The sequence below is a fragment of the Loktanella sp. IMCC34160 genome, from assembly GCF_004145845.1.
Classification (GTDB): domain Bacteria; phylum Pseudomonadota; class Alphaproteobacteria; order Rhodobacterales; family Rhodobacteraceae; genus SELP01.
Genome location: NZ_SELP01000002.1, coordinates 673904 through 786839 on the forward strand (window position 1 = coordinate 673904; position 112936 = coordinate 786839).

111 protein-coding genes and 3 tRNA genes (1 of these 114 only partly in view) are annotated in these 112936 nt (G+C 64.1%); 50 read left to right on the forward strand and 64 right to left on the reverse strand.

The features are described from left to right. Window positions 1–285 precede the first annotated feature (285 nt). A tRNA-Ser gene (locus EU803_RS07615) sits at window positions 286–375 on the reverse strand. Window positions 376–499: 124 nt separating this feature from the next. Between EU803_RS07615 and EU803_RS07620 the strand changes: the two genes are divergently transcribed. Beyond that, window positions 500–1639, forward strand: a complete 1140-nt coding sequence (locus EU803_RS07620) for an AI-2E family transporter (protein ID WP_129681357.1) — start codon at window positions 500–502, stop codon at window positions 1637–1639. On the opposite strand, the gene EU803_RS07625 is transcribed toward EU803_RS07620, so the two are convergent. Together EU803_RS07625 and EU803_RS07630 are read right to left on the reverse strand one after the other, a co-directional pair. Then, a complete protein-coding gene (locus EU803_RS07625) occupies window positions 1636–2340 on the reverse strand; it encodes a response regulator transcription factor (RefSeq protein ID WP_129681358.1) in 705 nt (234 codons plus the stop codon). The two genes, EU803_RS07620 and EU803_RS07625, sit on opposite strands and share 4 nt — an antisense overlap. Beyond that, window positions 2337–4274: a PAS-domain containing protein gene (locus EU803_RS07630; protein WP_129681360.1), complete on the reverse strand. Its 1938-nt coding sequence runs from the start codon at window positions 4272–4274 to the stop codon at window positions 2337–2339. The genes EU803_RS07625 and EU803_RS07630 overlap by 4 nt, the downstream gene beginning before the upstream one ends. Before the next feature lie 187 nt (window positions 4275–4461). On the opposite strand from EU803_RS07630, the gene EU803_RS07635 reads away from it, so the two are divergent. From EU803_RS07635 to EU803_RS07680, 10 genes are all read left to right on the forward strand, one after another. After that, entirely contained in the window at window positions 4462–6432 is a 1971-nt protein-coding gene (locus EU803_RS07635; protein ID WP_129681362.1) for an AMP-binding protein, read from the forward strand. After that, the gene (locus EU803_RS07640; protein WP_129681364.1) at window positions 6429–7247 is read left to right on the forward strand and encodes an ABC transporter ATP-binding protein; all 819 of its coding nucleotides are present in this window, start codon (window positions 6429–6431) and stop codon (window positions 7245–7247) included. The genes EU803_RS07635 and EU803_RS07640 overlap by 4 nt, the downstream gene beginning before the upstream one ends. 10 nt (window positions 7248–7257) lie before the next feature. Then, entirely contained in the window at window positions 7258–8217 is a 960-nt protein-coding gene (locus EU803_RS07645) for a branched-chain amino acid ABC transporter permease (protein WP_129681366.1), read from the forward strand. Window positions 8218–8221: 4 nt separating this feature from the next. Continuing rightward, window positions 8222–8473 (forward strand): hypothetical protein, encoded by a 252-nt coding sequence (locus EU803_RS07650; RefSeq protein ID WP_129681368.1) that lies wholly within the window; start codon window positions 8222–8224, stop codon window positions 8471–8473. Continuing rightward, window positions 8473–9549 (forward strand): branched-chain amino acid ABC transporter permease, encoded by a 1077-nt coding sequence (locus EU803_RS07655; protein ID WP_129681370.1) that lies wholly within the window; start codon window positions 8473–8475, stop codon window positions 9547–9549. The genes EU803_RS07650 and EU803_RS07655 overlap by 1 nt, the downstream gene beginning before the upstream one ends. Window positions 9550–9617: 68 nt before the next feature. Beyond that, window positions 9618–10916: an ABC transporter substrate-binding protein gene (locus EU803_RS07660; protein ID WP_129681371.1), complete on the forward strand. Its 1299-nt coding sequence runs from the start codon at window positions 9618–9620 to the stop codon at window positions 10914–10916. Between the two features lie 77 nt (window positions 10917–10993). Beyond that, window positions 10994–11824, forward strand: a complete 831-nt coding sequence (locus EU803_RS07665) for an ABC transporter ATP-binding protein (RefSeq protein ID WP_129681373.1) — start codon at window positions 10994–10996, stop codon at window positions 11822–11824. Continuing rightward, on the forward strand, window positions 11824–13008 hold the full coding sequence (locus EU803_RS07670) for a phenylacetate--CoA ligase family protein (protein ID WP_207209173.1): 1185 nt from the start codon (window positions 11824–11826) through the stop codon (window positions 13006–13008). The genes EU803_RS07665 and EU803_RS07670 overlap by 1 nt, the downstream gene beginning before the upstream one ends. Before the next feature lie 12 nt (window positions 13009–13020). Beyond that, window positions 13021–13749 carry an SDR family NAD(P)-dependent oxidoreductase gene (locus EU803_RS07675; RefSeq protein ID WP_129681377.1) on the forward strand — a complete coding sequence of 243 codons (729 nt, stop codon included), beginning with the start codon at window positions 13021–13023 and terminating at the stop codon, window positions 13747–13749. A gap of 57 nt (window positions 13750–13806) precedes the next feature. Further along, window positions 13807–14067, forward strand: a complete 261-nt coding sequence (locus EU803_RS07680) for a hypothetical protein (protein WP_129681379.1) — start codon at window positions 13807–13809, stop codon at window positions 14065–14067. On the opposite strand, the gene EU803_RS07685 is transcribed toward EU803_RS07680, so the two are convergent. Genes EU803_RS07685 through bamE form a run of 3 tightly spaced genes read right to left on the reverse strand, consistent with a single transcriptional unit; the run spans window position 14068 to window position 17157 of the window. Then, on the reverse strand, window positions 14068–15879 hold the full coding sequence (locus tag EU803_RS07685; protein ID WP_129681381.1) for an ATP-binding cassette domain-containing protein: 1812 nt from the start codon (window positions 15877–15879) through the stop codon (window positions 14068–14070). A gap of 48 nt (window positions 15880–15927) precedes the next feature. After that, a complete protein-coding gene (locus EU803_RS07690; RefSeq protein WP_129681383.1) occupies window positions 15928–16659 on the reverse strand; it encodes a GNAT family N-acetyltransferase in 732 nt (243 codons plus the stop codon). 36 nt (window positions 16660–16695) lie between these two features. Beyond that, a complete protein-coding gene (gene bamE, locus EU803_RS07695) occupies window positions 16696–17157 on the reverse strand; it encodes an outer membrane protein assembly factor BamE (protein ID WP_129681385.1) in 462 nt (153 codons plus the stop codon). 84 nt (window positions 17158–17241) lie between these two features. On the opposite strand from bamE, the gene EU803_RS07700 reads away from it, so the two are divergent. The 9 genes from EU803_RS07700 to EU803_RS07740 all read left to right on the forward strand — a co-directional run bounded on the left by EU803_RS07700 (window position 17242) and on the right by EU803_RS07740 (window position 23624). Then, complete coding sequence (locus EU803_RS07700) at window positions 17242–17778, forward strand: DUF177 domain-containing protein (RefSeq protein ID WP_129681387.1); 537 nt, start codon at window positions 17242–17244, stop codon at window positions 17776–17778. A 375-nt stretch (window positions 17779–18153) separates the two neighbouring features. Continuing rightward, the gene (rpmF, locus tag EU803_RS07705; RefSeq protein ID WP_129681390.1) at window positions 18154–18360 is read left to right on the forward strand and encodes a 50S ribosomal protein L32; all 207 of its coding nucleotides are present in this window, start codon (window positions 18154–18156) and stop codon (window positions 18358–18360) included. Between the two features lie 24 nt (window positions 18361–18384). Continuing rightward, window positions 18385–19527: a phosphate acyltransferase PlsX gene (gene plsX / locus EU803_RS07710; RefSeq protein ID WP_129681391.1), complete on the forward strand. Its 1143-nt coding sequence runs from the start codon at window positions 18385–18387 to the stop codon at window positions 19525–19527. Then, window positions 19524–20495 (forward strand): beta-ketoacyl-ACP synthase III, encoded by a 972-nt coding sequence (locus tag EU803_RS07715; RefSeq protein WP_129681393.1) that lies wholly within the window; start codon window positions 19524–19526, stop codon window positions 20493–20495. The genes plsX and EU803_RS07715 overlap by 4 nt, the downstream gene beginning before the upstream one ends. 111 nt (window positions 20496–20606) lie before the next feature. Then, window positions 20607–20909 carry an integration host factor subunit alpha gene (gene ihfA, locus EU803_RS07720; protein WP_129681395.1) on the forward strand — a complete coding sequence of 101 codons (303 nt, stop codon included), beginning with the start codon at window positions 20607–20609 and terminating at the stop codon, window positions 20907–20909. 10 nt (window positions 20910–20919) lie between these two features. Beyond that, window positions 20920–21645, forward strand: a complete 726-nt coding sequence (locus tag EU803_RS07725) for a MerR family transcriptional regulator (RefSeq protein WP_129681397.1) — start codon at window positions 20920–20922, stop codon at window positions 21643–21645. A 5-nt stretch (window positions 21646–21650) separates the two neighbouring features. Continuing rightward, window positions 21651–22298 (forward strand): phosphoglycolate phosphatase, encoded by a 648-nt coding sequence (gene gph, locus EU803_RS07730; RefSeq protein WP_129681399.1) that lies wholly within the window; start codon window positions 21651–21653, stop codon window positions 22296–22298. Between the two features lie 77 nt (window positions 22299–22375). After that, window positions 22376–22452: transfer RNA gene (locus EU803_RS07735), tRNA-Pro, on the forward strand. Between the two features lie 92 nt (window positions 22453–22544). Then, window positions 22545–23624 (forward strand): 2'-deoxycytidine 5'-triphosphate deaminase, encoded by a 1080-nt coding sequence (locus EU803_RS07740; RefSeq protein WP_129681401.1) that lies wholly within the window; start codon window positions 22545–22547, stop codon window positions 23622–23624. Here EU803_RS07740 and EU803_RS07745 read toward each other — a convergent pair. The 8 genes from EU803_RS07745 to EU803_RS07780 form a co-directional block, all read right to left on the reverse strand. Further along, window positions 23621–24133, reverse strand: coding sequence for a GNAT family N-acetyltransferase (locus EU803_RS07745; protein WP_129681403.1), 513 nt, complete (start codon window positions 24131–24133; stop codon window positions 23621–23623). The genes EU803_RS07740 and EU803_RS07745 overlap by 4 nt on opposite strands. A gap of 29 nt (window positions 24134–24162) precedes the next feature. Then, window positions 24163–24840 (reverse strand): SMC-Scp complex subunit ScpB, encoded by a 678-nt coding sequence (scpB, locus tag EU803_RS07750; RefSeq protein WP_129681405.1) that lies wholly within the window; start codon window positions 24838–24840, stop codon window positions 24163–24165. Then, the gene (locus EU803_RS07755; RefSeq protein ID WP_129681407.1) at window positions 24833–25624 is read right to left on the reverse strand and encodes a ScpA family protein; all 792 of its coding nucleotides are present in this window, start codon (window positions 25622–25624) and stop codon (window positions 24833–24835) included. Before EU803_RS07755 ends, scpB begins: the two co-directional genes overlap by 8 nt. Window positions 25625–25631: 7 nt before the next feature. Then, window positions 25632–26534: a glycoside hydrolase family 3 N-terminal domain-containing protein gene (locus tag EU803_RS07760; RefSeq protein ID WP_347400081.1), complete on the reverse strand. Its 903-nt coding sequence runs from the start codon at window positions 26532–26534 to the stop codon at window positions 25632–25634. Window positions 26535–26617: 83 nt separating this feature from the next. After that, window positions 26618–27616, reverse strand: coding sequence for an SPOR domain-containing protein (locus tag EU803_RS07765; RefSeq protein WP_129681411.1), 999 nt, complete (start codon window positions 27614–27616; stop codon window positions 26618–26620). A gap of 81 nt (window positions 27617–27697) precedes the next feature. After that, entirely contained in the window at window positions 27698–29440 is a 1743-nt protein-coding gene (argS, locus tag EU803_RS07770) for an arginine--tRNA ligase (RefSeq protein ID WP_129681413.1), read from the reverse strand. A gap of 286 nt (window positions 29441–29726) precedes the next feature. Further along, window positions 29727–30893: a deoxyguanosinetriphosphate triphosphohydrolase gene (locus tag EU803_RS07775; protein WP_129681415.1), complete on the reverse strand. Its 1167-nt coding sequence runs from the start codon at window positions 30891–30893 to the stop codon at window positions 29727–29729. A gap of 73 nt (window positions 30894–30966) precedes the next feature. Then, window positions 30967–31875, reverse strand: a complete 909-nt coding sequence (locus EU803_RS07780; protein WP_129681417.1) for a Hint domain-containing protein — start codon at window positions 31873–31875, stop codon at window positions 30967–30969. Between the two features lie 224 nt (window positions 31876–32099). Here EU803_RS07780 and EU803_RS07785 point away from each other — a divergent pair, with 224 nt between their 5' ends. From EU803_RS07785 to EU803_RS07800, 4 genes are all read left to right on the forward strand, one after another. Beyond that, a complete protein-coding gene (locus EU803_RS07785; protein WP_129681639.1) occupies window positions 32100–32423 on the forward strand; it encodes an iron-sulfur cluster assembly accessory protein in 324 nt (107 codons plus the stop codon). An 81-nt stretch (window positions 32424–32504) separates the two neighbouring features. Further along, window positions 32505–34274, forward strand: coding sequence for a tetratricopeptide repeat protein (locus tag EU803_RS07790; RefSeq protein WP_129681419.1), 1770 nt, complete (start codon window positions 32505–32507; stop codon window positions 34272–34274). Window positions 34275–34296: 22 nt separating this feature from the next. Continuing rightward, complete coding sequence (xth, locus tag EU803_RS07795) at window positions 34297–35100, forward strand: exodeoxyribonuclease III (RefSeq protein WP_129681421.1); 804 nt, start codon at window positions 34297–34299, stop codon at window positions 35098–35100. 3 nt (window positions 35101–35103) lie between these two features. After that, window positions 35104–35748 carry a transglycosylase domain-containing protein gene (locus tag EU803_RS07800; protein WP_129681423.1) on the forward strand — a complete coding sequence of 215 codons (645 nt, stop codon included), beginning with the start codon at window positions 35104–35106 and terminating at the stop codon, window positions 35746–35748. Here EU803_RS07800 and EU803_RS07805 read toward each other — a convergent pair. Both EU803_RS07805 and dksA read right to left on the reverse strand, forming a co-directional pair. Beyond that, a complete protein-coding gene (locus EU803_RS07805; RefSeq protein WP_129681425.1) occupies window positions 35724–36896 on the reverse strand; it encodes an FAD-dependent monooxygenase in 1173 nt (390 codons plus the stop codon). The two genes, EU803_RS07800 and EU803_RS07805, sit on opposite strands and share 25 nt — an antisense overlap. Window positions 36897–36901: 5 nt before the next feature. Next, window positions 36902–37324, reverse strand: coding sequence for an RNA polymerase-binding protein DksA (dksA, locus tag EU803_RS07810; RefSeq protein WP_129681426.1), 423 nt, complete (start codon window positions 37322–37324; stop codon window positions 36902–36904). Window positions 37325–37516: 192 nt separating this feature from the next. Here dksA and EU803_RS07815 point away from each other — a divergent pair, with 192 nt between their 5' ends. After that, entirely contained in the window at window positions 37517–38356 is an 840-nt protein-coding gene (locus tag EU803_RS07815; protein ID WP_129681428.1) for a MoxR family ATPase, read from the forward strand. 73 nt (window positions 38357–38429) lie between these two features. On the opposite strand, the gene EU803_RS07820 is transcribed toward EU803_RS07815, so the two are convergent. From EU803_RS07820 to EU803_RS07835, 4 genes are read right to left on the reverse strand one after another with little or no spacing between them, the layout of a single operon-like run. Next, on the reverse strand, window positions 38430–39641 hold the full coding sequence (locus EU803_RS07820; protein WP_129681430.1) for a beta-ketoacyl-[acyl-carrier-protein] synthase family protein: 1212 nt from the start codon (window positions 39639–39641) through the stop codon (window positions 38430–38432). After that, window positions 39638–39895 (reverse strand): phosphopantetheine-binding protein, encoded by a 258-nt coding sequence (locus tag EU803_RS07825; protein ID WP_129681641.1) that lies wholly within the window; start codon window positions 39893–39895, stop codon window positions 39638–39640. The genes EU803_RS07820 and EU803_RS07825 overlap by 4 nt, the downstream gene beginning before the upstream one ends. 39 nt (window positions 39896–39934) lie before the next feature. Continuing rightward, the gene (locus EU803_RS07830; RefSeq protein ID WP_129681432.1) at window positions 39935–41029 is read right to left on the reverse strand and encodes a UDP-3-O-(3-hydroxymyristoyl)glucosamine N-acyltransferase; all 1095 of its coding nucleotides are present in this window, start codon (window positions 41027–41029) and stop codon (window positions 39935–39937) included. Between the two features lie 30 nt (window positions 41030–41059). After that, window positions 41060–42673: a L,D-transpeptidase family protein gene (locus tag EU803_RS07835; RefSeq protein WP_129681434.1), complete on the reverse strand. Its 1614-nt coding sequence runs from the start codon at window positions 42671–42673 to the stop codon at window positions 41060–41062. A gap of 321 nt (window positions 42674–42994) precedes the next feature. Here EU803_RS07835 and EU803_RS07840 point away from each other — a divergent pair, with 321 nt between their 5' ends. Then, a complete protein-coding gene (locus tag EU803_RS07840; RefSeq protein ID WP_129681643.1) occupies window positions 42995–43561 on the forward strand; it encodes a DUF882 domain-containing protein in 567 nt (188 codons plus the stop codon). A 54-nt stretch (window positions 43562–43615) separates the two neighbouring features. Here EU803_RS07840 and EU803_RS07845 read toward each other — a convergent pair whose 3' ends face one another. The 7 genes from EU803_RS07845 to EU803_RS18570 all read right to left on the reverse strand — a co-directional run bounded on the left by EU803_RS07845 (window position 43616) and on the right by EU803_RS18570 (window position 52194). Next, window positions 43616–43831, reverse strand: coding sequence for a formate dehydrogenase subunit delta (locus tag EU803_RS07845; RefSeq protein WP_129681436.1), 216 nt, complete (start codon window positions 43829–43831; stop codon window positions 43616–43618). Next, the gene (fdhD, locus tag EU803_RS07850) at window positions 43821–44639 is read right to left on the reverse strand and encodes a formate dehydrogenase accessory sulfurtransferase FdhD (protein ID WP_129681438.1); all 819 of its coding nucleotides are present in this window, start codon (window positions 44637–44639) and stop codon (window positions 43821–43823) included. Before fdhD ends, EU803_RS07845 begins: the two co-directional genes overlap by 11 nt. A 4-nt stretch (window positions 44640–44643) precedes the next feature. Next, window positions 44644–47523, reverse strand: coding sequence for a formate dehydrogenase subunit alpha (fdhF, locus tag EU803_RS07855; RefSeq protein ID WP_129681440.1), 2880 nt, complete (start codon window positions 47521–47523; stop codon window positions 44644–44646). Then, on the reverse strand, window positions 47520–47729 hold the full coding sequence (locus EU803_RS07860) for a DUF4287 domain-containing protein (protein WP_129681442.1): 210 nt from the start codon (window positions 47727–47729) through the stop codon (window positions 47520–47522). The genes fdhF and EU803_RS07860 overlap by 4 nt, the downstream gene beginning before the upstream one ends. Then, on the reverse strand, window positions 47726–49243 hold the full coding sequence (locus tag EU803_RS07865) for a formate dehydrogenase beta subunit (protein WP_129681444.1): 1518 nt from the start codon (window positions 49241–49243) through the stop codon (window positions 47726–47728). The genes EU803_RS07860 and EU803_RS07865 overlap by 4 nt, the downstream gene beginning before the upstream one ends. Beyond that, window positions 49240–49725, reverse strand: a complete 486-nt coding sequence (locus tag EU803_RS07870) for a formate dehydrogenase subunit gamma (RefSeq protein ID WP_129681446.1) — start codon at window positions 49723–49725, stop codon at window positions 49240–49242. The genes EU803_RS07865 and EU803_RS07870 overlap by 4 nt, the downstream gene beginning before the upstream one ends. A 201-nt stretch (window positions 49726–49926) precedes the next feature. Continuing rightward, window positions 49927–52194: a hypothetical protein gene (locus tag EU803_RS18570; protein WP_165352798.1), complete on the reverse strand. Its 2268-nt coding sequence runs from the start codon at window positions 52192–52194 to the stop codon at window positions 49927–49929. 148 nt (window positions 52195–52342) lie between these two features. Between EU803_RS18570 and EU803_RS07880 the strand changes: the two genes are divergently transcribed. Next, window positions 52343–53002, forward strand: coding sequence for a thiamine diphosphokinase (locus tag EU803_RS07880; protein WP_129681448.1), 660 nt, complete (start codon window positions 52343–52345; stop codon window positions 53000–53002). Here the strand turns inward: EU803_RS07880 and EU803_RS07885 are convergent. Continuing rightward, on the reverse strand, window positions 52938–53855 hold the full coding sequence (locus tag EU803_RS07885) for a DMT family transporter (protein ID WP_129681450.1): 918 nt from the start codon (window positions 53853–53855) through the stop codon (window positions 52938–52940). The two genes, EU803_RS07880 and EU803_RS07885, sit on opposite strands and share 65 nt — an antisense overlap. 9 nt (window positions 53856–53864) lie before the next feature. Beyond that, window positions 53865–54803 carry a DMT family transporter gene (locus tag EU803_RS07890; protein ID WP_242494309.1) on the reverse strand — a complete coding sequence of 313 codons (939 nt, stop codon included), beginning with the start codon at window positions 54801–54803 and terminating at the stop codon, window positions 53865–53867. A 124-nt stretch (window positions 54804–54927) separates the two neighbouring features. Here EU803_RS07890 and EU803_RS07895 point away from each other — a divergent pair, with 124 nt between their 5' ends. Beyond that, on the forward strand, window positions 54928–55620 hold the full coding sequence (locus tag EU803_RS07895; protein ID WP_129681452.1) for a nitroreductase family protein: 693 nt from the start codon (window positions 54928–54930) through the stop codon (window positions 55618–55620). Between the two features lie 74 nt (window positions 55621–55694). Beyond that, window positions 55695–57251 (forward strand): Ppx/GppA family phosphatase, encoded by a 1557-nt coding sequence (locus EU803_RS07900; protein WP_129681454.1) that lies wholly within the window; start codon window positions 55695–55697, stop codon window positions 57249–57251. Window positions 57252–57317: 66 nt separating this feature from the next. Here EU803_RS07900 and EU803_RS07905 read toward each other — a convergent pair whose 3' ends face one another. Genes EU803_RS07905 through EU803_RS07925 form a run of 5 tightly spaced genes read right to left on the reverse strand, consistent with a single transcriptional unit; the run spans window position 57318 to window position 60568 of the window. After that, on the reverse strand, window positions 57318–57698 hold the full coding sequence (locus tag EU803_RS07905; protein ID WP_129681456.1) for a hypothetical protein: 381 nt from the start codon (window positions 57696–57698) through the stop codon (window positions 57318–57320). A gap of 38 nt (window positions 57699–57736) precedes the next feature. Next, complete coding sequence (locus EU803_RS07910) at window positions 57737–58762, reverse strand: endonuclease/exonuclease/phosphatase family protein (RefSeq protein WP_129681458.1); 1026 nt, start codon at window positions 58760–58762, stop codon at window positions 57737–57739. A gap of 15 nt (window positions 58763–58777) precedes the next feature. Continuing rightward, entirely contained in the window at window positions 58778–59455 is a 678-nt protein-coding gene (locus EU803_RS07915) for a molecular chaperone DjiA (protein WP_129681460.1), read from the reverse strand. Between the two features lie 31 nt (window positions 59456–59486). Next, complete coding sequence (locus tag EU803_RS07920) at window positions 59487–59957, reverse strand: GNAT family N-acetyltransferase (RefSeq protein ID WP_129681462.1); 471 nt, start codon at window positions 59955–59957, stop codon at window positions 59487–59489. Then, window positions 59954–60568 carry a VOC family protein gene (locus EU803_RS07925; protein ID WP_129681647.1) on the reverse strand — a complete coding sequence of 205 codons (615 nt, stop codon included), beginning with the start codon at window positions 60566–60568 and terminating at the stop codon, window positions 59954–59956. The genes EU803_RS07920 and EU803_RS07925 overlap by 4 nt, the downstream gene beginning before the upstream one ends. A 108-nt stretch (window positions 60569–60676) precedes the next feature. Between EU803_RS07925 and nhaA the strand changes: the two genes are divergently transcribed. Continuing rightward, window positions 60677–61864 (forward strand): Na+/H+ antiporter NhaA, encoded by a 1188-nt coding sequence (nhaA, locus tag EU803_RS07930; protein WP_129681464.1) that lies wholly within the window; start codon window positions 60677–60679, stop codon window positions 61862–61864. A gap of 70 nt (window positions 61865–61934) precedes the next feature. On the opposite strand, the gene scpA is transcribed toward nhaA, so the two are convergent. Both scpA and EU803_RS07940 read right to left on the reverse strand, forming a co-directional pair. Continuing rightward, window positions 61935–64061, reverse strand: coding sequence for a methylmalonyl-CoA mutase (gene scpA, locus EU803_RS07935; RefSeq protein WP_129681467.1), 2127 nt, complete (start codon window positions 64059–64061; stop codon window positions 61935–61937). Further along, entirely contained in the window at window positions 64016–65065 is a 1050-nt protein-coding gene (locus EU803_RS07940; protein ID WP_129681470.1) for a hypothetical protein, read from the reverse strand. The genes scpA and EU803_RS07940 overlap by 46 nt, the downstream gene beginning before the upstream one ends. A 156-nt stretch (window positions 65066–65221) precedes the next feature. Between EU803_RS07940 and EU803_RS07945 the strand changes: the two genes are divergently transcribed. After that, on the forward strand, window positions 65222–65680 hold the full coding sequence (locus EU803_RS07945) for a DUF4174 domain-containing protein (protein WP_129681648.1): 459 nt from the start codon (window positions 65222–65224) through the stop codon (window positions 65678–65680). Window positions 65681–65717: 37 nt separating this feature from the next. Here EU803_RS07945 and EU803_RS07950 read toward each other — a convergent pair whose 3' ends face one another. From EU803_RS07950 to EU803_RS07970, 6 genes are all read right to left on the reverse strand, one after another. After that, complete coding sequence (locus EU803_RS07950) at window positions 65718–67718, reverse strand: acetyl/propionyl/methylcrotonyl-CoA carboxylase subunit alpha (protein WP_129681471.1); 2001 nt, start codon at window positions 67716–67718, stop codon at window positions 65718–65720. A gap of 93 nt (window positions 67719–67811) precedes the next feature. After that, window positions 67812–68018, reverse strand: coding sequence for a hypothetical protein (locus EU803_RS07955; protein WP_129681473.1), 207 nt, complete (start codon window positions 68016–68018; stop codon window positions 67812–67814). Window positions 68019–68343: 325 nt separating this feature from the next. Continuing rightward, on the reverse strand, window positions 68344–68730 hold the full coding sequence (locus tag EU803_RS07960; protein ID WP_129681475.1) for a hypothetical protein: 387 nt from the start codon (window positions 68728–68730) through the stop codon (window positions 68344–68346). 72 nt (window positions 68731–68802) lie between these two features. Further along, window positions 68803–68949, reverse strand: a complete 147-nt coding sequence (locus EU803_RS18575; RefSeq protein WP_165352799.1) for a hypothetical protein — start codon at window positions 68947–68949, stop codon at window positions 68803–68805. A 217-nt stretch (window positions 68950–69166) separates the two neighbouring features. Continuing rightward, window positions 69167–69553 (reverse strand): DUF6497 family protein, encoded by a 387-nt coding sequence (locus EU803_RS07965; protein ID WP_242494310.1) that lies wholly within the window; start codon window positions 69551–69553, stop codon window positions 69167–69169. A 187-nt stretch (window positions 69554–69740) separates the two neighbouring features. Beyond that, window positions 69741–71273 carry an acyl-CoA carboxylase subunit beta gene (locus tag EU803_RS07970; RefSeq protein WP_129681477.1) on the reverse strand — a complete coding sequence of 511 codons (1533 nt, stop codon included), beginning with the start codon at window positions 71271–71273 and terminating at the stop codon, window positions 69741–69743. A gap of 206 nt (window positions 71274–71479) precedes the next feature. On the opposite strand from EU803_RS07970, the gene EU803_RS07975 reads away from it, so the two are divergent. The 9 genes from EU803_RS07975 to EU803_RS08015 all read left to right on the forward strand — a co-directional run bounded on the left by EU803_RS07975 (window position 71480) and on the right by EU803_RS08015 (window position 81699). Further along, on the forward strand, window positions 71480–72697 hold the full coding sequence (locus EU803_RS07975) for a multidrug effflux MFS transporter (protein WP_129681479.1): 1218 nt from the start codon (window positions 71480–71482) through the stop codon (window positions 72695–72697). A gap of 158 nt (window positions 72698–72855) precedes the next feature. Then, on the forward strand, window positions 72856–74256 hold the full coding sequence (locus EU803_RS07980) for a helix-turn-helix transcriptional regulator (protein ID WP_129681481.1): 1401 nt from the start codon (window positions 72856–72858) through the stop codon (window positions 74254–74256). Window positions 74257–74371: 115 nt separating this feature from the next. After that, entirely contained in the window at window positions 74372–74992 is a 621-nt protein-coding gene (locus EU803_RS07985) for a cupin domain-containing protein (protein WP_129681483.1), read from the forward strand. 117 nt (window positions 74993–75109) lie between these two features. Beyond that, window positions 75110–76687, forward strand: coding sequence for an ABC transporter substrate-binding protein (locus tag EU803_RS07990; RefSeq protein WP_129681652.1), 1578 nt, complete (start codon window positions 75110–75112; stop codon window positions 76685–76687). Window positions 76688–76758: 71 nt separating this feature from the next. Next, a complete protein-coding gene (locus tag EU803_RS07995; protein WP_129681485.1) occupies window positions 76759–77865 on the forward strand; it encodes a Xaa-Pro peptidase family protein in 1107 nt (368 codons plus the stop codon). Then, window positions 77859–78866 (forward strand): ABC transporter permease subunit, encoded by a 1008-nt coding sequence (locus tag EU803_RS08000; protein ID WP_129681487.1) that lies wholly within the window; start codon window positions 77859–77861, stop codon window positions 78864–78866. The genes EU803_RS07995 and EU803_RS08000 overlap by 7 nt, the downstream gene beginning before the upstream one ends. Then, window positions 78866–79762: an ABC transporter permease subunit gene (locus tag EU803_RS08005; protein ID WP_129681489.1), complete on the forward strand. Its 897-nt coding sequence runs from the start codon at window positions 78866–78868 to the stop codon at window positions 79760–79762. Before EU803_RS08000 ends, EU803_RS08005 begins: the two co-directional genes overlap by 1 nt. Before the next feature lie 3 nt (window positions 79763–79765). Beyond that, complete coding sequence (locus EU803_RS08010) at window positions 79766–80743, forward strand: ABC transporter ATP-binding protein (protein ID WP_129681491.1); 978 nt, start codon at window positions 79766–79768, stop codon at window positions 80741–80743. Continuing rightward, entirely contained in the window at window positions 80740–81699 is a 960-nt protein-coding gene (locus EU803_RS08015) for a dipeptide ABC transporter ATP-binding protein (protein ID WP_129681493.1), read from the forward strand. Before EU803_RS08010 ends, EU803_RS08015 begins: the two co-directional genes overlap by 4 nt. A 201-nt stretch (window positions 81700–81900) precedes the next feature. Here EU803_RS08015 and EU803_RS08020 read toward each other — a convergent pair whose 3' ends face one another. From EU803_RS08020 to pdxH, 6 genes are all read right to left on the reverse strand, one after another. Continuing rightward, window positions 81901–83274: an L-serine ammonia-lyase gene (locus EU803_RS08020; RefSeq protein WP_129681495.1), complete on the reverse strand. Its 1374-nt coding sequence runs from the start codon at window positions 83272–83274 to the stop codon at window positions 81901–81903. Continuing rightward, entirely contained in the window at window positions 83274–83951 is a 678-nt protein-coding gene (locus EU803_RS08025) for a glutathione S-transferase family protein (protein WP_347400082.1), read from the reverse strand. Before EU803_RS08025 ends, EU803_RS08020 begins: the two co-directional genes overlap by 1 nt. Window positions 83952–84070: 119 nt before the next feature. Further along, window positions 84071–84147: transfer RNA gene (locus EU803_RS08030), tRNA-Pro, on the reverse strand. 41 nt (window positions 84148–84188) lie between these two features. After that, complete coding sequence (locus EU803_RS08035) at window positions 84189–84611, reverse strand: DUF192 domain-containing protein (protein WP_242494311.1); 423 nt, start codon at window positions 84609–84611, stop codon at window positions 84189–84191. Window positions 84612–84664: 53 nt separating this feature from the next. Beyond that, window positions 84665–85198: a cold shock protein gene (locus EU803_RS08040; RefSeq protein WP_129681656.1), complete on the reverse strand. Its 534-nt coding sequence runs from the start codon at window positions 85196–85198 to the stop codon at window positions 84665–84667. Between the two features lie 121 nt (window positions 85199–85319). Next, window positions 85320–85925, reverse strand: coding sequence for a pyridoxamine 5'-phosphate oxidase (pdxH, locus tag EU803_RS08045; RefSeq protein WP_129681499.1), 606 nt, complete (start codon window positions 85923–85925; stop codon window positions 85320–85322). 140 nt (window positions 85926–86065) lie between these two features. Here pdxH and fabI point away from each other — a divergent pair, with 140 nt between their 5' ends. The 5 genes from fabI to trpE all read left to right on the forward strand — a co-directional run bounded on the left by fabI (window position 86066) and on the right by trpE (window position 92220). Continuing rightward, on the forward strand, window positions 86066–86878 hold the full coding sequence (gene fabI / locus EU803_RS08050) for an enoyl-ACP reductase FabI (RefSeq protein WP_129681501.1): 813 nt from the start codon (window positions 86066–86068) through the stop codon (window positions 86876–86878). Between the two features lie 16 nt (window positions 86879–86894). Next, window positions 86895–87413, forward strand: coding sequence for a xanthine phosphoribosyltransferase (gene gpt, locus EU803_RS08055; RefSeq protein ID WP_129681503.1), 519 nt, complete (start codon window positions 86895–86897; stop codon window positions 87411–87413). A gap of 57 nt (window positions 87414–87470) precedes the next feature. Beyond that, entirely contained in the window at window positions 87471–88643 is a 1173-nt protein-coding gene (locus EU803_RS08060) for an aminotransferase (protein WP_129681505.1), read from the forward strand. Between the two features lie 208 nt (window positions 88644–88851). Next, window positions 88852–90693: a peptidylprolyl isomerase gene (locus EU803_RS08065; RefSeq protein WP_129681507.1), complete on the forward strand. Its 1842-nt coding sequence runs from the start codon at window positions 88852–88854 to the stop codon at window positions 90691–90693. 15 nt (window positions 90694–90708) lie between these two features. Further along, entirely contained in the window at window positions 90709–92220 is a 1512-nt protein-coding gene (trpE, locus tag EU803_RS08070; protein WP_129681509.1) for an anthranilate synthase component I, read from the forward strand. Window positions 92221–92368: 148 nt separating this feature from the next. Here trpE and EU803_RS08075 read toward each other — a convergent pair whose 3' ends face one another. Continuing rightward, window positions 92369–93943, reverse strand: a complete 1575-nt coding sequence (locus EU803_RS08075) for a divergent polysaccharide deacetylase family protein (protein ID WP_129681510.1) — start codon at window positions 93941–93943, stop codon at window positions 92369–92371. Between the two features lie 146 nt (window positions 93944–94089). Between EU803_RS08075 and EU803_RS08080 the strand changes: the two genes are divergently transcribed. Continuing rightward, window positions 94090–94671, forward strand: a complete 582-nt coding sequence (locus tag EU803_RS08080) for an aminodeoxychorismate/anthranilate synthase component II (protein ID WP_129681512.1) — start codon at window positions 94090–94092, stop codon at window positions 94669–94671. Further along, window positions 94668–95684: an anthranilate phosphoribosyltransferase gene (trpD, locus tag EU803_RS08085; protein ID WP_129681513.1), complete on the forward strand. Its 1017-nt coding sequence runs from the start codon at window positions 94668–94670 to the stop codon at window positions 95682–95684. The genes EU803_RS08080 and trpD overlap by 4 nt, the downstream gene beginning before the upstream one ends. Window positions 95685–95896: 212 nt before the next feature. On the opposite strand, the gene EU803_RS08090 is transcribed toward trpD, so the two are convergent. Then, on the reverse strand, window positions 95897–97429 hold the full coding sequence (locus EU803_RS08090) for a helicase HerA-like domain-containing protein (RefSeq protein WP_129681515.1): 1533 nt from the start codon (window positions 97427–97429) through the stop codon (window positions 95897–95899). A 440-nt stretch (window positions 97430–97869) separates the two neighbouring features. Here EU803_RS08090 and EU803_RS08095 point away from each other — a divergent pair, with 440 nt between their 5' ends. Then, window positions 97870–98460 (forward strand): invasion associated locus B family protein, encoded by a 591-nt coding sequence (locus EU803_RS08095; protein ID WP_129681517.1) that lies wholly within the window; start codon window positions 97870–97872, stop codon window positions 98458–98460. Window positions 98461–98591: 131 nt separating this feature from the next. Here EU803_RS08095 and EU803_RS08100 read toward each other — a convergent pair whose 3' ends face one another. The 4 genes from EU803_RS08100 to EU803_RS08110 all read right to left on the reverse strand — a co-directional run bounded on the left by EU803_RS08100 (window position 98592) and on the right by EU803_RS08110 (window position 102408). After that, a complete protein-coding gene (locus EU803_RS08100; RefSeq protein WP_129681520.1) occupies window positions 98592–99779 on the reverse strand; it encodes a VWA domain-containing protein in 1188 nt (395 codons plus the stop codon). 12 nt (window positions 99780–99791) lie between these two features. Next, window positions 99792–99962, reverse strand: coding sequence for a hypothetical protein (locus tag EU803_RS18580; RefSeq protein ID WP_165352800.1), 171 nt, complete (start codon window positions 99960–99962; stop codon window positions 99792–99794). 14 nt (window positions 99963–99976) lie between these two features. Further along, window positions 99977–101335 (reverse strand): DUF2927 domain-containing protein, encoded by a 1359-nt coding sequence (locus tag EU803_RS08105; RefSeq protein ID WP_129681522.1) that lies wholly within the window; start codon window positions 101333–101335, stop codon window positions 99977–99979. Between the two features lie 368 nt (window positions 101336–101703). Next, window positions 101704–102408 (reverse strand): DUF1223 domain-containing protein, encoded by a 705-nt coding sequence (locus EU803_RS08110; protein ID WP_129681524.1) that lies wholly within the window; start codon window positions 102406–102408, stop codon window positions 101704–101706. Between the two features lie 275 nt (window positions 102409–102683). Between EU803_RS08110 and acnA the strand changes: the two genes are divergently transcribed. Further along, the gene (gene acnA / locus EU803_RS08115) at window positions 102684–105371 is read left to right on the forward strand and encodes an aconitate hydratase AcnA (protein WP_129681526.1); all 2688 of its coding nucleotides are present in this window, start codon (window positions 102684–102686) and stop codon (window positions 105369–105371) included. 250 nt (window positions 105372–105621) lie between these two features. Here the strand turns inward: acnA and EU803_RS08120 are convergent, their stop codons facing one another. The 10 genes from EU803_RS08120 to EU803_RS08165 form a co-directional block, all read right to left on the reverse strand. Further along, complete coding sequence (locus tag EU803_RS08120; RefSeq protein ID WP_129681528.1) at window positions 105622–106164, reverse strand: DsbE family thiol:disulfide interchange protein; 543 nt, start codon at window positions 106162–106164, stop codon at window positions 105622–105624. Beyond that, a complete protein-coding gene (gene ccmD / locus EU803_RS08125; RefSeq protein WP_129681530.1) occupies window positions 106157–106303 on the reverse strand; it encodes a heme exporter protein CcmD in 147 nt (48 codons plus the stop codon). Before ccmD ends, EU803_RS08120 begins: the two co-directional genes overlap by 8 nt. Then, window positions 106303–107037 (reverse strand): heme ABC transporter permease CcmC, encoded by a 735-nt coding sequence (gene ccmC / locus EU803_RS08130; RefSeq protein ID WP_129681533.1) that lies wholly within the window; start codon window positions 107035–107037, stop codon window positions 106303–106305. Before ccmC ends, ccmD begins: the two co-directional genes overlap by 1 nt. A 16-nt stretch (window positions 107038–107053) precedes the next feature. Then, window positions 107054–107710, reverse strand: coding sequence for a heme exporter protein CcmB (gene ccmB / locus EU803_RS08135; protein WP_129681535.1), 657 nt, complete (start codon window positions 107708–107710; stop codon window positions 107054–107056). Further along, window positions 107707–108327 (reverse strand): heme ABC exporter ATP-binding protein CcmA, encoded by a 621-nt coding sequence (gene ccmA / locus EU803_RS08140; protein WP_129681537.1) that lies wholly within the window; start codon window positions 108325–108327, stop codon window positions 107707–107709. The genes ccmB and ccmA overlap by 4 nt, the downstream gene beginning before the upstream one ends. 37 nt (window positions 108328–108364) lie before the next feature. After that, on the reverse strand, window positions 108365–108718 hold the full coding sequence (locus tag EU803_RS08145) for an Mth938-like domain-containing protein (RefSeq protein WP_129681539.1): 354 nt from the start codon (window positions 108716–108718) through the stop codon (window positions 108365–108367). 21 nt (window positions 108719–108739) lie between these two features. Then, entirely contained in the window at window positions 108740–109708 is a 969-nt protein-coding gene (gene secF / locus EU803_RS08150; RefSeq protein WP_129681540.1) for a protein translocase subunit SecF, read from the reverse strand. Window positions 109709–109712: 4 nt separating this feature from the next. After that, window positions 109713–111377 carry a protein translocase subunit SecD gene (gene secD / locus EU803_RS08155; protein WP_129681542.1) on the reverse strand — a complete coding sequence of 555 codons (1665 nt, stop codon included), beginning with the start codon at window positions 111375–111377 and terminating at the stop codon, window positions 109713–109715. Window positions 111378–111405: 28 nt separating this feature from the next. Beyond that, window positions 111406–111690 (reverse strand): preprotein translocase subunit YajC, encoded by a 285-nt coding sequence (yajC, locus tag EU803_RS08160; RefSeq protein WP_129681544.1) that lies wholly within the window; start codon window positions 111688–111690, stop codon window positions 111406–111408. Window positions 111691–111951: 261 nt separating this feature from the next. Beyond that, window positions 111952–112557, reverse strand: coding sequence for an outer membrane beta-barrel protein (locus EU803_RS08165; protein ID WP_129681546.1), 606 nt, complete (start codon window positions 112555–112557; stop codon window positions 111952–111954). Between the two features lie 330 nt (window positions 112558–112887). On the opposite strand from EU803_RS08165, the gene EU803_RS08170 reads away from it, so the two are divergent. Beyond that, window positions 112888–112936: part of a pentapeptide repeat-containing protein coding region (locus tag EU803_RS08170; RefSeq protein ID WP_242494312.1), annotated on the forward strand (this coding region is incomplete at its 3' end). Its footprint extends 1152 nt past the window's final position; the window shows 49 of its 1201 annotated nt.

Here is a 112936-nt window from a genome sequence, read left to right on the forward strand (position 1 = left end):
GATGTGGTGGAAAGGACAGGGAAGAGGCGAGCCGGTTCACCCTGCTTCAGATACTCAGGCAATCGTTCTGCGGTCAAAACTACGTTCCTTGGAATAATCAATGCCCAAATGGAACGCCTGAACCAACTTGTAGTCAATCTGACTCTTACACGCCTAGCGCGATTTTCGGGGCATTTCCTACATAAAGGAAAGCCCAATCATTTCCGACTTGGCGGTCGGAATGGGGGATGGGACCGAATTTAAAACCGGTAACATGCCGTAAATCAACGAGAATTTGTGATTATGTGGCGGACAGTGAGGGATTCGAACCCTCGAGACGGTTCCCCGCCTACACACTTTCCAGGCGTGCGCCTTCGACCACTCGGCCAACTGTCCGTGGGCGGGGGTTTATCCGCAACCTGCGTCCCTTTGCAAGGGGGCCTGCGGCGAAATTGTTGCCGTTGTATCCCGGCCCTGAAACGCACATAGTGCACTGCGCTTATCAATTGCCCGGACGACCATGACCCCGCCGCAGGACCACACAACCCAGAACCAGATCCAACGTACCTACTACAGCCGGATTCAGACCGGGGCGCTTTTGATCATCGCCTTTGCTGTGGTGCTGTTTCTGCTGGTTCAGGCGCGGTTCTTGCTGATCTCATTGGCTACCGCGATCATCCTTTTCTCGCTGACCTCGGACGTGATCAATTTCATCGCGCGGCTTCGGGTCGGACCGATCCGCATTCCGAACTGGGTGGCTTCGCTGGCCGCACTTGCCTTGATTTCGACTGCGCTGCTGCTGTTGTCGTCGATCCTTCTGGCACAGTTGAACACCGTATTGATGACCACGCTGTCCTACGCGGAACGGGCGCCATCGGCCATTGCCTCGCTGTTTCGCTGGATGGGCGAGGACGTGGAGACCGCTGTTTTGAACTCGCTTCGATCGGTCGAGGTGTCGGGCTATGTCCGGACCGTCGCCGGACAGGCAGGCAACCTGATGCAGGGGACGGTTCTGGTGATCCTTTTCGTGGGGTTCCTGTTTGCCGAGCGCATCTGGTTTTCGACGAAGCTTACGAATTTTGTAGGCGATGGGGTGCAGGCCGAACGGGTGGGCAAGATCATCGCCTCGATCATCCACCGGGTGAACTATTACCTGCTCGTCAAATCCGCCGTCAGCGTGATTACCGGGATCATGGTCTTTGCGGTCGCCACGGCCTTTGACCTCGAACTTGCCGTCGCCATCGGCATCCTGACCTTCGTGCTGAACTACATCCCCAACGTCGGGTCGATCGTGGCCACGGGCATGGTGGCCCTTGTGGCCTTCGTCCAGACCTCGGATCCGACGATTACCGCTGCGATCTTCGTGATCTGCGGGTTGATCCAGTTCATCAACGGCAATGTGATCGACCCGTGGATGATGGGCCGCGCACTGCGTCTGTCGTCCTTCGGGATCATCATCAGCCTTGCCTTCTGGGGCGCGGTCTGGGGCATTCCGGGGATGTTCCTGTCGGTGCCGATCATGGTGATGCTGCTGGTCGTCTGCAGCCACGTGCCGGCCCTGCGCCCGGTGGCGATCCTTCTATCGCGCGAAGGTCTGCCCGAACCCGAGGCAGAGCTGAACCGTGTTGCCGAGGAAATGGAACAGCGCCGCGCGTCCTAGGTCCAGTTGACCTCGCCCAGGAAGATATATCCGGCGCCGTAGATCGTCTTGATCAGGGCCGGGTTGCGCGGGTCTTCTTTCAATTTCGCGCGCAGGCGGGAGATCCGCACATCCATTGCCCGGTCGAAACTTTCCCCGGCGGTGCCGCCCAAGGTCTCTTGCATGTTCGCCCGTGAAATCAGCCGCTTTGGCGCATCAAGGAACATCCGCAGCACGGCCCCTTCGGCGTGGCTGAAGGGGGTTTCGGCGCCGGTCTCGTCGATCAGGGCGTAGCGGTCGAAATCGGCGGTCCAGCCGTTGAACCGCGCCACGCTCCCTGCCCCGCCGGCCTCTGCCGCGCCCTTGCGCAGCCGCGCCCGGACCCGGGCCACGACCTCGGCCGGGTCGAAGGGTTTGATGATGTAGTCGTCGGCACCCAATTCCAGCCCGGTGACCCTGTCCTGCACCTGCGCCCGGCCCGAGATGATGATGACCGACGCCCCCTGTTCCAGCGCCAGCCGGTGCACAAGGCTCAGCCCGTCCTTGTCCGGCAGACCAAGGTCCACAAGACAGACATCGGGGGCGGCGGTTTTCAGCGCCGCTTCAAACTCGGTCGCGCGGCCAAAGGCCAGCGTGCGGAATCCCGCATCCGTCAGCGCATCGGTCAGCATCAGCCGAATGGCCGGTTCGTCGTCTAGGATGGTGACAAGCGGGGCGGTCATTGGGCGGCTCCGGCCGGGTGCGGGGTGAAGACTGCGGCAATGTCCTCTGCCCCGACCGGTTTGGCAAGGACCGGGGCCAATGCGGCGGCAGCCTGTCGCAGCGGGTCCGACGGGGGCAGTGATGTCATGAAGACAACCGGCGGGCGGGCGGGGCCAAGCCGATTGAACAGGTCCACGCCCGTCTGCCCCCCTTCCAGCGACAGGTCCGATAGGATCAGTCCGATCCCATCGACACCTTCGGCGATGGCCAGCGCCTCGTCGACCGATGCGGCCTCGGCCACGGCCTGCCCGGCCCCGGTCAGGGATTGGCGAATGGTTTCGCGCAGGTCCGGGCTGTCTTCGACCAAAAGGATCAGTCCCGCCGCCTGTGGCAGGTCGCGGGCCAGCCGCAGCGGCAGGCGGATCACCACCCGCCCGCCGGTCAGCCCGTTGCCCAGATGGACCTCTCCGCCCGCCAGTTTCACCGTGTCATAGACCATCGACAGGCCCAGCCCCGACCCTTCCCCGCCCTTGGTGGTAAAGAACGGGTCAAGCGCGTGATCCAACGCCTCGTCACTGAACCCGGGCCCGGTGTCCGAGACTGAGAACTCGAGCCAGGTATCCTGCACCCGTCGCGCGGTGATGCCGATCCGCCCCTGTGTCGCGGGCCCGATGGCGTCGCGCGCGTTCAACACAAGGTTCAACAGGGCGTCCTGCACCGTTCCGGGGTCGATCATCCACGGCCCTGGACCGGCCTCGTTACGGATGTCGATGCCAATGCCGTCCGGCAGGGACGGACTGGCCAGCGTTTCCATATCGCGCAGGAAGAGGTCCAGATCGGTGGCCTGAAGTTTCAACTGCCGCCGCCCCGTCATATCCGCGATCCGGTGCAGCAGCGTCCCCCCGCGCCGGGCCGCCGACAGGGTGGCCGACACCAGCGCCCCGGCCTCCTCGGGCAAGTCCATCTTCTGCAGTTTGCCCTGCATCCCAAGGATGATCGTCAGAAGATTGGAAAAATCATGGGCAAGGCCCGATGTCAGTTGTGCCGCCAATTCCCGTTTCCGGGTCTGCTGAAGCGCGACGCGGGCCTGCGTTTCCTCGGTCACGTCCATCGACAGGATATAGACCCCGTCGATCCCGCCATCGCTGTCCGTGTCCGGGGTGAAGGCCACCCTGATCCGGCGCGAGCTTAGCGCGTCGGTAAACTCGAACACGTTCGGGTTGCCCGCAAAGGCCGCGGACAGGTGCGGTTCGATCCGGGTATAGGCCTGCGCCCCAAGGGTTTCCGCGATATGCCGCCCAAGAATGTCCGAGGGCCGGCCCGGCATCACCGACGACAGGCGACGGTTGGAATAGGTATAACGGCGGTCCAGATCCACATGGGCGATATGGGCCGGCATCATTTCCGTGGTCAGGCGGGTCCGGGCCTCGATCTCGGTCAATTCGCGCTTGGCCTCTTCCAACTGCGCGATGGTGCTTTCCAGCGCCCGGTTAGTCGACGACAGTTCGGCGGCATAGCTGGACAGCTGGTCCGACAGCTCCTCGGACCTTGCCTGCAACAGCGCCTCGTGCCGCCGGGTGTTGGTGATATCGGTATAGACGGTCACCCAGCCGCCCTGTTGCAACGGTGCGCCTTCGACGCTGATCACCCGGCCATTGGCGCGGGTCCGTTCCATGTAATGCGGCTCGAACGCCCGGGCGAGGTTGACGCGGTCGGCGACAAAGTCGTCGATATCCCCGATCTCGCCATACTCGCCCCGCTCCGCCAGATAACGGATCACCTCGGCAAAGCTGACCCCATCGCGGGCGAACCGGTCCGGCAGGTCGAACATCTCCAGCATCCGGCGGTTGGCCACCACCAGCCGCAGGTCGCTGTCGAATATGGAAATGGCCTGCTGAATCAGGTTCAGCCCGGACATCATCAGCGCCGATCTGTCTGGCTTGGCTCGCGGCATGGCGGTTCCTTCCCTGCAACATGGCTAGCACCGGCCCCCTGCCCCGCCAAGCCAAAGGTCGGGGTAACCGCCTGCTGTTACAATTCGTTAGGATTGGGAAAACATCGCGCAAGAATCGGGCGTCAGCCTGCAAGCCGACCGGACAAGCGGGAAGAGGAGCCCGCCCCGGCAAAGGGAGGATCAAGACTTGGCCGACGCCACTGTCGGCGCAGGAGACGGGCATCTGTCCGTTCCGGCGCTTCTGCATCACAACGCCACCCGGCACGGGGACAAAGCCGCCTACCGGGAAAAGGAATATGGGGTCTGGCAGAACTGGACCTGGGCCCAGACCGAGAAAGAGGTCGAGGCGCTGGCGCTTGGCCTGATCAACCTCGGTGTTAACAAAGGCGACTTCATCGCGATCATCGGGCGCAACCGCCCCTATCTGTATTGGGCCATGGTCGCGGCGCAATCGGTGGGCGCGGTCCCGGTGCCGCTCTATCAGGACGCGGTCGCCGAAGAGATGGCCTATGTGCTGGATCACTGCGGCGCGCGCTTCGTGGTGGCGGGCGATCAGGAACAGGTCGACAAGGTGCTGGAGATTCAGGACCGACTGTCGAACCTTGAACATATGATCTACCTTGATCCTCGGGGGATGCGGAAATACGATCACAGCCGGTTGCATGAATATTCCCACGTGCAGGAGCAGGGGCGCGCCGCGCGCGACGAACTGACCCCCGAACTGGAACGCCGCCGGTCGGCGCTGGGCTACGACGATACCTGTGTGATGCTTTACACATCGGGGACGACGGGCAAGCCCAAGGGCGTGGTCCTGTCGAACCGCAACATCATCGAAACCGCCAAGGCGAGTTCGGAATTCGACCACCTGCGGGCGGGCGACGAAGTTCTGGCCTATCTGCCGATGGCGTGGGTCGGTGATTTCATCTTTTCCATCGGACAGGCCTATTGGACGGGGTTCTGCGTGAACTGCCCCGAAAGCCCGGACACGATGATGACCGACCTCAAGGAAATCGGGCCGACCTACTACTTTGCCCCGCCCCGGATTTTCGAAACCCAGCTGACCAGCGTCATGATCCGGATGGAGGACGCAGGTAAATTCAAGCAATGGCTGTTCCGCCACTTCATGGCCCATGCCCGCAAGGTCGGCCCCGCCATACTTGACGGCAAACCGGTGGGTATCTGGGACCGGTTTAAATACGCGCTGGGCGAGGTGGCGATCTACGGGCCGCTTAAGAACACCCTCGGCTTTGGCCGGGTGCGCGTGGGCTATACGGCGGGCGAGGCGATCGGGCCGGAGATTTTCGATTTCTACCGCTCGCTCGGGATCAACCTGAAACAGCTTTATGGCCAGACCGAAGCGTCGGTCTTCATCACCCAGCAACCCGATGGCGAGGTCCGGTCCGATACCGTGGGCGTGCCCTCGCCCGGCGTGGAAATCCGGATCGCCGAGAACGGAGAGGTCTTCTACCGTTCTGCCGGCACCTTCGTGGAATACTACAAGAACCCCGAAAGCACCGCCGACACCAAGGATCCGGAAGGCTGGGTCGCCACGGGCGACGCGGGCTTTATCGAAGAGGGCAGCGGCCATCTGCGGATCATCGACCGGGCCAAGGACGTGGGCCAGATGGCCGACGGCCGGTTGTTCGCGCCCAAGTATGTTGAAAACAAGCTGAAGTTCTTCCCCAACATCCTTGAGGCCGTCGTCTTTGGCGCAGACCGCGAAACCTGCACCGCCTTCATCAACATCGACCTGACCGCCGTTGGCAACTGGGCCGAACGCAACAATATCGCCTATGCCTCTTATCAGGAGCTGGCCGGCCACCCCCGCGTGCTGGAAACCATCCAGGCCCATGTGGAAGAGGTGAACGCCAGCGTGGCCGAGGACGATATGCTGTCGGGCTGCCAGATCCACCGCTTCCTTGTGCTGCACAAGGAGCTGGACGCTGACGACGGCGAATTGACCCGCACCCGCAAGGTGCGCCGCAAGATCATCGCCGAGAAGTTCGATGACCTTGTCACCGCGCTCTATGACGGGTCGGACAGCATCTATACCGAAACCGAAGTGACCTATGAAGACGGGCGCAAGGGCAAGATCCGGGCAACGTTGGAAATCCGCGACGCCAAGGTTGTGCCCACCGCCGGAAAGGCCGCCGCATGACGACGACAGCGCCCGAGACAACCACCACCGCCGACGGCCGCACCATTGGTCCCGTGGTGATGGAGATGAAGAACATCACCCTACGCTTTGGCGGGGTGGCGGCGATCACCGATATCTCTTTCGACATCCGCGAGGGCGAGATCCGCGCCATCATCGGCCCGAACGGCGCCGGGAAATCGTCGATGCTGAACGTCATCTCGGGCTTCTACACCCCGCAAGAGGGCGAGGTTTGGTACAAGGGGGCGCCCCGTCCGCCGATGAAACCCTACGAGGTCGCCCGTCAGGGCATCGCCCGCACCTTCCAGAACATCGCCCTGTTCGAAGGGATGACCGTGCTGGACAACGTCATGACCGGACGGCTGACCCATATGCACACGCCCATCTGGCGGCAGGCGATCTGGAAAGGTCGGGCCGAGCAAGAGGAGATCGCCAACCGCGAGGTTTGCGAGAAGGTCATCGACTTCCTTGAGATTCAGCACATCCGCAAAACGCCGGTCGCCCGCCTGCCCTATGGGTTGAAAAAGCGGGTCGAACTGGCCCGCGCGCTGGCGGCTGAACCGTCGCTTCTGCTGCTGGACGAACCGATGGCGGGGATGAACGTCGAAGAGAAAGAGGACATGAGCCGCTTCATCCTCGACGTGAATGATGAATTCGGCACCACCATCGCCCTGATCGAACATGATATGGGCGTGGTCATGGACCTGTCCGACCGGGTGGTGGTGATGGATTACGGCAAGAAGATCGGCGACGGCACCCCCGACGAGGTGCGCAACAATCAGGACGTGATCGACGCCTATCTCGGCGTGGAACATTAAGGGGACGGATATGGAGCTACTCTACAAAATCTTCATCGCACCGTTTCAGGACATGGCCGCCGCGCCGGACTTCCTGATGCAGGTGCTGTGGGAGGGGCTGGTCTCCGGCGTGCTCTATGCGCTGATCGCGCTGGGCTTCGTCCTGATCTTCCGGTCGTCCCGCATCTTCAACTTTGCCCAAGGAATCATGGTGGTCTTCGCCGCCCTGACGCTGGTGGGTTTTCACGCCATGGGCATCCCGGCCTATGTCTCGGTCGCGCTGACGCTGGTGGTGATGTTCGGCCTTGCGGTCGGGATCGAACGGGTGGTTCTGCGCCCGCTGGTGGGCCAGCCCGATATCATCCTGTTCATGGCGACGATCGGGATCACCCTGTTCCTGATCGGGTCGGGCGAATTGATCTTCGGCGGCGAAAACAAGCGGATGATCACCGAAGAACTGGGCATTCCCACGGGGGCCTTCGAATTCAACCCCTTCGACGGTCTGCTGCTTCTGGAGCAGAAGGACGTGACCGCCGTGATCGGGGCGGTGGCGCTGGTGATCGGGCTATTGTTGTTCCTGAACAAGACCCGCATGGGCCGCGCCATCCGCGCGCTGGGCGATGACAGTCAGGCGGCGCTGTCGGTCGGCATCTCGCAGCGCACCGTCTGGGTCATGGTCTGGTTCATCGCCGGGGTCATCGCGCTGGTCACGGGCATCGTCTGGGGGGCCCGCGCGGGCGTGTCCTTCGCGCTGGAAGTCATCGCCTACAAGGCGCTGCCGGTGCTGATGCTGGGCGGATTGGAATCGATCACCGGGGCGATCGTCGGCGGGCTGATGATCGGGATGATGGAAAAGCTGTTCGAGATTTACTGGGGTCAGCCGCTTTTGGGCGGCGGCACCGAAAGCTGGTTCGCCTTCGTCCTTGCCCTTCTGGTGCTGCTGTTCCGGCCGCAGGGCCTGTTCGGCGAAAAGATCATTGAGCGGGTGTAAGGATATGGCAAAGCTTATCGCACTCCTTAACGTGGTGGCGTGGTCCGGGTTCTGGGCCTTTGGCTACCTTGCCTTCACCGCCGACCCGTCGGCGCCGGGCACGATGGTCACCGCCGCCGTGCTGGCCTTTGTCGGCGCCGCATTGGGCATCTGGGCCTATTTCTGGCTGATCCGCCATTCCGAGGCGACGGGATACGCCCGGCCCTCGAACCGGGTTCAGCCCGAACACCTGCGCGAAAATGGGGGAGACGCCTGATGCTGTACCGCACGTCCGGCCAGTTCAAGACCACCTACAAGGCCGATCAGGCGCTGTTCCCGGTCCGTCAGGATGCGATCCTGCTGGGGTTCATCCTGATCCTCGCCTGGGCGGTCTTTCCGCTCATGGCCTCTGAATTCACCTTTCAGGCCCTGCTGATCCCGGTGCTGGTCTATGCGCTGGCGGCGATGGGGCTAAACATCCTGACGGGCTATGCAGGGCAACTTAGCCTTGGGACAGCGGCCTTCATGGGCGTGGGCGCCTACGCCTGCTACAAGCTGATCACGATCTTTCCGGGGATGAACATCGTCGTCGCGATCCTTCTGTCCGGGGTTTTCTCGGCCGGGGTTGGGGTGCTGTTCGGCCTGCCTTCGCTGCGGATCAAGGGGTTCTATCTGGCCATTGCCACGCTGGCGGCGCAGTTCTTCCTTGTCTGGACGTTCGAGGAATGGGCCTGGCTTTACAACTACAACGCCTCGGGCGCGATCCAGGTGCCGAACGTGGAAATGTTCGGGACAATGGTGGCCGGCCCGCTGGCGACCTCGACCACGCAATATTACCTTGTGCTGGCGATCGTGACGGTGATGACCATCGTCTGCATCAACCTGACACGCGGCACCCAAGGGCGGACGTGGAAAGCCACGCGTGACATGGACATTGCGGCGGAACTGATCGGGATCAACCTGCTGAAGTCCAAACTGACCGCCTTCGCCGTGTCCTCCTATATCGTGGGGGTTGCGGGTGCCCTGTTCGTCTTCATGTGGCGGGGCGCGGCAGAGCCGAACCTCTTCTCGATCTCGCTGTCCTTCCGCATCCTGTTCATCGCCATCATCGGCGGGCTGGGGTCGATCCTTGGCAACTACCTTGGCGCGATCCTCATCGTGGCCCTGCCGGTGGTGCTCAACACCCTGCCCCACACGCTGGGGATCGAAATCTCCTCGGCCACGGTCGAACATCTGAATATCATGATCGTGGGGGCGCTGATCGTGTTCTTCCTGATCATCGAACCGCACGGTCTGGCCCGCCTCTGGGCGCTGATCCGCGAGAAACTCATCATCTGGCCGTTCCCGCATTAGGCGGGGGCGACCCACCAAGAAGACCAAGAAACAAACGACAACGTCAGATAATCCATGGGAGGAAACCAATGAAGACGTTTGCGAAATGGACCGCCGCCGCGGCGGTCGCGCTGGGCACCGCCTCGGCCGTCTATGCCGAAGGCCACGGCGCCAGCATGAATGTTCCCAACCTCAGCTACCGGACCGGTCCCTTCGCCGCCACCGGTATCCCGATCATGAACGGTCAGGCCGATTACTTCGCCATGCTGAACGCCCGTGACGGCGGCATCGGCGGCGCGATGATCGACTACGAGGAATGCGAAACCGGCTACAGCACCGAAAAGGGTGTGGAATGCTACGAGGCGACCAAGGCCGACGCGATCGTGACCCAGCCGTGGTCGACCGGGATCACCCTTCAGGTTCTGCCCAAGACCAACGTCGATGAAATGCCGCTTCTGGCCCCCGGCTACGGCTTCTCGCCGATGGCGGATGGCGAAGTGTTCCAGTGGGCGTTCAACATGCCCGGCTCCTACTGGGATGCGGCGTCGATGATCCTGCAGGAAATTTCCGGCGGCGACCTGTCGTCCCTGTCGGGCCAGAAGATCGTTCTGCTGCACCTTGACCACCCCTATGGCAAGGAACCGATCCCCTTCTACGAAGCGATGGCCGCTGAACACGGGTTCGAATTCCTGCCGATCCCGGTTGGCCTGTCGGAAATGCAGAACCAGTCGGCCCAGTGGCTTCAGATCCGCCGCGAACGTCCCGACTATGTGATCATGTGGGGCTGGGGCGCGATGAACGCGGGTGCCCTGACCGAGGCGATCAAGACCCGCTATCCCATGGATCAGTTCATCGGCGTCTGGTGGTCCGGCCACAATGGCGACCTTGAAGCGCTGGGTGAAGACGCCGCCGGCTACCGCGCGATTTCCTACAACGCGCCAAACCCGGACGCGCCGGTTCTCGCCGCGATCCGCGAACACGTTTCCGATAGCCAGGCCGGCGAAGGTGAAATGGACTGGGTGTTCTACCAGCGCGGTCTGGTGATCTCGATGCTTCTGGCCGAAGGGATCACCGCGGCGCAGGCGGAATACGACACTGCCGTCGTCAGCCCGCAACAGTTGCGCTGGGGGCTTGAGAACATCAACCTGACGCAGGAGCGGATCGACGAGTTGGGCTTCACCGGCATGATCGCCCCGTTCAGCACCTCCTGTGCCGATCACACCGGCCATTCGGGCGGTTGGATGATCCGTTGGGATGGGTCCACCTTCCAGGTCGACAGCGATCACCTGATGGCGGACCAGTCGGCCATCGCCCCGCTGGTCGAGGCTGCGGCTGCTGAATACGCCGAAGCCAACGCTCCCTGGCCGACCCAGGAATGCGACGGCTAAGCGCCTGACATGACAGGTGTCCGGGCGGCCCCCACGCGGCCCGGACACACCCCACCCCATTCAGACGGACCCGACCCATGCTTGACACAAGCCCAGAGACACGGACCGAGACCCTTCTCGAGGTCAACAACATCGAGGTGATCTACAACCACGTCATCCTTGTGCTGAAAGGCGTGTCGCTTTCGGTGCCCAAGGGCGGGATCACCGCGCTGCTGGGCGGCAACGGGGCCGGCAAGACGACGACCCTCAAGGCCATTTCGAACCTGCTGCATTCCGAACGCGGCGAGGTGACGAAAGGGTCGGTCCTTTACAAGGGCGAGCGGGTGCAAGACCTTGACCCAGCGACCCTTGTCAAACGCGGCGTCATTCAGGTGATGGAAGGCCGCCATTGCTTTGGCCACCTCACAGTCGAAGAAAACCTGCTGACCGGCGCCTATACACGGCGGGACGGCGCCGCGGCTGTCGCCGCAGACCTTGAAATGGTCTATTCCTATTTCCCCCGACTGCGCGAACGGCGCAAATCGCTGGCGGGCTATACCTCTGGCGGGGAACAGCAAATGTGCGCCATCGGCCGCGCGCTCATGTCCCGGCCCGAGATGATCCTTCTGGACGAACCCTCGATGGGTCTTGCGCCGCAACTGGTCGAACAGATCTTCGAGATCGTGAAATCCCTGAACGAGAACGAAGGGCTGACATTCCTTCTGGCCGAACAGAACACCAATGTCGCGCTGCGCTATGCCCATACCGGATATATTCTGGAAAGCGGGCGGGTGGTGATGGACGGCCCCGCCGCCGATCTGCGCGAAAACCCCGACGTGAAAGAGTTTTACCTTGGCATGTCCGATGAAGGCCGCAAGTCCTTCCGGGACGTGCGCAGCTATCGCCGCCGCAAGCGTTGGCTGAGCTGATGAAGGATAGTGCCGTGACCTATTTCGATGCCCTTGAAACCCGCAGTGCCGACGAACGCGAAGCCGCGCATCTGGCGCAACTGAACGGCCTCCTGGCCGAACAGAGGATGGACCCGCTCGCCGCGCTGGCCGATCTGTCCGCCCTGCCTGTCCTGCGCAAGGCCGACCTGTCGGCCCGGCAAAAGGCGCAACCGCCCTTTGGCGGGCTGTTGGTGCGCAACGCCGCCCATGTGTTTCAATCCCCCGGCCCGATCTATGAACCGGGCGGGGTCAGCCACGACTGGTGGCGGATGGGCCGGTTCCTGCATGCGGCAGGCGTCGGCGCCGCTGACATCGTGCAGAACTGTTTCGGCTACCACCTGACACCCGCGGGCATGATCTTTGAAAACGGCGCACGGGCCGTGGGGGCCGCCGTGCTGCCCGCCGGGACCGGACAGACCGAATTGCAGGTCCGCGCCGCCGCCGACATCGGGACCACCGCCTATGCGGGCACGCCGGACTACCTCAAGGTCATCCTCGACAAGGCCGACGAGATGGGCGAGCGGCTGAAGATCAGCCGCGCCGTGGTCGGGGGTGGTGCGCTGTTCCCGTCGCTTCGGGCCGAATACGCGGATCGGGGGATCGCCTGTCTGCAATGCTATGCCACCGCCGATCTTGGCAACGTCGCCTATGAAAGCCCGGCGATGGAGGGGATGATCCTGGACGAAGGGGTGATCGTGGAAATCGTCACCCCCGGCACCGGCGATCCCGTCGCCCCCGGCGAGGTGGGCGAGGTCGTGGTGACCACGCTGAACCCCGATTACCCGCTTGTGCGCTTCGCCACCGGCGACCTGTCCGCGATCCTGCCGGGGCAATCGCCCTGTGGCCGCACCAACGCCCGGATCAAGGGCTGGATGGGCCGGGCCGACCAGACCACCAAGATCAAGGGGATGTTCGTGCGCCCCGAACAGGTCGCCGCCCTCGTGGCCAAACACGACAGCATCGACCGCGCCCGCGTGGTGGCCGGACGATCGGGCGAACAGGATACGATGACAGTGCGGATCGAAACCACCGCCACCGATCCCGCACCCTTTGCCGCCTCGGTTGCGGAGGTGCTGAAACTGAAGGGCGCGATCGAACTGGTTGCGCCCGGCACCCTGCCCCGCGATGGTCTGGTGATCGAAGATCAGCGCAGCTACGACTGACAGGAGCCGACGATGGATATCCGTGACGCCAAGGCCGTCATCACCGGCGGCGCCTCTGGCCTTGGGGCCGCAACCGCGCGCGCCTTTTGCGAGGCCGGGGCGGATGTGACAATCCTCGACCGTGACGCGGGCGGGGCCACCTTTGCCGAAGGGATCGGGGCCGAGTTTGCCCAATGCGACGTCACGGACGAGGATTCGGTCACCGACGCGCTGGACTTTGCGACCGACCGGATGGGTGGGCTGAACGTGGCCGTGACCTGCGCCGGGATCGCCACGGCGGAAAAGACGCTGGGCCGCGACGGACCACATCGGCAATCCAGTTTCGACCGGACCATCGGGATCAACCTGTCGGGCACGTTCAACGTGGCCCGCCTTGCCGCCGCGCGGATGGCCGAGGGCGGTGTGCTGGTCTTCACCGCCTCGGTCGCGGCCTTTGACGGGCAAAAGGGCCAGGCCGCCTATGCCGCGTCCAAGGCGGGGGTGACCGGCCTGCCCCTGCCCATGGCCCGCGATCTGTCGCGGCAAGGGGTCCGGGTCATGGCCATTGCGCCGGGCATCTTCCGAACGCCGATGCTGGAAGGATTGGGGCAAGACGTCATGGACGGGCTGGCCAAGGATGTCGTCTACCCGGCGCGGCTGGGCGATCCGGCGGAATTCGCGGCGCTGGCGCGGTTCATCGTCGAATGCGACTATCTGAACGGGACGACAATCCGGTTGGACGGCGCGTTGCGGATGCCCTGAATGTCACGCGGCAGGCTGCCGCATGGCAGCGCCGGAAAAGCACCCCATATCGGGGGCATGACCCAAGCTGCATTCAACATCCCCGCCGAAACCGGCCCTGCACGGCCCCTGTTCACCCTTCCCCTATTCGGGGCACTGTTCCGGGCCATGTCCGACAGCGCCGAGGCAACGATCTTCGTGATCTTTGCCCTCGCTGTTCTGGCAATCGCCGGAGCGGTGGTGCTTTGGGGCCTGCCCGCTCTGGTCTTGTCGGCCTTGGCGGTGGTGCCGATGATGTTCGCCTTCTACATCGCGATCAGCTGGCCCTTTGGCCGCTGATCAGCCTTCTGCCTTTTCCATCAACTCCAGCCATTCCTCTTCCGCGGCCGAAAGCGTGTTCTGACGATCCGTCAGCGCCTCGGTCGCCTTGCGGAACTTGACCGGGTTTTCGGTGAACAACGCCGGATCGGCCATCAGCTGTTCCAGCTTGGCAATCTCGGCGGTCAGCCGGTCAATCAGGCCCGGCAGCTCCTCCAACCGGTGCTTTTCAGTAAAGCTCAGGCCAGACTTTTTCGAGTCCGCCTTCTGTTCCGGTTTTTCCTTTTGGGTCTTTGGCTTATCAACCGTTTCTACAGCGGTCTGGGCACCCCTTTGGGCCTGATAGTCGGTCCAGCCTCCGGCATAGACAACCGCCCTGCCGTTGCCTTCCATCGCGACAGTCGTCGTCGCCACCCGGTCCAGAAAATCCCGGTCGTGGCTGACCAGAAGGACCGTCCCATCATAGTCGTCAAGGATCTCTTGTAGAAGGTCCAGCGTTTCGATGTCCAGATCGTTGGTCGGTTCGTCCAGCACCAGAAGGTTTGATTCCTTCGCCATCAGCTTGGCCAGCAGCAGCCGCGCCTTTTCGCCCCCCGACAAGGACCGGACCGGGGCGCGCGCCTGCGCTTCGTCAAACAGGAAATCCTTGAGATAGGCGACGACGTGTTTGGGCGTTCCACGCACCATGACCTGATCGGCACGGCCCCCGACCCGCATCGCCGGATCACCCGTCAGGCTGTCCCAAAGCGACATTTCCGGATCAAGTTGGGCGCGGGCCTGATCGAACACCGCGATGGCCAGGTTTGTGCCGTGCTTGATGGTTCCGGCGTCGGGTTGAACTTCACCCAACAACATCTTGATAAGGCTTGTTTTCCCAACGCCATTTGGACCCACGAAGGCAACCCTGTCCCCGCGCTGAACGGTCAGGCTGAACCCTTTCACGATGGGTTTTCCCTCAAAGGATTTCACAAGCCCCTCAGCCTCGATCACCTTCTTGCCAGAGGTCGGCCCGCTGTCGAGGTTGAGCGCCGCGGTCCCCTGACGCCGGATCATTGCCGCCCGCTCGGCCCGCAAGTCCTGCAGGGCGCGAACCCGGCCCATGTTCCGCTTGCGCCGGGCGCTGATGCCTTCCACGGCCCAACGGGCCTCGGCCTTGATCTTGCGGTCCATCTTGTGGCGGGCGCTGTCTTCTTCATCCCAGATCTTGTCGCGCCAAGCCTCGAACCCTTCGAAACCGACCTCGGCCCGACGGGTCATTCCCCTGTCGATCCAAAGAGTTGCACGGGTAAGTTCGCGCAGGAACGCCCGGTCGTGCGAGATCAGGACGAAGCCCGACTTCGTGGTCTTCAACTCGTTTTCCAGCCAGCGCACCGCCTCGATATCAAGGTGGTTCGTCGGTTCATCCAGAAGCATCAGTTCAGGTGCTTCGGCCATCAGTTTGGCCAGCGCGGCGCGGCGCCGTTCCCCACCCGAGGCGACCGACACAGCGCGGGATGGATCAAACTTCAGCCCTTCGGCCACCATTTCGACCCGATAGGACTCGGCCTCTCCGACGCCGCTGGCGGCGTAGTCACCCAAGGTCGTGAACCCGTCCATCGTCGGATCCTGTTCCATGTATCCGACCGAGGTCCCCGGCGGGACGACACGGGTGCCACTGTCCGGTTCCACCAACCCGGCCATGACCTTCATCAAGGTTGATTTGCCCGACCCGTTGCGCCCTACAAGGGCCACCCGGTCGCCCTGCTGGACAACCAGCGACAGGTCGGAAAACAGGGGATCGCCGCCAAAAGTCAGCGAGATGTCGGAAAGCTGGAGAAGGGGTGCGCGTGCCATGGGTGCGAGCTACTGCCAAGCGCGGCGGCGCGCAAGGGGCGACGCGCCCTAGTCCAGCCCGGCAAGCGCCCGCAGCGCCCGCGCCCGCACAGGCGGAATACGCGCGATTTCAACAGCGGTGAAAACATGGATCGTCTGCATATCGGGGTCGATCACCGCATGGTCCGACACCCAGCCCCCCATCTGAAAATAACTGCGCAAGAGCGGCGGAAACGCGCCGTCGCCCTCCGCCGCCTCATCGCAAGGCAGGTCGACAATATGGGACGACCGCCGCCCCACCGGCCATGCCGCCGGACCCGCATGATCCCGCCCCAACCGCGCCAGCGCCGCCCGGTGCCGTGCCGGGTCCGTGCCGGGAAAGCTAGAGCACCCGAACAACAACCCGACATTTGCAGCCTCGACAATGCGGGCCAGCGCGGCCCAGCCGACGCGCAACACATCGCTGTCGGGGCCAAGAGTTGGGGCGAGGCAAAAGCGCCCCAGCTCCAGCACCGCATCGGGGAAGGCATCAAGCGCGCAAAGGTCGTAGAATTGCCCGGCATAACCGCCCGAGGCCTCGCCGTGGGACAGGCGCAGCCGGAATGTGCCCGCCAACTCCCCGTCGCGTTCGATCATGATTTGGGGCCAGTCTGCATCGAACCCGTCGACGTCCCTGCCGGCCCTTCCGTGAAAGGCGAGATGCCGCAGCGCGAAACAGGCTTCGCGCTCTGCCTCGGTTCCGGCCAGCCGCACCCGGATCCGGCCACGCGCAAAGGGCAAAGCGGCGGCGATGGTGTCCATGCCGTTCATTCCCTTGGGCGCGAGCCGCGACAAGACTTAGTTCGGGGCGAGGAACTGACCCGCATCGAACCGCCCGATCGAGCCGAGAAGCTGCCGGATCAGCGTGTTGTCTTCGACGTTACTATCAGTCACGCGCCGAGACAGGACAACAACCCGCCCATCTTCCAGCCCGTAGCGCGCAATGTCCCGGACGATGCCATCCTGATCGAAATAGATCGCCAGAACCTCGCGGCTGGTTTCCTTGGGCGCGAAGGGACCAAAGGTCTGATAGCTGGAGGCGACATAGTAATAGCCGCTGTCGTTGAGCAGCCCAGAGGCCCCCGGCGGCCCGATCAGCTCTGCCACCGTGTCGCGGCTGTCGGCACCCACGATGATCTGGGCAAGCTCGTCTTCACGCGGGACATAACCATGGTTGCGCACAATCGGCGCACAGGCCGACAGGGCGATCCCCATGGCCGCGGCGATGATCACGCCGCGCAGTCCGGTCGGTTTTGGCATGTGGTGCCCCCTTGCCTTGCCCTGTTCTGCCTTCTATCGACGCTTACATCATGCGTGGCCCCCTGTTCAAGAATGGAAACCCCGATGGCTGACCCGACCCCCGCCCTGCCGACCCATCCGGTGCGCCTGGCCGATCTGGATGGCCGCCGAGACCGGACGTTCGACCTGATGCCGACGCCTGCGGAACGGGCGGCGGTGGCCGCGGCACTGGACATTCCCAAGGTCCGCAAGCTGCGCCTGACCGGTCGGCTGCTGCCGGTCGGGCGCAAGGACTGGCGGCTTGAGGCCGAACTGGGCGCGACCGTGGTGCAGGACTGTGTCGTCACGCTGGAGCCGGTCACCACCCGCATCGACGAAGCGGTGACCCGCAGCTACCTGTCCGAAGTGCCCGATCTGGGAACCGGAGAGGTCGAGATGCCCGAGGATGACGAGGCAGATCCGCTGCCCGCCGTGCTTGACCTTGCCGAGGTGATGATCGAGGCGCTTGCGCTGGCCCTGCCGCCCTTCCCCCGCGCCGAAGGGGCATCGCTGGAAGACCCCGATGACGATGACGACGACACGGCAGACGTCCGTCGCCCATTTTCGGGATTGAAAGACCTGCTCGACCCAAAGGACGAATAGGGGGCGGTGGGTCAAGACCCACCTTACCTTTCAGGGGCTCTGCCCCTCTGGCCCTTTCGGGCCATTCACCCGGGGATATTTATCGACCCAAAGAAGGGGACTGGACTCAGCGTCCTTTCTTCTTTGGGTTAGAAATATCCTCTGGGGGTCCGGGGGGCGAAGCGCCCCCGGGTAAGGTGGGTCTTGACCCACCATTCGCCCTACTCTGTTTTCAGGTTGCGTTCTGGCGGAATCGCAGTATTTTCGCGGCCTCTTTCGGATCGGCACTCGACAGTCACAGCCCAATCGCTTAAACGGCGGCGAGTCAGATCAGGAACACGAAATCCGGGCCCCTGCCGCATGGCATGATTGCCCCCCAATACATAAGGTTGAGACATGGCCGTCCAACAGAATAAGGTTTCGAAGTCGCGCCGCAACATGCGCCGGGCCCACGATGCACTCGTGGCCGCGAACCCGAACGAATGCCCCTCCTGCGGTGAGCTGAAGCGTCCGCATCACGTCTGCCCCTCCTGTGGTCACTACGCCGACCGCGAAGTGGTTGCGACTGCCGACGAAATCGATCTGGACGACGACGCGGCGTAAGCCGCCGTCTGTCTGGCACCGGTCATGGTTGATTCACCGCAGGCGTCAAACCCCGCAGCGACCTCCAAAAGACCAGTCGTGCTATCGGTCGACGCCATGGGCGGAGACAAAGGGCCTGCAACGGTTGTTGCGGGCCTTGCGCGTTTTCTGTCGGAAAACCCCGAGGCCCGCGCCCTGCTGCATGGTCCGCGCGACCAGCTGGACCCGATGGTGGCCAAGCGCCGCATCGGCGACCGGGTCGAGGTTTGCGACGCGCCCGACGTGGTGAAGATGACCGACAAGCCCAGCCACGCGCTGCGGCACGGCAAGACCACGTCGATGTGGTCGGCCATTGACGCCGTGCGCGATGGGTCGGCGGATGTCTGCATTTCCTGCGGCAACACGGGCGCGCTGATGGCGATGTCCATGCTGCGCCTGCGCAAGGCGGACGGGGTCAACCGGCCGGCCATTGCCGCGCTTTGGCCCTCGCGCAACCCGTCCGGGTTCAACATGATGCTGGACGCGGGCGCCGATATCCGCGCCGATCAGGACGATCTTCTGACCTATGCGCTGATGGGCGCCTCTTATGCCCGCAACGGCATGGGGCTGGCCCGCCCGCGAATCGGCCTGTTGAATGTCGGGGTCGAGGAACATAAGGGCCGCGCCGAACTGAAGGTCGCGCATGACCTGATTTCACGGGCCGCCGCGCGAGGTGACTATGAATACGTGGGATTCGTCGAAGGCGGCGATTTTCCCTCGGACCGGGTCGATGTGATCGTCACCGACGGGTTTACCGGCAACGTCGCCCTGAAAACCGGCGAAGGCACCGCCAACCTGATTTCGGAACTGTTGAAGGAAGCCTTCAACAAAACCCCCCTGTCCAAGATCGCGGCCCTTTTGGCGATGACCTCCCTGCAGCGCTTGCGCAAACGGATCGACCCGCGCCGGGTCAATGGCGGGGTCTTCCTTGGGCTGAACAAGACCGTTGTGAAAAGCCACGGATCGGCCGATGCGACCGGCGTTGCCGCCGCGCTGGCGCTTGGTCATCGGCTGGCGCTGTCGGGTTTCTCGGACAAGCTGGCCGCGCGGGTTGCATCCGCCGCCGCCCTTGCGCAAGATGCCACGAATGACAGTGCGGCAGAGGGGGACACGGACTCTGTCGGCAGCGGGGACAGGCAGACAAAATGACGATACGCGCGGTGGTCAAAGGCGTCGGGCACTACCTACCCGAACGCGTGGTTCCCAACAGCTATTTCGAAGAGATCGTCGATACGAGCAATGACTGGATCGTCAGCCGGTCCGGCATCGAACGGCGCCATTTCGCGGCCGAGGGCCAGACGACATCCGATCTTGCCACCCGGGCGGCGCAGGCGGCGCTGGACAGTGCCGGGCTGACCGGCGCGGATGTGGATGCGATCATCCTTGCCACTTCCACCGCCGATCTCACCTTTCCCTCGGCCGCGACCATGGTGCAGGCAAACCTAGGGAATACAAAGGGTTATGCCTTTGATGTTCAGGCAGTTTGCGCCGGGTTTGTCTTTGCGCTGGCCAATGCCAACGCGCTGATCGTCTCGGGACAGGCAAAGCGGGTTCTGGTCATCGGGGCCGAAACCTTCAGCCGCATCCTCGATTTCACCGACCGGTCCACCTGTGTCCTCTTCGGCGATGGCGCGGGCGCGGTCCTGTTGGAGGCGCAGGAGGGCACGGGCGACAATACCGACCGGGGCATCCTGTCCACCGACCTGAATTCCGACGGCACCTATCGCGACATCCTCTATGTCGACGGCGGGGTATCGACCCAGTCCACCGGCGTCCTGAAGATGGCCGGGAAAGAAGTGTTCCGCCACGCGGTCGAAAAGCTGGCTCAGACCGCGCACCATGCGCTTGAAAAGGTCGCGCTGAAGGATGACGCCGTTGATTGGGTCGTCCCTCATCAGGCGAATATCCGCATCATCCAGTCCACCGCGAAGAAGCTGGGTGTCGGCATGGACCGGGTCGTGGTGACCGTTCAGGACCATGGCAATACCTCGGCCGCGTCGATCCCGCTGGCGCTGTCGGTCGGCGTCGAACGCGGCCAGATCAAACAGGGCGATCTGATCGTGACCGAGGCGATCGGCGGCGGTCTGGCCTGGGGCTCTGTGGTTCTGCGCTGGTAGCGGAAACAGGTCTTTTCCCATTGGCTTGAACTTGCCTGTGCAAGTCCCTGTTATTGACTCTGAAATTGCGTCTCGCCTAAGGTCTTTCAAAACCAATCAGGGGGGACACCGATGGCCGAAAAGACGCTGACCCGGATGGATCTGGCCGAAGCCGTCCATGCCGAGGTGGGGCTGTCCCGAAACGACAGCGCCGATCTGGTCGAAAGCGTGCTGCAACATGTGTCTGATGCACTCGTCCGCGGCGAGTCGGTCAAGATCAGTTCCTTTGGAACGTTCTCGATCAGGGACAAGGCCGCCCGCATGGGCCGCAATCCCAAGACCGGCGAAGAGGTTCCGATCAGTCCGCGCCGCGTTCTGACATTCCGGCCCAGCCACCTGATGAAAGACAAGGTCGCAGCTGGCAACAAGTCCTGAGGGGGGCCCGATGGCCAAATCCCGCGACGCATTCCGAACGATCTCCGAAGTTTCGGAGTGGCTTGATACGCCCGCCCATGTGCTGCGGTTCTGGGAAAGCAAGTTCAGCCAGGTCAAACCCGTCAAACGCGCGGGCGGTCGTCGGTATTACCGGCCCGAGGACATGGAGCTTTTGGCCGGGATCAAGACGCTGCTGCATGAACAGGGCATGACCATCAAGGGCGCGCAAAAGCTGTTGCGCGAAAAGGGGGTCAAGCATGTCGCTTCGCTTGGTCCGGGTCTTGATGACGAGGCCACCATCGACGCCACCCCGACGCCAGATCCGGTAGCGACCCCGCCCAAGGTCGAGATTTCCGTGGGCCTGATGGCCGCACCCCCAGGGGCCGACGACAGCGAAGTGGAAACGCCGGACACCCCGGCCGACCCAGAGGACGACGCAGCCCCGCCGCCCCGCGTCGGCCTTGGCATTGGCCTTGCCGCGCAGATGCCCGACGACGCGGCAGAGGCACCCGACAACGTGGTTCCTTTCGACGCTACCCCGGCTGCCACCCCTGCCCCTGCGTCGTCTCGCCCGACGGTTCCCGCCGATCCGGACGACATGGATTACAACCCGCCAAGCCGCGTGTTTTCCGCACTGCAACGTGCGGACCGCGCGAAACTGGCCCGCAAGGCATCCGCTATTGCGCCGCTGATCGCCCGGCTTGACGCTGTCCGCGCGTCGATCAGCCGGGACTGATCCGCGTGCCAGCCGCCATTGCCTTTGACCTTGACGGGACGCTGATCGACAGTCTGCCCGACATCCGGGCCGCGGCCAACGCGGTGCTGGACCCGCGCGGCCTGCCGCCGCTGAGCTATGACGAAGTGCGGCAGTTCACCGGCTGGGGCGTCGACCATTTCATCGGCCGGCTGTGCGACACCCGCGCCGTGCCAAGCGAGAGCCGCGATGCGCTTCATGCCGAATTCATGACCCGCTACCTGACCGCTCATGACGAAACCCGCCTCTATCCCGGCGTGGCAGAGGCCCTGACCGCCCTGCGCGCCGCCGGTCATCCACTGGGTCTGTGCACCAACAAACCCAGCGGGCCGACCGCCGGAGTTCTGGCGGCGCTGGGGCTGTCCGACACCTTCGATGCAGTGATCTGTGGCGACAGTCTGCGGTCGCGCAAGCCGGACCCGGCCCCGCTTCTGGCCTGTTTTGCCCGGATGGGGGCCAAGGGCGGCCTGTATGTCGGCGATTCCGAAGTCGACGCCGACACGGCCGAGGCCGCGGATATCCCATTCCTGTTCTTCACCGAAGGCTACTGCAAACGCCCCCAATCCGAGATCAGGGCCGCGGCACGTTTTGCCGAATTCAGCACCCTGCCCGGACTTGTGGAAGAACTGGGCTAACCCGCGACCGATCCCCCGGAAAAACCGCATTCGGCACTTGCGCCGCCCGGGAAAACCGGTATCTAGGCGGCATTCGTCGGGCTATAGCGCAGCCTGGTAGCGCGTCCGTCTGGGGGACGGAAGGTCGCAGGTTCGAGTCCTGCTAGCCCGACCAATCACACCCCACCTGAATTTCCGCCGCGGGGCTTGCCCGCGACCGTCGTTTTTGTCACCAAGCGGAAAGCATTTTTCCAAGGGGGCCCAAAGATGCACAAGGCGGGGGTTCTGGCCGATCACCAGATAGAGGGGCTGATTGCCGAAGGGGCAATCTGGGCCGACCAACCCTTTGCCACGGGACAGGTGCAGCCTGCCTCGCTTGATCTGCGGCTGGGCCGGGTTGCCTATCGCGTCCGGGCGTCCTTCCTTGCCGGTCCCCTGCGGCGGGTCACCGACCGGCTGGCCGAGTTCACCATGCACGAGATCGACCTGACACAGGGCGCGGTCCTGGAAAAGGGCTGTGTCTACGTCGTGCCGCTATTGGAATCGCTCGCGCTTCCGGCTGGCATGTCGGGCGCGGCCAGCGCCAAAAGCTCGATCGGGCGGCTGGATATGCTGACCCGCGTCATCACCGACCGGGGCACCGAGTTTGACCGGGTGCCGGACGGATACGAAGGGCCGCTTTACGTGGAAATCTGCCCCCGGTCGTTTTCGGTCGTGGCGCAAACGGGCCAGATGCTGAATCAGGTCATCTTCCGCGTCGGCCAGACCATCCTGTCGGACAATGAACTGAAGGCGCTGCACGCCGCCTCGCCCATCGTGTCGGGGAATGCGGTCATCTCGGACGGGTTGGGCTTTTCGGTCGACCTGCAACCCGAACAGGGCACGCTGGTCGGCTACCGGGCGAAACCCCACACCGGGGTGATCGACCTGTCCCGGCTGGGCCATTACGTGCCGTCAGACTATTGGGAAGAAGTGCGCACCGACGACGGACACATCATCCTTGATCCCGGCGCCTTCTATATCCTCGTAAGCCGCGAGGCGATCGCCATCCCCCCGGACTGCGCTGCCGAAATGGCCCCCTATCTGGCGATGGTGGGCGAATTCCGGGTGCATTATGCGGGCTTTTTCGACCCCGGCTTTGGTTGGGACGGGGCCGGCGGGGCCGGATCGCGCGGCGTGCTCGAGGTGCGCTGCCACGAAGCGCCCTTTGTGCTGGAACACGGACAGGTGGTTGGGCGGCTGGTCTATGAGCGGATGTCGGAAACGCCGACGGCGCTTTATGGTCGTGAGATCAAGTCGAACTATCAGGGACAGGGGCTGAAGCTGTCCAAGCACTTCCGCAGCTAGTCCAGCCGAAGGTCCATGTAGACCCCGTGGGGAACGAGCGCCTCCATCGTGGCGACATCGCTGCCCTCGTAGGGGGCGCAATCGGTGAACCCCATTCTCTGATACAGGGAAATCGCGGTCGTCAGATTTGCCGTGTTATCAAGGCAGATGCCCTTGGCGCCGCGGCTGCGGGCCTCGGCAATCACCGCGTCCACCAATCTACGGCCAAGTCCCTGCCCCTGCCCATCCGGCAGAACGAACAGGCGCTTGACCTCGTATCGGTCAGGACCGGCCTTGCGCAGCATGATCATTCCGCAGGCGCGGCCGGTATCATCAAATGCACCAAAACTGCGGCCAAGGGGCGGGCGGGTCTTCACGCCCAAGCCAAAGCTGACCTCGTGCAGATCGACCGGGTCGAACTCCAGCCCGTAGGTCTTGGCCAGATCGCCGCAGATATATGCCGTATATTGCCGATGCAGGCCCTCAATTCGAAGCCAGTCATGATCGCTGTCCAAGGGAATGATCTGCATTGGCCTACTCCAAACCCTGTGGGTCCAGGTCAGTCTTCGAACAGTTCCGACTGGTCCCCATCATCGTCGTCCTCCCCGTCCTCGGAGGCTGAGAGGATCGCCCCGGGCGGCGGTCGGTTGTCCAACAGGCCCGCGGCACGCAGTTCCTTCAGCCCCGGCAGGTCGCGGGCGCTTTCCAGCCCGAAGTGATCAAGGAATTCCTGCGTGACGACAAAGGTCACCGGGCGGCCCGGTGTCATCTTGCGGCGGCCAAAGCGGATCCACTCCATTTCCAGCAGTTGGTCAATCGTACCCCGGCTGACGCTGACGCCCCGGATCTCTTCGATCTCGGCCCGGGTGACGGGCTGGTGATAGGCAATGATGGCAAGGGTTTCGATCGCGGCGCGGCTGAGTTTCTTGACCTCGACCGTCTCCTTTTGCATCAGGAACCCAAGGTCCGGCGCCGTGCGGATCGCCCAGGCATCCCCCACGCGCACAACACGCACCCCCCGGCCTTCGTAGCGTTTGCGCAGATGCACCAGCGCCTCTGCCGGGTCGCAGCCGTGGGGCATCCGGCCCGCAAGATCGCGCACCGTGACCGGGTCGGCGCTGGCAAACAGGATCGCCTCGACCATGCGTTCCTGTTCGCCCATGGGTGGGGCCTCGAACAGGCTGTCGTTGGGGGCTTTCACAGCCGCCTCGGGGGCGTCGGTGTCGTCTTCAGCCATCGGGCGTGGTCTTTCTGCGAAGTTGGATCGGGGCAAAGGTTTCGGACTGGCGTATCTCGACCCGGCCTTCCTTGGCCAGTTCAAGCGAGGCCGCAAAGGTCGATGCGGTGGCCGATCGGCGGCGCTGCGGGTCCGCGTCCCAGCCGTCGGGGATATAGCTGGCGATGTCGGTCCAATCCCCGGCAAATCCGATCAGCCCACGCATCCGGTCCAGCGCCTGTTCCATGGTGAAAATCGCGTCCCGGTCCATGACGAAGGGCCGGAATTCATCCTTGGTGCGCAGCCGGGCATAGCCCTGCATCAGGTCCAGCAGGGTCGCCGTATAGGTGATCCGGCGGACGCGGGTCACGTCTTCAGTGATGCCACGGGCAAAGAAATCCCGGTCCTTCTGGTCGCGCGCCATCAGCTTGGCGGCATGGTCGCGCATGGCCTCCAACCGCTCCAGCTGGAACGCAAGGTGCGCGGCCAATTCCTCGCCCGATGGCCCCTCTTCCGAGGGGTCGGGCGGCAACAGCAGCCGCGACTTCAGAAAGGCCAGCCAGGCTGCCATGACAAGGTAGTCAGCGGCCAGTTCCAGCCGAAGCTGTTTGGCCTTCTCGACAAAGGTCAGATATTGTTCAGCCAGCGCAAGGATCGAGATTTGCCGCAGATCCACCTTTTGGGTCCGGGCCAGCATCAGCAACAGGTCCAGCGGCCCCTCATAGGCGCCCACGTCAACGATCAGCGCCTCGGCGGCAAGCCGGTCGCTGACACTGACCACATCTTCCTGAAACTCTTCAGCCATAAGGCCCCTATCCCAGCAGCGCCTCAAGTTCGGCGGAGAGGGCGGCAATGTCAACGTCCGGGGCCGGTTTGCGCAACGAAAGCGCGGTTTCCACCCGGGCGCGGGCAGGATCGGTCAAAGACCCGGCGGCGGCAGCGACGGCCTCCATCTCTGGCCCCTTGCCGTTGCAGTGCAAGACCACATCGCAGCCCGCCGCGACCGAGGCCGCCGCACGGTCGGCAATGCCGCCCGAAAGCGCCTCCATCGACAGGTCATCGGACAGTAGCAGCCCGCCAAAGCCGATGTCGGTTCGGATCATGTCGATCATCGCAGGGTTCTGGGTGGCGGGCCTTGGCCCCGCTTCGGGAAAGACCATATGCGCCGTCATTCCAATCGGCAGGTCGGCCAGCGCGCGGAAGGGGGCGAAATCCCATGCTGTCGCCTCGGACAGGGGGACATCGGCGGTGGGCAATTCCTTGTGACTGTCCAGCGTGGCGCGGCCATGACCCGGCATATGCTTCATCACCGGCAGAACGCCGCCCGCCAGACAGCCTTTAGCCACGGCGCGGCCATTGCGGGCCACCTCTTCCGGTGTGGTGCCAAGGCAGCGGTTGCGCAGAAAGGGATGCGTTTCCGGACCCGCGATATCAAGGGTGGGAACGCAGTTCACATCAATCCCAACCGCACGAAGTTCGGCGGCTATCATCTTGTATCGAATGATAAATGCAGCTTCGGGATCGGTCGCTGACTGTGCCTGATCAAGGGGGGGGAGGTATTCGCGCCAATGGGGGGCACGCATCCGCTGCACGCGACCGCCTTCCTGATCAATCAGGACCGGGGCATCCCAGCCGACACTGTCGCGCAGGTCCGCCGTCAGGCGGCGCAATTGGTCGGGCGTGTCCACATTGCGGGCAAACAGGATAAAGCCCACTGGGTTCGACGCCCGGAAAAACCCACGTTCCCAATCGGTTACAGACAGACCTTCAGGTCCGAAAATCGCCGCCGTTCGCACGGTCAGCGGACCACAACCGGAACGCAATCGGTGTTTTCGGCAACCAGCGCGGCGCAGAACCGGCGGGCATCTGCCACGTCTTCGAACCCCATCGCCCGCAGGCGATAGAAGGTGCGTCCACCCCGGCTCGCCTCCTGGATCAAGCGCTCCTTGCCGGCAAGATAGTCGGTGAAGCGGCCGTTGAATCGGCGCCATTCCTCGGCGGCGATTTCCGGGCTGTCATAGGCGCCCAATTGGGCAAGGCTGGTGCCAACCGGGATTGTCGCTGTCGATACCAGAACCGTGGGATCAACGGGGGCAATCGGCGCTGCGGGGTCGGAGGAAGCCGCAGGGGCAGAGGCCACCACCAGACCGGCGGGGCGCGTCACCGGGCGCAGGCTGACCGCGACGCCGGGCACGGTGCTGGGCACGATGTCGGCGATTACCGCGGACGGGACACCATTCACGGCGGTTTGCACGGGCGGGGTCGCGCCCTCTTCCAGATCGGTCAGCGGTTCGGCCCCAGCGGCGATCTGATCGGCAAGGGCAAGGATCTGTTCAGCGGTCAGCGGTGCCTCGGACGGGGCCACGGCCGCGACATCAATCGCCGTGTCCGGCTCGGCCAAGGGGGCCGCTTCGGTGATCTGTTCCGACGGGGAAACCTCTGTCGCCTCGGCCTCGGGCATGACAACCATGTCTTCGGCGGCAAGGCCGGTCGTGGCCGGGGCAAGCATCACCGTGTCTTCCGGCGGGGCCGCCTGCCCCTGCGCGGCGACGACATTGACCGCAAGACCGGTGTGATCGGCCACTTCGCCGCCGGGGTTGTCCGGAACCATCCGCATCGGGCCTTCCATGGCCCGAACCACCGGAACGCCGCTGATGTCGCGCATCACAAGGTTGTAGCCCCAGACGCCAACGCCAACGATCAGGCCAAGCGATACAATCGCCCCCGCCGCATTAACAACATTGCCTGCCCGAAGGGGGGCGCGCTGTTGCGCACCCTCAAGGGTAAAATCCGCCATGTCTCGCCTCACTGCCTCCGAAGATACATCGCCTTCGGATGGTGTCTTGCGTTGCCTCAATCCACCCGGCGAAACGTGCGTTTACCGCATCTCGGTCGCCGGAGTTACGCCCAAGATACCAAGACCGGCCGAAATAACAACGGAAACACCCCGGATCAGCGCAATTTTGGCCTGGGATGTGGCCGGATCGCCCTCTTGCAGGAACCGCAGTGACGGATCTTCGTTGCCCCGGTTCCACAAACCGTGGAATTCAGACGCCAGTTCGTAAAGGTAGAAGGCCACCTTGTGCGGCTCATGCCCCTTCGCGGCGATCTCGATCAGGCGCGGCCATTCGGCCAGTTTCTTCATCAGGGCGATTTCAGCGTCATGGGTCAGCACGCCAAGGTCGGCCGCCTGAAGGGTGGCATCATCCACGGCGATACCGGCCTCTGCCGCCTTGCGCAGGACCGAATGCACCCGGGCGCTGGCATATTGGACGTAGAAGACCGGGTTGTCCTTGGACTGCTCCAGCACCTTGTCGAAATCGAAATCCAGCGGCGCGTCGTTCTTGCGCGTCAGCATGTGGAACCGGGTCACATCCGCGCCCGCCTGTTCGACCACGTCGCGCAGGGTGACAAAGGTGCCCGCCCGCTTGGACATCTTGAACGGCTCGCCGTTCTTGTAGAGCTTCACCAGCTGGATCAGCTTGATATCCAGCGGCACCCGGTTGTTCGACAGGGCGGAAACGGCGGCCTTCATCCGCTTGACATAGCCGCCGTGGTCGGCGCCGAAGACGTCGATCAACTGGTCAAAGCCCCGTTCGACCTTGTCGTAATGATAGGCGATGTCGGGCGCGAAATAGGTCCAGCCCCCGTCGGATTTCTTCACCGGGCGGTCCACGTCGTCGCCATGGGCGGTGGATTTGAACAGGGTCTGTTCGCGCGGTTCCCAATCCTCGGGCGTCTTGCCCTTGGGCGGCTCCAGCACGCCTTCGTAGATCAGGCCCTGCGCCGCCAGCCGCTCAATCGCGCCTTCGATCTTGCCCGTGCCATAAAGCGCCTTTTCCGAGCTGAAGACATCCATCTTCACGCCCAGAAGCGCCAGATCGCCCCGGATCATCTCCATCATGGCCTCGGTCGCAAACTCGCGCACGTCTGCCAGCCAGACCTCTTCGGGTTGGTCCAGCAGGCTGTCGCCGTACTTTGCCTTCAGCGCCTCGCCCACCTCGATCAGGTAGTCGCCGGGATAGAGCCCCTCGGCGATCTGCGGTTCCAGCCCGTTGGCCTCGCGGTAGCGTTCAAAGGCAGACCGCGCCAGCACGTCCACCTGCGCCCCGCCATCGTTGATGTAATATTCGCGGGTCACGTCGTAGCCCGCGAAATCCAGAAGGCTGGCCAGCGCATCGCCAAAGACCGCGCCACGGGTATGGCCAACGTGCATCGGCCCCGTCGGGTTGGCAGACACATATTCGACGTTGACCCGAACCCCCTGCCCCATTGTCGAGCGGCCAAAGCCCGGATCGGTCAGCGCGGCACTGACCACGCCCTGCCACAGGTCCGTCGACAGCCGCAGGTTCAGGAATCCCGGCCCGGCGACCTCTGCCGTGTCGACACGGGCATCGGCCACCAGCCGCGCGGCCAGCGCCTCGGCAATGTCGCGCGGCTTCATCCCGGCGGGCTTCGCCAGAACCATCGCCGCATTGGTCGCCATGTCCCCATGGGCCGCATCGCGGGGCGGTTCGACCGCCACATTGGCAAGGTCAAGGCCCGCGGGCAGTTGCCCGTCAGCCATCATCGCCTCGAGCGAGGAGACGACAAGCGCGCGGATATCGGCAAAGAGGTTCATTTCGGCGTCTTTCTTGTGGGATTGGGCGCGGTTTAGCAGCTATGCAGCCAAGGTCAACGGCGATGGCATCGGCGGCCCATGGGTCAAGACCCATGGTGACATTTGAGGGGCTCTGCCCCTCTGACCCTTCGGGCCATTCACCCCGGGATATTTTTGACCCAAAGAAGGGGACTGGACAGGAGGTCCCTTCTTCTTTGGGTTCTCAATATCCTCGGGGGGCCATGAGCTTTCAGGTTGGGGGCGAAGCGCCCCCGGGTAAGGTGGGTTTTGACCCACCATTTCCGTCTCAGGTCACCCGGGTCTGTTCGATGATATCCGAACCGGTGAGCCGCGCGTGTTCCTGAATGGCGAAGCGGTCGGTCATGCCGCTGATGTAATCTGCCACGATCCGGGCCAGCGCCGCATCGCCCGTCGCCTCGGCCACATCCTTGCGCCATTGCTTGGGCAGGTGTTCGGGTTCGGCCATGAACAGCGGGAACAGGTCATTGATCGCCCCGGTCACGATGCGCCGCATCTCGACCACGGCGGGGGCCCGGTACATGCGCTGGAACAGGAAGCGGCGGATCACCTTCAGGTCGTCCCAAAGCGCCGGAGTGAACTGGATCACCATGCGTCCGGCGTGGCGGATGTCATGCACCGTGGCCGGGTCCAGATCGGCAAGATTGCGGCGGCCGACCCGGATCACGTCCTCGACCAGCACCCCGAAGAACCGGCGCAGCGCCTCGTGCCGGCGACGGTAGTAGTTCAGCCCCGGATAGGCGCGGTCCACCTCGGCGAAACATTCCCGCAGGATCGGCAGTTCGGCCAGTTCATCGGTCGAAAACAGCTCGGCCCGCAGCCCGTCGTGCAGGTCGTGGTTGTTATAGGCGATATCGTCGGCCAGCGCCGCAACCTGCGCCTCGGCGCTGGCGTGGGTGTGCAGCTCCAGATCGTGGCGTGCGTTGTAATCGGCCAGCGCATAGGGCCAGGGTTCGGCCACGGGACCATTGTGCTTGGCGATCCCCTCAAGCGTTTCCCAGGTCAGGTTCAGCCCATCCCATTCGGCATAATGCCGTTCAAGCGAGGTGACGATCCGCAGCGCCTGCGCATTGTGATCGAAGCCACCGTAGGGCTGCATCAGCGCGTCCAGCGCGTCCTCTCCGGTATGGCCAAAAGGCGGATGGCCCAGGTCATGGGCCAGCGCCACCGCCTCGGTCAGTTCGACGTTCAGGTCGAGTGCGGCGGCGACCGTCCGGGCCACCTGCGCCACTTCGATCGAATGGGTCAGGCGGGTTCGGAAATAATCGCCCTCGTGTTCGATGAAGACCTGCGTCTTGTGTTTCAGCCGCCGGAAGGCGGAGGAATGGATGATCCTGTCCCGGTCCCGCTGGAACGGGGATCGAAAGGTGCTTTCCTCTTCCGGGTACAGCCGTCCCCTGGCCGTGCCGGGCAAGGTCGCATAGGGGGCTGCCATGGGGCCTCCGCGCTTTGCCTGTGTCTGTTCTGCCTGTGTTGTCTATAGCGCGGGCCGGGACCGGGCGGTAGGGCTAAAGCCGTGCCAGCAACCGTCCTTCGAAGGGCCGCGCGACGGGGCGGGCGGCGATCATCGGCTTTGGGTTGATCATCATCTCGGGGAACAGCGTGGCAAGTTCCCTTTGAAGGGCGCTGCCCGGTGCGCAAAGGTGATCCCCGACAAAGAAGCTTTCCGACCAGACCCCGTTCGACAGGACCACCTCGTGCCGGTCTAACATGACGTGGTAGTAGGTCACTTCGGGCCGGGGCGCCCGGTGAATGCGGTCCCCGTCCACAAGCGCCATGGCGGGGCACAGCACCTCTTCCGTGCCCATGACGAGTTCGGCCCGCCAGTCTTCGACCAATACCCGGTGCTGGGGCGACACCAGAAGATCGACGGGGTTGCCAAAGGCCCCCGCGGCGATCCGCACTGGCGCAAGATCGCCATGCCCCACAACGGTGCGCCGTCCGATCCAGCGGATCGGCTGCGCGCCATGATCGCGGGTCAGGACAAGATCCCCGACCGACAGATCCTCGACCCGGCGTTCCGATCCATCCCCCATCCGCAGAAACGCGCCCGCGACAAAGCACATCGGGCCAAGGTCGTTCACGTTAAATTCGTTCGGCCCGTTGACCCAGGTTGCGTCGGTGACGGTGCTTCCGTCGGTCAGGATCGTCCCATCCGAAGGCGTGAAATAGGTCGATCCGTCTGCGGTGTAGAAGGTGACCCCAACAACGGTGACCCCGTCGATCACCACCTCGTCCCCGACGAAAAGCCCGATCACCTCGCTACCGTTAATCGCATCCCCCGACCCGGCGGTGATGGTGCCGCTGTCGTCCGCATCGTCGATCGAGATCCGTCCGACGACGACCGTATGGGGCAACGGCGGCGGCAGGGACGGATCGAAATCCCCCGCGATTGTCTGATCGGTATAGATCGCCATGCAAACAGGCCCTCGTCGGTGTCGCCCCCCTGTTGGCACAAGGGTTCGGACGAGAACTTCGAACAGTGCTGCTAAATTTCCCCTAAAACCGGAACGGATGTTCCGCGAATTTGATGCGAATTGCAGGGATGTCCGTTTCGGCGTCGGACCGTGCGGGGGCCTTGTTGACCCCCTGCCGCGGGCCTATATTCAGCAAAGACACGACATAGACGGATCACCCCATGCTGACCTTGCCGCCAACCGTAACCGAACGTGCCTTTGCCCGCCTTGCCGAGATCGGCGCGGCCGCACAGGGCAAGGCGCTGCGCGTTGCCGTCGAAGGGGGCGGATGTTCCGGGTTCCAGTACGAGATCGACCTCGACACCCCGAAAGACGATGACCTTGTGCTGGAAGGTCAGGGTGAAACGGTCGTGGTGGATTCCGTCTCTTTGCCGTTCCTTGCCGGGGCGACCATCGACTTCACCGAGGAACTGATCGGCGCGCGTTTCGCGATCGACAATCCGAACGCAAGCTCGTCCTGCGGCTGCGGGACGTCATTTTCGATCTAGAGCGCCCCTAGTTGCGGGTTGCGATTTCGTAACCATCCCTGTCTATTGTTCCTGAAACGGAAATAATCCGGGCAGGCGCAGATGATTGATCCTCTTTCCAAACTCGCAATCCGGCACGGCACGGATAAGTTCGGCTATCACGACTACACGCCGAATTATCACAAGCTGTTCCAGCATCTGCGCGACCAGCCGATCCGCCTGTTGGAGATCGGGGTCGGTGGCTATCAGGATGCGGACCGGGGCGGGCAGTCGCTGGCCACCTGGCGCGACTATTTCCCGAATGCCGAAATCACCGGGATCGATATCCAGAAAAAGACGCTGGATCTGGGGCCAAGGGTGAAAATCCTGCAGGGCAGCCAGGTCGACCCGGAGTTCCTGAAACAGGTCGTGGCAGAGCGCGGGCCCTTTGACATCATCATCGACGACGGCAGCCACCAGAACGCCCATGTGGTCGAAAGTTTCGGCTATCTCTGGCCCGATCTGACCCCCGGCGGGATCTATGTGGCCGAGGATGTGCAGACCTCCTTCATGCCCCGGTTCGGAGGGTCGCTGACGCTCGATCATCCGAATTCAGTCGGGTATTTCGGCGACGTCTTCCTGCGGATGGGCCATGCGGCGGGCGATCCGCTGGTGGCCGAGGTTGGCGCGATGGAGCGGTTCCACAACATCATCGCCCTGCACAAGTCCACGCCGGGCAAGGTCAGCACCTGCGCCGGGTCCAACCTGTTCGATCGGATCGGCGCGGCGCGAAAGCTCGCCACGGTCGGCACCAAGGCAGACCCCGCCATTTGGGGCGCGGCCCAGACCGCGAAGAAACCGGACGGGGCCAATGTTGTCGTGATCGGGACCGAGGTGCAGAGCGAAAAGACGGTGTTCGATGCCTTCGAGGCCATGGCCGTTCCGGGCGTTCTGGTGCTGGACGGGCGCATCGGCCCGGACCACGATCTGGCCGAGGCGCTGATGCGCACATGGGTGCAGGTGGATCACCGCGAAATGCGGATTCACTTCCCCGAGGCGGAGATCCCGGAAGTCGCAAAATGGGTATTCTCGCTGGAAAAACACCCCGACGGGGTCCTTTTCCACAAATCGCTGAACGATTACCCGTCGAACTTTGCCTATGACCCCGAACAGGAACAGGCCAAGGCCGCCATCGCCGCGATCGAGGCAGAGCTGCAGGATTGCGACGAAGAAAACGGGCTGGTGCAATTCGCCGGGATGATGACCAATCTTTACGGGCGCGAGGCGGCGGCCGAATGGGTGCGCCGGCTGGACCGGATCGAGGCAACATCCCGCATCTATTACCAATTGGCGGGCGGATTGGCGCAACGGGAACGGCGATTTGAAGATGCAGCCACGCTGTTTCGCAAGGCGCTCGCGGCCTTTCCGGCGGACCAGCAATTCACTCTTGGCCTGTGCACGGTCCTGCTGGCACTTGGCAATACGGACGAAGCCGCCGACGCGGTCTTTGAAGCGCGCGAAACAGCGCCCCGCAACCTGCCCCTGATGCTGATGGATGCCCGGATCAAGGGGCGGATGGGCGACCACAAGGGGGCCATCGCCATCGCGCAGGAAGCGGTGGAAATGTCCACGGGAAACCGCGTGCCCCCGGCGCAGATCATCCTTGCCGAAGCACTCGAAGCAGACGGGCAGACCGATGAGGCCCGCAAGGTGATCGCGGCGCTTGCAACCGGCCCCGCAGGCTTTGCGGCCAAGGCCTATCGGCTCTTGTCCCGTATTGAAGCGGCGGAGGGCAATACCCTCGCCGCCATCGCCGCCGCGGACAAAGCCCTTGAAGGCAACCCGCAAAGCGGCGAGTACAAGAAGTGGCGCGGACAGCTCGCCGCGGAATGACCACGACAGGACCGGATTTCTCATGAAGATTGCCACCTTCAACATCAACGGCGTGAAGGCGCGTATCGAAACCGTCCTGCGCTGGCTTGAGGAAAGCGCGCCCGATGTGGCGCTTCTGCAAGAGATCAAATCGGTCGATGAGAATTTCCCCCGCGAGGTCTTTGAAGAGCGCGGGTATAACGTGGAAACCCATGGCCAGAAGGGATTCAACGGGGTTGCGATCCTGTCGAAACTGCCGCTGGAGGATGTCACGCGCGGCCTGCCCGGCGCCGAGGGTGCCGGCCGTGACGGCGTGGACGATGAAGAGGCCCGCCTGATCGAGGCAACGGTGGTTGGCGATCATGGCGCGCTGCGCCTGATCGGGATCTACCTGCCCAACGGCAACCCCGCCCCCGGCCCGAAATATGATTACAAGCTGCGCTGGATGGAGCGGCTACAGGCGCGGGCCAAGGACCTTCTGGCGCAGGAAATGCCCGCCCTGATCGCCGGGGATTTCAACATCATCCCGCAGGATGAAGACGCCAAGCGACCAGAGGCATGGACCGAAGATGCCTTGGCCCGGCCGGAAAGCCGCGCGGCCTTTCGCCGGATCGTGAACCTTGGCTTTACCGAAGCCTTCCGCACCCGCACCCGGGGCGATGGCCATTATTCCTTCTGGGATTATCAGGCCGGGGCATGGGACCGGAACGACGGCATCCGGATCGACCATTTCCTGCTGACTCCGCAGGCCGCCGACTGTTTGCACGACTGCTGGATCGAGGCGGATATGCGCGGCCGCGACAAGCCATCGGACCACGTGCCTGTCTGGGTCGATCTGGCGATCTGACCCATGGTGCGTGTGTTTTGGGTTCTGGTTGCCGGGTTTTGCGCCCTGATGGTCTTTGAAGGCTGGCGCCTGTTTCAGGCCTCGGCCCGCACGGATGACCTGTTTGCCCCCTATCGCAGCGCCGATTACGCCGGGCCGCGATGGGATGATCTGCCCACGACGCAGTTGTCGGCATGGATCGCGGTCGAGGACCCGTCGTTCTTTTCACATCCCGGCGTTGATCTGAAAACCGGCGGCGCGGGGCTGACAACGATCACGCAGGCGCTGGTGAAGCGGATGTATTTCGACGAGTTCCGCCCCGGGTTTTCCAAGCTGGAACAGACGCTGATTGCCGCGCTGGTCGTCAACCCGCGCATCCCGAAAGAGGTGCAGCTGACCGCGGCGCTGGACCGGATGTATTTCGGCACCGTCGAAGGCGTGGAGATCATCGGGTTCGACAATGCCGCGCGGGAATTCTTTGGCCGCCCGCTGCTGGACCTGACCGATGGGGAATTCATCGCTCTTGTGGCGACCCTGATCGGGCCGGACCGGTTCCGCCCCGGCAGCGCAGAGCATGACACGAGGCTGACCCGCATCCGGCGGCTTTTGTCCGGCGATTGCCAGCCCGCCGGGGTCCGCGATGTCTACCTGTCGGATTGCGACGCATAGCCCGGCGCGGTCACGTCATGCCGGTAAAGCCAGTCGTAGCGGCCAAGGAACGCGCCCGGCGCGACCCGTCCGATCCCGGCCAAAATCCTGTGTGACAGGCTACGGCGCAGCCCGGAGAGGTGAAAGTTGACCGCGTTGGCGTTGGCCGCGGCGATGGCCCGGCAGGCCCGGTCCCGGCGCAGCGCCTGATAGCGGGCCAGACCGCTTGGCAGGTCGTCCAGTTCGTCACAGGCCGCCGCCAGCACCCAGGCGTCTTCCAACGCGAGGGTCGCCCCCTGCGCCATGAAGGGCAATGTCGGATGGGCCGCGTCCCCAAGGATCGCCGTCCCCTGCCCGTCCTGCCAGACCGGCGCGACCGGATGCCGGAACAAACCCCAAAGGCGCACCGTCTGAATCTCGGAGAGAATGGCCCGCAGTTCGGGCGCACAATGGGCAAAGGCCGCCTGCACCACCGATGGGTCGTCGAAGAAATGCCACCCCTCGGCCGCCCAGTCGGCCCGTTCCTGCACGGCGACGATGTTCAGCCTACCACCGAGCAGAGGATAGGTGACGACGTGGCACCCGGGCGCCATCCATGTTCGGGCGACCGGTGCGGCATCCTTGGCCCGGATCGTCGCCCGCCAGGCCACCTGACCGGCGAAAAACGCGGCGTCCTTGCCATTCAGTTCCGGCCGAATGACGGAATGAATCCCATCGGCCCCGACCACCAGATCGGCCCGGATCGGGGTTCCGTCGTTCAAGTGGGGGCGGCCGCCGCGCAGGTCGATCTTGACGCCCGTGCGCAGCGCAACGCCTGCCTCGGCACAGCCGCCGGCCAGCAGGTCAATCAAATCGGGGCGATAGAAGAACCGGTAGGGCGGCCCGTCCAGCCGGGTCAGGTCAAAGCGGGTAATCCGGCGCCCGGTCAGCGCGTCCATCGGCTCTACCGCCGTGGCGGGGATCGACGCGGCCGCAGCATCCAACCCAAGCGCCTCCAGAACCCGCCCACCGTTGGGCGAAATCTGCAGACCTGCGCCAACTTCGCGCAGCTCCGGGGCCTGTTCATAGACGGTGACGTTTGCGCCCCTGCGGGCAAAGGCAAGCGCGGCAGCAAGGCCGCCGATCCCGCCACCGATGAAGGCGACATCGCGGCCCTGCATCCTGCCCATCGGGATCAGTCGTCCCGGTGAACTTTTTCGCGGCGTTCGTGGCGTTCCTGCGCCTCAAGGCTCATCGTCGCGATCGGGCGCGCATCCAGCCGCTTGAGGCTGATCGGCTCGCCGGTGATCTCGCAATAGCCGTATTCGCCATTGTCGATCCGGCGCAGGGCGCTGTCGATCTTGGCGACCAGCTTGCGCTGGCGGTCACGGGTGCGCAGTTCAAGCGCCCGGTCGGTCTCCTCGCTTGCGCGGTCGGCAAGATCGGGGATGTTGCGGGTCGAATCTTTCATGCCTTCGATGGTGTCACGGCTGTCCTCCAACAGTTCCGCGCGCCAGTTGATCAGCTTGCGCCGGAAATATTCCAGCTGCCGGTCATTCATAAAGGGTTCGTCTTCAGCGGGACGGTAATCGTCCGTCAGGAAAACCTCGGCTTTCATTTGGTTGCTACCCTTGCTACCGCCAGAAACCTCAACTTTTTGGGTATCGGCCATCTGGCTCTCCCTTTTCTGGGGGTCGTTTACTCTGCCCACGGGGGAGTGTCACCCCCCGAAATTCAAGAGCACATCGAGTTGAAGCCCCCCCGAGACCTGATACTGTCCGCCGCGACAGTTTCAGACGGCGAGGCGGGAATGCAGTTTACCGGAACCAAGGATTATGTGGCCACCGAGGACCTGAAGGTCGCGGTCAATGCGGCGGTGACGCTGGAACGCCCGCTGCTGGTCAAGGGAGAGCCGGGCACCGGCAAAACCGAACTGGCCAAACAGGTGGCCGCGGCCCTTGGGCTGCCGATGATCGAATGGCACATCAAATCGACAACCAAGGCGCAGCAGGGGCTTTACGAATACGATGCAGTCAGCCGGTTGCGCGACAGCCAGCTGGGCGATGAACGCGTCCACGACGTCAAGAACTACATCCGGAAGGGCAAGCTGTGGCAGGCGTTCGAGGCCGAGGGCAAGGTCGTTCTGCTGATTGACGAGATCGACAAGGCCGATATCGAATTTCCCAACGACCTGTTGCAGGAACTCGACCGGATGGAGTTCCACGTCTACGAGACCGGCGAAACCATCCGCGCCCGCGTCCGGCCCATCGTCATCATCACGTCGAACAACGAAAAGGAACTGCCCGACGCCTTCCTGCGCCGCTGTTTCTTCCACTACATCCGTTTCCCGGACACTGATGTTCTCCGCAAGATCGTCGAGGTGCACCATCCCGGCATCAAGAAACAGCTTCTGACCACCGCCCTGACCCAATTCTATGAAATCCGCGAAACGCCGGGGTTGAAGAAGAAGCCTTCGACGTCAGAGGTCATCGACTGGCTGAAACTGCTTCTGGCCGAGGACATGGACCCCGCCGATCTGAAACCCGAGGGCGGGTCGCTGCTGCCCAAACTGCATGGGGCGCTGTTGAAGAACGAACAGGACGTGGCGCTGTTCGAACGGCTGGCCTTCATGTCGCGGGGGAAAAGGTAACGGCAAGATCCGGCGCGGGAACAAGGCCGCAGGCCGCCCGCGCATCGCCTGCCCGTTCCGGCGGGCTGCGTCCCTACTCCGCCTTGCGCAAGGCCAGAACCGCGTTCAGCCCGCCAAAGGCAAAGGCGTTGGACAGGACCACGTCCACATCCGCCTCGCGCGCCTCGTTCGGGACCACGTCCAGCGCGCATTCCGGGTCAGGTTCTTCATAGTTGATCGTCGGCGCGATCACCCCGTCGCGCAGGGCCATGATGCAAGCCAGCAGTTCCACCGCCCCAGTTCCGCCAATCAGATGGCCGTGCATCGACTTTGTCGACGAGATCATCAGCCGGTCCGCATGGGTGCCGAACACATCGGCCACGGCGGCGCATTCGGTCTTGTCATTCGCGGCGGTGCCTGTGCCATGGGCGTTGATATATCCCACCTGCCCCCGGTCTAGACGCGCATCGGCCAGCGCCCCGGCAATCGCCCGCGCCGCCCCCTGTTTCGACGGCATCACGATGTCCGACGCATCCGAGGACATGGCAAATCCCACCACCTCGGCCAGAATTTCGGCCCCCCGGGCGCGGGCGGCCTCATATTCCTCGAAGACGAAAACCCCGGCCCCTTCACCCTGCACCATGCCGTTGCGGGTGGCACAGAACGGGCGGCAGGCGTCCTTGGACATGACGCGCAGCCCTTCCCAGGCCTTCACCCCACCAAAGACCAGCATCGATTCCGACCCACCGGTGATCATCGCATCCGCCATGCCCGACCGGATCATCTGGAACGCCAGCCCCATCGCGTGGTTGGACGAGGCGCAGGCGGTCGCGACGGTGAAGGACGGGCCGCGCAGGTTCCATTCCATGCTGACATGGCTGGCGGCGGCGTTGTTCATCAGCTTCGGCACGATGAAGGGGTGAACGCGGTTCTTCCCCTCTTCATAGACGACCCGGTAATTTTCGTCCTGCGTGGTCAACCCGCCGCCGGAGGTGCCCAGAACCACGCCCGACCGGTCGGCCAGCGCACCACGAAACTCCAGCCCAGACTGGGCCATCGCCTGACGGGCGGCCAGGACCGTGAACTGGGTAAAACGGTCATAAAGCGCGATTTGCTGGCGGTTGAAATGTTCGGTCTCGTCAAAGCCCTTGACCTGCCCGCCGATCTTGACCGCCAGCCGGTCCACATCGCGGATGTCCAGGGGGCCGATCCCGCAGCGCCCTTCGCGCATCGCCTCAAGCGTGGTCGGCACATCATGCCCAAGGGCGTTGATCGTACCCGCACCGGTGATGACGACCCGTCTCATGCCTGCTGCGACACCAGCCCGGTGACGGCGCAGATGATCGCCTCGACCGAAGAAATGTCGAACTCGCTTTCCTCCGGTGCGTTGGCGTTGAAAGGCACGGAGATGTCAAAGGCCTCTTCAATGGCGAAAATGCTTTCGACAAGGCCAAGGCTGTCGATCCCGAGATCCTCAAGCGTATGTTCCGGCTTGACATCCGACGGGTCAAGAACCGCCTGTTCGGCAATGATTTCAATGACTTTTTCGCGCACGTTCATCTGGAACACCATCCTGTGGCCAACCCGCTTGGGCGTGATTTAGTCACTCTGCCCCGGATTTGAAACCGAATTCTGACGCTTTGCCAGATCGCGCAGGATGCGCGGCAGGCGGCGCAGCGCCTTGTAGCTGTCGAGGTGGCTTTGCATCTTCACCGCAGGAAAGCCCATCATCACCCGTCCGTCCGGCACATTGGACAGCACGATGCTGGCCCCGGTGATCACGCAATCGGTGCCGACGGTCACATTATCCGCCACCCCGGACTTGCCGCCCAGAACCGTCCGGTCACCAATCACCGACGATCCGGCCACGGCCGATTGCGCGGCCAGCAGGCAATGATCGCCCAGCACCACGTTGTGGCCGACCTGCACAAGGTTGTCGATCTTGGTGCCGTGCCCCACGCGGGTCGGCCGGATCGTGCCCGCGTCCACGGTGGAATTCGCCCCGATCTCAACATCATCCCCGATCACCACCCCGCCAAGGCTGTGAATGCGGTGGTGGGTCGGATCGTCGGGCGCGGTCAGGGGGGCGGCCCCAAGGGTTTCCTTGACCCGCTCCACATTCGAAGGCTCTGCCGTGACAAAGGAAAACCCGTCGGCGCCGATCACCACGTTCGGATGCAGGATGACATTGGTTCCGATGGTCACGTTGCGGCACAGGCGCACCCCGTCATGCAGCCGCGCATTGGCCCCAAGTGCTGCGGCACCGGCGATGGTGACATGGGCGCCGATCCGGCTGCCTGCGCCGATCTGCGCCCCCGCGCCGACAATGCTGAACGGGCCGACACTGACGCCCTGCCCGAGGGTCGCGCCCTCTGAAATGATCGCCGTGGGGTGGATGCCCGCCTCTGCTGGGTCATCGTCCAGCATCTGTGTCAGCTGGGCCATGGCCAGCCGCCCGCGCGGGGCAAAGATCGCCGCCTTCAACCCCAATGCCTGCCAATCCGCGCCGGGCCACAGGACCGCCGCACGCGCCGCGCCGTCCGGCAGGCGGTCGGCATAGGCGGGCGACAAGGCAAGCGCCAACTGGTCAGCGGTGGCCGTGGCGGGCTCTGACGCGCCGGTGACAGTCAGAGACACATCGCCCGCGGCCTCGGCCCCCAATGCGGCGGCAATCTCGCTGATCGTGTGGGCCATCTGGCTGTCCTTCCTCTGGTCGAGGAAGGATTAGCCCTGAACGGCCCGCACCGCCACCCCCTCGCGGGCCAGAGCGTTCCAGATCTGCCGGTCGCGACCATAGACATCGCGGCGGAACTGAAGGCTGCCGGTCACATTGGTGAACGCCGTCCGATAGACGATATGCACGGGCACCGGATCGGCCAGATCAACACGGGTTTCATTCCCGGTCCGCAGGATCGACTGGAAATATTCCTCGGGATTGTTGGTCTGACGGGCCAGCAGCGCGTAGGCGAAATCGAACGGGTCGTTCAGGCGGATGCAGCCGTGGCTATAGGCCCGAACTTCGCGCGAAAACAGGCTCTTGGCCGGGGTGTCGTGCAGGTAGATGTTGTAGGGGTTGGGGAACATGAACTTCACCAGACCCAGCGCGTTCCCGTTCGACGGCGGCTGGCGCATGGAGAAGGGGAAGGTCCGGGCGTTATACTGGGTGAAATCCACGGAACCACGGCTCACCGCTCGCCCCCGGCTGTCTGTAATCAGCAATTGACCAGCCGCGTTCGGGTTCCGCTGCAGCTGCGGCAGGTATTCGTTCACGATGATCGAGCGGGGCACATACCAGCTGGGGTTCACGACCATGAATTCCATCACGTCGGAAAACTCCGGGCTGCGCCGGTCCGATGCATTGGCCCCGACGACCGAGCGGGTGACGAAGCTGACCCGGTCGTTGTCGACGATGGCCGCCGTGAAATCCGTCAGATTGACCCAGATGTGGCGGGCGCCGCGCGGGCGGTTCAGCCAGCGTTCCCGCTCCATCGCGACGATCACGGATTGCAGTCGCTGTTCAAGCTGGACGTTGATTTCATCCATGGTGGACTGGCCCGCCACGCCATCAGCGTTCAGCCCGTGCGATTGCTGGAACCGCTGGACCGCGGATTGCACCGAGGCGTCATAGCTCTGGGTCGCGGACCGGTCCATGAACCCCATCAGGATCAACCGGTTACGCAGTGCGACCACGGCATTGCCGCTGTCGCCGGGCTCCAGCGACCGGGCCGGAACCACAGGACCCCAGCCGCCATTTGCCAACAGACGTTCCAGGCGGATCTTCTCGCGCAGAAGACGGGCGTATTCGGGCGAAGACGGGGGCAAGGATCGCAGGAAGGACTGCGGATTGGACTGGGCAAAGGCCTGAATCGTGCCCAGACGGGGGCGCAGCGGCACCTCGCGCACAAGTCCGCTGTCGATGCTGCGGGGGGTCAACATGCCGGTCTGGATGTCACGGGCGTATTGCAGGAACAGGCGGGACAGTTCCACTTCCATCGCGCCCTTTTCGGCCGGGGTCTGCGCCGCTTCCAGACGGGCCATGATCGCGTCGGCGTCATAGCGGCCCATTGGCAGGCCATGGTCGCCCGCGCCCGCAAAGGCCCGCATCAGCGCGTTGCGCCGGTTCCGGTCCGCCGCGGTCGATCCGGTCCAGATCCCCTCGAACTCTCGGCCACGATAGAAGGTGGCAAGGTCGTCATCGCGCGCCGCAGCCTCGGCCACGGCCTGACGAAAGGCCGTCACCTGCGCGGCCGCCGGGCCGGAAATGGTCAGGAACGACAGGAAAACGGTAAGGAAAACGCCCAAAAACGTGACAGGCCGCAGGTTGGCGGTAGAAAACATGACTCCCCCGAGCAACATGAGTAACAGGTTGACCCCTACCTTCACCCGGTAGGTTTCGAAGGTCCATTCACATTTGCACCAGCGGCCGCCTTGACCGTTGACTGTTGCAACCGTGTCCACGACGGCGGGCGCGATCCATGAGCAACAGCTGCATATTTGCGCAAAATCCCGCCGATTTCCCCTTTGTTCACCATGGACTTGGTAAACATGGGTTGGCCCACGAATCATCTTATGCCATAACGCCCATGCATCTGGGGATGAGATGGCAGGTAGCGGACCGAAAAGGTGCGTGAACAGGTAAGCGACGGGACAGCGCTGAACATGACGAACAGCTCTTCGGGCATTTCGCGACGCGGGCTATTGACCGCTTTTGCCGCGACCGCGATTTCCGCGGCCCCCACATTCTCCAACGCAGCGGGCTTCCTTCGGGGGGCTGGCGATATTCGCAGATTGCGGATGTATTCCGGACGGACCGGCGAAAAGATCGATATGATCTACTGGATCGAAGGCGAATACATCCCTGAGGCGATGAACCAGATCACCCATTTCATGCGGGACTGGCGGACCGGGACCACGATGCAAATCGACAATCGGACCGTGGATATCATGGCCGCTGCGCACAACCTTCTGGACGTCAGCGAACCCTACATGCTGCTGTCGGGCTACCGGTCGCCCCAGACCAACGCGATGCTGCGTAGCCGGTCGTCGGGCGTGGCCCGCAATTCCCTGCACATGCGCGGACAGGCCGCCGACCTGCGGCTTGCCAGCCGGTCAACCAGCCAGATGGCCCGTGCCGCCCAGTCCTGCAACGCGGGCGGGGTCGGGCGCTACGCCGGATCGAATTTCGTCCATATGGATTGCGGACCGATCCGCACCTGGAACGGATAATGACAAAGCCCCGGTTTCCCGGGGCTTTCTTTTTCTGTCAGGGTCCAGGTTCGGTCAGGCCGGTTCGCGGACATGGCCGATTGCGGACACCACCAGCGGATCAAACCCCTCTCCCCCGGCCTTTGCATGATCCAAAAGCTGGGCGCGCATCCGGGGTTCCCAGAAATCGTTGATATGGGCGGCCACCTTTTCGGCCTGGTCATCACCGGGCTGTGAGGAAAAGAACTTGGCGATCTGGTTGGCCATCATGACCATTTTTTCAGGCGACATCAAAGGCTCCGGTCTGGATACGGTCGGGGTGGGAATAAAGGTCAAATCCGCCGCCACGGGCAAAGGCGGCGACGGTCAGGTTGGCGGCGTCCGCCTGCCGCAGGGCATGGGCCGTCGGGGCCGACACGGCGATCAGCACCGGGCATCCGGCGATCACAGTTTTCTGCACCATCTCAAGCGACACGCGCGAGGTCAGGACAAAGGCCCCCTGCCCGGCGTCGATCCCGGCAAGGGCCAGTGCGCCGATCAACTTGTCCAGCGAATTGTGGCGGCCGACATCTTCGCGGGCCAGAACGATCCCCTGCCCCGGCATCAGGAACCCCGCCGCATGGACCGCATGGGTCTGGTCGTGCAGCGGTTGGAAGGCGCGCAGGGCATCGGTGGCCCCCGCCACATCCACCGAGGTCAGAAGCGGTCCGGTGTCGGGCAGAACCGACAGCGCGCGGGCGGCTTCCTCAAGGCTGTCGATCCCGCAGAGGCCGCAGCCCACAGGCCCCGCCATCTTGCGGCGACGCCGGGCCAATGCTTCGGCCCGGTCGGCGGATAGCCAAAACCGCGCCTCGATCCCGGCCTCGTGCTCGGCGATCTCGAACTCTTCGATCTGATCGAGCGTTTCGATGAACCCCTCGGTCAGGGAAAAGCCGTGGGCAAAATCCGTCAGGTCCTGCGGGCTGGCCATCATCACCGCCTGCGTGGTTCCGTCAAAGACCATCGCGACCGGCGTTTCTTCCGGCAGGCTGCGCAGCACCCTGCGCTGCCCGTCCCGCTGGACGGACAGCCCGGGCCAGTGTGTGACCGGCCCGGTCATTGTCTTACTCCGCCGCCGGAAGGATGCGGCGCGACCGTTCGGCCTGCGCGGCATAGTCTTCCTGCCATTCGGACGGCCCGTTCGAGGGGCTGACCTGCACCGCGGTCACCTTGTATTCAGGACAGTTGGTCGCCCAGTCGCTGAAGTCAGTGGTGATCACGTTGGCCTGCGTGTCGGGGTGGTGGAAGGTGGTATAGACCACGCCGGGGCTGACCCGGTCGGTGATCGTCGCCCGCAGGGTGGTTTCCCCCGACCGCGACGCCAGCCTGACATAGTCGCCATCCTTCACCCCACGCACTTCGGCGTCATGCGGGTGGATTTCCAGCACGTCCTGATCGTGCCAGACCACGTTTGCCGTGCGGCGGGTCTGGGCGCCTACGTTGTACTGCGACAGGATCCGGCCCGTGGTCAGCAAGAGCGGGAAGCGCGGCCCGGTCTTTTCATCGGTCGCCACATATTCGGTAACGATGAACCGGCCCTTGCCCCGGACAAACCCATCCACGTGCATCAGCGGCGTGCCATCCGGGTTGGCGTCATTGCAGGGCCACTGCACCGATCCGCGCTCTTCCAGCATCTCGTAGGTCACATTGGCGAACGACGGCGTCGTCGCGGCGATTTCTTCCATGATCTGGCTGGGATGGGTATAGGTCCAGCCCGCGCCCATTGCGTTGGCCAGCATCATCGTCACTTCCCAATCGGCATAGCCGTTCTTCGGCGCCATCACCTTGCGGACCCGGTTGATCCGGCGTTCGGCATTGGTGAATGTCCCGTCCTTTTCAAGGAAGGTCGAGCCGGGCAGGAACACGTGGGCGTAGTTCGCGGTTTCGTTCAGGAACAGGTCGTGGACGATCACGCATTCCATCGCGGCCAGACCGGCGGCGACGTGCTTGGTATCCGGGTCCGACTGCAGGATGTCCTCACCCTGGCAATAGAGGCCCTTGAAGGTGCCTTCGACGGCGGCATCCAGCATGTTGGGAATGCGCAGGCCCGGTTCCGGGTCGATGGTCACGCCCCATGCGGTTTCAAAGATGTTGCGTACCTCGTCGCCCTTGACGTGGCGATAGCCGGGCAGTTCGTGCGGGAACGACCCCATGTCGCACGACCCCTGCACGTTGTTCTGCCCCCGCAACGGGTTCACACCAACGCCCTTGCGGCCGACGTTGCCGGTCAGCATGGCCAGGTTGGCGATGCCGATGACGGTGGTCGACCCTTGGCTATGTTCCGTCACGCCGAGGCCATAGTAGATGGCCCCGTTGCCGCCCTTGGCGAACAGCCGCGCGGCGGCCCGCAATTCAGCGGCCGGAACGCCGGTCAGCAGTTCGGTCGCTTCCGGGCTGTGGCGCGGGTCGGACACGAATTCCGCGTACTCCTGGAATTCGTCCCAATCGCAGCGGTCGCGGATATAGGCCTCGTCCATCAGACCTTCGGTCACGATGGTATGGGCCAGCGCGGTGACCACGGCGACGTTGGTGCCGGGGCGCAGCGCAAGGTGGTGCGAGGCCTTGATATGGGCCGATTTCACAAGGTCCGTGCGGCGCGGGTCGATCACGATCAGCTTGGCCCCGGCGCGCAGGCGCTTTTTCAGGCGGCTGGCGAACACCGGGTGGCCGTCGGTCGGGTTGGCCCCGATCACGATCACCACGTCGGTATGTTCGACGCTGTCGAAATCCTGCGTCCCCGCCGAAGTGCCGAAGGTCTGGCCAAGGCCATAGCCGGTGGGCGAATGGCAAACCCGGGCGCAGGTGTCGGTGTTGTTGTTCATGAACACGCCACGCGCCAGTTTCTGCACGAGGTAGGTTTCCTCGTTGGTGCAGCGGCTGGAGGTGATAACCCCGATCGACCGACGGCCGTATTTTTCCTGCAGGCCACGCATGCGGTCAGCGGCAAAGCTCAGCGCCTCGTCCCAGGAGACCTCTTTCCACGGCTGGTCGATGCTGTCGCGGATCATCGGGTTCAGGATGCGGTCCTGATGGGTGGCGTAGCCATAGGCAAAGCGACCCTTCACGCAGGAATGGCCCCGGTTGGCCTTGCCGTGCTTGTAGGGGACCATGCGGACCAGTTCGTCGCCGTTCAACTCGGCCTTGAACGAACAGCCGACGCCGCAATAGGCGCAGGTGGTCACGACAGACCGCTCCGGCGTGCCCAGTTCGATCACCGACTTTTCCTGTAGCGTCGCGGTCGGGCAGGCCTGCACACAGGCACCGCAGGACACGCAGTCCGACGACAGGAAATCGTCGCCCATCGCCCCGGCCGACACGCGGCTTTCAAAGCCTCGGCCTTCGATGGTCAGAGCGAAGGTGCCCTGCACCTCTTCACAGGCGCGAACGCAGCGCGAGCAGACGATGCATTTCTGTGGGTCATAGGTGAAATAGGGGTTCGAGGTGTCGGCGGGGATGTATTCCGGGTTGGCCCCGGTCGCGCCGCGCACTTCGAAATGGTTGCGGCCCGGTTCATAGCGCACGTCGCGCAGACCCACGACCCCGGCCATGTCCTGTAATTCGCAATCGCCGTTGGCCGCGCAGGTCAGACAATCCAGCGGGTGGTCGGAGATATAGAGCTCCATCACGCCCTTGCGGATCTTCTTGACCTTCGACGACTGGGTATGAACGACCATGCCCGGCGCGACCGGCGTGGTGCAGGACGCAGGCGTGCCCCGGCGGCCTTCGATCTCGACCACGCACAGGCGGCAGGACCCGAAGGCCTCGAGGCTGTCGGTGGCGCAAAGTTTCGGGATGGACAGCCCGGCCTCGGCCGCGGCCCGCATGACCGAGGTGCCCTCGGGCACGGTCACGTCGAAGCCGTCGATGGTCAGGGTGACGGGCGCGCCTTCCTTGGCGGGGGTGCCCATGTCCTTGTCGTCCCAAGGGATAATGAAGTCTTTCATTTCGCGCCTCCGTTCAGGACAAAAGCCACAATCGCGTTCGCGTGTCCGTGGCCCAATGCGTGTTCGGTCTTCAAGAAGCTTACAATTTCCATGTGCTTGTCCCCAGACCGGGATTTCACAAGGTCAAACCAATGGGTCATCGGCTGGCCATATTTCTTTTCGATCGACGGGAAGTAGGACGCGGGGCCCTTCACCTTCTCGGTCATTCCGCCGCCTCCTTCGTGGTCGCGAAGTCATCGGGGAAATGGGTCAGCGCCGACATCACCGGGAAGGGGGTGAACCCGCCAAGCGCGCACAGCGACCCGTCTTTCATCGTCTCGCACAGGTCGGTCAGGATCTCGACCGCGCCCGCGTCGCCCCGACCGATCCGGTCGATGGTTTCGACGCCACGCACCGCGCCGATCCGGCAGGGCGTGCATTTGCCACAGCTTTCCACGGCGCAGAATTCCATCGCGAAGCGCGCCATTTGTAGCATATCCGCCGAGTCGTCGAAAATCACGACACCGGCATGGCCGATCAGACCGCCCTGCCCGTCGAATTCCTCGTAGGCAAAGGGGGTGTCGAATTTCGACAGGGGCATATACGCGCCAAGCGGGCCACCAACCTGAACCGCCTTGACCGGGCGGCCCGTCGCGGTGCCGCCAGCGATGTCGTTGACCAGCTCGCCCAGTGGCATCCCGAAGGCGGTTTCGAACAGCCCGCCGAATTTCACGTTGCCCGCGATCTGGATCGGCATCGTGCCCTTGGACCGGCCAAGGCCGAAATTGGCGTAATGCTCGGCCCCTTTTTCAAAGATCACCGGAACCGTGGCCAGGGAGATGACGTTGTTCACCACCGTCGGCTTGCCCATGAACCCTTCGAGCGCCGGAAGCGGCGGCTTGGCCCGGACGATGCCGCGCTTGCCTTCAAGCGAGTTCAGAAGCGAGGTTTCCTCGCCGCATACATAGGCGCCCGCGCCGACCCGGATTTCCATATCGAAGGCCCGGCCCGATCCCAGCACGTCAGCGCCCAGAAGGCCCCGCGCCCGGCCGATGCGAACGGCTTCGTTCATCACCTCGATCGCGTCGGGGTATTCGGACCGCAGGTAGACATAGCCCTTGGTCGCGCCCACGCCGAGGCCCGCAATCGCCATACCTTCGATCAGGGTGAAGGGGTCGCCCTCCATGATCATCCGGTCGGCGAAAGTGCCGCTGTCGCCCTCGTCGGCGTTGCACACGATGTATTTCTGGTCGGCCTTGGCCCCCAGAACGGTGTTCCACTTGATGCCCGTCGGGAACCCGGCCCCACCCCGGCCACGCAGGCCGGATTTGGTGACTTCCTCGACAATCTCGGCCCCGGTCATGGCGATGGCGCGGCGCAGGCCGGACAGGCCACCGTGCGCCTCGTAGTCGTCCAGATCCAGCGGGTCGATCAGCCCGCAGCGGGCAAAGGTCAGGCGGGTCTGGCGGGCAAAGAAGGGCATGTCCTCGACCGCGCCCAGCCCTTCCAGCTTGCCATCCAGCAGCGCGGGAACATCGGCGGCCGTAACCGGACCAAAGGCGCGGCGGCCCGCGTCATCCTCGATCTCGACCAGCGGTTCCAGCCACAGCATGCCGCGCGACCCGTTGCGGATCACCGTCACATCGGCGCCGCGCTTGTCCGCCTCGGCCCGGATTGCGGCGGCGACATCATCGGCGCCAACCGCCTTGGCGGCGCTGTCACGGGGGACGTAAATTTTCATGCGCCTGCCTCCGCCAGAAGGGTTTCCAGTTTCGCCGCGTCCAGACGGCCCACGACGCGATTGTCGACCATCGCCGCAGGGCCGCTGGCACAAAGGCCAAGGCAATAGACGGGTTCGATAGTGACCGCGCCATTGGCGGTGGTGCCGTGCCATTCAAGGCCCAGCTTGGCCAGCGCCGCATCGGCAAGCGCCTTGGCCCCAACGGCCTGACAGGCCTCGGCCCGGCAGATCTTGACCACATGGCGGCCCGCCGGAACCTCGCGGAAGTCGTGGTAGAAGGACATGACCCCGTGCACTTCCGCCTTCGAGATATTCAGCGCATCGGCAATCAGCGGCACGGCGACCTGCGGCACATGGCCGTGGGCGTGCTGGATGGCGTGCAGAATGGGCAAAAGCGGCCCTTCAAGGTGCATCTGGCTGTCGATCAGGGCCTTGAGGTCCTCGACCGGCACCTGGGGCGCGGATGTGGATTGGGCGGGCATGGGTATCCTTCCTTCGCGAATGGGCGCGTTATCCCCTTCGGCGATTGAAAATACAATGCTAAATTGCCGTTGTTTGATAGGTATTGTCTATCGTTCATTTTCAGATCAAAGCCGACAATCCACCCACCGGAACCGACCAATCCGACATGAAAAAGGGGCGAAGGTTTCCCTCCGCCCCGTGTTTTTCGGTCGCTGGCTGGCCTACCGTCCGGCGGCGACCCGCTGATCCGGACGATACCGTGTGTCATCCGCGATCTGGAATCGGCCGTTGCGCACCTTGCTGATCCGGCCCTCACGCAGCAGCGTGCCGAAGGACCGCAGCCCGTCTTCGCGGCTGAACTCTTCCGGCACGATCTCGCGGACCTTGTTCATGATCTGCGGGCGCGAGAAGTCGTCCATGCCCTCCACGAAAGAGGTATAGGCGGCAGCGGCCTCAAGAAGCTCGGCCAGACCGTTGGCGCCGACGCTTTCCGCGAATTCGGCAAAGTTGTTCGCCTCGTCCCGTTCCCGCGCGGCCGGGGCCGCGGCGGGGCGGCGCGGACGCACCGGGGTGACCGGGGCGCCGGTGGCCGCGGGGGCGGCCTGTTCCGGGGCATCGACCCGCTGCGACGCGACCAGCTTGAGCGGGGCAGGACGGGGCCGCTCGGTGCGGCGCTCGACCGGACGCTCCGGCTTGACCGGGGCGGCAGGGCGGGCCGGACGGACAACGCGGCTCAGGTCCTCGCGGAAATTGCGCGCGGCCTTTTCGTCCTGATCGTCTTCGTCGCCCAGCTGACGGGCGGCCTCGGTTGCGGCGACGGCGGCCTTGAGGTGCGAAATCGCTTCGCGGCGACGGCTGCCATCGGGTTCGGACATCTGGGCATCGGCCCGAGACATCAGACGCGACAGGGCGTCGTCGTCCGCCTCCGGCTCGCGTCCCAGAAGGGCCCGGCCCGGACGTTCCTTGGCGGCCACGGGGGCAACCTCGTCTTCGTCCTCGTCATCGTCGACAAGGTCATTGTCGACAAAGGCGTTGGTCATCTCGTCGTCAAGATCGTCCTCGTCCTCATAGTCATCGGACAGGGCCAGATCTTCGTCCTCGGCCTCATCCTCTTCGTCCTGTTCAGCCTCGGCAAGATCCGCCAGCAGTTCGGCTTCGTCCTCGTCCGACAGGACGCCATGCGCGATGCTGTCATAGCTGGAAAACTCGTCGATCCCGTCAAGCGCGGCAAAGTCGATCCCCGACCCCTCGGCCTGATCCTCGACATCGTCCTCGACCGTTTCCGGCGCAGAGGCGGCGGCGATCACGTCGTCAAGGCGGCCCTCGGCCACGGCGGCGTCATAGTCGCGGCGCGACATGCGCAGAACGCGGGCCGCGATTGCGGGCTGCGGAGCGGGCGCTTCGTCCAGATCCGAATCCTCGGCATAGACGTCACTGTCGTCTTCGGCCTCGGCTTCGGCGCTCTCTTCGGTCACGGTTTCCAGAACAAGGGGTTCGGCCTCCTCAACGCTTTCGTCCGCGTCGAAGTCGGCAAGGCTGAAGGCCTCGATCTCAGCGTCGATATCATCATGATCGTCCGCCTCGACCTCGGCCACCGGCTCTTCCTCGGCGGTGTTCTCTGCGCTGGTCGCGGCCATGACGGCGGCAAGGCGCTCCGCCTCGTCGTCCTCAACCTCGGCCTCAGGCTCGGCCATCGGTTCGACCGCGGCCTCTTCCTGACGCAGCAGCGCCTCTTCGAAGGCATCGCTGAAGTCGTCGCCGTCTTCGTCGTCAAAGCTATCGACCACACCCGACGACAGATCTTCGGCAAAGTCTTCGGTTTCCGTCACCGGGGCCGTGGACCGACCGACGACCGCGCGGATACGCTGCAGCTTGGCGGCGACGCTTTCGCTGTCGGGGTGGGCGGGTGCTTCGGCAATGGTCGTGTCGACATCTTCCCAGACCTCGGCCGGTGCGTCCGCTTCGGCAACCTCTGCCTCTGGCGCCACCTCGGCCATCTCCGGCTCGGGCGTGACCTCAGGGGCGGCGTGTTCTTCCACTACCGGACCGGCGGCCGCGAGCGGTGGGGCCTCATCGGCCCCGGCCTCCGGCCCGGCAATGGTCCCGGTATCAAAGGCCGTCGCCTCGTCTCCGGTATTCGATGTCTGCGTTGCGGGAACCGCGGGTGCGGGCGGCATCGCCGGGGCCTCTGCCCGGACAGGCTCGGCCACGGGCTGCGGTGCAGCCTCCAGCGCGCCGGTCGCCCGCAGGACAAGACCCGAGGATTCCATCCGCGCCTCGACCCGGCGTGCGATCTCCTTCTCGGCGATCCTCGCCAGCATCTCTGCATCGGGGGTCGGGGGTTCTGCCCCGAAATATCTGTCATCCGCCGCCAGATCGCGGAAATACTCCGCGATGGCCTTCATCGTGTCGAAGGATTCGTCGAATCCCTCGAGCGTGCACGAGAAGGTGCCATAGGAAACGGTAAGAATCTTATTCGATCCAACCATGTTTTGCTCGCTTTCTCCCCAGCCCAGCGACGTTTTGTTTACCAGCAATTGGTTCGCAATCGGGAACGGAATAGGGTTATTGGGGGTATTATTTCATGACCCTTTTGGGGAATGTCGCCAAATCGGGATCAATGGGGCAAAGGCGTAAATGATTGTTTCATCTCAGGCCGCAGTAACGCTTGTCGGTGGAGGCCATTGTGGCCCGACGGATATTAACAGCGCCTTGCGCCATGCGCCAAACCTCGTGGCTGCTGATGGCGGGGCCGGGCGGGTCCTTGCCGAAGGGTTGCGACCCAAGGCCGTGATCGGTGACATGGACAGCCTGAGCGCAGAGGCGCGCGCGGCTTTTGCCGACCTGCTGCAGATTGTCCCCGAACAGGACACAACCGATTTCGAGAAGTGCCTGACCCGCATCGACGCCCCCTTGATCCTTGGGGTCGGGTTTCTGGGCGGCCGCGTGGACCATGAATTGGCGGTGTTCAACACGATGGCCCGTCACGCCGACCGGGCCATCGTTCTGCTGGGCAGTGATGATTGCCTCTGCTGTCTGCCCCCGGCCCTGACGCTGGACCTGCCTGCCCGAACGCGGCTGTCGCTGATGCCGCTTGGCACGGCGCGGGTCTGGTCGTCCGGCCTGCGCTGGGATCTGTCCGGGCAGGACATGGCGCCGGACGGGTTCCTGTCGATCTCAAACGAAGTGGCCGGGCCTGTTACCCTACGAAGCGAAGGGCCGGTCCTGCTGATCACGCCGCGGGCGGCGCTTGCCCCGGTTGTGGCTGCCGTGACAGCCGCCGTTCCCGCGCGATGATGTAAAGCCCGGCGCCGATTGTCACGCTTATCCCAAGGGCGGCCAGCCCATTGGGCAGATCGCGGAAGATCAACCAGCCGATCAAAGTGCCAAAGGGGATTTCCAGATATTGCATCGGCGCCAGTGTGGCCGAAGGCGCGAAGCGCAGCGACCATGTCATCAACAGATGCGCCAGCGTCCCGATCAGCCCCAGCGCCAGCACCATGCCCAGACCCGCGCCGCCGACCCCGGCAAGGGACAGCGGCGGCCAGTCCGGGAACACCAGCGCGACCGGCCCGAGAACCGCCAGCGCCATGGCGCCCGACACCGCCTGCATCGACACAGGGTCCACGTCCTTGGCCATCATCCGCGTCACAAGCATGAAGCCGACAAAGGTGACCGCCACCCCCAGCGGCAAGAGCGCGGGCCAGCCCACGGCGGCGAAATTCGGCTGAATCACCAGAAGCGTCCCGGCGAACCCCACCGCGCAGGCCCCCAGCCGGTGCGGGCCCACCTCCTCGCCCAGAAACAGCCAGCCCGCCAGCAGCATCAGGAAAGGCATGACAAAGGCAATCGCCAGCGCGTCCGCCAGCGGCAGATATTTCAGGGCGGAAAACATCATCGCGATCCCGGCGATATGCAGAACCGTCCGAACCGCGATCAGCGACAACAGCCTGCGCCCCGCCGGAATGGGCAGGCGAAACATCAAAGCAAGTGGAAACAGGAACAGGGCTTGCGCGCCAAAGCGGATCATCACCATCGCGCCCACGGACATCACCGACCCAAGCAGTTTCGCAATCGCGTCCCCCATGGGCGCGAGGATGCAAAACCCCACCATCAGGAGCATGCCAAGGAAAGGACGATCCGCCTGCATAGGCGCAGGCTATGCGCGCGGCCGCCTTGGGGCAACGGCCGGAAGGGTCACCGACCCGCGCCGCGCGTTCACCCGTTCCCGATGGATGATGTAAAGGCCGGACAGGACGATGATCCCGATCCCGGTCCAGGTCAGCGCATTGGGGAAGTCGCTGAAGATCACATAGCCAAGGATCGCCGCGCTGACGATTTCAAGATAATGCAGCGGCGCAAGCGTGGCCGAAGGCGCGAAACGCAGCGCGAAGGTCATCATCAGATGCGACACCGCCGCCGCCGCGCCGACCCCGAACAGCCAGACCCACTCCAGCCCGTCGGGCATCTGCGGGTCCAGCGTTGGCCAATGGGCCCAGTCGGCCAGCACCAGCACCGGGATGCAGATCACCATGGCGACCGTTGCCGTGTGATATTGCATCGCGACCGGATGCATCTGTTTGCCAAGGCTGCGGGTGACCAGCATGTAGGCCGCAAAGGAAAACGCCGTACCCAGCGGGAACAGCGCGACCAGCCCGAAGGCCACAAGGCTGGGCTGGATCACCAGAAGCGATCCGCAAAACCCAACGACCGAGGCCCCGATCCGCCGCGCGCCCACCTCGTCGCCAAAGATGACCCGGCCGAGGATCAGCAGGATGAAGGGTTCGACGAAGGCAATGGCCAGCGCGTCGGCGATGGGCATGACCTGCACCGCCGCGACAAAGCAATAGGTCGACAGGATCAGGAACACCGCCCGCAGGATCAACCGGCCCAGAACCCCCGGCCCCATCCGCACCCCCTGCCCCATCCACAGGCAGACCGGCAGCATCAGCGCCGCCTGCACCACGAAACGGGCCGTGGTGATCTGGCCCACCGGCAGGGTCTGCGCGGCCAGCTTCGACGCCACGTCGATCAGCGGCGCGGTCACGCAAAAGCCCAGCATCAGGGCGACACCAAGAAGGATACGATCGCTATTCATGCCCCCCGGATAGGAGGCGGGCTTGACCCCGTCCATCCTGAAACCGACATCCCCGATCCCAAGTGATTGCACCGCGCCGATTTTCCGGCCACGATCCCAGCAACCACGGATCAGGAGACCCCCGATGTTCGCCCGCGAAAAGATCAACTATGCACCGATCCCCCTGCCCGACCGCGCCAATTTGACCGATGACGAGATGATCGCAGCGGCCCGCGCCTTCTATGACCAGATGAAGAAACGCCATTCGGTGCGGGATTTCTGCGACCGGCCCGTGCCGCGACAGGTGATCGAGGATTGCGTGCGCACCGCCGGGTCCGCCCCGTCTGGCGCCAACCACCAGCCCTGGCATTTCGTTGCCATTTCAAACCCGGCGATCAAGGCGCAGATTCGCGCGGCGGCCGAGGAAGAGGAAAAGAAATTCTACGAAGGCGGCGGCGGTGACGAGTGGATCAAGGCGCTGGAACCGATCGGAACCAATGCCGATAAACCGCATCTGGATATCGCGCCCTGGCTGATCGTGATCTTCGCCCAACGCTGGGGCGAATTCGATGACGGCACCCGCTACAAGAACTACTACGTTCCCGAAAGCACCGGGATCGCCACCGGGTTTCTTCTGGCCGCGCTGCATCAGGCGGGGTTGGTGTCGTTGACCCATACGCCCAATCCGATGAGCTTCCTCAACGACCTTCTGGGCCGCCCGAAGTCGGAAAAACCGATCATGATCGTCGCGGTCGGGCACCCGTCGGACGACGCGACCGTGCCCTCTGTCGCCAAGCTGAAGAAGCCGCTGGACGAGATCCTGACCGTCGCCGACTGACCCGCCGCGACATATCCCACCGTTGACACGCGCGGTTTGCCCGGCCAAAGGTCGGGCAACCTGACGGAGCACCGATGACAGACGCACCTGCCGATATCCCGCCAGAAGAATTCAATGAATGGGGGCCGTTTGGACGGCCGATCTTCGACGATCCGCAGGCGCGGGCGCTGTCGCGCGTGGGCGTGGTCGATGTCGGTTCGAACTCTGTCCGGCTTGTGGTGTTCGACGGGGCCGCGCGCAGCCCCGCCTATTTCTACAACGAAAAGATCATGTGCGCCCTTGGCGCGGGATTGCAGGAAACCGGACGGCTGAACCCCGAAGGCCGGGTGCGGGCGTTGAACGCGATCCGCCGTTTCGCGGCCCTTGCCGAGGGGATGGGCATCGCCCCCCTGACCGCCGTGGCCACCGCCGCCGTGCGCGAGGCCACCGACGGGGCCGAGTTCCGGGCCGAGGTGGAACGCGAAACCGGCATCCGCCTTTATGTAATCGACGGCGAGGAAGAGGCGCGGCTGTCGGCGCAGGGGGTTCTTCTGGGCTGGCCGGGGTCCTATGGGCTTGTTTGCGATATCGGCGGCTCGTCAATGGAACTGGCCGATCTTGAGAACGGCGAGGTGGGGCACCGCCTGACGTCGCCGCTGGGGCCTCTGAAGCTGCGCGGCTTTGCCTCCAAGAAGGCGCTCAAGGCCCATGTCCGGCAGATCATGCTGGACCTGCACGACCGGATGGGCAACGAGACCGGCAAGCGGCTGTTCCTAGTGGGCGGCAGTTGGCGGGCCATCGCCCGGGTCGATATGGAACGGCGGGGCTATCCGCTGACCGTGCTGCACGAATACCGGATGACGAAACAACAGGTCGCGGCGACCGGCGAGTATATCAGCGTCAGCAACCTTGAAACCCTGCGCGGGCGCACCGGCACCTCGGCCGACCGGATGGCGCTGGTGCCCATCGCATCAGTCGTGCTGCGCGAGTTGGTCAACACCTTCAAGCCCAAGGACATCACCATTTCCTCCTACGGGATTCGCGAAGGGATGCTGTATCAGCAGATGCCGCAGGAATTGCGGATGCGCGACCCGTTGATCGAGGCCTGCCGCTTTGCCGAGGCGAAGGATGCCCGCCTGCCGGGCTTCGGCAAAACGCTGTATGATTTTGTCTCGCCGCTGTTTCCCCGCGCCGATTGGCAAAAACAGCGGATCATCAAGGCCGCCTGCCTGCTGCATGACGTGACCTGGCGGGCGCACCCCGACTACCGGGACGAGGCAGCGTTCGACAACGTGACCCGCGCCAACCTTGGCGGGCTGAAGCACCGGGAACGGGTGTTCCTCGGCCTTGCGCTGCTGCACCGCTATACCAACAAACGCGAAGGATCGCGGTTTGAACCGATCTTTCAACTGCTCGAAGCCGAACGCCAGCGAGAGGCGGAGGTGCTGGGCAAGGCCATGCGGCTGGGTGCGATGTTGTGGCTGCAAGCCGATGAACCGCCGGGCGTCCTGAAATGGAAGCCCAAGAAACGGCACCTTATCCTTGAACTGACCGACCACGCCCGCCCCTTGTTCGGCGAAGTGGCCGAGGCGCGACTGAACGCGCTGGCCAGCGCGCTGAACGCCACATCCGAGGTGAAGTTTGAAAGCTAGGGTCTGTCGTCCTGATTTAACGGCGGCGCGACCGGGCTGAGGGAGCGGTCCGGACGTTTCCCCGCGTCAAAGGTCGATTTCTTCCCCCTCAGGCGGCACCCAGTACGGCGCGTCGGCCCGGCGTCGCAGGATGATGTCGCCGTTGGGCAGCACTTCGGGCGGGTGGTAGTTTGAAAAACTGTCCACGGTTTCCAGAAGCTCGATCAGGGCCGGGCCCATCTCAACCGCCAGTTCCCGGAAGGCGGGGCGCAGTTCCTCGGCCAGACCTTCGAATTCCTCGATGGCCGGTTCCATCTCTTCCATAATGCCCTTCAGGATCAGGCGCGCGCCCTCCTCCATCAGGGAAAACCCGTCTTCCTCTGTCTCCTCAGCCTCTTGCGCGGGCAGGCCCACGGGCAGCAGGGACAAGGACAGGGCGAAGGCGGCGCTGGGTATGATCCGTTTCATGGGACCAATATAGGGGCACCCCTGCCCCCGCCCAAGGGTCAAAGGTCGATATCGATCGACACCGGGAAATGGTCCGAGGCGATCAGCAGAGACTCGCGCAGGGCGGGGTCTTCGTAACAGCGGCAATCGTCGAACGGGTGCCAGATGCGCCATTCCGGCCCGATCCGTTCCAACCCCGGCGAGACCATCACGTAATCCAACAGCGCCGAGAGGTAGCGCCCGTCATGTGGCAGGCGGAAGCGCGCGGTGGTCGGCATCGCACCCACCCGCTGACCAAGTGCCATCTTGGCGTGGGGGTCAAACAGGGTCGTCGCGCCGTTTTCCCCCAGAACGATCTCGATGCTCGACCGGCCGAACAGCTTTTCATATTCATCCAGCCCCGGCCCATCGTTGAAATCGCCCAGAACGATCAGGTCTTCGCCCGCTTCCAGATGTTGTTCGACGCGCTGACGCAGCCAGATGCATTGGGCCAGCTGCTTGCGTCGGTTCTCGATCGACACGCGCATGATCTCTTCGCGGCTGCGGGCACCGTGGGGGGCCTTGGATTTGGCATGGACCCCGATCAGGCGAAACTCGCGCCCCGCCGTGGTGCGGGCGGCAACCTCCAGCGGTGGTTTCGACCAGCGGATCAGATCCGGGTCGGCGTCCACGTCCAGATCAATCCGAAACACGCTGTCGAAGCGGGGCGCGTGACGGTCGCCCTTCTTGCCGGTCTCATCGCCCTGCGGGTCGTGATAAACCACCAGCCGATCCGGATCATAAAGCAGCATGATCTCCTGCTGGGTGTCGTTCTGAAATCCGATCAGGGCCTTCCGCGCCCGCAGATCGAACCGCGCGGCGAAGTTTTCCAGCGCGGCGACCCCGTCACGGCCCCGGTGCACATCAGGGGCTTCGATCACCATGACCGCGTCGGCGTCCAGTGCGGTGAACACATGGCCCAAGGCCGCGATTTGTTCGTCCCGGCGCACGTCCTGACGGCCCGACCATGTGTGATCCTCGATCAGCTTGCCGGTGTCGTCGAACAGATTGTCGAACCATTCGACGTTATAGGTCGCGATGCGCATTCCGCCCCCTTTCGGTCAGGCTGCCTGATTGATCTCTTCCCAGGCGCGATTGATGGCGATCATCCGTTTTTCGGCAAGTTTGACCGCCTCTTCCGGCAGGCCACGGGCAATCATCTGGTCAGGGTGGCTGTCGCGGACCGCCTGTCGCCAGGCCTTGCGGATCTCGGCCATCGGGGCGCCGTGGGGGACACCCAGCACGTCATAGGGGTCGCGCTCTGCCTCTGGCACGAACCGGGCGCGGATAGATTTGAACCGGGCCGGGTCAAAGCCGAAAATCTCGGCCACGCGGGACAGGAACACATCCTCGTTCGGGTGGTATTCCCCATCGGCCATGGCGATATGGAACAGCCCTTCCATCAGGTCGCACATCGGTTCGGTTTCATCCCCGAACATGGATTTGATGCGGGCGGCGTAGTCTTCAAACCCGGCCACATCCTGTCGGGCAAGGTTGAACACCTTTGCCGCCTGCGCCTCGTCCTGGGCCGAGATATGGAACACCTCGCGAAAGGCGGTCACCTCGTCGCGGGTCACCTGCCCATCGGCCTTGGCCATCTTGGCCCCCAGCGCGATCACGGCGATGGTAAAGGCCACCGACCGTTCCGGCGGGGTGCGCAGGCGTTCGAAGACCGCCGACAGGCTTTCGCCTTTGGCCAGCGCCGCGATGGCTTCGGATATGCGGGTCCAGATCGACATGAGACTAGTTTAGCGGGTCCATCCGGGAATGTCAGAGCCGTTTCTGCATCAGCACGAGGTCGATCCAGCGGCCGAACTTGAACCCAACCTCGGGCAGGGTCGCAATGGTGTCAAAGCCGCAGGCGGCATGAAAGGCGACCGCGCCCGTGTTATCACCACTGACCCCGGCAAATATCGAATGCATCCCCGCCTTGGCCGCCGCGTCACAGACCGCATCCAGCAGCGCCCGGCCCCGGCCTGCCCCGGACCGGCCCGGCGCGAACAGAACGGTATGTTCCGCAGTATGGGCATATCCGCGCCCGCCCCGGAACTGAAAGTAGCGGCCAAAGCCGGTGACCTCTCCCGCCTCGTCCCAGACAAGGCAGGGGTCGGAGGACAGCATTTTTTCAACGTCGCCAATCGTCTTTTCGTCCGGCAGGAAGGTCACGGTTGTCTCGCGGATGTAGAGGTTCCAGATCGCGGCGATGGCGGCGGCATCGGCGGGGGTGGCGGCACGGATCATTCAAGCACCTTTGGTCCTTGGGGGCTGTCAATCTCGGCCCGCAGGCCGGGGGTGGGACCGGGCTCGAAGGTGATGCGCGGGTCGTCCAGCTGGCCCGACAACCGGTGCGCGATATCCGCGGCCTGCGGGTGCCGGACGATCAACCGGCGCAGGCGCAGCCCGCTGTCTGGCAGGCGCTGTGCCGGGTGCAGGGTTTCCGCGCCCCATTCGATCAGGGTGGGCCAGCCACCGCCCATCGGCAGGCTGCCATCCTCGGGCGCGGCAATGCGCCAGCGCAGGTCGCCCCGTTCAAGGTCAGCGGGGCGGCCCGCCCCATCGGGTGCCGCGCGCAGGGCCTGATCCAGATCGCCGGTGCGGCAAATCCAATTGCCAAGGCGGGGCGTCTGCGGCGGAGTGTCCAGCCCGAACCAGCGCGGCGCCTGCGGCGCGGCATCAGGGTTCGGTGCAATGACCTCAAGATACAGGTCGCCCATGCCCAACAGCAGGTTATGGGTGCCGTAGCGGGCATGTTCCCCGCCCGGACCAAATGTCGCCCCAAGCCGGGATTCGGCCCAATCCCGCCCCGCTGACAGGTCGGCGGCACAGACCGCAAGGTGATCCAACTGCCACATCCGGCATCCTTTCGACATTTCCGGCGCAGAATGCCCGGTTGAAACCTTGATGCAAGCGCGATTGATCCTAGGTTGACCCAAACATAACTCAAACACTCAGGATTACCCATGTCCCTGCGCGCAAGCATCGACCGGTTCTTTCAACACGACGCCTTTGGCGGCATTCTTCTGATGGTGTCGGCGCTTGCCGCGCTGATGGTCGCCAATTCATCGCTGCAACCGCTGTATGACGGGGCGCTGTCGTCCTATCTGGCGGTCACCCTGAACGGCGAAGGTTTGGAAAAACCGCTGATCCTGTGGATCAACGACGGGCTTATGGCCGTGTTCTTCTTTCTTATCGGCCTCGAACTGAAGCGCGAGATGCTGGAAGGCAAGCTGAAGAACCCGCGCGACGTGGTCCTGCCGGGGATGGCGGCCGTGGGCGGCATGGCGGTGCCCGCGATTGTCTTTGCCATCTTCAACTGGGGCCTGCCGACGATGGAAGGCTGGGCGATCCCGGCCGCGACCGACATTGCCTTTGCGCTGGGTATCCTTGCGCTGGTGGGGGCGCGGGCGCCCTCCTCGCTCAAGGTGTTTCTGTTGACGCTGGCGATCCTTGATGACCTCGGCGCGATCGTGATCATCGCGCTGTTCTACACGGCGGAGCTGAAGGTCGATTACTTGATGCTGGCGGCGATCCCGCTGGCCGCGCTGGTCTGGCGGAATTTTCAGGGTGCCCACCGGATTGCCCCGGCGATCCTGCTGGGCACGATCATGTGGTTCCTTGTGCTGAAATCCGGGGTCCACGCGACGCTTGCCGGGGTGATCACTGCCTTCACCATCCCGCTGAAGGACAAATACGGCAAATCGCCCCTGCACGCGCTGGAACACGGGCTGACGCCCTATGTCCTTTACGGGATCGTGCCGATCTTCGCCTTCGCCAACGCGGGCGTGGTGCTGACCGGGATTTCCCTGTCCGACCTTCTGGCGCCGCTGCCGCTGGGCATCGCGCTGGGTCTGATCGTCGGCAAGCAGATCGGTGTCTTCGGTGTGACCTTCGCGATGGTGAAATTAGGCATGGCCCGCCTGCCCCATGGTGCGAACTGGATGCATATCTACGGCATCGCCTGTCTTGCCGGGATCGGCTTTACCATGTCGCTGTTCATCGGCGGGCTCAGCTTTGCCGACCCGGCCCTGATGAACGAGGTGCGGCTGGGCGTCCTGTCGGGCTCGCTGGTTTCGGCCGTGATCGGCTTTGCGGTGCTGATGCTGGCCAGCCGGACCGCCGCAGCACCCAGCACCGCCCCGGCGGAGTAACCCAGGCTTTTGAACGACGCGGGCCGCGCCATCCCTGGCGCGGCCCATTTTCTTGTTCAACGGGATCTGATCAGGCGCGGGCGTCGCGGATCAGGCGCAGGATATCCTGCGCGGCCTCGGGAATGTTGGTGCCCGGTCCGAAGATCGCCTTGACCCCGGCCTTCTTCAGGAACTCGTAGTCCTGCTGCGGGATCACCCCGCCGCAGATCACGATGATATCCTCGGCGCCCTGGTCCTTCAGCGCCTCGATCAGCTTGGGCGCTAGGGTCTTGTGACCCGCCGCCTGAGAGCTGATGCCGACCACATGCACATCGTTGTCGATGGCGTCCTGTGCGGCCTCTTCCGGGGTCTGGAACAGCGGGCCGACATCCACGTCAAACCCGATGTCGGCAAAGGCCGTGGCGATCACCTTGGCGCCCCGGTCGTGCCCATCCTGCCCCATCTTCACGACCAGCATCCGGGGGCGGCGGCCCTCGGCCTCGGCGAAGTCCTCGACCGATTTCTGGATCGCGGCAAAGCCCTCGTCGCCCTCGTAGGCGGCGCCGTAGACCCCGGCGAGCGTTTTGACCTCGGCCCGGTGGCGGCCGAATTCCTTTTCCATCGCCATGCTGATCTCTCCTACGGTTGCGCGCTGACGGGCGGCTTCGACCGCCGCGTCCAGCAGGTTGCCGCCGTCGCGGGCGCGGCGGGTCAGTTCGGCAAGGGCCGCGTCGCAGGCGGCCTGATCGCGACCCGCGCGGGTGCGTTCGATCCGGGCGATCTGGGCGTCGCGCACCTGCGCATTGTCGATCTCAAGGATGTCGATCGGGTCTTCCTTGTCCTTGCGGTACTTGTTGACCCCGACGATCACCTCTTCGCCCCGGTCGATCATCGCCTGACGGCGGGCGGCGGTTTCCTCGATCCGCAGCTTGGGCATGCCAGAGGCCACGGCCTTGGTCATACCGCCCAACGCCTCGACCTCTTCGATCAGGGCCCATGCCTTTTCGGCCAGATCGGCGGTCAGCTTCTCGACATAGTAAGACCCGGCCAAAGGATCGACCACATTGGTGATCCCGGTTTCTTCCTGAAGGATCAATTGGGTGTTGCGGGCGATACGGGCCGAAAACTCGGTCGGAAGCGCAATCGCCTCGTCCAGGGCGTTGGTATGCAGGGACTGGGTGCCGCCAAGGGCCGCCGCCATCGCCTCGTAGGCGGTGCGGATGACGTTGTTGTAGGGGTCTTGTTCCTGCAACGACACGCCGGAGGTCTGGCAATGGGTGCGCAGCATCGACGATTGCGGCTTCTTCGGCTCGAACTCGGCCATGATCCGGTGCCACAGCAGGCGGGCGGCGCGCAGTTTGGCGGCCTCCATGAAGAAGTTCATGCCGATGGCAAAGAAGAAGGACAGGCGCGGGGCGAACTTGTCCACGTCCATCCCGGCCTTGATCGCGGTGCGCACATATTCGCGCCCGTCGGCCAGCGTATAGGCCAGTTCCTGCACAAGGTTCGCGCCCGCCTCTTGCATGTGGTAACCCGAGATCGAGATCGAGTTGAACTTGGGCATATGGTCCGAGGTGTATTCGATGATATCCGCGATGATCCGCATCGAAGGTTCAGGCGGATAGACATAAGTGTTGCGGACCATGAATTCCTTCAGAATGTCGTTCTGAATGGTCCCGGCCAGCAGGGATTTGTCGTGGCCCTGTTCCTCTCCAGTTACGATAAAATTGGCGAGAATGGGGATAACGGCGCCGTTCATGGTCATCGAGACGCTGATCTGGTCCAGCGGGATGCCGTCGAACAGGATCTTCATGTCCTCGACGCTGTCGATGGCCACGCCGGCCTTGCCCACGTCGCCCACCACGCGGGGGTGGTCGCTGTCATAGCCGCGATGGGTGGCCAGATCGAAGGCCACGGAAACGCCCTGTTGCCCGGCGGCCAGCGCCTTGCGGTAGAAGGCGTTCGATTCCTCGGCCGTAGAGAACCCGGCGTATTGCCGGATGGTCCAGGGGCGGCCCGCATACATCGTGGCGCGGGGGCCACGGGTAAATGGCGCCTCGCCCGGAAGGCTGCCCAGATGGTCCAGCCCCGCGATATCCTCGGCGGTGTACAGCGGCTGGACGGGGATACCTTCCAGCGTGTTCCACGTCAGGTCAGCCGGGTCGCGGCCCTTCAGCTCGGCGCGGGCGCGCTCGGCCCAACGATCCTTGGTGCCCATGTCTCTAGTCCTCCAGTTCCGGTCCGGGCGCGGGATGTTTCCCCTGCTGCCGCGGTCCGCATTTTGTGTTTCGTCTCTGTCAGGTCGGGGGCCGCCGGGGCGGCGAAAGGCTGCGTCGGGGCGGTTTCGACCAGACGGGCCAACCCGTCCGCCCCGGCCCGAAGCCATTGTAGGTCTTCGCGATACTTGCCGCGCAATGTCGCCTGTTGCGAGGCATCGAAGGGCATCCAGCGGCCGTCGCCCGGTGGCAAGGCCGTTTCCGGGTCTTCGCCCCGGACCGCGATGGCCTGACGCAACGCGTCAAGGCGCGGCGATGGGTTGTGCCAGTCGTTCGCGGGCCAGACCGGCGCACCGGGCGCAACCCCGCCCAGAAGCATGGCCAGTTCATCCGCGGGACGGCCCGCGAACCGCTCGAACGGCCAGACCATGATCTCGGCATTTGGAAAGACCTTGGCCACGCCCCGGATGATGTCGGACCAGCGGCGGGGCTGGGTCACCAGACGGTCAAGCCGCGCCGCCGTCGGCAGGGCGTGGCCCCGCGCCACGGCAAAGGCCAGCGCCGAAGCCCAATAGGTATCATAGGATCGGATCGACAGGCCAATCCGGGTACAGCGGCGGCCCAAGGGCAAGGCAATCCCTTCCAACCGCCCCCGCAGGTCGGGATAAAGCGAGTTGCGCCGCAGGTTGTCCCGCGGATTGCCGATCAGGTTCTCCTCGCTCACCAGCAGGGTCGCGGCGCCACGCTCGGCAAGCCGAGTGCATTCCAGCGCCACAAGGCCCGCCGCGCGAACCCTGCCCCTGTTCTGCATCAAGGGCAGCTTGTCCGGCGGGTCCATCAACCCGGCAAACAGCCCCGACCGGGTCCGGCGCGGTGTCCACAGCCGGATGCGATTGGTCGCCAGCCGGTGTTCATTGGCCTGCAGGAACATTTGCAGGGTCGTCGTGCCCGTCCGATGGGCACCAAGATGAAGGATCACGTCCACGGCGCGTACTGCCTTTGTCATAAGGGCCGTACAGGGGCGCACGGCGAGGGATATCGCCGCGATCATTGGACCGTGTTCCTTGGGAATGGATTAAATGTAAAATTGTTCCGGCCATGGGGGGGCATCCCCTTCGCAAAGCCCCGCACCAGCCCTATATTCCCTATCATGAAATGGATCATGACCGGGCTTTTGGCCCTTGGAATTCTTGGGTTTTCAGCCCCCGCGCCACAGGCGCAGGATGATGACATCCGCCCCCTGATAGAGATCTGGGCAGAGGAGCCCACACGCATTTTCGAGGCGCATGGAATCAATTTGAACGAGTTTCGGTTCATCGCACGGCCGGTCATCATCTTTGCCGACAGCCCGAATGACCCGAATTTCCGCCACCAGATGGAGCTTCTGGCCGAACGGCCCGAGGACCTTGCCGAACGGGACGTGATCGTCATCACCGATACCGACCCGGCCAATCCGTCGGCCCTGCGGTTGGAGCTGCGGCCACGGGGTTTCATGCTGGTGTTGATCGACAAGGAAGGCGGGGTTGCCTTGCGCAAGCCGCAGCCCTGGGACCTGCGCGAACTGACCCGGTCAATCGACAAGTCTCCGCTCCGGCAACAAGAGATCGAGGACCGGCGCTGAGGCACCGGCCTTGAAATGACTATGCCCGGTCGGGCGGTCACTCGAACTCCATGATCACATCGTCGACGGCAAGGCTGTCGCCCGCGCCTGCGTTGATCTTGGACACGATCCCGGTCCGTTCGGCGCGCAGGATGTTTTCCATCTTCATCGCCTCAACGGTGCACAGCGCCTGACCTTCCTGCACCTCCTGCCCCACTTCGACATCGACCTTCACGATCAGGCCGGGCATCGGGCACAGCAGCAGTTTCGACGTATCGGGCGGCAGTTTTTCCGGCATCAATTGCGCCAGTTCCGCCTGACGCGGGGTGCGCACCGTCACCTTCAGGTCCGCGCCCCGGAACCGGATGCGGAAGCCTTGGGTGATCTTGCCGGTCTTGAGGACAAGCATCTCTCCGCCCACGGTCAGCCGCGCGATGCTGTCGCCCGGGGTCCAGTCGCTTTCCACCCGCAGGCAGGCGCCGTTGATGGTCACATCCGCGCCCGCCTTGTCGGCGGCGATGGAGACGGGGAAATCCTGTCCCTGAACCGAGACGACCCAATCCGCACCGACATGGCGTTCATGGTTGTCCATCCGGCCGGAAATCCGGGCGCGGCGAATCTCGGCAACCCGATGCATGGCGGCGGCGGCGGCCGCAACGCGGACCAAGGCGTCGTCGGGCAATGTCACCCCATCGAACCCGTCGGGGTATTCTTCGGCAATAAAGGCGGTGGTCATATCACCCGAGACGAATTTCGGATGGTCCATCACGGCGGCGACAAACGGCAGGTTGTGGCCGATCCCCTCGACCTCAAACGTATCCAGCGCCACGCGCATTTCCTCGATCGCCTGCGCGCGGGTCGGGGCCCAAGTGCACAGTTTGGCGATCATCGGGTCGTAATACATCGAAATCTCGCCGCCCTCGTAGACGCCGGTATCGTTGCGGACGACACCGCCGGTCAGGGTCGCGCCCTCGACCGGGGGGCGATAGCGCGTCAGCCGCCCGATGGAGGGCAGGAAGTTGCGGTAGGGGTCTTCCGCATAGAGGCGGTTTTCGATGGCCCAACCGTTGATCTTCAGGTCTTCCTGCTTGAACGGCAGCTTCTCGCCCGCCGCCACGCGGATCATCTGTTCGACCAGATCGACGCCGGTGATCAGCTCGGTGACCGGGTGTTCCACCTGAAGGCGGGTGTTCATTTCAAGGAAATAGAAGTTCCGGTTGCCATCGACGATGAATTCCACCGTGCCCGCGCTGGCATAGCCCACCGCATGGGCCAACGCGACGGCCTGTTCGCCCATCGCCTTGCGAGTTGCCTCGTCAAGGAAGTGTGACGGGGCCTCTTCCACGACTTTCTGGTTGCGGCGCTGGATCGAACATTCCCGCTCGTGCAGATAGACGCCATTGCCGTGGCTGTCGCAGAGCACCTGAATTTCGATGTGGCGCGGCTGGGTCACGAATTTTTCGATGAAAATCCGGTCGTCGCCAAAGCTGCTGGCGGCCTCGTTCTTGGACGATTGGAACCCCTCGCGGGCCTCGGTGTCGGTCCAGGCGATGCGCATCCCTTTGCCGCCGCCACCGGCGCTGGCCTTGATCATCACCGGATAGCCGATCTGGTTCGAGATCTTCACCGCCTCTTCGGCATCCTCGATCAGGCCCATGTAGCCGGGAACGGTGCTGACGTTCGCCTCCTGTGCGATCTTCTTCGAGGTGATCTTGTCGCCCATGCTTTCGATTGCGCCGACCGGCGGCCCGATAAAGGCAACGCCCGCGGCCGACAGCGCCTCGGCGAACTTCGAGTTTTCGGACAGGAAGCCATAGCCGGGATGGACCGCCTCGGCCCCGGTGGCCTTGATCGCCTCCATGATCTTGTCGATCACGATATAGGACTGGTTCGCCGGGGGCGGCCCGATGTGATAGGCCTCGTCCGCCATCTGCACATGCAGGGCGTTCTTATCCGCATCGGAATAGACCGCGACAGTCTGGATACCCATCTTGCGGGCGGTCTTGATGACGCGGCAGGCGATCTCGCCCCGGTTGGCGATCAGGATCTTCTTGAACATCAGATGCAGTCCTTTTCATGCAAAACCGCCGCAGGGGCGGTCATGCCCCCACGGCGGTTCAAAGTGTTCAGGCGCCCCGAAGGGCGGCGGGAATTAGTTACAGGCCGAAACGCCCAGATCGTCGCAGGTCGCACCTGCCGCACCACCGATAAGCGCACCGGTGACGACGTTGCCGCCCGTTGCATCGGCAACGACCGCACCCGCGGCAGCGCCGGCAAGGCCGCGTTCAAGATCGCTGTCCAGACAGGCCGACAGGCCGGTGATGGCGAACGCCGCGAGAGCGAGAGAAAGTTTACGCATTTGGAACTGCCCTTATTTTTGTTGAGGTCAGCGGAATCTTCCGTGCAAACGCTGTGATATTCAATATCAATTCGGCCCGAATGCGCCCCATACGCGGCAAATCGCGCAAGTGAAGAAAGGGGTGCCGGCCCGGTTCCATTGGAACCAGACCGGCTAGGGGAAGGGTAACGGTATTGACAATGCGTCCCGGACCACATGCTGGTGTCGCCCCGGACAAGACCAAGATTGGACCGGAAATCCGGACGCGCAAACCCGGCGCGCGGCAGGCGCCGATTTTGGGCATTTTCCCGCCCAAATTGCATGTCGCCCGGCATATTCCCGCCCATCAGTCCCAATCGTCGTCCTCCACGTCCTCGAAGGGGCTGGGGCCGAAGAAAACCTCGGGATAGCTGGCCTGCGCGCGCTTCACGTCGATCCGCAGAAGCGCCTCGTAGCTTTCGGGGTCAAACGGATCTTCGGCGGGGACAACCTCGCGGCCGAACAGCCACGACAGGCGGCCCGCATCAAGGTTGCCGCGCTCGAACGGCTCCTCTCCGAAATGGTGCCACAGGGCGGCCATGAACCCTTCGTCGGCCTTGCGGTCGGCCTGCTTGCGGTCGCGGAACCGTTCACGCGCAAACAGTTTCGTCGCGCCGGCCTTATTGGCGCGGCGGATCGTGAACTGGAAATCGCTGGAAGGAAGACGGCCGGGGAAGCCACGGTGTTTCAGCATCACGCGCCCTCCCCGATAATCAGGGTGCGGATGGAACGGACGGGCGCTTGGGGGACCCGTCCGTGCGCGGTATCAGTTGTATTTGCCGGTGTAGACCGGTTCGACCGTGACCGGAGTCGGATCGACGACAACGTATTCTTCCACATCGCCCTGGTTGCTGCACGCGGCAACGACGGCGAGGATTCCAAAGGCCAGAAGGGCCTTGAGGCTGTTCGACATGGGATGCTCCTGTTTCTGCCCACCCGGACCGGACAGGGTTGATCCCCACCTCGGGCCGAAGTCTTGTTATTATCGGCCGTAGATGAACGACCTTGGGTCAGATTACCGGAATCATTGGAAAAAAGATACGCGGCGGTTGCGCATGCGGCGCGCTGTGGCCGGGCTGCATCAAACTGGGTCATGGCGGGTTGGGGCCTCGCAAGATGTTGTGGGTGCATCAGAACTGCTCCCATATGCAGGCGGTGCCGTCCAGCGTGAAAGGTTCGAAAAACTGCGTGGCCTCGGGGTCGGCCTCGCCAAAGGGGACCACCCGGTCCGACAGGGACACGACCACCTCGACCACCTCGACCCCGGCCTCTTGCAGCGCCGGAACCGCCAGCGCCTCGCACAGCCAGGGGAAGTCGTCCAGCACCTCTTCATAGGTGCGGCCGCCCGCCCCGATCTCTGGAGCAAGAAACCGGAACCGCGCCACCGATGGCGTGTCTTCAAGGATCACGTCGATCAGGGTGACAGACTGGCCCGAGGGCAGCACGACGGCATCCTCTGCCGGGGCCATGCCCGGCAGGACCATCCATCCCGCTACGATCCAGCCAAACCGTGCCATTACCGTGCCTTTGTCCCTTCTTTGAGTCTCAAATTTCCTCGGGGGTGAATTGGCCCCCCGGGCCAAGAGGGGGCAGACAGCCCCCTGCCCCACCTGATGTTACCGGAACGGGCGGCGGTCCCCGATCTTTTGGCCCCAACCGGGGGCCGCCCGCGCCGTTCCTTCCGCTCGTCTGCTCCTCCAAACGTCAGAGCGGAATATTGTCGTGCTTCTTCCACGGGTTCTGCAGCTTCTTTCCGCGCAGGGACGCAAAGGCCCGCGCCACCCGCTTGCGGGTCGAATGCGGCATGATCACCTCGTCGATGAAGCCCTTTTCGGCGGCAACGAAGGGATTTGCGAAACGGTCTTCGTAATCCTTCGTGCGGGCCGCGATCTTGTCCTTGTCGCCCAGTTCCGACCGGTAGAGGATTTCCACCGCGCCCTTGGCCCCCATCACCGCGATCTCGGCAGTGGGCCAGGCATAGTTGAAATCGCCGCGCAGGTGCTTGGACGCCATCACGTCGTAAGCCCCGCCATAGGCCTTGCGGGTGATGACCGTGACCTTGGGCACCGTCGCCTCGCCATAGGCGAACAGCAGTTTGGCACCGTGCTTGATGACGCCGCCATATTCCTGGCTGGTCCCCGGCAGGAAGCCCGGAACATCTACCAGCGTCAGGATCGGAATCTCAAAGGCATCGCAGAACCGGACAAAGCGCGCGGCCTTGCGGCTGCTGTCGATGTCCAGACAGCCCGCCAGCACCATCGGCTGGTTCGCCACCACGCCCACCGACCGGCCCTCCAACCGGATGAAGCCGGTAATGATGTTCTTGGCATAGTCCTGCTGGATCTCGAAGAAATCGCCCTCGTCGGCCAGTTTCTGGATCAGTTCCTTCATGTCGTAGGGGGTGTTCGGATTGTCCGGCACCAACGTATCAAGGCTGTCCTCGACGCGGTTCACATCGTCGAAGAAGGGCCGCACGGGGGGCTTTTCGCGATTGTTGAGCGGCAGGAAATCCACAAGGCGGCGAATCTCGGCCAGCGCTTCGACGTCGTTTTCAAAGGCACCGTCGGCCACGCTCGATTTCTTGGTATGGGTCGATGCGCCGCCCAGTTCCTCGGCGGTGACGACCTCGTTGGTAACGGTCTTCACCACGTCAGGCCCGGTGACGAACATGTAGGAGCTGTCTTTCACCATGAAGATGAAATCGGTCATGGCCGGGGAATAGACCGCGCCACCCGCGCAGGGCCCCATGATGACCGAGATTTGCGGCACCACGCCCGAGGCCATGATGTTGCGCTGGAACACCTCGGCATAGCCGGCAAGCGAGGCGACCCCTTCCTGAATCCGCGCTCCGCCGGAATCGTTGATCCCGATCACCGGCGCGCCGTTCTGCATCGCCATATCCATGATCTTGCAGATCTTTTCGGCGTGGGTTTCCGACAGCGAACCGCCGAAGACCGTGAAATCCTGACTGAAGACATAGACCATCCGACCATTGACCGTGCCCCAGCCGGTCACAACCCCATCGCCGGGCATCTGGCTGTCCTGCATCCCGAAATCGGTGCAGCGGTGGGCCTTGAACATGTCGAACTCCTCGAACGATCCTTCGTCCAGCAGCAGTTCGATCCGCTCGCGCGCGGTCAGCTTGCCCTTGGAGTGCTGGGCGTCGATCCGCTTTTGCCCGCCACCCTGTCGGGCGACGGCTCGGCGGCCTTCCAGCTCTTGCAGGATATCCTTCATGGGTGGTCTCCTTCACGTCCAATGGGGCCTTGGTTGCCGGACCATAAAGGCAGCGGGGGCGGAATGCGAAGTGCGAATGCGCATATTTGCAAACTCGGCCATTAGCTAATCTTCGCAAATGCAAATTCGCAAACCCCGCCGAAGGTGCCGCAAGGGCGGGGCGTTTTGCCATGGACAGCCCCCGGCGGCGGGCATAGCACTTTGCCATGACTGAAAAACCCGTCGTCCGGTTTCTGGACCGCACCACCGCCCCACATGTCCTGACATTGATCCTGCTGGCCGGCGTATCGGCGCTGAACATGTCGGTTTTCCTGCCCTCCCTGAACGGGATGACCGCCTATTTCGAAACCGAATACGCGGTGATGCAGCTTGCCGTGTCGGGCTATCTGGCGGCGACGGCCGTGCTTCAGGTTCTGGTCGGACCGCTTGCGGACCGCTTTGGGCGGCGGCCTGTCGTCCTTTGGGCTTTGGCGCTGTTCACACTCGCTACCATTGGCGCGCTGTTTGCCCCGACGGTCGAGGTCTTCCTTGCCTTCCGCATGGCGCAGGCGGTTGTGGCCACCGGCATGGTCCTGAGCCGGGCCGTCGTGCGCGACATGGTGCCCGCCGATCAGGCGGCCTCGATGATCGGCTATGTGACGATGGGCATGGCGTTGGTCCCGATGGTCGGCCCGATGGTCGGCGGGGCGCTGGATCAACTGTTCGGCTGGCATGCGACCTTTGTTTTTCTGGCCGGGTCCGGGGCGCTGGTCTGGGCGCTGTGCTACCGCGATCTGGGGGAAACGGTGTCAGGCGGCGGCGTCAGGTTCCGCGACCAGCTGCGAAGCTACCCCGAACTGCTGACCTCGCCCCGGTTCTGGGGCTACGTGGCCTGCGCGGCCTTCGGATCTGGGGCGTTTTTCGCCCTTCTGGGCGGCGCGAGCTTTGTCGCGGGCACCACGTTTCACCTCTCCCCCTTCTGGACCGGAATGGCGCTCGGGTCTCCGGCCATCGGCTATGCGGTGGGCAACGGGATTTCGGGCCGCCTGTCGGTGCGGGTCGGAATCGACCGCATGATCCTTTGGGGGACGGGCGTGTCGACCTTCGGGATGGGCCTGTCGCTGATCCTGTCGCTGGGCGGGGTCAACGATCCGCTGGTGTTCTTCGGGCTGTGCACCTTTCTGGGGCTTGGCAACGGGATTATGTTGCCGAATGCCACCGCCGGGTCACTGTCCGTCCGGCCCCATCTTGCCGGAACCGCCTCGGGCCTTGGCGGGGCGATCATGATCGGCGGCGGCGCGGCCCTGTCGGCACTGGCGGGCAGCCTGCTGACCGAAGAGACGGGCGCGATCCCGCTACAGGTGATCATGTTGGTCACCTCGGCGCTGGCGGCGGTGTCGATCCTTCTCGTCATGGCGCGGACCCGCGCCCTGGGCGAGGCCTAGGGGTGGTGGGTTAAAACCCACCTTACGAAAGGCGCTCCGCCCGAAGAGTTTTGCGCAAAATTAGAGCCGCATCGTAAGGTGGGTCTTGACCCACCTTTGCTGAAGAGTGAATTTGCAAACAGGCGCAATATACGGTGCTAAGTTGCAAAGGCGATCCAATGGCGGTTCAGAAACTCTATGCCGGGGCGAAGCTTCGGGAATTGCGGGCGCGGCTGGGGCTGACCCAGAAGGCCTTCGCCGAAAAGCTGGGCGTCTCCCTGCCCTATCTGAACCAGATGGAGAACAACAACCGCCCCGTCTCCACCTCGGTCGTCCTGAGCCTTGCACAGGAATTCGGGTATGACGTGACCGAACTGCAGTCGGGGGACGAGGCGCGGCTGGTCGGCGACATGCGCGAGGCGCTGGCCGACCCGGTCTTTACCGCCGCCCCGCCATCGCTGGCCGATCTGCGCCTTGCCGCCGCCAACGCGCCGGCCCTGGCCCGCGCCTTTCTGGACCTGCACGCAGCCTATCGCCAGACCCATGAACGGCTTGCCAGTCTGGACGAGGCGCTGGGACGCGAAGACGCCCGCCTGCAACCCAGCCCCTGGGAAGAGGTGCGCGATTTTTTCCACTATTGCGACAACTACATCGACGCTGTGGACCGCGCCGCCGAGCGCTTTGCCACCCAAAGCGCGGCGGGGGCGACGATCCGCGATGCGGCCATCTCGGAACTGCGCACCCGCAAGGTCAGCATTTCATATACCGACGGCGCGGTCGTTCGACATTACGATCCCGACACCCGGCAATTACAGCTGTCCCGCCGCGCGACCGAGTCGACCCGGACATTCCAATTGCTGCTGCAACTCGCGCTGCTGACGCAGGACCAACTGTTAGAGGCGACGCTGGACCTTGCCCGGTTCCAATCGCCCGAGGCCCGCGCCATCGCCAAGGTCGGGCTGGCCAATTACTACGCGGGGGCGGTGCTGATGCCCTATGGACGGTTCCTGTCCGCCGCCCGCGAAACCCGGCACGATCTGGAGCGGCTGGCCGACCGCTTCGGGGCGAGCCTTGAACAGGTGGCGCACCGGCTGTCCACCCTGCAACGGCCCGGCGCCAAGGGTATCCCCTTCTTCTTTGTTCGGGTCGATCCGGCGGGCACGATCACCAAGCGCCATTCGGCCACCCACCTGCAATTCGCCCGTTACGGCGGGGCCTGCCCGCTGTGGAACGTCCACCGGGCCTTTGAAACGCCGGGCCGGTTCCTGCGCCAACTGGCCGAGACGCCGGACGGGATGCGCTATTTCTGCCTTGCTCGCGACGTGACGAAATCCGGCGGCGCGTTTGACGCCCCGACCCGCCGCTATGCCATCGGGCTGGGCTGTGAGGTGAAACACGCCCCGGCCCTCGTCTATGCCGACCATATGGACATCGACACGCCCGAGGCGTTCGAGCCGATCGGCATCTCCTGCCGAATCTGCGAACGCAAGGAATGCCACCAAAGGGCCGTTCCGCCGCTGGAACGGCGGTTGCGAGTGGACCCGGACCATCGCGGCGTTCTGCCTTACAGCGTTGACTGAACCGCCGATCCGGGGCCTGCTTTCCGCTGGGTCAGGTCGCCCTGAGAAAAATACTTGTTGCGTCTGTAAAAAATTTTTTTAACCTTCGGACAACTCTGCCGCTGCCAAGGCTTTCATGTCCGAATTACCCTCACCCAAGGGCCGTGCGCCCCGGCTTGGCCCGTTGCTTCGCAAACGGCGCAAACAGCTTGGGCTGACATTGCAAGAATTGTGCGACCGGTCGGGCGTGTCGGTTGGCTATCTCAGCCAGATCGAACGGGAAATGGCGACACCGACGCTGGGCACGCTGGCACAATTGGCGGACGGGCTGCAGGTGGGGCTGGATTTCTTCGTGAAGTCGCACAAGCCGACCGACGCCATCACCCGCGCCGGAGGGCGCGAGATGTTTTCGCTGGCCGGATCGTCGATCAGCTACGAGGCCCTGTCGAACGACTATCCGGGGTCGGAAATGTCATCCTACATCATGCATGTTCCGCCCGGATTTGAATCCGAGGTGGTGTCGCATGAGGGCGAGGAGATCCTGTTCATCCTGTCGGGCACGATCCGGCAGGTGCTGGACGGGCAGGTCTTTACCATGACGGAAGGAGACAGCCTTCACTACAGCGGCGAGGTTCCGCATTCCTGGTCGAACCCGACCGATGAACCGGCGCGCATCCTGTGGACAGGAACCCTTGCGGTTCTGTCGCCCGATGGGTCGCGCCGCCTGCCGAAAGCCGCCGCTGCCAACGATAATTGAGGCGCCCCGCAGGGGGCATCGGGCGCCGCAAACTGGCGGACCCAATACAAACACGGCGCAGAAGACGCCGGACCCAACCAAAGAACCGACATGGAGGTTACCCATATGTCACTGAAGATGAAATTCCTTGGCCTGACCGCGGCCATTGCCCTGACCGCGGGCAGTGCTTCGGCTCAGGCGCTGGTCTATTGCTCGGAAGGTTCGCCCGAAGGCTTTGACCCGGCGCTTTACACGTCCGGCACCACCTTCGACGCGTCCAGCCACCCGATCTACAACCGGCTGGTCGAATTCAAGGTCGGCACCACCGAAGTCATCCCCGGCCTTGCCGAAAGCTGGTCGGTCTCCGAAGACGGCATGACCCTGACCTTCAACCTGCGCCGTGGCGTGCAGTTCCATTCGAACGACATGTTCACCCCCACCCGCGACTTCAACGCGGATGACGTGATCTTCTCGTTCGACCGTCAGGGCAATGCTGAAAACCCCTATAACTCCGTCTCGGGCGGAACCTGGGAATACTTCGGCGGCATGGACATGGGCTCGCTCATCGAAAGCATCGAAAAGGTCGACGACTACACCGTCACCTTCCACCTGACCCGCCCCGAGGCCCCGATCGTCGCCAATATGGCGATGGATTTCGCCTCGATCGTGTCGAAGGAATATGCCGATGCGATGATGGCGGCCGGCACCCCGGAAATGCTGAACCAGGCGCCGATCGGCACTGGCCCGTTCCAGTTCCAGGCCTACCAGAAGGACGCGGTAATCCGTTACCTGCGCAACGACAACTACTGGGGCGACCCGGCCCGTGTTGAATCGCTGATCTTCGCGATCACCCCGGATGCCTCGGTCCGTTATCAGAAGATCCAGGCGGGTGAGTGCCATGTCATGGCCTATCCGAACCCGGCCGACATCAGCGCGATGCAGGAAGATGCCGGCACCGTTGTGATGGAACAGGAAGGTCTGAACGTGGGCTATCTGGCCTACAACACGACCCAGGCCCCGTTCGACAATGCCAACGTCCGTCGCGCCCTGAACATGGCGATCGACAAGCAGGCCATCATCGACGTCGTGTTCCAGGGCTCTGGCCAGATCGCCAAGAACCCGATCCCGCCGACCATGTGGTCCTACAACGATGCCATCGTCGACGATCCCTATGATCCGGCGGCCGCCCGCGCCATGCTCGAGGCCGAAGGCGTGACCGACCTGTCCATGAAGATCTGGGCAATGCCGGTGCAGCGTCCCTACAACCCCAACGCCCGCCGTATGGCCGAACTGATGCAGGCCGACTTTGCCGAGGTTGGCGTGGACGTTGAAATCGTGTCCTATGAATGGGGTGAATACCTGTCCCGTTCGCGCGAGCTGAACCGTGACGGTGCTGTCCTTCTGGGCTGGACCGGCGACAACGGCGACCCGGACAACTTCCTTGCCGTCCTTCTGGGCTGTGAAGGGGTTGAAGCGTCGAACCGCGCGCAGTGGTGCCACCAGCCGTTCGAAGACCTGATCCAGGCCGCCAAGGTGTCCAACGATCCGGCCGAGCGGACCCGTCTTTATGAAGAGGCGCAGGTGGTGTTCAAGGAGCAGGCCCCCTGGGCAACCATCGCCCACTCGGTTGTCTACATGGTGATGCGCCCCGAGGTTGACGGCTATGTCGTGCACCCGCTGGGTGGCCACATCTTCAACCAGGTCGGCCTGAACTAAGCTGACGTGATGACATCGGACCGGCGCGGCCCTCGCGCCGGTCCAACCAACCTTCCGATCCAGAGGCGCAGATGACCGAAACGCTTGCCGACAGACTGGCCGACTACGCCGAGGTGGCGAAACGGATGGGGGTTGATGCCGTGGCGCTTGTGCCCGGCCCGAATTTCACCCGCGTTGTCCACCACCCCTTCATGAGCCATGAACGGCCCTTCGTTCTGGCCGTGGGTGCGGACGGGCGCGCGGCGGCCATTGTGCCGAACCTTGAATTGCGCAGTTGGGATCTGGTGGGCTTTGACGGCCCGGTTTTCGATTGGCGCGACCAGACCGGATACGCCGAGGCGTTCCAGTCCTTCATGGATTACCTTTCCCCCGCCTCCATCGGGGTCGAAGGGCAGGTCATGCGGGTCTTCGTCCATCACGCATTGCAAAAGGCCCGCCCGGATGTCCGGATTGTCGATGCCGAAACCGAAATCTCGGCCCTGCGGATGATAAAGACCCCCGACGACGTCGCCGCCATGCGTGAGGCGATCGCCATTTCCGAACGCGCGCTGCAACGCACGTTGGACGGGGTGCGGATCGGCCAGACCGAGAAACAGATCGAACAGGCGCTGATCCTGAACCTGTTCGCCGAAGGGGCCGAGGACCACGCGTTCCGCCCGATCGTCGCGGCGGCGGATAATTCCGCCCGCCCCCACGCCAAGGCCCGCGATTATGCGATTCAGGCAGGTGATGCGCTGCTGCTGGATTTCGGCGCGCGGGCGGGCGGGTTCTGCGCCGATATCACCCGCACCTTCTTTGTCGGTCATGTGACGGACGAAGCGGCCGAGATTTACGACACCGTGCTGCGCGCCAACCGAAAAGGGCACGAGGTGACCCGCGCGGGCGTCACCGCGCACCAGATCGACGACGCGGTGACCGGTGTGCTCGAGGCATCGCCTTACGCCGATTTCATCCGCACCAAGACCGGCCACGGGCTGGGCCGCGAGGTGCACGAGGCCCCCTATATCATGCGGGGCAATCACCTGACCCTGCCCGCCGGGACCGTCTTTACCAACGAACCCGGCCTCTACCTGATCGGCAAGCTGGGCGTGCGGATCGAAGACGATATCCTGATCACCGAAGGGGGCTGTGACAGCCTGACCACCTTCCCGACTGACCTACAGGTGCTGACGTGCTGAAATTCCTGCTTTCCCGTCTTCTGACCTTCGTGCCCACCTTCATCGGGGTGACGTTGATTTCCTTCGCCTTCATCCGGGTGCTGCCCGGTGATCCGATCATCGTGATGGCAGGCGAACGGGGGATGACCGATGAACGTTATGCCGAACTGACCGCGCAGTACGGGTTCGACAAACCCATGACCGTGCAGTTCTGGGACTATCTGACCGGGGTGCTACAGGGCGATCTGGGCCAAAGTTTCGTGACCAAGCGCCCGGTCTGGGACGAGTTCTTTTCGCTGTTCCCGGCGACGCTGGAACTGTCGGTCTGCGCGATGATCTTCGCCGTGGGTCTTGGCCTGCCCGCCGGGGTGATCGCGGCGGTCAACCGGGGCAAGCTGTTTGACCGGACCCTGATGTCGGCGGCACTTGTCGGCTATTCCATGCCGATCTTCTGGTGGGCGCTTTTGCTGATCATCGTCTTTTCCGGCCAGTTGCAATGGACGCCCGTGTCAGGGCGGATCGACCTAATCTACTACTTCTCGGACGCGACCGGATTCATGCTGATCGACTCGATCCGGTCCGGGCAGGACGGGGCGCTGTGGTCGGCGATCCGGCATCTGATCCTGCCGACCATCGTTCTGGGCACGATCCCGCTCGCCGTGATCGCGCGGCAGACCCGGTCCGCCATGCTCGAAGTGCTGGGCGAGGATTACATCCGCACTGCGCGGGCCAAGGGCTTGTCGCCGCTGCGGATCAATTCCGTCCACGCGCTGCGCAACGCGCTGATCCCCGTTGTCACCGTCATCGGCCTGTCGGTCGGCACGTTGCTGGCCGGGGCAATCCTGACCGAAACCATCTTTAGCTGGCCCGGCATCGGCAAATGGATGGTCGATAGCATCTTCCGCCGCGACTACCCCGTTGTTCAGGGCGGCCTGCTGCTGATCGCCGTGATGGTGATGATCGTGAACCTGACCGTCGATGTCCTCTACGGCATCATCAACCCCAAGATCCGGAAACGCTGATGACCGACGTGACACAGACCACCGCCCCCGACCGCCCCAGCGCCCTGCGCGAGTTCTGGTATTACTTCCGGGAAAACCGGGGCGCTGTCTTCGGGCTTTGGATTTTCGGGCTGTTCCTGCTGGTCGCGGCCTTTGCCCCGATCCTTGCCCCCTATGATGCCACCGAACAATTCCGCGACTACACCCTGTTGCCCCCGGCATGGCAAGAGGGCGGAAGCTGGGCCTTCCCGCTGGGCACCGACCCGCTGGGACGCGATATGCTGTCGCGGCTGATCGAAGGGGCGCGGTTTTCCTTTTTCGTCGGCGTGGTGGTTGTGACCATCGCCACAACGGGCGGGATCATCATCGGGCTGATCGCCGGCTTCGCGCCGCGCTGGCTGGATACCATCATCATGCGGATCATGGATATCGTGCTGGCCTTCCCCTCGCTTTTGCTGGCGCTGGTGCTGGTGGCGATCCTTGGGCCGTCGTTGACCAATGCGATGATCGCCATCGCCATCGTGCTGCAACCCCATTACGTGCGCCTGACCCGGGCCAGCGTCATGTCGGAACGGCAAAAGGACTATGTCACCTCGGCCAAGGTGGCGGGCGCCCGCCTGCCCCGGCTGATGTTCAAGACCGTGCTGCCCAATTGCCTTGCCCCGATCATCGTGCAGGCCGCGCTGTCCTTTTCCACCGCGATCCTTGACGCGGCGGCACTTGGGTTCCTTGGCATGGGGGCGCAGCCGCCCACGCCCGAATGGGGCACCATGTTGGCCGAAGCGCGCGAGTTTATCCTGCGCGCCTGGTGGGTCGTGACCTGGCCCGGCGTCGCCATCCTGATCACCGTTCTGGCGATCAACCTGATGGGCGATGGGCTGCGCGACGCGCTTGACCCGAAACTGAAGCGGAGCTGAGCCATGAGCCTTTTGCGTATCAGGAACCTCTCCGTCGATTTCGCCACGTCATCGGGCCAGTTCCGGGCCGTGGACGGAGTTGATCAGGATGTGGACAAGGGCGAGATTCTGGCCATCGTCGGCGAAAGCGGGTCGGGAAAGTCGGTGTCCATGCTGGCGCTGATGGGGCTGCTGCCCTGGACCGCGACGATCACGGCGGACGAGCTGACCTTTGACGGGCAGGACCTGCTGACTCTGCCGGCGCGCGACCGACGCCGGATCGTCGGCAAGGATCTGGCGATGATCTTTCAGGAACCGATGTCGTCACTGAACCCCTGCTTTACCGTGGGCTGGCAGATCAAGGAGGCGCTGCGCGTCCACCTTGGGTTGGACCGGGCGGCGCGGCACAAGCGGGCGATCGAGCTGTTCGAACAGGTGGGCATCCCCGCCCCGGAAAAGCGGTTGTCGTCCTTCCCGCACCAGATGTCAGGCGGGATGAACCAGCGGGTGATGATCGCCATGGCCATCGCCTGCCGTCCGAAACTGCTGATCGCGGATGAGCCGACGACCGCGCTGGATGTGACCATTCAGGCGCAGATCCTCGACCTGTTGACGGGGTTGCGCGAAGACACCGGGATGGGCCTTGTGCTGATCACCCACGACATGGGCGTGGTTGCGGAAACCGCCGAACGGGTCAGCGTGCAATACGCCGGCCAAAAGATCGAAGAACGGCCCGTGGCCGATCTGTTCCGCACCCCGCACCACCCCTATGCGGCGGCCCTGCTGGACGCCCTGCCGGAACGGGCGACCGAAAAGCGGCTGCCGACCATCCCCGGCGTGGTGCCCGGACAGTTTGACCGGCCCGCGGGTTGCCTGTTTTCGCCCCGCTGCAAATTCGCGGATGACCGGTGCCGGGGAACCGCCCCCGCCGCAGCCGGGCCAGACCTTGGCTATACCCGTTGCCATTATCCGCTGAACACCGACCAGAGGATCGCATCATGACCGCCGCCCCCGTGATGAGTGCCGAAAGCCTTGCCCGCCACTACGAGGTCGGCGGCGGGTTCCTGCGCAAACCGCAGGTGCTGAAGGCCGTGCAGAACGTCGATTTCCAGCTTTACGCCGGCAAGACGCTGGCGGTGGTGGGGGAATCCGGCTGTGGCAAATCCACGCTCGCGCGGATGGTCACGATGATCGAGGAACCGACAGCGGGAACCTTGACGCTTGACGGGGAACCGGTTCTGCCGGACCGCTGGGCCTCGCTTCGGAAATCGGTGCAGATCGTGTTTCAGGACCCCTACGGATCGCTGAACCCGCGCCAGCGGATCGGCCAGATCCTGATGGAACCGCTGATCATCAACCGCCCCGACATGCCGACAAGCGAACGCGAGGCGCGAGCGCGCGACATGCTGGGGCTGGTAGGGCTGCGGCCCGAACACTTTGACCGCTACCCGCATATGTTCTCGGGCGGGCAACGGCAGCGGATCGCGATCGCGCGGGCGCTGATGCTGGACCCGAAGGTGCTGGTGCTGGACGAACCCGTGTCGGCGCTGGACCTGTCGATCCAGTCGTCGATCCTGAACCTGCTGATCGACCTGCAGGAGCGGCTGGGTCTGGCCTATCTGTTCATCTCGCACGACCTGTCGGTGGTGCGGCATGTCGCCGACGAGGTGATCGTGATGTATCTGGGCCGGGCGGTGGAACGGGGCACCAAGGACGAGGTCTTTGGCGGGCCGCGTCACCCCTATACCAAGGCGCTGTTGTCCGCGACGCCGATCGCCGACCCCGAGGCGCGCAAGGACCGGATCAAGCTGGTGGGAGAACTGCCCTCGCCCCTGAATGTGCCTGCGGGTTGCCCGTTCAGCCCGCGGTGCTGGAAGGTGCAGGACCATTGCCGCACGACCGCGCCAGAGCTTGAAGGGGAGAGCCACAAGGCCGCCTGCTTCTTTCCTGAAGGATAAGGGGATGGTGGGTTAAAACCCACCTTACGTTTGAGGGGCGCTGCCCCTCTGGCCCGGTGCCCGGGCCATTCACCCCGGGATATTTGTGACCCAAAGAAGGGGGCTGGACCGAGGTCCCAACTTCTTTGGGTTCTAAATATCCTCTGGGGGTCCGGGGGGCGAAGCGCCCCCGGTAAGGTGGGTTTTAACCCACCATTCCTGTCAGCAGTTGGGAACGTTAACGGCCAGACCGCCAAGCGCGGTTTCCTTGTATTTCTCGCTCATGTCGACGCCGGTCTGCCGCATGGTTTCAATCGCCGCGTCCAGCGGCACAAGGTGCGTCCCGTCCCCACGCAGCGACAGGGAGGCGGCAGACACCGCCTTGATCGCGCCCAACCCATTGCGTTCGATACAGGGCACCTGCACCAGCCCCCGGATCGGGTCGCAGGTCATCCCAAGGTGATGCTCCAGCGCGATTTCGGCCGCGTTTTCCACCTGTTCCGGTGTGCCGCCCATCACCGCGCACATGCCGGCTGCGGCCATGGCGCTGGCGCTGCCGACCTCGGCCTGACAGCCGCATTCCGCGCCCGAGATCGAGGCGTTGAACTTGATCAGCCCGCCAATCGCCGCCGCCGTCAGCAGAAAATCGGGCACCTTCGACACCGTCGCGCCGGGCACATGGTCCAGCCAGTAGCGTATCGTTGCGGGCACCACCCCTGCGGCGCCATTCGTGGGCGCGGTCACCACCTGCCCGCCTGCGGCGTTTTCCTCGTTCACGGCCATGGCGTAGGTCGAGATATAGTCGTTGATCGTATGCGGCGCGGTCAGGTTCATGCCGCGTTCAGCCATCAGCGCCTCGTGGATTGCCTTGGCCCGCCGTTTCACCTTCAGCCCGCCGGGCAGGATGCCCTCGCCCGCAAGCCCGCGTTCGATGCAATTGTTCATTACCTCCCAGATCCGGGCGAGGCCCCGGTCCAGATCGGCGGCGGGTTTGCGGGACAATTCGTTCTGGCGCTTCATTTGGGCGATGGTCAGCCCGCTTTCCGCCGCCATATCAAGCATTTCTACGGCGGACTTGAAGGGGAACGGCACCGGGGCGCCGTCGTCCTGATCCTTGCCCGCGGCCAGTTCCTCGGCCGTGAGGACAAAGCCGCCGCCAATGGAATAATAGGTCACTTGCGTGATCACATCGCCCTGTGCGTCGGTCCCCTTGATGATCAGCCCGTTGGCGTGACCCGGCAGATTGGGGCCGTAGTCGAAGACCAGATCGTCCTTGGGCAAGAACTTCAGCTCGTCCAGCCCCTCGGGCGTCACTGTCCCCTCTTCGTTGATCCGCGCCAGCTCGGCCTCGGCCTTTTCGGCGTCGTAGTCATCGGCCCGGAACCCGGCCAGCCCCAGGATCACCGCCCGGTCGGTGGCGTGCCCGACCCCGGTGAAGGCCAGCGACCCGTGCAGCGTCACCTTCAGCCCCGCCACCTTGAACGGTTGCCGCCGCAGGTGATCAAGGAACATCGCCCCGGCCACCATCGGCCCGATGGTATGCGACGACGACGGGCCGACGCCCACTTTGAACATGTCGAAGACGGACAGAAACATCAGAGCGCACTTCCTTCGGGAGGGTTGGGGAGGATCGGGTTAGAGAACGGCGTGGGGCCAAGCCCCTCGGCCAGGGCGACGCGGGCAACGGACGCCCGCGTCTCAAAGACTTCGGCGAAGGTCTTCAGCCGCGGCCATTGACCAAGGTCATACCAGTCGGTCGCGCCCCCGTAAATCGCCGCCCAGCGAAGCATGGGGGCAAGGTAGCAGCCAAGGATCGAGGCCCGCACGTCAAGCCAGGGAGCATCGGGCGCCGCGTCCAGCAGGGACAGGGCCGCGCCGATCCGGGATCGGGTCCGGGCGCGCAGGTCTTCGTGGTGGGCGTCGATGTATTGATCGGGGTAGAACAGCACGTGTTCCGCCGGATGCAGGGTGTTCGCCAACCAGAACAGCCATTTCAGCGCCGCCGCCCGCCCGTCCGTGCCGGGGTCGGGCATCAGGCCATCCGAATTCTCGCTGATCCAGAGCAGGATTGCGCCGGTTTCAAAGATCGGCCCCTGCGGTGTTTCCAGTGTCGGGATCAGCCCGTTGGGATTGATCGCCAGATACGACGGGTGCTTTTGCCCCCGCGCGGCCCGGTCCACCAAAACGGTCCGATAGGGCAGCCGCGCCTCTTCCAGCGCCAGCCGCACGCAAAGCGAGGCGTTGTCCGGAGCATAGTGGAGGCGCAGATCCATCGTCATATCCGCCTTCTGCGTCGCGCGGGCCGGTTTCGCCCCGTCGAATGCGACGTTTCCTATCGGAAACCCGTCCGGCCGCAAAGCGACAAGAGGCTGTGGTCCGATTTCTGGCTGGATGGTCGGGGCGAGAGGATTCGAACCTCCGACCTACGGTACCCAAAACCGTCGCGCTACCAGGCTGCGCTACGCCCCGACAGCGCCGTCCTTAGACTGCCCGGACGAGTTTGAAAAGGGTCAGTTGCAGGGAAGTGCCGCATCCGGGCCAAAGGCGGGGTGACGCAGGGCATCACCGGGTTCCAGTCCCAGCCGCGCGGACATGCCGCCATTGATTTCCAGAACCGCCAGCACCCCTTCTCCGCCGGGGATCGGCGTGTCGTTCATCGGTTCGGCGTTTTCATGGATGCGCAGAATCACCCCGTCGGGGCCAACAAACAGCATATCCAGCGGGATCAGCGTATTGCGCATCCAGAACGACACCGCCTGCGGCTGGTCGTAAAGGAACAGCATCCCTTCCATCATCGGCATCCGCGCCACATGCATCAGCCCGCGGGCGCGTTCCTGCGGATCATCGGCGATTTCGATGCGGAACATCGCCTCGCCCCGGTTCCCCTGCACGGTCACCCGATCCGGGGCGCAGTCCTGCGCAACGGCAGCCAAGCAAAAAGCGCCCGCGACAAGCAGGCCCAGTCCAGCGCGAAACACGCCGCGCCCTATTTCGATTCGACTGCTCTTTCCCAGCTCAGCACCTCGGTCGCCATCTTGCCACGCTGCCCATCAATCACCTTCAGGCCGACGGCTTCGCCGGGCATCAGGTCTGCCATGCCAGAACGGCGCAGCACCTCGATATGGACGAACACATCTTCGGCTTTTCCAAAGACATTGGCAAACCCGAATCCCTTGGCCTTGTCGAACCACTTGATGCGGGCCGGCTGGACCGGCGTACGCGCCAGTTCCTCGGGGTCGATCCCCGCAAGATCACCCAGCGGAATAGACGCCGCCGGCTCGGGCGGGGTGATCTCGATCACCTCGACAGCCTGCGTTCCACGCTCGGTGTCCACGACTTCCAGTTTGATCCGCGATCCGTCCGCAACAGAACTTTGCCCGAAATTCCGGAGCACGTTCGCATGCAAAAGGATGTCTGGTCCCCCCTCGTCCGCGACGACGAAACCGAACCCCTTGTTAGGATCAAACCACTTAACATGGCCGCCCACTTGGCGCCCTGTGTCCTGTGTATCTTCTACCATCTCATTCTTCCAAAGCCGGATCCCATCCATACCGGCCTGCCCTACCAGACCGCTTCGGGTAGGCGGATACAAGCCCAAATTTAGGGCATTTTTTGAGATGTCATTCGCGAAGCGTGAAAAATCAGGGGTTCAGGCGCTCTATTTTCCAAGGCGTTTTTTCGTCGTCACGGGTCCAGCGGAACCGATCGTGCAACCGGAATGCACCATCGGCCCAAAACTCGATCTCGCTGGGATTGATCCGGTAGCCGCCCCAGAAAGGCGGACGGTCCGGGTTGATTCCCTTGGCGGCCGTGATCTTCGCGACCTCGGCCATCAGATGGGACCGCGACGACAGGGGCTGTGACTGGCGCGACGCCCAGGCGCCCAGCCTGCTTTTGAGCGAGCGGGACTGGTAATAGGCATCGGCCTGCGGCCCGTCTTCGCGGGTCACGGTCCCGCGCACCCGGATCTGGCGGCGCAGCGACTTCCAGTGCATCACGAAAGCGGCCTTGCCGCCCGTGTCCAGTTCCTGCGCCTTCTTGCTTTCGTAATTCGTGTAGAACACGAAGGCCCCGGCCTCGATCTCTTTCAAAAGAACCATCCGTGCGTTCGGCAATCCATCCGCGTCGACCGTGGCCAGGGCGATGGCGTTGGGATCGTTGATCTCGGCCGTTTCGGCCTCTGCCAGCCAGTTGCGCGCGATTTCAAAGGGGTCGTCCCCGGCAAAGATTCCGTCCCGATCCGACATGTTCATTCCTCTAGTTCTGCTGTGCCCGCCTGACCCCGCGTCAATCCAATGCGAAACAAGCGGCTTTGTCAGGCTTGATGCCTTACGGGCAATCACTTACACCGGATCGAAATTGGGCCGGAATGGCAAGGGGGACATTGATGTCGTCGAATTTGATGCAGGGCAAACGTGGGCTCATCATGGGCCTGGCAAATGACAAGTCGATCGCCTGGGGGATTGCGCAGGCGCTGGCCGACGCCGGGGCAGAGCTTGCCTTTTCCTACCAGGGTGAGGCGCTGAAGAAACGGGTCGAACCGCTGGCCGGTCAGCTTGGATCGGACATTGTCCTGCCTTGCGATGTGACCGATATGGCATCGGTCGACGGGCTGTTCGCCGAACTGGAGGCCCGCTGGGGCAAGATGGATTTCGTCGTCCACGCGATCGGCTTCTCGGACAAGAGCGAATTGCGCGGCCGCTATGCCGACACCAGCCGTGACAACTTCCTGATGACGATGGACATCTCCTGCTATTCCTTCACCGCCGTGGCCAAACGCGCCGCTGCGCTGATGCCGGACGGCGGGTCCATGGTTACCCTGACCTACTATGGCGCTGAACAGGTGATGCCGCATTACAATGTGATGGGCGTGGCCAAGGCCGCGCTGGAGGCGTCGGTCCGCTATCTGGCCGAGGATTTCGGCAAGGACGGCATCCGCGTCAACGCGATCTCGGCCGGGCCGATCAAGACGCTGGCCGCCTCGGGCATCGGCGATTTCCGCTATATCCTGAAGTGGAATGAATACAATTCGCCCCTGCGTAAGAACGTGACCATCAACGAGGTGGGCGGTTCGGCGCTGTATCTTCTGTCCGATCTGTCGACGGGCGTGACAGGCGAAACCCACCACGTGGACGCCGGGTATCACATCGTCGGGATGAAGGCCGTGGATGCCCCCGACATGACCCCCGGCAAGGACTGAGACAAGGAACACCCGCATGACTGACCGCCTGCCCCACGAAAAAGGCTTTCATGTAAGCTGGGATCAGATGCACCGGGACAGCCGCGCGCTGGCCTGGCGGCTGGACGGGCGCGGCCCGGATGATGGCGCCTGGCGCGCTGTGGTGGCGATCACCCGTGGCGGCATGGCCCCGGCGATGATCGTCGCGCGCGAGCTGGACATCCGCACCGTCGATACGATCAGCGTGAAATCCTATCACTCGGGCGGCGGCAAGGCCGATCAGCGCCGCGAGGCGCAGGTGCTGAAATCCCCCGACGCCGAGATGATGGGCGATGGCACGGGCGTGTTGATCGTCGATGACCTAGTGGACAGCGGAAAGACCCTGGAACTGGTACGAAAGCTGTATCCCAAGGCTCATTTCGCCTGTGTCTACGCCAAACCCGAGGGCGAAAAACAGGCTGACACCTATATCACGAGCGTCAGCCAGGACACCTGGATCTTCTTCCCCTGGGACATGGCGCTGCAATACGTCGAACCCTACCGGGGCAAGGACTGATCCAAACCAATTGACGGGGGCGCGGTGTTGCGCCCCTTTTCATTTCCCGGGGGTTTCATGACGCTGACCCGCACCCAAACTACCTTCGCCCCGCCCGTGATGGAGGCCCGCCGCTGGCTGGAGGGCGTCACCTTTCCGCCCGACCGGCCGCTGATCAACGTCAGTCAGGCCGCGCCGGTCGATCCCCCGCCCGCCGCGCTGCGGGCCGAGATTGCCCGCGCCGCGGTAGAGGACGCCAGTGCCCACCTGTATGGCCCGGTCCTTGGCCTGCCCGACTTGCGGGAGGAGGTCGCGGCGCAATGGTCAGCCGCCTATGGCGGGGCGATTGACCCGGCGCAGGTCGCCATCACCTCGGGCTGTAATCAGGCGTTCACGGCGGCCCTGACCACGCTGTGCAGCGACGGGGACGAGGTGATCCTGCCCCTGCCCTACTACTTCAACCACGCCATGTGGCTGGACATGTCCGGCATTCGCACCGTTGGGTTGATGACCGGTGACGGGATGATCCCCGACCCGGAAAAGGCCGAGGCGCTGATCACCGACCGGACCCGCGCCATCGTCCTTGTGACCCCGAACAACCCGGCGGGGGTGGAATACCCGGCAGGCGTGGTCGGGGCCTTCTACGACCTGTGCCAACGGCGCGGGATCGCGCTGATCTTAGACGAAACCTATCGCGATTTCGACAGCCGGACCGGCGCGCCGCATGATCTGTTCAGCCGCCCCGGCTGGGACGACACCCTGATCCATCTTTATTCCTTTTCAAAGGCCTACCGGCTGACCGGGCACCGTGTGGGGGCGATGATTGCCAGCCCGGCCCGTCTGGCCGAGGCAGAGAAGTTTCTGGATACGGTGGCGATTTGCCCCAATCAGCTGGGCCAGCGGGCGGCGCTGTGGGGGATGCGGAACCTGTCGCAATGGGTGGCGGGCGAGCGGGATGAAATTCTGGACCGGCGCGCCGCGATCGAAGAGGGCTTTCCGCGTCTAGCCGCGAAGGGCTGGCAGCTTTTGGGATGCGGCGCCTATTTCGCCTATGTCCAACACCCGTTCGACGAACCATCGGACGCACTGGCGCAACGGCTGGTGACCGACGCGGGCATCCTGTGTCTGCCCGGCACCATGTTCATGCCCCCAGACCGGCCCGAAGGCCGGCGGCAGCTGCGGATTGCCTTCGCCAATATCGACCGGACCGGGATTGCCGCCCTGTTCGACAGGCTGATCGCGCTGTCCTGACCCGGCCGGGGTGGGTCAAGACCCACCTTACGATAATTTCGCGCGGCCCCTGTAAGGTGGGTTTCAACCCACCCTGCCCGCCGACGCGGTTTTCACCCCCGCGCCCACCTTCCCGCCCTTGCACCCCGGCCCCGGCCCGCCTATTCAGAAGCGAATGTTCAAGGGCCCTGCAAAGACAGGGCCGGACCGGAAATGACGGGGTGGGCGGATGGCCGCGAAAAATGGCAAGAAAGTCGGAGTCTGGATCATTCTGGGCCTGTTGTTCGTGGGCCTTGTGGGCTTTGGCGGCGCAGGTCTGACGGGATCGGTCCGGTCCATCGGCACTGTGGATGGAACCGAGGTGCCGATCGTCGACTATCAGAACGCGATTAACAGCTATGCCCGGTCGCTGTCCGCCCAATCCGGCGTTCCGGTCAGCTTTCCGACCCTGCAACAGATCGGCGCTGACCGCGAAATTCTGAACGCGCTGATCAACCGCTATGCGATCGACGCCGAGGTGGCCCGGATGGGCCTGTCGGTTGGCAACGAACGGGTGCGCGAAACCGTCGTGTCGAACCCCAGCTTTGCCGGGATCAACGGTGAATTCGACCGTCTCGCCTACCGCGACCTGCTGGACCGCAACGGTCTGACCGAGGAAGCCTATGAGGCGCAGATCCGGGCCGAGGCCGCGCGGTCCTTGCTGGAAACCGGGGTCGCCGTCGGGATGACCATGCCCGACAGCTTTCTTGACGTGATCGTCGGCTATCAGGCCGAGCGGCGCGACGTGACCTGGGCGACCGTCGGGGCCGAATTCCTGACCGCCGAACTGCCCGAGCCGACCGGCGAGGAACTGCGCGCCTTCCATGCCGAGAACCCCGAACTGTTCACCGCCCCGGAAACCCGCGACATCACCTATGCCTGGCTGACGCCCGACATGCTGCGCGATGGGGTCGAAGTGGACGAAGCTGCGCTGCGCGAGCTGTATCAGGACCGCATCCGCGATTACGTAGTGCCTGAAACCCGGCTTGTCGAACGGATGCCCTTTGCCGATGAAGAGGCCGCCATTGACGCAATGAACCGGATCGCCGCCGGAGAGATCGACTTTGACGGTCTGGCCGAGGAACGCGGCGTGGACCTGTCCCTTCTGGACATGGGCGACGTGACCGAAGCCCAGTTGGGCGAGGCCGGGGCGGACGTGTTTTCCTCTGCCACCGGAGAGGTCGTCGGACCCCTGCCCTCGCCGCTGGGATCGGCGCTTTATCGCACCAACGCCATTTTCGACGCCCGCGAAACCAGCTTTGAAGAGGCGATGCCGGACCTGCGCGACGAATTGGCCACCGCCCGCGCGCGGCGCATGATCGACGAAAGCCGCGAGGCGATCACCGACCTGCTGGCCGGAGGGGCGCAGTTGGAGGATCTGGCCGGACGGACCGATCTGGAACTTGGCAGCCTGCGCTATTTCGATGGGGTCGAGGACGGGATCGCCGCCTATGACGGCTTCCGTGCCGCCGCCACCGCCGCCGCACCGGGGGCCTACCCGGAATTGCAGGATCTGGAAGACGGGGGCGTTTTCGTCCTGCGTGTCGATGCGATCACCGAACCTGCCGTGCAGCCGATCGAGGACGTGGCCGAGGAGTTGCGCGCCGCTTGGGAAGATCGCGCCCGCGCTGCGGCCGTTCTGGCCCGCGCGGAGGAGCTTGCCACGCAGGTCGGCGCCGGATCGGACCTGACCCTGCTGGGCCTTGCCCCGGTGACCGAGGCCGACATGACCCGCCGTATCTTTGTCCCCGGCACCCCCCCCGGCTTTGGCCCCAAGGTCTTTGAACTGGGCGAAGGCGAGGTCGCGGTGATCCCGGCCGGGCCGGACGCGATCATTCTTCGGGTGGATGCGATCCGCGCGCCCGACATGGACAGTGAAGACGTGCAGGCCCTGCGCGGCGCGCTGGCGGCGCAGATGAACCAGGATCTGTCCGACGCGGTCTATCAAGTGTTCGAACAGACCATCCGCACCAACGCGGACCTGAACATCGACCAGAACGTGATCAATCAGGTCAACGCCCAGCTTCAGTAGGAAACGGAACCTCCCATGGCCCTGACCCCGGACTTCGACGCCTTCCGCGCCGCCTATGAGGCGGGCCGCAATCAGGTGGTCTATACGCGGCTTGCGGCCGATCTGGACACGCCGGTGTCGCTGATGCTGAAGCTGTCGGGCGCGGGCAAACATGCCTTCATGCTGGAATCCGTCACCGGCGGAGAGGTCCGCGGACGCTATTCCATCATCGGCATGAACCCCGACCTGATCTGGGATTGCCGCGGGACCGAGGCGCGGATCAACCGGGCCGCCCGCTATGACGACGACGCGTTCGAGGTTGAAGCGGCCGACCCGCTGACCTCGCTTCGGGCGCTTCTGGCCGAAAGCCGGATCGACCTGCCCGACGGGCTGCCCGGCGCGGCGGCGGGGCTGTTCGGCTTTCTGGGATATGACATGATCCGGCTGGTGGAACACCTGCCCGATGTGAACCCCGACCCGATCGGCCTGCCCGACGCGATGCTGTTGCGCCCTTCGGTCGTGGCGGTGCTGGACGGGGTCAAGGGCGACGTGATCCTTGTCGCCCCGGCTTGGGCCAGTTCGGGCCTATCGGCCAAGGCCGCCTATGCGCAGGCCGCCGAGCGGGTGATGGATGCCTGCCGGGCGCTGGACCGCCCGGTGCCGGTGGACAGCCGCCAGTTCCACGCCCCGCACGAGGTTGCGCCCGCGACATCGAACTTCACCCGCGAAGGGTATAAGGCCGCCGTGGAGAAGGCCAAGGACTACATCCGCGCGGGGGATATCTTTCAGGTGGTTCCGGCGCAGCGCTGGACGCAAGAGTTCCGCGAGCCGCCCTTTGCGCTGTATCGCAGCCTGCGGCGCACGAACCCTTCACCCTTCATGTTCTTCTTCAACTTCGGCGGCTTTCAGGTGATTGGGGCCAGCCCGGAAATCCTTGTCCGGGTCTTCGGGTCCGAGGTGACGATCCGCCCGATTGCCGGCACCCGCCCGCGCGGCGCCACCCCGGAAGAGGACAAGGCGAACGAGCTGGACCTGTTGGCGGACCAGAAGGAACTGGCCGAGCACCTGATGCTTCTGGATCTTGGCCGCAACGACACCGGCAAGGTGTCGAAGATCGGCACCGTTCGCCCGACCGAGCAATTCGTGATCGAACGCTATTCCCACGTCATGCATATCGTGTCGAACGTGATCGGCGAACTGGCCGAGGATCAGGACGCCCTGTCGGCCTTTTTCGCGGGCATGCCTGCCGGGACCGTGTCAGGCGCACCCAAGGTCCGCGCGATGGAGATTATCGACGAGCTGGAACCGGAAAAGCGCGGCGTCTACGGCGGCGGCTGCGGGTATTTCAGCGCCAATGGCGACATGGACATGTGCATCGCCCTGCGCACGGCCGTTCTGAAGGATCAGAAGCTCTACATTCAGGCCGGGGGCGGCGTGGTCTATGACAGCGACCCCGAGGCCGAGTACATGGAAACCGTCCACAAATCGAACGCCATCCGCAAGGCGGCCGAGGACGCGACGATGTTCAGCGGGTCAGGGAACAGCTAGGCCCGTTCCGAGTTTGCCACTCTCTTCGCCAAATCAAAGATTTGGCAGCGCCCGAACCGCCCCCACGGGGCGGGCGCTTCGCTTCCCGCCCCTCGGTTCGGACGCGATATCGCCTGTCCGGCGCCAAGCTGCCGCGCCTTGATAACGGTTATTGCCCCAGCAACACCGCCGACAGCGGCGCCTGATTGACCTGTCCGGCCCGGTTGGCGGTGGACCAGAGGATCAGCGCACTGATGGTTTCGGGCCGCACCCGGCCCAGAAGCACGACGCCGCTTTCCTGCCGCGCCCGGAACGCCGCCTGATCAAGGAACCGGCGGATCACCCGCGCGTCCTGCCCTTCGGCGTCCAGATCGCGGTAGAAGATCGCGGCGGGCACCTCGGCTGCCTCGGCCGCCCGCTGCGCGGTGTTCAGCCCGCGCGACAGGCTGACAAAGCCGCGCCCGTCGTCGGCCAGCCGGGCCATGACCTCTTCGGTGCCGCCGCGCGCGCGGGGCAGGCCGTTGCCGTCCATGTCTACAAGGGCCACGGTTTCGGGATTGTCCGAGAAGAGCGCCTCCAGCGTCGTGGCCACGTCCTGCGCCTCGAAACTTTCGGGCAAGTTGATCCGCAGCGCGACCTCGACCCCCGCATCGCGGTAGGCCCGAGCAAGCGCCGCCGCCCCCTCCGCCGCGGGGTCAACCGCCACTGTCACCGGAACGCCCGCCGCCGACAGCGCCGCAGGGCCACCGGGCATGGTGCCATCATCGACCAGAACGATGGACAGGATCGGGCGGCCGTCATCCTCGAACGGGGTGCCGAAATCCTGAAGCGCGATGCCGGTCAGGGCTGCGCCGAACAGTTCGGGCTCTGCCGCCTCTGCCGCAGTCGCCTCTTCCGTCGAAGGACGGATGACCCGGACCGTGTCGTCACTGGTGGGCATGGTGCGGGCCGGTTCGCCGGACAGGCCGACCACAGGGGCGGGGCCGGTTTCGGGGGCCGGGGCGGGCTCTGCCACGGCCTCGGGAGTTGGTTCAACCGGCGTGGCGGGGTCTTCTCCCGGGACCTCTGGCAAAGCCTCTGGCATGGCAGGTTCCGGGGCGGGTTCGGGCGCGGCTTCCGGCACGGCGGGCGCGTCGGGCACCACCAGAACCGCGATCTCTCCCGTCGCATCCGGTGCGACCATCCCGCCGGGCACCGGCTCCTCCTCGGGCAAGGCGGGCGCGGGGCGCGCCCCTTCGACCGGGGTTTGCAGTTCGACCACCTCGTCGCCAGCCGCCGCCTCGGACGGGGCGGGCGCGGGGGTGGTGGACACGGCAAGGCTGTCTTCGCTGTCCGGCACCACGGGCGCGGGGGCCTGCGGATTGGGCAGGACCGGGCTGTCGGGGTTCAGGGCGGGCGCCTCTGCCCCCTGCCCCGCCACAGGCGCTGTCGGTGCGCCTTCGACCGCCACGGCAACAGGCGCTGCGGGGGGCTCTGTATCGGCAACGGGCGGCGCGGATTCGGCTGTTGGCTCTGCCACCGGCGTTTCCACGGTCGCGGGCGCCGTGGCAGGTTCGATCGGCGCGGCAGAGGTGGCCTCGGACTGGGCGGTGGCGGTTGCCGGGGCGGCCTCAGGCGCTGCGACCTGCGGCGCGGCGGGCGGCGTATTGCCCGCCGGCTGCGGCCCCAGAAGCGATGCCGTGCCAAGCCCGACCGCCGCGACCACGGCCCCGACCAGACTTCCGCCTAGAAACCCTCTGAACATGGGTCTGCCCCCTCATCATTCGTCTTTTTGGCCGGTCCGGACCTTGACGCTTGCCCCGGACCCGGCCCATGTATGGCCCAACCATACCGGAACCCACCGGGGCCATGGTAGCCCCCAATTTCCGGTCGACAGACAAAGGCGGGACAATGCTGCTTCTTATCGATAACTACGACAGCTTTACCTACAACCTTGTCCACTATCTGGGCGAATTGGGGGCCGATGTCGTGGTCCGGCGCAACGATGCGCTGACGGTTCAGGATGCGATGGGGATGAACCCGGACATGATCCTTCTGTCCCCCGGCCCCTGCGATCCGGCACAGGCCGGGATCTGCCTTGCCCTGACCGAGGCCGCCGCCGAAACGCGGACGCCGCTGATGGGCGTCTGTCTTGGGCATCAGACCATTGGCGAGGCCTTTGGCGGCAAAGTTGTCCGCTGCCACGAGATCGTCCATGGCAAGATGGGGCAGATGCACCACTCGGGCAAAGGGGTGTTCTCCGGCCTGCCCTCGCCCTTCGAGGCGACCCGCTATCATTCACTGGTGGTCGAGCGGGACAGCCTGCCCGATTGTCTTGAAGTGACTGCCTGGCTGGAAGACGGGACCATCATGGGGCTGCAACACAAGACCCTGCCGATCCACGGGGTGCAGTTCCACCCGGAATCCATTGCCTCCGAACACGGCCACCGGCTGCTTCAGAATTTCCTCGACCTTGCAAAGGAACCGGCATGAGCGACGCGCTGAAACCCCTGATCGCGGCCGCCGCCGAACGCCCCCTGACCCGGGCCGAGGCCGAGGCGGCCTTTGACATCCTGTTCGAGGGGGACGCGACGCCCAGCCAGATGGGCGGACTGTTGATGGCGCTGCGCACGCGGGGCGAAACGGTGGACGAATTCGCCGCCGCCGCCGCGGTGATGCGGGCGAAATGCCGCCCTGTGAAGGCCCCCGCCGGCGCGATCGACATCGTCGGCACCGGGGGCGACGGCAAGCATACGCTGAACATTTCCACCGCGACGGCCTTTGTCGTGGCGGGCGCAGGGGTGCCGGTGGCCAAGCACGGCAACCGCAACCTGTCGTCCAAGTCGGGCACGGCGGATGTGCAGGCGGCCATGGGGATCAACGTCATGGTCGGGCCCGAGGTGGTGGAACGCGGTCTGGCCGAGGCCGGGATCGGCTTCATGATGGCACCGATGCATCACCCGGCGATGAAGCATGTGATGCCCACGCGGGCCGAACTGGGGACCCGCACGATCTTTAACATCCTTGGGCCTTTGACCAACCCGGCGGGCGTGAAGCGGCAGCTGACCGGCACCTTCAGCCGCGACCTGATCGCGCCGATGGCGCAGACGCTTCAGGCGCTTGGGTCAGAGGCGGCTTGGCTGGTGCACGGGTCCGACGGGACGGACGAGATGACCATCACCGGGGTGACCTGGGTCGCGGCCCTGTCGGGCGACATGATCGCCATGCGCGAGGTTCACCCGGAAGACGCGGGCCTGCCGGTGCACCCGTTCGAGGCCATCGTCGGCGGCACGCCAGAGGATAACGCCGCGGCCTTCCGCGCGCTGCTGGACGGGGCGCCGGGCGCCTACCGCGACGCGGTCCTGCTGAATGCGGCCTCCGCGCTCTTGGTGGCGGGCAAGGTGGAGAGCCTGAAAGACGGTGCAAAACTGGCCGCCGAAAGCATCGACAGCGGCGCGGCAAAACGGGCGGTAGAGACATTGGCCCGGATCACGCAGGCCGGGTGACGGGGGCGGTGGGTTAAAACCCACCTTACGTCAGGGGCGCTGCCCCTATGGCCCTGCCGGGCCATTCACCCCGGGATATTTATTGACACAAAGAAGGGGGCTGGACTCAGCGTCCCTTCTTCTTTGGGTCGAAAATATCCTCTGGGGGCCATGAGTTTTCAGGATGGGGGGCGAAGCGCCCCCGGGTAAGGTGGGTTTTAACCCACCACCCCCTAGCGGGACTTGAAGATCGTCCCGAAGATGCCCCGGATGATCCGGCGGCCGGTTGTCCCCTTGAGTTCTTTCACCATGGCCGTTGCCAGCGCATCGCCAAGGCTGTCCTCTTTCCGCCGCGACCGGGTACTGCGGCTGCGGCCCGCGTCGTAGCGGCGGGCATTACGGAACTCGCGCTCCTGGGCATCCATCTCCGCCTCTTGCGCCTCGGCCGCTTCGGCCTCTCTCGCGGCGGCATCCGCCCGTCGGGCCAGCATTTCCGCCGCTGAATCCCGGTCCAGCCTTGTGTCGTATTTCCCGGCAACAGGTGAGGCCGCGATGACCGCCTTGCGGTCGTCGACCGTGATCGGGCCAAGCTGTGACGACGGCGGGCGGATCAGCGTCCGCTCCACGATCCCCGGCACCCCCTTGTGGTCAAGCATCGAGGTTACGGCCTCGCCCGTGCCGACCTCGCGGATCGCCTCGGCCGTGTCGAAGGCGGGGTTCGGGCGGTAGGTATCGGCGGCCTTCCTCAGATCACGCTGGTCGTTGGCGGTGAAGGCGCGCAGCGCGTGCTGCACCCGGTTGCCCAACTGGCCCAGCACGTCCTCGGGCACGTCGGCCGGGTTCTGGGTGATGAAGAACACCCCGACCCCCTTGGACCGGATCAGCCGCGCCACCTGTTCCACCTTGTCGATCAGGGCCTTGGGCGCGTCATCGAACAAAAGATGCGCCTCGTCGAAGAAGAAGACCAGTTTGGGTTTGTCCGGGTTGCCGACCTCGGGCAATTCTTCGAACAGTTCCGACAGGAGCCACAGAAGGAAGGTCGCATAAAGCCGGGGCGAGCCCATCAGCTTGTCCGCGGCAAGAATACTGATCCGACCGCGCCCGTCCGGGTCCGTGCGCATCAGGTCGGCTAGGTCGAGGGCCGGTTCGCCAAAGAATGCCGCCCCGCCCTGATTTTCCAGCACCAGCAACTGCCGTTGGATCGCCCCGACCGAGGAGGTCGCGACATTGCCATAGCGCAGCGAAAGCTCTTTCGCGTTTTCACCCACGAACAGCAGAAGCGCCTGAAGGTCTTCAAGGTCCAGAAGCGGCAGCCCTTCCTCATCGGCCACCCGGAAGGCGACGTTCAGCACCCCTTCCTGCGCGTCCGACAGTTCCAGAAGTCGGGACAGCAAAAGCGGCCCCATTTCGCTGATCGTGGTGCGGACGGGGTGACCCTGTTCGCCGAACAGGTCCCAGAAGGTGACCGGGAAGGCCGAATAGGTCAGATCAAGCCCGATGGTCGCGGCCCGCTTCATGAAGGCCTCGTGCAGCTTGAAGTCTTCCCGCCCCGACCGGGCCAGCCCCGACAGGTCGCCCTTCACGTCCGACAAGAACACTGGCACTCCTTCGGCGGACAGCCCTTCGGCTAGGATTTGCAGCGTGACCGTCTTGCCGGTGCCCGTGGCCCCGGCGATCAGCCCATGCCGGTTGGCGTAATTCAACAAAAGGCTTTGCGGCGCGCCATACCCCTCACCACCCCCACCGACAAAAATGCGATCGCCCATACCCGGTCTCCCTGCTCGATTTCCGGCCTACAATACTTGTTTAACCAATCTCTGCCAGAGTGATCCTGTTCGTCCGGCCCATGTCCTCCGGGTTCGGTCGGACATCCTCCCTGTCAGACTGGCCGCGTCCCTCTGGGCGCGGCTTTTTTCTGCCGGATTCCGCAGCCGAGGGGCGAAATGCGACCCCCCTGGAACCGGGGGCGAAGTTTTCAGGTTGACGCATGCGATTCCATTGCGTAGCGTCCCGATCAATTAGTCGGCCAAGTCCGACAGGGAGAGATGGGAAAAGGGGTCGGGATGGCCCCTTTTTCTGTTTCTGGACAAGGGGAAACCCGGTTGCATTGGCAATCCCTTGCCGATCCGAATTGCCCTTTGCCGCTGACACCGGGAAATGCCCGTGGTAAGCGTGGCGCCGGAAAAGCATTAAGTCAGGACCATTCATGACCAACATCTTCAAGACCCTGTCCGCGGCCGCCCTTCTGGCGTTCAGTGCCGGGACGCTGGTCGCACAGGAAACCACCACGGAAGAGACCTCGACAACGGCCGACCTGTCGCTGGGAGAGCCCACACTTCAGCCGGGGCAGCCCTATGCCCGCGAACAGTTCGGCGATTGGACGATCCGGTGCCTGAACAACCCCGAAGGTGACGACCCCTGCCAGCTGTACCAGCTGCTGACCGACGCCAATGGCAATGAGGTGGCCGAGATCAACCTGTTCCCGCTGGACGGCGCAGGTGAGGCGGCGGCCGGGGCGAACATCGTGGCGCCGCTGGGCACCTTCCTGACTCAGGGTGTGACCCTGCAGGTCGATGGGGGCGAGGCCCGCCGCTATCCCTTCACCTTCTGCAACGCGGGCGGATGTGTCGCCCGGGTCGGGTTTACCGCCGCGGAGATTGCCCAGTTCAAGGCAGGCAACGCCGTCCAGATGACGCTGGTCCCCTTTGCCGCCCCGGAAAACCGGGTGGAACTGACGATCTCGCTGACAGGGTTTACCGCCGCCTTCGACAGCGGCACCCCCGCACCGGCCCAATAAGCCGAACCTTTTCCAACGACCGCCGCCCATTCGGGCGGCGGTTTTCCTTTGCGGGGACAAGGTGGGTCAAGACCCACCTTACACAAGGCCCTGTGGCCGGTTGCAGCAGTAAGGTGGGTCTTGACCCACCCCTAGCGCGACAGCGCCCGCATTCCCCGGTCGATCCCTTCCAGCGTCATCGGGACCATTCGGTCCTCGCCAAAGATCTGCTGGATCATCTTCACCGACTGGGTATATCGCCACATCCGTTCCGGCAGCGGGTTGATCCAGAGATGCCCCGGCCATTGATCCCGGGCGCGGGACAGCCAGACCTCTCCGGCCTCCTGGTTCCAATGTTCGTTGGCCCCGCCGGCAAAGGCGATCTCGTAGGGGGACATCGACGCATCGCCCACGAAGATGCATTTGTAGTCCGGGCCATAGGTGCGCAGCACGTCCCAAGTTGGGGTCTGTTCGTTCCAGCGCCGGGCGTTGTCCTTCCATACCCCCTCATACAGGCAGTTGTGAAAGTAATAGTGTTCCAGATGCTTGAATTCGGCGCGGGCGGCGCTGAACAGTTCCTCGACCAGCTTGATATGCGGGTCCATTGATCCGCCCACGTCAAGGAACAGCAGGACCTTTACCGCGTTGCGCCGTTCGGGCCGGGTTTTCACGTCCAGATAGCCGTGTTCGGCAGTGGCCCGGATCGTGCCGTGCAGGTCCAGCTCCTCGGCCGCGCCGTCCCGCGCCCATTTGCGCAGCCGTTTGAGCGCAACCTTGATATTGCGGGTGCCCAGTTCAACGTCACCGTCAAGGTTCCTGAATTCCCGCTTGTCCCAGACCTTGACCGCCCGTTGGTGACGGCTCTCCTTCTGGCCAATGCGGATGCCTTCGGGGTTATACCCATAGGCGCCAAAGGGGGATGTCCCGGCGGTGCCGATCCATTTGTTGCCGCCCTGATGGCGGCCCTTCTGGTCTTTCAGACGTTCGCGCAGGGTCTCCATCAGCTTGTCAAAGCCGCCTAGCGCCTCGATCTCGGCCTTTTCCTCGGCGCTCAGAAACTTCTCGGCCAGTTTCTCAAGCCATTCTGCGGGCAGGTCCACAGCCTCGAGCACCTGTTCAGTGCTGATCTGTTCCAGCCCGTCGAAGGTTGCGGCAAAGGCCCGGTCGAACCGGTCGATGTTGCGTTCGTCCTTCACCATCGCCGTGCGGGCAAGGTAGTAAAACGCCTCGATATCATAGGTGGCCAGACCCGCCTTTACCCCTTCGAGAAACCCAAGGTATTCGCGCAGCGAAACCGGCACGCCGCCCGACCGCAGGTTTTCGAAGAAGGGCAGAAACATCGGCCCCGCGCCCTAGAGCATGGAGCGGTCAATGAAGACAAGGACGAACAGGCCGATCACCCCGCCGATCATGGCAAAGACGGCGGCCCATTGCAGCAGGTCAAGCGCCTTGCCACCCTTCATCCGGGCGCGCAGCGCCCCAAGACTTGCCCCGAGCAGAAGGCCAATCAGCGGATAGATCATCTGGACAGCGGTCCCTAGCTTCTCCGGCCCGGGTTCAGCGAGGCGATCTCGCGCAGGCGGGCCCGGACGTTGCGTTCAGAGCCAAAGCCGTACCGCGCCCAGCCCAGACTGTCCAGACGCACCGACCGCGCCTCATCCGCGCGCCCCAGTAGGTCCAGCGCTTCGGCCTTGAACATCATCAGGGTCGCAAGAAGGGCCGCGTTTTCGTGGTCGCGGGCGATTGGAATCGCCTCGTCCACGATGGCCAGCGTGCCGTGCCCATCGCCCGCCGACAGGGCATAGGCCGCCAGTTGCACCGCCACATGGGCCGTGTGCAGTCGGGTTTCATAGGACCGGCGATAGGCCCGGTCGGCCGCCTGGAACGCGCCACGGGCAAGGTTGGCGTCATTGCCCACCTGCAACCGCCCATAGGCGAAGAGGGCAAAGCCTTCGCGGGTGCCGTGCCAGTTGAAGGCGCGACCGAGGTTGATCGCTTCTTCCGCGGCCTGACGCCGTCGGGTCGGAGAGGCGCCGGGCGACAGGGCGGTTTCGATTGCGTCGATCCAGTCGCGGCTGGTGTCGTTCATCGGGCGGCCATAGCCGATCTCGCCCGACGGGTTCAGCCGGGCCAGAAGCGCGGGCAGACGCGCCGCAACCTCGCCCCGGGTCATGCCGTTGCGCAGTTCGGGCGCGTAATAGGCCCGCAGGACCAGCATGTCGAAGCTGGTCAGAACCGCGTGAATATTGTCGTCGTTGAAGACGCTGTCGGGCAGCCGGTACAGATCGTTCAGCGGGCCAAGCGCCTGGGCGATCTCTTCGTGCAGGCAGTCGCGGATTTCCTGCGGCGCCACGTCGGAGGGGACAAAGACCGTGGCCCTGTCGCGCCGTTCCAGCGTGGTCCAGTCAACCTGCGGTGTTCGGCGAAAGGCCTTGTATTCTTCCCAATTGGACACGCGCGGCACAACGAAACAGGCGGCGCGCGGAACGGCGCGCTGTAATTCCTCGCGCGGGATGGCCTGCACGGTGATCGACGCGGCACCGGCGCCGGTCATGAAGATGTCGATCCCGGCCTCGGCCCGGAAGCGGGAGAGGAGACCGCGAAGATCCGGCACAAGCGTGCCCGTCACGTCACCGATGACGCGGACGCTGATCGGCCCTTCGAAGCGGGTCAGGCGCGGAACCGGCCGGCCGCTTTCCATGCGGAAGGCGAGATCAAGGAAATCCTGGGCAATCTCGGAATTGGCGCGGGTCGCGGTGATGACCCGCGCACCGGCAAAGGATCGCATCGGCGGCAAGGTATCTTCCTGCACGACATTCCGCGTCGGAGGGGCGTTCTGCGGCATCGGCGTGCAGGCGCTCAGGGCCGCGATGGCGGCGACGGCGAGTTTTCTCATGCGGGCACCCGTCCTGCCGAAGCGGCGGGTCCCTTTTGTCCACGGTCACGTCGCGCCACGCCCGCCCCGTTTCCGGGGTGGATCGACCGGCGTTGGATGTCGACCGGCATGTTTGCCTTGGCCAAGTCCTGTCTCCTTGCTGCTCACCTTGCCGTCCTGCCAACGGAGTGAGGCCGCAAAACGAACCAATCGGGGCAATCCAACGGCATTGTTGCGACAGCGTGGAGTAAACCGCCGGGGCGGGGCGAAATCACCCGCCCGATGCCCCGCCCCCGCAATTATCCGGAGACCGTGGCCGGAAGGACTCAGCCGCGTTGTGGCGGGGTGGCACCCTGCCCCCTAGATGTGGGAAATCTGGTTTGTTGGCGTCAATTCGGAAGGCGCGCGGCGGCCAGAATGGGCCCCTGCCCGTCTTCTTGAATCAGGACGACCGAATGTTGCCCCTGCGCAGGTGGCAAGGTCAGGGTCAGGGGCGCGCGGCCCGTCCAACGTTCAACGATCTGCCAGCCGGTGACGATATTGGCATAGGCCAGCGTGCGGCCCGCATTTTCGCCGCGCCGGATCTCGACCTCGGCCATGGGAAGGTAGCTGACGATCTGGACCACGGCATTGCGCGGCGCGCCCTCGTGCCAGCTGGCGGACAGGTGGACCCGCCCGCCGGACCGGCGCAGGTCGATGGTGACGGGATCGGCCTGTTGGTCATGGGCGCGGATCAGGTCCATCAGGTCCATGCCTTTTGCCCCAACCACATGATCGACCCCGCCCACCACGAATTGCGGGGTATAGACGGTGTTGGCCCCGGCAGCGCGGGCATAGCGGTGCTGTCGCGCGGTCCAGGCCGGGCTGCCGAAACTGTCGGCCCAGCCGATGTAGTCCCAGTAATCCACATGCAGCGCCAGCGCGATGATATCGTCCCGCCCGGCCATCTCGGCCAGCATCTCGTCGGCTGGCGGGCAGGACGAACAGCCCTGCGAGGTGAACAGTTCCACCACCACGGGCGAATCTTCGGCCATGGCACCGCCCGAGATGGCGGTTGCCCCTGCGACAAGAATAGCCCGAATGGTCTGTATCATATCCGTATCGTCCCGGCGGTTGTCCCATTGCCCATCATGGGGCGCATCAAGGCTTAGACCAAGCCCGCTGTAATGGCCAATCAACCAATTGCGAGAGCGACGCGAGGTTGTGCCCGTCTGCGTTTTACCCCCGATTCACCCGGCTTGCGCAAAATTGTGCACAATGGTATACAAAAAGGGCCTCACCCCCTTGATTGCCCGTCTGGCATGGTGCAGAAGCATGCCGACGCCCGCGCAAGACCCGGGCCATCCGCCACCAAAAGGGAGCCTCCCCGATGACCGTTACCGTTGGTAAAGACACCGCGAAAACCCGCAAGACACTCAAAGTCGGCGATCAATCCGTCGCCTATTACTCGATCCCGGCCGCTCAGGCCGCGGGCCTTGGCGATTTTGACCGCCTGCCCGCCGCGCTGAAGGTGGTTCTGGAAAACCTCCTGCGGTTCGAAGACGACGGCTTTTCGGTCTCGGTCGATGACATCCGGGCCTTTGCCGACTGGGCCAAGAACGGCGGCAAAACCAACCGCGAGATCGCCTATCGCCCCGCCCGCGTTCTGATGCAGGATTTCACCGGCGTTCCGGCCGTTGTGGACCTTGCCGCGATGCGCGACGGGATCAAATCGCTTGGCGGTGACGCCCAGAAGATCAACCCGCTGAACCCTGTCGACCTTGTCATCGACCACTCGGTCATGATCGACGAGTTTGGCAACCCGCGCGCGTTCCAGATGAACGTGGACCGCGAATACGAACGCAACATGGAACGTTACCAGTTCCTGAAGTGGGGCCAGTCGGCCTTCAATAACTTCCGCGTCGTGCCGCCGGGCACCGGCATCTGCCACCAGGTGAACCTTGAATACCTGGCCCAGACCGTCTGGACCGATACCGACCAGAACGGCGAGCTGGTCGCCTACCCCGATACGCTGGTCGGCACCGACAGCCACACCACCATGGTCAACGGCCTTGCCGTTCTGGGCTGGGGCGTCGGCGGGATCGAGGCCGAGGCCGCCATGTTGGGCCAGCCGATTTCCATGCTCATCCCCGAGGTTGTTGGTTTCAAACTGACCGGCGAGATGGTCGAAGGCACCACCGCGACCGACCTTGTGCTGAAAGTCGTCGAAATGCTGCGCGCCAAGGGTGTTGTCGGCAAGTTCGTCGAATTCTATGGGCCGGGTCTGGACCGGCTGCCGCTGGCCGACCGGGCAACCATCGCCAACATGGCGCCGGAATATGGCGCCACCTGCGGCTTCTTCCCGATCGACGGCGAAACCCTGCGTTACCTGCGCCAGACCGGCCGCGATGAAGACCGGATCGCACTGGTCGAGGCCTATGCCAAGGAAAACGGGTTCTGGCGCGGCGACGATTACGCGCCGATCTACACCGATACGCTGGAACTGGACATGGGCACCATCGTCCCGGCCATTTCCGGCCCCAAGCGCCCGCAGGACTACCTGCCGCTGACCAACGCGAAAGAAGCCTTTGCCAAGGAAATGGCCGAGACCTTCAAGCGCCCCGTGGGCAAGGAAGTGGCCGTGCAGGGCGAAGACTACACCATGTCCTCGGGCAAGGTCGTGATCGCCTCTATCACGTCCTGCACCAACACCTCGAACCCCTATGTGCTGATCGGGGCCGGGCTTGTGGCCCGCAAGGCCCGTGCCTTGGGTCTGAACCGCAAGCCCTGGGTCAAGACCTCGCTCGCCCCCGGCTCGCAGGTCGTGACCGAGTATCTTGAGGCCGCCGGGCTGCAAGAGGATCTGGACGCCATCGGCTTCAACCTTGTGGGCTACGGCTGCACCACCTGCATCGGCAACTCCGGCCCGCTGCAGCCCGAGATCTCCAAGGCGATCTCCGAGGGCGATTTGGTCGCCACCTCGGTCCTGTCGGGCAACCGCAACTTCGAAGGGCGGATTTCGCCGGACGTGCGGGCCAACTACCTTGCCTCGCCGCCGCTGGTCGTGGCCTATGCGCTGGCCGGGGACATGAACATCGACCTGACCACCGAACCGCTGGGGCAGGACAAGGATGGCAATGACGTCTTCCTGAAAGACATCTGGCCGACCAACGCGGAAATCGCGGAACTGGTTGAAAAGACCGTGACGCGCGAGGCCTTCCTGAAGAAATACGCCGATGTCTTCAAAGGCGATGAAAAGTGGCAGGGCGTCGACGTGACCGGCGGCGAAACCTACGACTGGCCGCCGACCTCGACCTACATCCAGAACCCGCCCTATTTCCAGGGCATGGGCAAGGACGCAGGCGAGATCACCAATATCGAAGGCGCCAAGGTTCTGGCGATCCTGGGCGACATGGTCACCACCGACCACATCAGCCCCGCCGGGTCGTTCAAGGACACCACCCCGGCCGGGAAATACCTGACCGACCGTCAGGTGGCCCCGCGCGAGTTCAACTCTTACGGGTCGCGGCGCGGCAACCACGAGGTGATGATGCGCGGCACCTTCGCCAACATCCGCATCAAGAACGAGATGCTGGACGGGGTCGAAGGCGGCTATACCAAGGGGCCCGACGGGTCGCAGATGGCGATCTATGACGCCGCCATGGCCTATGCCGAGGCAGGCACCCCGCTGGTGATCTTCGCCGGTGAACAATATGGTGCCGGGTCGTCGCGTGACTGGGCCGCCAAAGGCACCGCGCTTCTGGGGGTCAAGGCCGTCATCGCCGAGAACTTCGAACGTATCCACCGGTCGAACCTCGTCGGCATGGGCGTCATCCCCTTCGAATTCACCGGCGGCGACACCCGCAAGTCGCTGGGCCTGACCGGGGACGAAACCGTGTCGATCGAAGGTCTGGAAGGGGTGAAGCCGCAGGATGTGGTGGCCTGCCACATCACGATGGGCGACGGCACCACCAAGACCATCCAGATCAAGTGCCGGATCGATACCGCGCCCGAGATCGAATATGTCGAGAACGGCGGCGTGCTGCACTATGTGCTGCGCAACCTTGCCAAGGCGTAACCCGCCGGGACAGAACAGGAAAAGGCCGCCCCATGGGCGGCCTTTTTCGTTTGGGGGGCGGTGGGTTAAAACCCACCTTACGTTTGAGGGGCTCTGCCCCTCTGGCCCTACCGAGCCATTCACCCCGGGATATTTATTAACCCAAAGAAGGGACCAGACACGGCGTCCATTCTTCTTTGGGTTCTATATATCCTTTGGGGGTCCGGGGGGCGAAGCGCCCCCGGGTAGGGTGGGTCTTGACCCACCACCCCTAGTTGCCGCTCAACGCCTTCTCCAGTTCTGGGCGGAACCGCTGTTCGTAGTCGTCCCCGACAAGCGCGCCCTGAAAGCGGTAAAGGATCGTTCCGTCGCCATCGACGATGAAGGTTTCGGGCGGGGCGGTGACCCCCCAGTCAATCGAGGTCCGCCGCCGGGGGTCGAAGCCGTGGGCGAAGAACGGGTCGCCTTCTTCCGCCAGATAGGTCATCGCATTGCCCTGCTGGTCGGCGAAATTGATGCCGGCGATGCGAAAGCCCTCGGCCTCCAGTGCCTCCAGCGTCGGGTGCTCGGCCCGGCAGGGACCGCACCAACTGGCCCAGAAGTTCACCAGCGTCAGATCCCCCCCGCGCAGGTCCGCATCAGTCAGGAGCGGTTTGCCCGGCAGCCCCTCGGGCGCGACAGCGGGGGCCTCCTGCCCGATCAGGGCCGAGGGCAGGTCTTCTTCGTTTCCCCAATAAAGCCCGCCGATGGCAAGTCCGGCCACGGCGGCGAAAATGATGGGGGGCAAAAGGACGAGCGGCGAGACCTTAGCCATCGGTCTTCTCCGCCCGGTCGAGCCGCGCCTTGGCGGCGCGCGCCTGCACAAGGCTGGCCACGATCAGCGCCAGCAACAGCCCCACCGTCACCCCGTAAGAGGCCCAGACGTGAAAAGTGTGTTTCCCGAAATCCAGCATCACGATGCCCCCCGGTTTGCCCGCGCTTCCAGCGCCATCGCCCGCCGCAGCCGGATCAGCGCATTGGTCCGGATCAGTACGAGCGCGATGAAAAACAGAACGAAGCCGCCCATCGACAGGACCGCCGGCCACCAGAAGGACGGGTCGATATTGGTTTCCTTGTCGGCCGAGAAGGTGGCCGACTGGTGCAGCCCCTGCCCCCAGAAGATCGCGGCGTAGCGGGACAGAACCGCGAAGACCGACCCGACGATGCACAGGACCGAGGTGAGGTCGGCGGCGGTGTCCTGATCCTCGATCGCGGACCAGAGCGCGATGTAACCGAGGTAGAACAGGAACAGGATCAGGAATGAGGTCAGCCGCGGCTCCCATGCCCACCAGGTTCCCCATGTGGGTTGCCCCCAGATTGCCCCGGTGGCCAGCCCGATCAGGGTCATCACCGCGCCAATGGGTGCCGCCGCCCGTGCGGCCAGTGCCGAAACATGGTGCCGCCGCACCAGCCAGATCAGCGAGGTGACAAGCATCATGAACCAGGCGTTGATCGCCATCAGGACCGAAGGCACATGGACGAAGAGGATCTTCACCGAATGCTCGAAATTCTCGGCGGCGGGTGTCAGGAACAACCCCCAACCAAGCCCGACAAGGATCAGCCCGAAGGATGCCCAGGACACCCATGGGATAACTGGCGTTGTCGTCGCCATGAATTTCTTCGGGTTCGCATATTCCCAGATCGACATACAGCCCTCGACAGGTTTAGCGCAGGTTGACCCGAAGGGCCGCCGCACTTGCAAAAGGCAAAAGCGCGAAGGCCCCCGCCGTGATCCCCGCCAACATGGTCAAAGGCACGGCGGTTGCCAAGCCCTCTGCCCCGCGACGAACGGCCTCTGCCCCGAAGATCAGGGTCGGGACGTAAAGCGGCAGCACCAAAAGCGACATCAGAAGCCCGCCCCGTTTGATCCCAACGGTCAAGGCCGCGCCGAACGTGCCGATCATCGACAGCGCGGGCGTGCCAAGCGCGAGCGAGAGGAAGAGGTAGCCATAGGCCTCGGGCGCGAGGTGCAGCAGGAAGCCAAGCGCCGGGGCGGCGAGTGTCAGCGGCAAGCCGGTGGTCAGCCAATGGGCCAGCGCCTTCATCAGCGCGGCCCCTTCCAGCGGCAGCGGTGAGGTCGCCAGCAGCGCAAGCGACCCGTCTTCGTGGTCCAGCGCGAAAATCCGGTCCAGCGACAGAAGCGCCGCGAGAAGTGCAGCGACCCAAAGGATGCCCGGCGCGATCCGGGTCAGGATCTCCCGCTCTGGTCCCACCCCGAAGGGCACCAGAACCACCACGATCAGAAAGAAGGCCAGCCCAAGGCCAAACCCGCCCCCGGCCCGCACCGCCAGCCGCAAATCCCGGATCAGAAGCGCGATCACAGGAACGCCTCGTCGCTGGCGCCGGCCATGGTGGCAGAGGCCTTGAACGGGGTCAGATCCAGCACCGGCGCGTCCAGCCCAAGGTCGATATGCGTGGCGATCACGGCGATGCCGCCCGCCGCCAGATGGGTATCCCGCAGGTAGTCTGCAAAAAGCCCGACAGACCGCGTATCGAGCGATACCGTCGGTTCGTCCAGAAACAGAACCTTGCGCCCGATCACCCCCAGCCGCGCCAGCCCCAGCCGCCGTTTCTGCCCGGCGGACAGGGTTCCGGCGGCTCGCAGGCGCAGGGTGGTCAGATCGAAGGCGTCATAGACCGATTCCGGGACGGCGCTGCCATACAGCTGCGCCCAGAAGGCCAGATTCTCCTCGACCGTCAGCGTTGCCTTGATCCCGTCGGCGTGGCTGGCATAAGCGGCCTCTTCCTCGGGTAGGTCGACGGTGCCCGCCAGTGCCGGTTGCAGCCCGGCCAGCGTGCGCAGAAGGGTTGTCTTGCCGATCCCGTTCGGCCCGCGCAGGACAAGCGCCTGACCGGCGTCCACCGCAAAACTGACCCGGTCCAGAACGGGGATACCGCCACGGGCACAGGACAGGTCGGTGACGGTCAGGCGTGTCATGGTCTGGGCATACCCCATGCGCGCGGCCCCGGAAACATCAGACCGGGATCAGCGCCAATCCGACGCGGCGCCCTTCGGACAAAAGCACGTTGTAGGTGCGGCAGGCGGCCGGGCTGGCCATGGGTTCGATGGCAACGTCCGCCGCATCCAGTTCGGCCTGAAAGCCCTTCGGTAGATAGGCCATATCGGCCCCGGTGCCGACAAAAATCACGTCGACGATATCTTTGGCCGCGATCAGGGCTGCGGCATCCTCGAACCCGTTCCAGGGGGCGATGCCGTTGGGAAGAACAAGGATCGGCCCTTCATAGACCTGCCCACCCAGACGGAAGAAGCCGGGGCCGTAGCCTTCGACCGGAACCGCATCGGTATAGACAACCTCGTTCAGCCGCATTGCCCTGCCCCCTGCCCGCGATCAGGCGTCGATATCCATGAACTGGTTGCCCGTCGGCTTCTTGTCCTTGGACCAGTCGCGTTTGACGCCCAGCATCAGCACGATGTTCTTGGCAACGTAGATCGACGAATAGGTGCCGACCACGATGCCCCAGGTGATGGCAAAGACAAAGCCACGGATCACGTCGCCACCCAGCACCAGAAGCGCGATCAGCGCGATCAGGGTGGTGCCGGAGGTCATCAAGGTCCGGGCCAGCGTTTCGTTGGCCGACAGGTTCAGAACCTCGCGCAACGGCTTGACCTTGTACTTGATCAGGTTTTCGCGCACCCGGTCGAAGACCACCACGGTATCGTTGATCGAATAGCCGACGATGGTCAGAAGCGCCGCGATAATCGCAAGATCGAACCGGATCTGGAAGGCCGCGAAAATGCCGATGGTCAGGATCACGTCATGAAACAGCGCGGCCACGGCGCCGACCGCGAACTGCCATTCAAACCGTAGCCAGATATAGAACAGGATCGCGATAAGGGCGGCACTGACCGCCATGATCGCCTTTTGGATCAGCTCTCCGGACACTTTCGGACCGACGCTTTCAACCGACGGGAAGGTGATCGACGGGTCCACCGTCTGAAGCGCCGCCTCGACCGCCTCGATGGTGTCGGCGGCGACGCTTTCATCGCCTTCCTGCGCCTGAATGCGGATCATCGCCACATGCTGGTCTTCATCGAAGGTCGGATCGAACACCTCGGTGATCGACACGTCGCCCAGACCCAGCGGCTCGATCGCGGCGCGATAGGCGCCGGTGTCGACGGCCTGCGTGGACTGGGTGCGGATCGTGGTGCCGCCCAGAAAGTCGATGCCGTAGTTCAGGCCCATGCTGAAGAACAGCGCGACCGACAGGACCATCGCAAGGACGGATGCCCCAAAGGTCGGCTTGGCGACCTTGAAGAAATCGAAGTTGGTATGTTCGGGAACCAGACGCAGACGCATGGGATCAGACCTCGATTTTCTTGGGACGGCGGCGCTGGAACCACCAGACGATCAGCAGGCGGGTCACGAAGATCGCCGAAAAGACCGAGGTGAGAATGCCCAGACCCAGCGTGGTGGCAAAGCCACGCACCGGGCCGGACCCCACGACCCAAAGGATCGCCGCCGTGATGAAGGTGGTGATGTTGGCGTCCAGAATGGCGGACAGCGCCCGTTCATAGCCAAGTTCAATGGCCCGCGCCGGGCCCCGGGCTGTGCGCAATTCTTCGCGGATGCGTTCATAGACCAGAACGTTGGCGTCCACCGCCATCCCGATGGTCAATACGATCCCCGCGATCCCCGGCAGGGTCAGGGTTGCGCCCAGGATCGACAGCGCCCCGAACAGCAGCGCCACGTTGATCATCAGTGCAAGGTTGGCGAACCAGCCGAACAGCCCGTAGGACAGCGCCATGAACAGGATCACCGCCGCCATGCCGACGATGGCGGCGATCTTGCCCGCCGCCACGCTGTCGGCACCCAGTTCCGGTCCGATGGTCCGTTCTTCAAGGAACACCAATTCCGCCGGCAGGGCGCCCGCCCGCAGAAGCACCGCAAGGTTGGTCGACTCCTCGACCGTGAAATTCCCGGTGATCTGGCCGGACCCGCCCCGGATCGGCTCGTTGATGCGGGGTGCGCTGATCACCTCGTCATCCAGCACGATGGCGAAGGGGGCGCCGACGTTTTCGGCCGTGTAATCCCCGAATTTGCGCGCGCCGGTGCCGTCGAAGCGGAAGTTGACCGAGGGCCGACCGTTCTGGTCGAACGACGGTTGCGCGTCGGTCAATTCCTCGCCCGTCACGACGGGGGTGCGTTCAAGCACGTAGAACACCCCTTCCTCGTCGATCGAGGGCAGCAGTTCTTCATCAGAGGAGGTGATGGTGTTCTCATCCGTGGTCCGACGGACAACCGGCTGGAAGGTCAGCTGTGCGGTAGCGCCTATCCATTCTTTCAGCTCCTGCGCGGATTTCGCGCCGGGCACCTGGATCAGAATACGGTCCGCGCCCTGCCGCTGGATCGCGGGTTCGCGGGTGCCTGCGGCGTCGATCCGGCGGCGGATGATCTCCAGCGCCTGATCGACGGTGCGGTCGGCGGTGGCGGCCATTTCGGCCTCGGACAGGCGGATGGTCAGGACCGGCCCGTCAATGGACACGACGATGTTCGACGCCCCCGCCCCGGTCAGCGACACGACCGGCTGGGCCATTCCGCGCACGATCTCAAGCGCGCGGGCCGCGCCATCCTGTTCCGAAATCCGAACGACCAGCAGGTCTTTCGGGCTTTCCACGTCACGGGTGACAAAGCCCACTGTGTTGCGTTCCGCGGCCAGCGCATCGCGCACCTCGGGCCACAGGTTTTCCAACATCGAGGCATAGACGTCCGAGACCTGCACCTCGGCCAGCAGATGCGCACCGCCCCGCAGGTCCAGACCAAGGTTCACCAACCCATCAGGCAGGAACGACGGCCAAAGCGCGGCCTCGGCCTCCATATCCGCGTTGGTGAAGCCCGCGTCGATCAAGACGCGCGCGTCACTGGCGCGTTCGACCCGTTCGTAGAACAGGTTCGGCGCGGAAAACAGGATGCCCGCGGCGCAGACCAGCACGATCACGGCCTGCTTGAACTTGGAAAACTGCAGCATGGATGCCCCCGGACGGGTTAGTGTCGGATCAGCCCTTGGCCGGTTCGGTCTTGTTCAGGACCTGGGCGATGGTGCCCCGGACGACGCGGACGCTGACGCCCTGCGCGATCTCGACCTCGACCTCGTTTTCGCCATCCTTGACCTTGGTCACCTTGCCGATGACACCGCCCTGGGTGACGATCTGATCGCCCCGGCGCAGGGCCGCGACCATTTGCTGGTGGTCCTTCAGCTTTTTCTGCTGCGGACGGATCAGGAGGAAGTACATGATCCCGAAGACGAGGATCAGCGGAATGATGGATTCAATGCCCTGCATGGCGGCGTTTTTCCCTTTTCTTGGTCCGGCGAAGGGGCCCTTCGCCAAAGTCGGCGCACGTTACGGCGGGGACAGGGGAATGGCAACCACGCGGGGGCCGCATTCCTGCCGCGTCAGGTGCGATCCCGGTGCATATAACCAGCCTGCGGAAAAGTGAAAGGGCAGAAGCCACGGACGCGGCCGTTTATCCCATCCCGGACCCGCGTGAAAATGAAAAGGGGGCGGTCAGGCCGCCCCCAGATCAGACTCATATCGCTGGCGTCAGAACGTGAACACGGTCCGCAGCGAAAGGATGTCGAGGTTCTTTTCATAGTCGCCCGGTTCGCTGCCCTCGAAGCGGTCATAGACCAGTTCGACGCGAAGCATTCCGTTTCCAACCGGCTTTTGCCCGCCGACCCCAAGGGTAAAGCCCGTGGCGGTGGTATCGACGTAGTTCCCCGGTCCGTCTTCGGCAAGGCCGGCGACCGAGGCGATCCCGGCCATCGACAGAACTTCGATCCCGTTCGACAGGGTCGTTCCGTAGACGCCGCGGATACGGGCGATGGTATGCACTTCGCACCAATCCGGCGACCAGTCCGTGCAGGCGTCCGTGGGCACGCCGACCGAGGTCATCAGGTTGCGAGAGGTTCCATCATAGGTTCCTTCGATCGCGACGGAGGTGCCACTGGCATATTCCATCCGGTAGCCAAGCACGACGCCAAAGGTCATGTCATTGCCTTCGGTCATGCCGATCCCGGCACTCTCACTTTCGGACTTTGCCAAGCCCAGGGCCGCACCGTAATACAGCCCCTCTTCCGCCTGGGCGGCACCCGCGCCGCCAGCCGACACCGCAACAGCGAACGCCATGGCCTTCAGGATTTTCGACATTTTCTTCCCCTGGAAATAAGTTCTTTGAAAACAAAACTCGCCAACCAACACCGAAACTGTGAACCACCTGGCGCGGAATTGACAGCCCGCAACGCAGCAAAACCCCAACTGCGACACGATGGCCACGGTCCCGAACAGCCCCCTCCAAACAGCCCAGCCTTGCGGGCCTGCGGGATATGTGCAGGAATTTGACAACCGGAAGGGGTAAGGGGTTCGGCGTTGACAACAGGTGACAAAAAAGACGGAGAAGAACCAACCCTGCTGACGTGGCTTGGCTTCACGTCACGACCGAACTGGAAGCGAGCAAGGCTGCTCGGTGGTTTGGTTGGTTTGTCGCTGACTTTGCTGTTCTTCCTGGCCTACGTCGCCGCCTTTGCCG

Bases quoted from the DNA above. Each gene is read 5' to 3' on its own strand.
- argS (WP_129681413.1), bottom strand. From the start codon at position 29,440: ATGAACCTCTTTGCCGATATCCGCGCGCTTGTCGTCTCCTCGCTCGAG.
- secF (WP_129681540.1), bottom strand. From the start codon at position 109,708: ATGCGTCTGCGTCTGGTTCCCGAACATACCAACTTCGATTTCTTCAAG.
- EU803_RS08110 (WP_129681524.1), bottom strand. From the start codon at position 102,408: ATGATACAGACCATTCGGGCTATTCTTGTCGCAGGGGCAACCGCCATC.
- EU803_RS07945 (WP_129681648.1), top strand. From the start codon at position 65,222: ATGACCGGGCTTTTGGCCCTTGGAATTCTTGGGTTTTCAGCCCCCGCG.
- EU803_RS07725 (WP_129681397.1), top strand. From the start codon at position 20,920: ATGGCCAAATCCCGCGACGCATTCCGAACGATCTCCGAAGTTTCGGAG.
- EU803_RS07860 (WP_129681442.1), bottom strand. From the start codon at position 47,729: ATGACCGAGAAGGTGAAGGGCCCCGCGTCCTACTTCCCGTCGATCGAA.
- fabI (WP_129681501.1), top strand. From the start codon at position 86,066: ATGTCGTCGAATTTGATGCAGGGCAAACGTGGGCTCATCATGGGCCTG.
- bamE (WP_129681385.1), bottom strand. From the start codon at position 17,157: ATGCCAAAACCGACCGGACTGCGCGGCGTGATCATCGCCGCGGCCATG.
- EU803_RS07900 (WP_129681454.1), top strand. From the start codon at position 55,695: ATGACAGACGCACCTGCCGATATCCCGCCAGAAGAATTCAATGAATGG.
- EU803_RS07990 (WP_129681652.1), top strand. From the start codon at position 75,110: ATGAAATTCCTTGGCCTGACCGCGGCCATTGCCCTGACCGCGGGCAGT.
- EU803_RS07755 (WP_129681407.1), bottom strand. From the start codon at position 25,624: ATGGCTGAAGAGTTTCAGGAAGATGTGGTCAGTGTCAGCGACCGGCTT.
- EU803_RS07830 (WP_129681432.1), bottom strand. From the start codon at position 41,029: ATGGCCCACACGATCAGCGAGATTGCCGCCGCATTGGGGGCCGAGGCC.
- gpt (WP_129681503.1), top strand. From the start codon at position 86,895: ATGACTGACCGCCTGCCCCACGAAAAAGGCTTTCATGTAAGCTGGGAT.
- fdhD (WP_129681438.1), bottom strand. From the start codon at position 44,639: ATGACCGGGCCGGTCACACACTGGCCCGGGCTGTCCGTCCAGCGGGAC.
- secD (WP_129681542.1), bottom strand. From the start codon at position 111,377: ATGCTGCAGTTTTCCAAGTTCAAGCAGGCCGTGATCGTGCTGGTCTGC.
- EU803_RS07700 (WP_129681387.1), top strand. From the start codon at position 17,242: ATGGCTGACCCGACCCCCGCCCTGCCGACCCATCCGGTGCGCCTGGCC.
- EU803_RS07740 (WP_129681401.1), top strand. From the start codon at position 22,545: ATGCACAAGGCGGGGGTTCTGGCCGATCACCAGATAGAGGGGCTGATT.
- EU803_RS07685 (WP_129681381.1), bottom strand. From the start codon at position 15,879: ATGGCACGCGCACCCCTTCTCCAGCTTTCCGACATCTCGCTGACTTTT.
- EU803_RS08005 (WP_129681489.1), top strand. From the start codon at position 78,866: ATGACCGACGTGACACAGACCACCGCCCCCGACCGCCCCAGCGCCCTG.
- EU803_RS07775 (WP_129681415.1), bottom strand. From the start codon at position 30,893: ATGGCAGCCCCCTATGCGACCTTGCCCGGCACGGCCAGGGGACGGCTG.
- EU803_RS07715 (WP_129681393.1), top strand. From the start codon at position 19,524: ATGACGATACGCGCGGTGGTCAAAGGCGTCGGGCACTACCTACCCGAA.
- EU803_RS07660 (WP_129681371.1), top strand. From the start codon at position 9,618: ATGAAGACGTTTGCGAAATGGACCGCCGCCGCGGCGGTCGCGCTGGGC.
- EU803_RS07805 (WP_129681425.1), bottom strand. From the start codon at position 36,896: ATGGGCAGGATGCAGGGCCGCGATGTCGCCTTCATCGGTGGCGGGATC.
- EU803_RS07905 (WP_129681456.1), bottom strand. From the start codon at position 57,698: ATGAAACGGATCATACCCAGCGCCGCCTTCGCCCTGTCCTTGTCCCTG.
- EU803_RS07645 (WP_129681366.1), top strand. From the start codon at position 7,258: ATGGAGCTACTCTACAAAATCTTCATCGCACCGTTTCAGGACATGGCC.
- EU803_RS08075 (WP_129681510.1), bottom strand. From the start codon at position 93,943: ATGTTCAGAGGGTTTCTAGGCGGAAGTCTGGTCGGGGCCGTGGTCGCG.
- EU803_RS07650 (WP_129681368.1), top strand. From the start codon at position 8,222: ATGGCAAAGCTTATCGCACTCCTTAACGTGGTGGCGTGGTCCGGGTTC.
- EU803_RS07880 (WP_129681448.1), top strand. From the start codon at position 52,343: ATGATTGTTTCATCTCAGGCCGCAGTAACGCTTGTCGGTGGAGGCCAT.
- EU803_RS07845 (WP_129681436.1), bottom strand. From the start codon at position 43,831: ATGTCGCCTGAAAAAATGGTCATGATGGCCAACCAGATCGCCAAGTTC.
- EU803_RS07885 (WP_129681450.1), bottom strand. From the start codon at position 53,855: ATGCAGGCGGATCGTCCTTTCCTTGGCATGCTCCTGATGGTGGGGTTT.
- EU803_RS07680 (WP_129681379.1), top strand. From the start codon at position 13,807: ATGACCCAAGCTGCATTCAACATCCCCGCCGAAACCGGCCCTGCACGG.
- pdxH (WP_129681499.1), bottom strand. From the start codon at position 85,925: ATGTCGGATCGGGACGGAATCTTTGCCGGGGACGACCCCTTTGAAATC.
- EU803_RS07690 (WP_129681383.1), bottom strand. From the start codon at position 16,659: ATGGACACCATCGCCGCCGCTTTGCCCTTTGCGCGTGGCCGGATCCGG.
- scpB (WP_129681405.1), bottom strand. From the start codon at position 24,840: ATGGCTGAAGACGACACCGACGCCCCCGAGGCGGCTGTGAAAGCCCCC.
- EU803_RS07970 (WP_129681477.1), bottom strand. From the start codon at position 71,273: ATGAAGGATATCCTGCAAGAGCTGGAAGGCCGCCGAGCCGTCGCCCGA.
- EU803_RS08090 (WP_129681515.1), bottom strand. From the start codon at position 97,429: ATGGGCGATCGCATTTTTGTCGGTGGGGGTGGTGAGGGGTATGGCGCG.
- rpmF (WP_129681390.1), top strand. From the start codon at position 18,154: ATGGCCGTCCAACAGAATAAGGTTTCGAAGTCGCGCCGCAACATGCGC.
- EU803_RS07825 (WP_129681641.1), bottom strand. From the start codon at position 39,895: ATGAACGTGCGCGAAAAAGTCATTGAAATCATTGCCGAACAGGCGGTT.
- trpE (WP_129681509.1), top strand. From the start codon at position 90,709: ATGGCCCTGACCCCGGACTTCGACGCCTTCCGCGCCGCCTATGAGGCG.
- EU803_RS08020 (WP_129681495.1), bottom strand. From the start codon at position 83,274: ATGTTTCTGTCCGTCTTCGACATGTTCAAAGTGGGCGTCGGCCCGTCG.
- EU803_RS07985 (WP_129681483.1), top strand. From the start codon at position 74,372: ATGTCCGAATTACCCTCACCCAAGGGCCGTGCGCCCCGGCTTGGCCCG.
- EU803_RS08080 (WP_129681512.1), top strand. From the start codon at position 94,090: ATGCTGCTTCTTATCGATAACTACGACAGCTTTACCTACAACCTTGTC.
- ccmA (WP_129681537.1), bottom strand. From the start codon at position 108,327: ATGACACGCCTGACCGTCACCGACCTGTCCTGTGCCCGTGGCGGTATC.
- EU803_RS08165 (WP_129681546.1), bottom strand. From the start codon at position 112,557: ATGTCGAAAATCCTGAAGGCCATGGCGTTCGCTGTTGCGGTGTCGGCT.
- EU803_RS08065 (WP_129681507.1), top strand. From the start codon at position 88,852: ATGGCCGCGAAAAATGGCAAGAAAGTCGGAGTCTGGATCATTCTGGGC.
- nhaA (WP_129681464.1), top strand. From the start codon at position 60,677: ATGTCCCTGCGCGCAAGCATCGACCGGTTCTTTCAACACGACGCCTTT.
- EU803_RS08100 (WP_129681520.1), bottom strand. From the start codon at position 99,779: ATGTTTCTGCCCTTCTTCGAAAACCTGCGGTCGGGCGGCGTGCCGGTT.
- plsX (WP_129681391.1), top strand. From the start codon at position 18,385: ATGGTTGATTCACCGCAGGCGTCAAACCCCGCAGCGACCTCCAAAAGA.
- yajC (WP_129681544.1), bottom strand. From the start codon at position 111,690: ATGCAGGGCATTGAATCCATCATTCCGCTGATCCTCGTCTTCGGGATC.
- ccmC (WP_129681533.1), bottom strand. From the start codon at position 107,037: ATGTCGATCTGGGAATATGCGAACCCGAAGAAATTCATGGCGACGACA.
- acnA (WP_129681526.1), top strand. From the start codon at position 102,684: ATGACCGTTACCGTTGGTAAAGACACCGCGAAAACCCGCAAGACACTC.
- EU803_RS07870 (WP_129681446.1), bottom strand. From the start codon at position 49,725: ATGCCCGCCCAATCCACATCCGCGCCCCAGGTGCCGGTCGAGGACCTC.
- EU803_RS07890 (WP_242494309.1), bottom strand. From the start codon at position 54,803: ATGAATAGCGATCGTATCCTTCTTGGTGTCGCCCTGATGCTGGGCTTT.
- EU803_RS07980 (WP_129681481.1), top strand. From the start codon at position 72,856: ATGGCGGTTCAGAAACTCTATGCCGGGGCGAAGCTTCGGGAATTGCGG.
- ihfA (WP_129681395.1), top strand. From the start codon at position 20,607: ATGGCCGAAAAGACGCTGACCCGGATGGATCTGGCCGAAGCCGTCCAT.
- EU803_RS07800 (WP_129681423.1), top strand. From the start codon at position 35,104: ATGGTGCGTGTGTTTTGGGTTCTGGTTGCCGGGTTTTGCGCCCTGATG.
- EU803_RS07820 (WP_129681430.1), bottom strand. From the start codon at position 39,641: ATGAGACGGGTCGTCATCACCGGTGCGGGTACGATCAACGCCCTTGGG.
- EU803_RS07975 (WP_129681479.1), top strand. From the start codon at position 71,480: ATGACTGAAAAACCCGTCGTCCGGTTTCTGGACCGCACCACCGCCCCA.
- EU803_RS07620 (WP_129681357.1), top strand. From the start codon at position 500: ATGACCCCGCCGCAGGACCACACAACCCAGAACCAGATCCAACGTACC.
- EU803_RS07765 (WP_129681411.1), bottom strand. From the start codon at position 27,616: ATGGCGGATTTTACCCTTGAGGGTGCGCAACAGCGCGCCCCCCTTCGG.
- EU803_RS07745 (WP_129681403.1), bottom strand. From the start codon at position 24,133: ATGCAGATCATTCCCTTGGACAGCGATCATGACTGGCTTCGAATTGAG.
- trpD (WP_129681513.1), top strand. From the start codon at position 94,668: ATGAGCGACGCGCTGAAACCCCTGATCGCGGCCGCCGCCGAACGCCCC.
- EU803_RS07675 (WP_129681377.1), top strand. From the start codon at position 13,021: ATGGATATCCGTGACGCCAAGGCCGTCATCACCGGCGGCGCCTCTGGC.
- dksA (WP_129681426.1), bottom strand. From the start codon at position 37,324: ATGAAAGCCGAGGTTTTCCTGACGGACGATTACCGTCCCGCTGAAGAC.
- xth (WP_129681421.1), top strand. From the start codon at position 34,297: ATGAAGATTGCCACCTTCAACATCAACGGCGTGAAGGCGCGTATCGAA.
- EU803_RS07625 (WP_129681358.1), bottom strand. From the start codon at position 2,340: ATGACCGCCCCGCTTGTCACCATCCTAGACGACGAACCGGCCATTCGG.
- EU803_RS08060 (WP_129681505.1), top strand. From the start codon at position 87,471: ATGACGCTGACCCGCACCCAAACTACCTTCGCCCCGCCCGTGATGGAG.
- EU803_RS07640 (WP_129681364.1), top strand. From the start codon at position 6,429: ATGACGACGACAGCGCCCGAGACAACCACCACCGCCGACGGCCGCACC.
- ccmD (WP_129681530.1), bottom strand. From the start codon at position 106,303: ATGCTGGATTTCGGGAAACACACTTTTCACGTCTGGGCCTCTTACGGG.
- EU803_RS08095 (WP_129681517.1), top strand. From the start codon at position 97,870: ATGACCAACATCTTCAAGACCCTGTCCGCGGCCGCCCTTCTGGCGTTC.
- EU803_RS08025 (WP_347400082.1), bottom strand. From the start codon at position 83,951: ATGGATCTGCGCCTCCACTATGCTCCGGACAACGCCTCGCTTTGCGTG.
- EU803_RS08040 (WP_129681656.1), bottom strand. From the start codon at position 85,198: ATGGTAGAAGATACACAGGACACAGGGCGCCAAGTGGGCGGCCATGTT.
- EU803_RS07840 (WP_129681643.1), top strand. From the start codon at position 42,995: ATGACGAACAGCTCTTCGGGCATTTCGCGACGCGGGCTATTGACCGCT.
- EU803_RS07965 (WP_242494310.1), bottom strand. From the start codon at position 69,553: ATGGCACGGTTTGGCTGGATCGTAGCGGGATGGATGGTCCTGCCGGGC.
- EU803_RS07940 (WP_129681470.1), bottom strand. From the start codon at position 65,065: ATGACAAAGGCAGTACGCGCCGTGGACGTGATCCTTCATCTTGGTGCC.
- EU803_RS07920 (WP_129681462.1), bottom strand. From the start codon at position 59,957: ATGATCCGTGCCGCCACCCCCGCCGATGCCGCCGCCATCGCCGCGATC.
- EU803_RS07865 (WP_129681444.1), bottom strand. From the start codon at position 49,243: ATGAAAATTTACGTCCCCCGTGACAGCGCCGCCAAGGCGGTTGGCGCC.
- EU803_RS18570 (WP_165352798.1), bottom strand. From the start codon at position 52,194: ATGGTTGGATCGAATAAGATTCTTACCGTTTCCTATGGCACCTTCTCG.
- EU803_RS07955 (WP_129681473.1), bottom strand. From the start codon at position 68,018: ATGCGTAAACTTTCTCTCGCTCTCGCGGCGTTCGCCATCACCGGCCTG.
- EU803_RS08120 (WP_129681528.1), bottom strand. From the start codon at position 106,164: ATGGCTAAGGTCTCGCCGCTCGTCCTTTTGCCCCCCATCATTTTCGCC.
- EU803_RS07780 (WP_129681417.1), bottom strand. From the start codon at position 31,875: ATGGCGATCTATACCGATCAGACAATCGCGGGGGATTTCGATCCGTCC.
- EU803_RS07790 (WP_129681419.1), top strand. From the start codon at position 32,505: ATGATTGATCCTCTTTCCAAACTCGCAATCCGGCACGGCACGGATAAG.
- EU803_RS07815 (WP_129681428.1), top strand. From the start codon at position 37,517: ATGCAGTTTACCGGAACCAAGGATTATGTGGCCACCGAGGACCTGAAG.
- EU803_RS07630 (WP_129681360.1), bottom strand. From the start codon at position 4,274: ATGCCGCGAGCCAAGCCAGACAGATCGGCGCTGATGATGTCCGGGCTG.
- EU803_RS07665 (WP_129681373.1), top strand. From the start codon at position 10,994: ATGCTTGACACAAGCCCAGAGACACGGACCGAGACCCTTCTCGAGGTC.
- EU803_RS07835 (WP_129681434.1), bottom strand. From the start codon at position 42,673: ATGTTTTCTACCGCCAACCTGCGGCCTGTCACGTTTTTGGGCGTTTTC.
- fdhF (WP_129681440.1), bottom strand. From the start codon at position 47,523: ATGAAAGACTTCATTATCCCTTGGGACGACAAGGACATGGGCACCCCC.
- EU803_RS07950 (WP_129681471.1), bottom strand. From the start codon at position 67,718: ATGTTCAAGAAGATCCTGATCGCCAACCGGGGCGAGATCGCCTGCCGC.
- EU803_RS08010 (WP_129681491.1), top strand. From the start codon at position 79,766: ATGAGCCTTTTGCGTATCAGGAACCTCTCCGTCGATTTCGCCACGTCA.
- EU803_RS18580 (WP_165352800.1), bottom strand. From the start codon at position 99,962: ATGATCTATCCGCTGATTGGCCTTCTGCTCGGGGCAAGTCTTGGGGCG.
- scpA (WP_129681467.1), bottom strand. From the start codon at position 64,061: ATGGGCACCAAGGATCGTTGGGCCGAGCGCGCCCGCGCCGAGCTGAAG.
- EU803_RS08015 (WP_129681493.1), top strand. From the start codon at position 80,740: ATGACCGCCGCCCCCGTGATGAGTGCCGAAAGCCTTGCCCGCCACTAC.
- EU803_RS07895 (WP_129681452.1), top strand. From the start codon at position 54,928: ATGTTCGCCCGCGAAAAGATCAACTATGCACCGATCCCCCTGCCCGAC.
- EU803_RS18575 (WP_165352799.1), bottom strand. From the start codon at position 68,949: ATGTCGAACAGCCTCAAGGCCCTTCTGGCCTTTGGAATCCTCGCCGTC.
- EU803_RS07995 (WP_129681485.1), top strand. From the start codon at position 76,759: ATGACCGAAACGCTTGCCGACAGACTGGCCGACTACGCCGAGGTGGCG.
- EU803_RS07925 (WP_129681647.1), bottom strand. From the start codon at position 60,568: ATGTGGCAGTTGGATCACCTTGCGGTCTGTGCCGCCGACCTGTCAGCG.
- EU803_RS07655 (WP_129681370.1), top strand. From the start codon at position 8,473: ATGCTGTACCGCACGTCCGGCCAGTTCAAGACCACCTACAAGGCCGAT.
- EU803_RS07915 (WP_129681460.1), bottom strand. From the start codon at position 59,455: ATGTCGATCTGGACCCGCATATCCGAAGCCATCGCGGCGCTGGCCAAA.
- EU803_RS07670 (WP_207209173.1), top strand. From the start codon at position 11,824: ATGAAGGATAGTGCCGTGACCTATTTCGATGCCCTTGAAACCCGCAGT.
- EU803_RS08145 (WP_129681539.1), bottom strand. From the start codon at position 108,718: ATGCGGCTGAACGAGGTTGTCTATACCGATGCGGTTCCGGTCGAAGGC.
- EU803_RS07960 (WP_129681475.1), bottom strand. From the start codon at position 68,730: ATGCTGAAACACCGTGGCTTCCCCGGCCGTCTTCCTTCCAGCGATTTC.
- EU803_RS07910 (WP_129681458.1), bottom strand. From the start codon at position 58,762: ATGCGCATCGCGACCTATAACGTCGAATGGTTCGACAATCTGTTCGAC.
- EU803_RS08105 (WP_129681522.1), bottom strand. From the start codon at position 101,335: ATGAGAAAACTCGCCGTCGCCGCCATCGCGGCCCTGAGCGCCTGCACG.